Origin of the sequence: Streptomyces sp. NPDC006463, assembly GCF_042870715.1 — a bacterium.
GTDB lineage: Bacteria > Actinomycetota > Actinomycetes > Streptomycetales > Streptomycetaceae > Streptomyces.
Genome location: NZ_JBIAHP010000001.1, coordinates 600,799 through 710,595 on the forward strand (window position 1 = coordinate 600,799; position 109,797 = coordinate 710,595).

107 protein-coding genes and 1 pseudogene (1 of these 108 only partly in view) are annotated in these 109,797 nt (G+C 73.1%); 37 read left to right on the top strand and 71 right to left on the bottom strand.

What is annotated here, in order from left to right; translation table 11 throughout:
• Positions 1-134: 134 nt before the first annotated feature.
• A complete protein-coding gene (locus ACFYOB_RS02910) occupies positions 135-935 on the bottom strand; it encodes an alpha/beta fold hydrolase (RefSeq protein ID WP_388553549.1) in 801 nt (266 codons plus the stop codon).
• 140 nt (positions 936-1,075) lie between these two features.
• Here ACFYOB_RS02910 and ACFYOB_RS02915 point away from each other — a divergent pair, with 140 nt between their 5' ends.
• A complete protein-coding gene (locus ACFYOB_RS02915) occupies positions 1,076-1,762 on the top strand; it encodes a GNAT family N-acetyltransferase (RefSeq protein ID WP_388553551.1) in 687 nt (228 codons plus the stop codon).
• 31 nt (positions 1,763-1,793) lie between these two features.
• Here the strand turns inward: ACFYOB_RS02915 and ACFYOB_RS02920 are convergent, their stop codons facing one another.
• The 3 genes from ACFYOB_RS02920 to ACFYOB_RS02930 are packed head-to-tail and all read right to left on the bottom strand — an operon-like array spanning position 1,794 to position 5,044.
• Positions 1,794-2,822 (bottom strand): TolB family protein, encoded by a 1,029-nt coding sequence (locus ACFYOB_RS02920; protein ID WP_388553553.1) that lies wholly within the window; start codon positions 2,820-2,822, stop codon positions 1,794-1,796.
• A gap of 36 nt (positions 2,823-2,858) precedes the next feature.
• Positions 2,859-4,160 carry an MFS transporter gene (locus ACFYOB_RS02925; RefSeq protein WP_388553555.1) on the bottom strand — a complete coding sequence of 434 codons (1,302 nt, stop codon included), beginning with the start codon at positions 4,158-4,160 and terminating at the stop codon, positions 2,859-2,861.
• Between the two features lie 2 nt (positions 4,161-4,162).
• A complete protein-coding gene (locus ACFYOB_RS02930) occupies positions 4,163-5,044 on the bottom strand; it encodes an alkaline phosphatase family protein (protein ID WP_388553557.1) in 882 nt (293 codons plus the stop codon).
• 272 nt (positions 5,045-5,316) lie between these two features.
• Here ACFYOB_RS02930 and ACFYOB_RS02935 point away from each other — a divergent pair, with 272 nt between their 5' ends.
• Positions 5,317-6,609 carry an alpha/beta hydrolase-fold protein gene (locus ACFYOB_RS02935; RefSeq protein ID WP_388553559.1) on the top strand — a complete coding sequence of 431 codons (1,293 nt, stop codon included), beginning with the start codon at positions 5,317-5,319 and terminating at the stop codon, positions 6,607-6,609.
• Here ACFYOB_RS02935 and ACFYOB_RS02940 read toward each other — a convergent pair.
• Positions 6,587-8,068, bottom strand: a complete 1,482-nt coding sequence (locus ACFYOB_RS02940) for a carboxylesterase/lipase family protein (RefSeq protein ID WP_388553562.1) — start codon at positions 8,066-8,068, stop codon at positions 6,587-6,589. The genes ACFYOB_RS02935 and ACFYOB_RS02940 overlap by 23 nt on opposite strands.
• Before the next feature lie 98 nt (positions 8,069-8,166).
• Here ACFYOB_RS02940 and ACFYOB_RS02945 point away from each other — a divergent pair, with 98 nt between their 5' ends.
• Complete coding sequence (locus ACFYOB_RS02945) at positions 8,167-8,493, top strand: hypothetical protein (protein ID WP_388553566.1); 327 nt, start codon at positions 8,167-8,169, stop codon at positions 8,491-8,493.
• A 94-nt stretch (positions 8,494-8,587) separates the two neighbouring features.
• Positions 8,588-8,872, top strand: a complete 285-nt coding sequence (locus tag ACFYOB_RS02950; RefSeq protein ID WP_388553569.1) for a chaplin — start codon at positions 8,588-8,590, stop codon at positions 8,870-8,872.
• A gap of 68 nt (positions 8,873-8,940) precedes the next feature.
• On the opposite strand, the gene ACFYOB_RS02955 is transcribed toward ACFYOB_RS02950, so the two are convergent.
• The 3 genes from ACFYOB_RS02955 to ACFYOB_RS02965 all read right to left on the bottom strand — a co-directional run bounded on the left by ACFYOB_RS02955 (position 8,941) and on the right by ACFYOB_RS02965 (position 10,767).
• On the bottom strand, positions 8,941-9,798 hold the full coding sequence (locus ACFYOB_RS02955) for a tyrosinase family protein (RefSeq protein WP_388553572.1): 858 nt from the start codon (positions 9,796-9,798) through the stop codon (positions 8,941-8,943).
• Between the two features lie 16 nt (positions 9,799-9,814).
• Positions 9,815-10,177: a tyrosinase family oxidase copper chaperone gene (locus ACFYOB_RS02960; RefSeq protein ID WP_388553575.1), complete on the bottom strand. Its 363-nt coding sequence runs from the start codon at positions 10,175-10,177 to the stop codon at positions 9,815-9,817.
• Positions 10,178-10,254: 77 nt separating this feature from the next.
• Positions 10,255-10,767 (bottom strand): GNAT family N-acetyltransferase, encoded by a 513-nt coding sequence (locus ACFYOB_RS02965; RefSeq protein WP_388553578.1) that lies wholly within the window; start codon positions 10,765-10,767, stop codon positions 10,255-10,257.
• Positions 10,768-10,912: 145 nt separating this feature from the next.
• Here ACFYOB_RS02965 and ACFYOB_RS02970 point away from each other — a divergent pair, with 145 nt between their 5' ends.
• Both ACFYOB_RS02970 and ACFYOB_RS02975 read left to right on the top strand, forming a co-directional pair.
• Positions 10,913-11,476 carry an RNA polymerase sigma factor gene (locus tag ACFYOB_RS02970; RefSeq protein ID WP_388553581.1) on the top strand — a complete coding sequence of 188 codons (564 nt, stop codon included), beginning with the start codon at positions 10,913-10,915 and terminating at the stop codon, positions 11,474-11,476.
• Positions 11,473-12,522, top strand: coding sequence for a hypothetical protein (locus tag ACFYOB_RS02975; protein ID WP_388553584.1), 1,050 nt, complete (start codon positions 11,473-11,475; stop codon positions 12,520-12,522). Before ACFYOB_RS02970 ends, ACFYOB_RS02975 begins: the two co-directional genes overlap by 4 nt.
• On the opposite strand, the gene ACFYOB_RS02980 is transcribed toward ACFYOB_RS02975, so the two are convergent.
• The 3 genes from ACFYOB_RS02980 to ACFYOB_RS02990 are packed head-to-tail and all read right to left on the bottom strand — an operon-like array spanning position 12,519 to position 15,792.
• Positions 12,519-13,625 (bottom strand): acyl-CoA dehydrogenase family protein, encoded by a 1,107-nt coding sequence (locus tag ACFYOB_RS02980; RefSeq protein ID WP_388553586.1) that lies wholly within the window; start codon positions 13,623-13,625, stop codon positions 12,519-12,521. The two genes, ACFYOB_RS02975 and ACFYOB_RS02980, sit on opposite strands and share 4 nt — an antisense overlap.
• Positions 13,622-14,821, bottom strand: a complete 1,200-nt coding sequence (locus tag ACFYOB_RS02985) for an acyl-CoA dehydrogenase family protein (protein WP_388553589.1) — start codon at positions 14,819-14,821, stop codon at positions 13,622-13,624. Before ACFYOB_RS02985 ends, ACFYOB_RS02980 begins: the two co-directional genes overlap by 4 nt.
• Positions 14,818-15,792, bottom strand: coding sequence for an NADPH:quinone oxidoreductase family protein (locus ACFYOB_RS02990; protein WP_388553592.1), 975 nt, complete (start codon positions 15,790-15,792; stop codon positions 14,818-14,820). The genes ACFYOB_RS02985 and ACFYOB_RS02990 overlap by 4 nt, the downstream gene beginning before the upstream one ends.
• A 314-nt stretch (positions 15,793-16,106) precedes the next feature.
• Between ACFYOB_RS02990 and ACFYOB_RS02995 the strand changes: the two genes are divergently transcribed.
• Complete coding sequence (locus ACFYOB_RS02995; protein ID WP_388553595.1) at positions 16,107-17,231, top strand: hypothetical protein; 1,125 nt, start codon at positions 16,107-16,109, stop codon at positions 17,229-17,231.
• A 50-nt stretch (positions 17,232-17,281) separates the two neighbouring features.
• The gene (locus ACFYOB_RS03000) at positions 17,282-18,187 is read left to right on the top strand and encodes an SDR family oxidoreductase (protein ID WP_388553597.1); all 906 of its coding nucleotides are present in this window, start codon (positions 17,282-17,284) and stop codon (positions 18,185-18,187) included.
• On the opposite strand, the gene ACFYOB_RS03005 is transcribed toward ACFYOB_RS03000, so the two are convergent.
• From ACFYOB_RS03005 to ACFYOB_RS03025, 5 genes are all read right to left on the bottom strand, one after another.
• Positions 18,184-19,017 carry an enoyl-CoA hydratase/isomerase family protein gene (locus ACFYOB_RS03005; protein ID WP_388553599.1) on the bottom strand — a complete coding sequence of 278 codons (834 nt, stop codon included), beginning with the start codon at positions 19,015-19,017 and terminating at the stop codon, positions 18,184-18,186. The two genes, ACFYOB_RS03000 and ACFYOB_RS03005, sit on opposite strands and share 4 nt — an antisense overlap.
• Positions 19,018-19,072: 55 nt before the next feature.
• Complete coding sequence (locus tag ACFYOB_RS03010; protein ID WP_388553601.1) at positions 19,073-19,837, bottom strand: PIG-L deacetylase family protein; 765 nt, start codon at positions 19,835-19,837, stop codon at positions 19,073-19,075.
• Between the two features lie 70 nt (positions 19,838-19,907).
• The gene (locus tag ACFYOB_RS03015) at positions 19,908-21,212 is read right to left on the bottom strand and encodes an alpha/beta fold hydrolase (RefSeq protein WP_388554033.1); all 1,305 of its coding nucleotides are present in this window, start codon (positions 21,210-21,212) and stop codon (positions 19,908-19,910) included.
• 119 nt (positions 21,213-21,331) lie between these two features.
• The gene (locus ACFYOB_RS03020) at positions 21,332-22,420 is read right to left on the bottom strand and encodes an S-(hydroxymethyl)mycothiol dehydrogenase (RefSeq protein ID WP_388553603.1); all 1,089 of its coding nucleotides are present in this window, start codon (positions 22,418-22,420) and stop codon (positions 21,332-21,334) included.
• 98 nt (positions 22,421-22,518) lie between these two features.
• Complete coding sequence (locus ACFYOB_RS03025; RefSeq protein ID WP_388553606.1) at positions 22,519-23,478, bottom strand: LysR family transcriptional regulator; 960 nt, start codon at positions 23,476-23,478, stop codon at positions 22,519-22,521.
• Between the two features lie 143 nt (positions 23,479-23,621).
• Here ACFYOB_RS03025 and ACFYOB_RS03030 point away from each other — a divergent pair, with 143 nt between their 5' ends.
• Together ACFYOB_RS03030 and ACFYOB_RS03035 are read left to right on the top strand one after the other, a co-directional pair.
• Positions 23,622-24,527 (top strand): dihydrodipicolinate synthase family protein, encoded by a 906-nt coding sequence (locus ACFYOB_RS03030; RefSeq protein WP_388554036.1) that lies wholly within the window; start codon positions 23,622-23,624, stop codon positions 24,525-24,527.
• A gap of 413 nt (positions 24,528-24,940) precedes the next feature.
• Positions 24,941-25,615: a transglycosylase SLT domain-containing protein gene (locus ACFYOB_RS03035; protein ID WP_388553609.1), complete on the top strand. Its 675-nt coding sequence runs from the start codon at positions 24,941-24,943 to the stop codon at positions 25,613-25,615.
• A 39-nt stretch (positions 25,616-25,654) separates the two neighbouring features.
• Here ACFYOB_RS03035 and ACFYOB_RS03040 read toward each other — a convergent pair whose 3' ends face one another.
• The 10 genes from ACFYOB_RS03040 to ACFYOB_RS03085 form a co-directional block, all read right to left on the bottom strand.
• Complete coding sequence (locus ACFYOB_RS03040) at positions 25,655-26,260, bottom strand: response regulator (protein WP_388553612.1); 606 nt, start codon at positions 26,258-26,260, stop codon at positions 25,655-25,657.
• A complete protein-coding gene (locus tag ACFYOB_RS03045) occupies positions 26,257-27,537 on the bottom strand; it encodes a sensor histidine kinase (RefSeq protein WP_388553615.1) in 1,281 nt (426 codons plus the stop codon). Before ACFYOB_RS03045 ends, ACFYOB_RS03040 begins: the two co-directional genes overlap by 4 nt.
• A gap of 21 nt (positions 27,538-27,558) precedes the next feature.
• Positions 27,559-27,705 carry a hypothetical protein gene (locus ACFYOB_RS03050; RefSeq protein WP_388553617.1) on the bottom strand — a complete coding sequence of 49 codons (147 nt, stop codon included), beginning with the start codon at positions 27,703-27,705 and terminating at the stop codon, positions 27,559-27,561.
• Positions 27,706-27,787: 82 nt separating this feature from the next.
• Positions 27,788-28,738, bottom strand: coding sequence for a squalene/phytoene synthase family protein (locus tag ACFYOB_RS03055; protein ID WP_388553620.1), 951 nt, complete (start codon positions 28,736-28,738; stop codon positions 27,788-27,790).
• 72 nt (positions 28,739-28,810) lie between these two features.
• Positions 28,811-30,451 (bottom strand): serine/threonine-protein kinase, encoded by a 1,641-nt coding sequence (locus ACFYOB_RS03060; protein ID WP_388553623.1) that lies wholly within the window; start codon positions 30,449-30,451, stop codon positions 28,811-28,813.
• A 45-nt stretch (positions 30,452-30,496) separates the two neighbouring features.
• The gene (locus ACFYOB_RS03065; RefSeq protein WP_388553626.1) at positions 30,497-32,221 is read right to left on the bottom strand and encodes a peptide-N4-asparagine amidase; all 1,725 of its coding nucleotides are present in this window, start codon (positions 32,219-32,221) and stop codon (positions 30,497-30,499) included.
• 73 nt (positions 32,222-32,294) lie between these two features.
• Positions 32,295-32,774: a ribonuclease E activity regulator RraA gene (gene rraA, locus ACFYOB_RS03070; RefSeq protein ID WP_388553629.1), complete on the bottom strand. Its 480-nt coding sequence runs from the start codon at positions 32,772-32,774 to the stop codon at positions 32,295-32,297.
• 83 nt (positions 32,775-32,857) lie between these two features.
• The gene (locus tag ACFYOB_RS03075; RefSeq protein ID WP_388554038.1) at positions 32,858-33,124 is read right to left on the bottom strand and encodes a GlsB/YeaQ/YmgE family stress response membrane protein; all 267 of its coding nucleotides are present in this window, start codon (positions 33,122-33,124) and stop codon (positions 32,858-32,860) included.
• An 80-nt stretch (positions 33,125-33,204) separates the two neighbouring features.
• On the bottom strand, positions 33,205-34,116 hold the full coding sequence (locus ACFYOB_RS03080; protein ID WP_388553632.1) for a hypothetical protein: 912 nt from the start codon (positions 34,114-34,116) through the stop codon (positions 33,205-33,207).
• The gene (locus ACFYOB_RS03085; protein ID WP_388553635.1) at positions 34,113-34,994 is read right to left on the bottom strand and encodes a phosphatase PAP2 family protein; all 882 of its coding nucleotides are present in this window, start codon (positions 34,992-34,994) and stop codon (positions 34,113-34,115) included. The genes ACFYOB_RS03080 and ACFYOB_RS03085 overlap by 4 nt, the downstream gene beginning before the upstream one ends.
• 169 nt (positions 34,995-35,163) lie before the next feature.
• Between ACFYOB_RS03085 and ACFYOB_RS03090 the strand changes: the two genes are divergently transcribed.
• Positions 35,164-35,772: a TetR/AcrR family transcriptional regulator gene (locus ACFYOB_RS03090; protein ID WP_388553637.1), complete on the top strand. Its 609-nt coding sequence runs from the start codon at positions 35,164-35,166 to the stop codon at positions 35,770-35,772.
• Between the two features lie 169 nt (positions 35,773-35,941).
• On the opposite strand, the gene ACFYOB_RS03095 is transcribed toward ACFYOB_RS03090, so the two are convergent.
• The 7 genes and pseudogenes from ACFYOB_RS03095 to ACFYOB_RS03125 form a co-directional block, all read right to left on the bottom strand.
• Positions 35,942-36,475, bottom strand: a complete 534-nt coding sequence (locus ACFYOB_RS03095) for a TerD family protein (RefSeq protein WP_388553640.1) — start codon at positions 36,473-36,475, stop codon at positions 35,942-35,944.
• Positions 36,476-36,571: 96 nt separating this feature from the next.
• On the bottom strand, positions 36,572-37,747 hold the full coding sequence (locus ACFYOB_RS03100; protein ID WP_388553643.1) for a VWA-like domain-containing protein: 1,176 nt from the start codon (positions 37,745-37,747) through the stop codon (positions 36,572-36,574).
• Positions 37,748-37,763: 16 nt separating this feature from the next.
• Positions 37,764-38,960, bottom strand: coding sequence for an AAA family ATPase (locus ACFYOB_RS03105; protein ID WP_388553645.1), 1,197 nt, complete (start codon positions 38,958-38,960; stop codon positions 37,764-37,766).
• Positions 38,957-40,618 carry an ankyrin repeat domain-containing protein gene (locus tag ACFYOB_RS03110; RefSeq protein WP_388553648.1) on the bottom strand — a complete coding sequence of 554 codons (1,662 nt, stop codon included), beginning with the start codon at positions 40,616-40,618 and terminating at the stop codon, positions 38,957-38,959. The genes ACFYOB_RS03105 and ACFYOB_RS03110 overlap by 4 nt, the downstream gene beginning before the upstream one ends.
• Entirely contained in the window at positions 40,615-41,760 is a 1,146-nt protein-coding gene (locus tag ACFYOB_RS03115; RefSeq protein WP_388553651.1) for a gala protein, read from the bottom strand. The genes ACFYOB_RS03110 and ACFYOB_RS03115 overlap by 4 nt, the downstream gene beginning before the upstream one ends.
• A gap of 65 nt (positions 41,761-41,825) precedes the next feature.
• A pseudogene (locus ACFYOB_RS03120) lies at positions 41,826-41,898 on the bottom strand.
• An 80-nt stretch (positions 41,899-41,978) separates the two neighbouring features.
• On the bottom strand, positions 41,979-43,106 hold the full coding sequence (locus ACFYOB_RS03125; RefSeq protein ID WP_388553654.1) for a hypothetical protein: 1,128 nt from the start codon (positions 43,104-43,106) through the stop codon (positions 41,979-41,981).
• A 225-nt stretch (positions 43,107-43,331) separates the two neighbouring features.
• Between ACFYOB_RS03125 and ACFYOB_RS03130 the strand changes: the two genes are divergently transcribed.
• A complete protein-coding gene (locus ACFYOB_RS03130) occupies positions 43,332-44,144 on the top strand; it encodes a glutamate ABC transporter substrate-binding protein (RefSeq protein WP_388553657.1) in 813 nt (270 codons plus the stop codon).
• Here ACFYOB_RS03130 and ACFYOB_RS03135 read toward each other — a convergent pair.
• Together ACFYOB_RS03135 and ACFYOB_RS03140 are read right to left on the bottom strand one after the other, a co-directional pair.
• Positions 44,128-45,168, bottom strand: coding sequence for an SMP-30/gluconolactonase/LRE family protein (locus ACFYOB_RS03135; protein WP_388553660.1), 1,041 nt, complete (start codon positions 45,166-45,168; stop codon positions 44,128-44,130). The genes ACFYOB_RS03130 and ACFYOB_RS03135 overlap by 17 nt on opposite strands.
• A 149-nt stretch (positions 45,169-45,317) precedes the next feature.
• A complete protein-coding gene (locus ACFYOB_RS03140; protein ID WP_388553662.1) occupies positions 45,318-45,884 on the bottom strand; it encodes a DJ-1/PfpI family protein in 567 nt (188 codons plus the stop codon).
• 212 nt (positions 45,885-46,096) lie between these two features.
• Here ACFYOB_RS03140 and ACFYOB_RS03145 point away from each other — a divergent pair, with 212 nt between their 5' ends.
• Together ACFYOB_RS03145 and ACFYOB_RS03150 are read left to right on the top strand one after the other, a co-directional pair.
• On the top strand, positions 46,097-46,930 hold the full coding sequence (locus ACFYOB_RS03145; protein ID WP_388553664.1) for an endonuclease I family protein: 834 nt from the start codon (positions 46,097-46,099) through the stop codon (positions 46,928-46,930).
• Positions 46,931-47,042: 112 nt separating this feature from the next.
• A complete protein-coding gene (locus ACFYOB_RS03150) occupies positions 47,043-47,342 on the top strand; it encodes a DUF3040 domain-containing protein (RefSeq protein ID WP_388553666.1) in 300 nt (99 codons plus the stop codon).
• A 37-nt stretch (positions 47,343-47,379) separates the two neighbouring features.
• Here the strand turns inward: ACFYOB_RS03150 and ACFYOB_RS03155 are convergent, their stop codons facing one another.
• Complete coding sequence (locus ACFYOB_RS03155; protein ID WP_388554039.1) at positions 47,380-48,417, bottom strand: alkene reductase; 1,038 nt, start codon at positions 48,415-48,417, stop codon at positions 47,380-47,382.
• Between the two features lie 192 nt (positions 48,418-48,609).
• On the opposite strand from ACFYOB_RS03155, the gene ACFYOB_RS03160 reads away from it, so the two are divergent.
• Together ACFYOB_RS03160 and ACFYOB_RS03165 are read left to right on the top strand one after the other, a co-directional pair.
• Entirely contained in the window at positions 48,610-49,113 is a 504-nt protein-coding gene (locus ACFYOB_RS03160) for a MarR family winged helix-turn-helix transcriptional regulator (RefSeq protein ID WP_388553668.1), read from the top strand.
• Positions 49,106-49,861: a 2-phosphosulfolactate phosphatase gene (locus tag ACFYOB_RS03165; RefSeq protein ID WP_388553670.1), complete on the top strand. Its 756-nt coding sequence runs from the start codon at positions 49,106-49,108 to the stop codon at positions 49,859-49,861. Before ACFYOB_RS03160 ends, ACFYOB_RS03165 begins: the two co-directional genes overlap by 8 nt.
• 10 nt (positions 49,862-49,871) lie before the next feature.
• On the opposite strand, the gene ACFYOB_RS03170 is transcribed toward ACFYOB_RS03165, so the two are convergent.
• The 3 genes from ACFYOB_RS03170 to ACFYOB_RS03180 all read right to left on the bottom strand — a co-directional run bounded on the left by ACFYOB_RS03170 (position 49,872) and on the right by ACFYOB_RS03180 (position 53,276).
• Positions 49,872-51,515, bottom strand: coding sequence for a family 20 glycosylhydrolase (locus tag ACFYOB_RS03170; RefSeq protein WP_388554041.1), 1,644 nt, complete (start codon positions 51,513-51,515; stop codon positions 49,872-49,874).
• Positions 51,516-51,578: 63 nt separating this feature from the next.
• Positions 51,579-52,007 (bottom strand): heme-binding protein, encoded by a 429-nt coding sequence (locus tag ACFYOB_RS03175; protein ID WP_388553672.1) that lies wholly within the window; start codon positions 52,005-52,007, stop codon positions 51,579-51,581.
• Positions 52,008-52,049: 42 nt separating this feature from the next.
• Complete coding sequence (locus ACFYOB_RS03180; protein WP_388553674.1) at positions 52,050-53,276, bottom strand: MFS transporter; 1,227 nt, start codon at positions 53,274-53,276, stop codon at positions 52,050-52,052.
• A gap of 193 nt (positions 53,277-53,469) precedes the next feature.
• Here ACFYOB_RS03180 and ACFYOB_RS03185 point away from each other — a divergent pair, with 193 nt between their 5' ends.
• Complete coding sequence (locus ACFYOB_RS03185) at positions 53,470-53,925, top strand: MarR family winged helix-turn-helix transcriptional regulator (RefSeq protein ID WP_388553676.1); 456 nt, start codon at positions 53,470-53,472, stop codon at positions 53,923-53,925.
• Positions 53,926-54,028: 103 nt separating this feature from the next.
• On the opposite strand, the gene ACFYOB_RS03190 is transcribed toward ACFYOB_RS03185, so the two are convergent.
• The gene (locus ACFYOB_RS03190; protein WP_388553678.1) at positions 54,029-54,397 is read right to left on the bottom strand and encodes a DoxX family protein; all 369 of its coding nucleotides are present in this window, start codon (positions 54,395-54,397) and stop codon (positions 54,029-54,031) included.
• 316 nt (positions 54,398-54,713) lie between these two features.
• Here ACFYOB_RS03190 and ACFYOB_RS03195 point away from each other — a divergent pair, with 316 nt between their 5' ends.
• Positions 54,714-55,133 (top strand): hypothetical protein, encoded by a 420-nt coding sequence (locus ACFYOB_RS03195; RefSeq protein WP_388553680.1) that lies wholly within the window; start codon positions 54,714-54,716, stop codon positions 55,131-55,133.
• 50 nt (positions 55,134-55,183) lie between these two features.
• On the opposite strand, the gene ACFYOB_RS03200 is transcribed toward ACFYOB_RS03195, so the two are convergent.
• The 4 genes from ACFYOB_RS03200 to ACFYOB_RS03215 all read right to left on the bottom strand — a co-directional run bounded on the left by ACFYOB_RS03200 (position 55,184) and on the right by ACFYOB_RS03215 (position 58,328).
• Complete coding sequence (locus tag ACFYOB_RS03200) at positions 55,184-55,669, bottom strand: hypothetical protein (RefSeq protein ID WP_388553682.1); 486 nt, start codon at positions 55,667-55,669, stop codon at positions 55,184-55,186.
• On the bottom strand, positions 55,666-56,316 hold the full coding sequence (locus ACFYOB_RS03205; protein ID WP_388553684.1) for an RNA polymerase sigma factor: 651 nt from the start codon (positions 56,314-56,316) through the stop codon (positions 55,666-55,668). The genes ACFYOB_RS03200 and ACFYOB_RS03205 overlap by 4 nt, the downstream gene beginning before the upstream one ends.
• Positions 56,317-56,324: 8 nt before the next feature.
• On the bottom strand, positions 56,325-56,750 hold the full coding sequence (locus tag ACFYOB_RS03210) for an LAETG motif-containing sortase-dependent surface protein (protein ID WP_388553686.1): 426 nt from the start codon (positions 56,748-56,750) through the stop codon (positions 56,325-56,327).
• A 126-nt stretch (positions 56,751-56,876) separates the two neighbouring features.
• Complete coding sequence (locus tag ACFYOB_RS03215; protein WP_388553689.1) at positions 56,877-58,328, bottom strand: PLP-dependent aminotransferase family protein; 1,452 nt, start codon at positions 58,326-58,328, stop codon at positions 56,877-56,879.
• Between the two features lie 28 nt (positions 58,329-58,356).
• Between ACFYOB_RS03215 and ACFYOB_RS03220 the strand changes: the two genes are divergently transcribed.
• Positions 58,357-59,280 carry an EamA family transporter gene (locus ACFYOB_RS03220; RefSeq protein WP_388553691.1) on the top strand — a complete coding sequence of 308 codons (924 nt, stop codon included), beginning with the start codon at positions 58,357-58,359 and terminating at the stop codon, positions 59,278-59,280.
• Positions 59,281-59,312: 32 nt separating this feature from the next.
• Complete coding sequence (locus tag ACFYOB_RS03225) at positions 59,313-60,155, top strand: helix-turn-helix domain-containing protein (protein ID WP_388553694.1); 843 nt, start codon at positions 59,313-59,315, stop codon at positions 60,153-60,155.
• A gap of 6 nt (positions 60,156-60,161) precedes the next feature.
• Here the strand turns inward: ACFYOB_RS03225 and ACFYOB_RS03230 are convergent, their stop codons facing one another.
• From ACFYOB_RS03230 to ACFYOB_RS03250, 5 genes are all read right to left on the bottom strand, one after another.
• Positions 60,162-60,788, bottom strand: coding sequence for a class I SAM-dependent methyltransferase (locus tag ACFYOB_RS03230; RefSeq protein ID WP_388553697.1), 627 nt, complete (start codon positions 60,786-60,788; stop codon positions 60,162-60,164).
• 50 nt (positions 60,789-60,838) lie between these two features.
• Complete coding sequence (locus ACFYOB_RS03235) at positions 60,839-64,276, bottom strand: endo-alpha-N-acetylgalactosaminidase family protein (protein ID WP_388553700.1); 3,438 nt, start codon at positions 64,274-64,276, stop codon at positions 60,839-60,841.
• A gap of 173 nt (positions 64,277-64,449) precedes the next feature.
• Positions 64,450-64,824 carry a YbjQ family protein gene (locus ACFYOB_RS03240; RefSeq protein WP_388553703.1) on the bottom strand — a complete coding sequence of 125 codons (375 nt, stop codon included), beginning with the start codon at positions 64,822-64,824 and terminating at the stop codon, positions 64,450-64,452.
• 177 nt (positions 64,825-65,001) lie between these two features.
• Positions 65,002-67,167 (bottom strand): bifunctional serine/threonine-protein kinase/ABC transporter substrate-binding protein, encoded by a 2,166-nt coding sequence (locus ACFYOB_RS03245; RefSeq protein WP_388553706.1) that lies wholly within the window; start codon positions 67,165-67,167, stop codon positions 65,002-65,004.
• Positions 67,167-67,979, bottom strand: coding sequence for a hypothetical protein (locus ACFYOB_RS03250; protein WP_388553710.1), 813 nt, complete (start codon positions 67,977-67,979; stop codon positions 67,167-67,169). The genes ACFYOB_RS03245 and ACFYOB_RS03250 overlap by 1 nt, the downstream gene beginning before the upstream one ends.
• Positions 67,980-68,236: 257 nt before the next feature.
• Here ACFYOB_RS03250 and ACFYOB_RS03255 point away from each other — a divergent pair, with 257 nt between their 5' ends.
• Positions 68,237-68,677, top strand: coding sequence for an SH3 domain-containing protein (locus ACFYOB_RS03255; RefSeq protein WP_388553713.1), 441 nt, complete (start codon positions 68,237-68,239; stop codon positions 68,675-68,677).
• 28 nt (positions 68,678-68,705) lie between these two features.
• Here ACFYOB_RS03255 and ACFYOB_RS03260 read toward each other — a convergent pair whose 3' ends face one another.
• The 5 genes from ACFYOB_RS03260 to ACFYOB_RS03280 all read right to left on the bottom strand — a co-directional run bounded on the left by ACFYOB_RS03260 (position 68,706) and on the right by ACFYOB_RS03280 (position 73,577).
• The gene (locus ACFYOB_RS03260) at positions 68,706-69,056 is read right to left on the bottom strand and encodes an NTP pyrophosphohydrolase (RefSeq protein WP_388553716.1); all 351 of its coding nucleotides are present in this window, start codon (positions 69,054-69,056) and stop codon (positions 68,706-68,708) included.
• Between the two features lie 11 nt (positions 69,057-69,067).
• Positions 69,068-71,338, bottom strand: coding sequence for an AAA family ATPase (locus ACFYOB_RS03265; protein ID WP_388553719.1), 2,271 nt, complete (start codon positions 71,336-71,338; stop codon positions 69,068-69,070).
• Positions 71,339-71,399: 61 nt separating this feature from the next.
• Entirely contained in the window at positions 71,400-72,083 is a 684-nt protein-coding gene (locus ACFYOB_RS03270; protein WP_388553721.1) for an epimerase, read from the bottom strand.
• Positions 72,080-72,529: a VOC family protein gene (locus ACFYOB_RS03275; protein WP_388553724.1), complete on the bottom strand. Its 450-nt coding sequence runs from the start codon at positions 72,527-72,529 to the stop codon at positions 72,080-72,082. The genes ACFYOB_RS03270 and ACFYOB_RS03275 overlap by 4 nt, the downstream gene beginning before the upstream one ends.
• A gap of 70 nt (positions 72,530-72,599) precedes the next feature.
• Positions 72,600-73,577, bottom strand: coding sequence for a tellurite resistance/C4-dicarboxylate transporter family protein (locus ACFYOB_RS03280; protein WP_388553727.1), 978 nt, complete (start codon positions 73,575-73,577; stop codon positions 72,600-72,602).
• A gap of 504 nt (positions 73,578-74,081) precedes the next feature.
• On the opposite strand from ACFYOB_RS03280, the gene ACFYOB_RS03285 reads away from it, so the two are divergent.
• Entirely contained in the window at positions 74,082-74,534 is a 453-nt protein-coding gene (locus ACFYOB_RS03285; protein WP_388553730.1) for a DoxX family protein, read from the top strand.
• Between the two features lie 29 nt (positions 74,535-74,563).
• On the opposite strand, the gene ACFYOB_RS03290 is transcribed toward ACFYOB_RS03285, so the two are convergent.
• Positions 74,564-74,854 (bottom strand): response regulator transcription factor, encoded by a 291-nt coding sequence (locus ACFYOB_RS03290; RefSeq protein ID WP_388553733.1) that lies wholly within the window; start codon positions 74,852-74,854, stop codon positions 74,564-74,566.
• A gap of 221 nt (positions 74,855-75,075) precedes the next feature.
• Here ACFYOB_RS03290 and ACFYOB_RS03295 point away from each other — a divergent pair, with 221 nt between their 5' ends.
• Both ACFYOB_RS03295 and ACFYOB_RS03300 read left to right on the top strand, forming a co-directional pair.
• Positions 75,076-75,918 carry an ATP-binding cassette domain-containing protein gene (locus ACFYOB_RS03295; RefSeq protein WP_388553736.1) on the top strand — a complete coding sequence of 281 codons (843 nt, stop codon included), beginning with the start codon at positions 75,076-75,078 and terminating at the stop codon, positions 75,916-75,918.
• A gap of 10 nt (positions 75,919-75,928) precedes the next feature.
• Positions 75,929-76,507, top strand: coding sequence for a YdeI family protein (locus ACFYOB_RS03300; RefSeq protein ID WP_388553739.1), 579 nt, complete (start codon positions 75,929-75,931; stop codon positions 76,505-76,507).
• Positions 76,508-76,563: 56 nt separating this feature from the next.
• On the opposite strand, the gene ACFYOB_RS03305 is transcribed toward ACFYOB_RS03300, so the two are convergent.
• Complete coding sequence (locus ACFYOB_RS03305) at positions 76,564-76,989, bottom strand: DUF5997 family protein (protein WP_388553743.1); 426 nt, start codon at positions 76,987-76,989, stop codon at positions 76,564-76,566.
• Between the two features lie 58 nt (positions 76,990-77,047).
• On the opposite strand from ACFYOB_RS03305, the gene ACFYOB_RS03310 reads away from it, so the two are divergent.
• The 3 genes from ACFYOB_RS03310 (at position 77,048) to ACFYOB_RS03320 (ending at position 79,418) form a co-directional block, all read left to right on the top strand.
• Positions 77,048-77,848, top strand: a complete 801-nt coding sequence (locus ACFYOB_RS03310; protein ID WP_388553746.1) for a LysR substrate-binding domain-containing protein — start codon at positions 77,048-77,050, stop codon at positions 77,846-77,848.
• 77 nt (positions 77,849-77,925) lie between these two features.
• Positions 77,926-79,023, top strand: coding sequence for a PP2C family protein-serine/threonine phosphatase (locus ACFYOB_RS03315; protein ID WP_388553748.1), 1,098 nt, complete (start codon positions 77,926-77,928; stop codon positions 79,021-79,023).
• Between the two features lie 23 nt (positions 79,024-79,046).
• Positions 79,047-79,418 carry a VOC family protein gene (locus tag ACFYOB_RS03320; RefSeq protein WP_388553750.1) on the top strand — a complete coding sequence of 124 codons (372 nt, stop codon included), beginning with the start codon at positions 79,047-79,049 and terminating at the stop codon, positions 79,416-79,418.
• 19 nt (positions 79,419-79,437) lie between these two features.
• On the opposite strand, the gene ACFYOB_RS03325 is transcribed toward ACFYOB_RS03320, so the two are convergent.
• Positions 79,438-79,803, bottom strand: a complete 366-nt coding sequence (locus ACFYOB_RS03325; protein ID WP_388553752.1) for a hypothetical protein — start codon at positions 79,801-79,803, stop codon at positions 79,438-79,440.
• A 170-nt stretch (positions 79,804-79,973) separates the two neighbouring features.
• Here ACFYOB_RS03325 and ACFYOB_RS03330 point away from each other — a divergent pair, with 170 nt between their 5' ends.
• The gene (locus ACFYOB_RS03330) at positions 79,974-81,461 is read left to right on the top strand and encodes a cellulose binding domain-containing protein (protein ID WP_388553754.1); all 1,488 of its coding nucleotides are present in this window, start codon (positions 79,974-79,976) and stop codon (positions 81,459-81,461) included.
• Positions 81,462-81,521: 60 nt separating this feature from the next.
• Here ACFYOB_RS03330 and ACFYOB_RS03335 read toward each other — a convergent pair whose 3' ends face one another.
• Complete coding sequence (locus ACFYOB_RS03335; protein ID WP_388553756.1) at positions 81,522-82,181, bottom strand: hypothetical protein; 660 nt, start codon at positions 82,179-82,181, stop codon at positions 81,522-81,524.
• Positions 82,182-82,308: 127 nt separating this feature from the next.
• Complete coding sequence (locus tag ACFYOB_RS03340; RefSeq protein ID WP_388553758.1) at positions 82,309-84,390, bottom strand: SpoIIE family protein phosphatase; 2,082 nt, start codon at positions 84,388-84,390, stop codon at positions 82,309-82,311.
• A gap of 268 nt (positions 84,391-84,658) precedes the next feature.
• Between ACFYOB_RS03340 and ACFYOB_RS03345 the strand changes: the two genes are divergently transcribed.
• Entirely contained in the window at positions 84,659-85,894 is a 1,236-nt protein-coding gene (locus ACFYOB_RS03345) for a serine hydrolase domain-containing protein (protein WP_388553760.1), read from the top strand.
• A gap of 120 nt (positions 85,895-86,014) precedes the next feature.
• Positions 86,015-87,652 (top strand): AMP-binding protein, encoded by a 1,638-nt coding sequence (locus ACFYOB_RS03350; protein WP_388553762.1) that lies wholly within the window; start codon positions 86,015-86,017, stop codon positions 87,650-87,652.
• A 160-nt stretch (positions 87,653-87,812) separates the two neighbouring features.
• Here ACFYOB_RS03350 and ACFYOB_RS03355 read toward each other — a convergent pair whose 3' ends face one another.
• The 3 genes from ACFYOB_RS03355 to ACFYOB_RS03365 form a co-directional block, all read right to left on the bottom strand.
• The gene (locus tag ACFYOB_RS03355; protein ID WP_388553764.1) at positions 87,813-88,670 is read right to left on the bottom strand and encodes an MBL fold metallo-hydrolase; all 858 of its coding nucleotides are present in this window, start codon (positions 88,668-88,670) and stop codon (positions 87,813-87,815) included.
• Positions 88,671-88,824: 154 nt separating this feature from the next.
• Positions 88,825-89,469, bottom strand: coding sequence for a DUF305 domain-containing protein (locus ACFYOB_RS03360; protein ID WP_388553766.1), 645 nt, complete (start codon positions 89,467-89,469; stop codon positions 88,825-88,827).
• A gap of 72 nt (positions 89,470-89,541) precedes the next feature.
• On the bottom strand, positions 89,542-89,955 hold the full coding sequence (locus tag ACFYOB_RS03365; protein WP_388553768.1) for a DUF6153 family protein: 414 nt from the start codon (positions 89,953-89,955) through the stop codon (positions 89,542-89,544).
• Between the two features lie 201 nt (positions 89,956-90,156).
• Here ACFYOB_RS03365 and ACFYOB_RS03370 point away from each other — a divergent pair, with 201 nt between their 5' ends.
• From ACFYOB_RS03370 to ACFYOB_RS03380, 3 genes are all read left to right on the top strand, one after another.
• The gene (locus tag ACFYOB_RS03370; RefSeq protein ID WP_388553770.1) at positions 90,157-90,900 is read left to right on the top strand and encodes a carbonic anhydrase; all 744 of its coding nucleotides are present in this window, start codon (positions 90,157-90,159) and stop codon (positions 90,898-90,900) included.
• A 255-nt stretch (positions 90,901-91,155) separates the two neighbouring features.
• The gene (locus tag ACFYOB_RS03375; RefSeq protein WP_388553773.1) at positions 91,156-92,265 is read left to right on the top strand and encodes an alpha/beta hydrolase; all 1,110 of its coding nucleotides are present in this window, start codon (positions 91,156-91,158) and stop codon (positions 92,263-92,265) included.
• 157 nt (positions 92,266-92,422) lie between these two features.
• A complete protein-coding gene (locus tag ACFYOB_RS03380; protein WP_388553776.1) occupies positions 92,423-93,478 on the top strand; it encodes a M4 family metallopeptidase in 1,056 nt (351 codons plus the stop codon).
• On the opposite strand, the gene ACFYOB_RS03385 is transcribed toward ACFYOB_RS03380, so the two are convergent.
• Positions 93,457-93,612, bottom strand: coding sequence for a hypothetical protein (locus tag ACFYOB_RS03385; RefSeq protein WP_388553778.1), 156 nt, complete (start codon positions 93,610-93,612; stop codon positions 93,457-93,459). The two genes, ACFYOB_RS03380 and ACFYOB_RS03385, sit on opposite strands and share 22 nt — an antisense overlap.
• Positions 93,613-93,756: 144 nt before the next feature.
• On the opposite strand from ACFYOB_RS03385, the gene ACFYOB_RS03390 reads away from it, so the two are divergent.
• Positions 93,757-95,259, top strand: a complete 1,503-nt coding sequence (locus ACFYOB_RS03390) for a M4 family metallopeptidase (RefSeq protein WP_388554043.1) — start codon at positions 93,757-93,759, stop codon at positions 95,257-95,259.
• 75 nt (positions 95,260-95,334) lie between these two features.
• Here the strand turns inward: ACFYOB_RS03390 and ACFYOB_RS03395 are convergent, their stop codons facing one another.
• The 5 genes from ACFYOB_RS03395 to ACFYOB_RS03415 are packed head-to-tail and all read right to left on the bottom strand — an operon-like array spanning position 95,335 to position 102,483.
• Complete coding sequence (locus ACFYOB_RS03395; protein WP_388553781.1) at positions 95,335-96,675, bottom strand: lysine N(6)-hydroxylase/L-ornithine N(5)-oxygenase family protein; 1,341 nt, start codon at positions 96,673-96,675, stop codon at positions 95,335-95,337.
• Positions 96,672-97,286, bottom strand: coding sequence for a GNAT family N-acetyltransferase (locus ACFYOB_RS03400; protein ID WP_388553783.1), 615 nt, complete (start codon positions 97,284-97,286; stop codon positions 96,672-96,674). Before ACFYOB_RS03400 ends, ACFYOB_RS03395 begins: the two co-directional genes overlap by 4 nt.
• A complete protein-coding gene (locus tag ACFYOB_RS03405) occupies positions 97,283-99,109 on the bottom strand; it encodes an IucA/IucC family protein (RefSeq protein WP_388553786.1) in 1,827 nt (608 codons plus the stop codon). Before ACFYOB_RS03405 ends, ACFYOB_RS03400 begins: the two co-directional genes overlap by 4 nt.
• Complete coding sequence (locus tag ACFYOB_RS03410; protein ID WP_388553789.1) at positions 99,106-100,659, bottom strand: pyridoxal phosphate-dependent decarboxylase family protein; 1,554 nt, start codon at positions 100,657-100,659, stop codon at positions 99,106-99,108. Before ACFYOB_RS03410 ends, ACFYOB_RS03405 begins: the two co-directional genes overlap by 4 nt.
• Before the next feature lie 12 nt (positions 100,660-100,671).
• Complete coding sequence (locus ACFYOB_RS03415) at positions 100,672-102,483, bottom strand: IucA/IucC family protein (protein WP_388553792.1); 1,812 nt, start codon at positions 102,481-102,483, stop codon at positions 100,672-100,674.
• 253 nt (positions 102,484-102,736) lie between these two features.
• On the opposite strand from ACFYOB_RS03415, the gene ACFYOB_RS03420 reads away from it, so the two are divergent.
• A complete protein-coding gene (locus ACFYOB_RS03420; protein WP_388554045.1) occupies positions 102,737-104,218 on the top strand; it encodes an MFS transporter in 1,482 nt (493 codons plus the stop codon).
• Here the strand turns inward: ACFYOB_RS03420 and ACFYOB_RS03425 are convergent.
• The 3 genes from ACFYOB_RS03425 to ACFYOB_RS03435 all read right to left on the bottom strand — a co-directional run bounded on the left by ACFYOB_RS03425 (position 104,206) and on the right by ACFYOB_RS03435 (position 108,174).
• The gene (locus ACFYOB_RS03425) at positions 104,206-106,224 is read right to left on the bottom strand and encodes an iron ABC transporter permease (RefSeq protein WP_388553794.1); all 2,019 of its coding nucleotides are present in this window, start codon (positions 106,222-106,224) and stop codon (positions 104,206-104,208) included. The two genes, ACFYOB_RS03420 and ACFYOB_RS03425, sit on opposite strands and share 13 nt — an antisense overlap.
• 77 nt (positions 106,225-106,301) lie before the next feature.
• Positions 106,302-107,297, bottom strand: a complete 996-nt coding sequence (locus tag ACFYOB_RS03430) for an ABC transporter substrate-binding protein (RefSeq protein ID WP_388553797.1) — start codon at positions 107,295-107,297, stop codon at positions 106,302-106,304.
• A 25-nt stretch (positions 107,298-107,322) separates the two neighbouring features.
• Entirely contained in the window at positions 107,323-108,174 is an 852-nt protein-coding gene (locus tag ACFYOB_RS03435; RefSeq protein WP_388553800.1) for an ABC transporter ATP-binding protein, read from the bottom strand.
• Positions 108,175-108,489: 315 nt separating this feature from the next.
• Here ACFYOB_RS03435 and ACFYOB_RS03440 point away from each other — a divergent pair, with 315 nt between their 5' ends.
• Together ACFYOB_RS03440 and lysA are read left to right on the top strand one after the other, a co-directional pair.
• Complete coding sequence (locus ACFYOB_RS03440; RefSeq protein WP_388553803.1) at positions 108,490-108,879, top strand: SAV_915 family protein; 390 nt, start codon at positions 108,490-108,492, stop codon at positions 108,877-108,879.
• Between the two features lie 11 nt (positions 108,880-108,890).
• Positions 108,891-109,797 carry the 5' portion of a diaminopimelate decarboxylase gene (gene lysA, locus ACFYOB_RS03445; RefSeq protein ID WP_388553805.1) on the top strand. 428 nt of this gene lie beyond the right edge of the window, so the window shows 907 of its 1,335 coding nt (coding positions 1-907); its start codon is at positions 108,891-108,893; its stop codon lies off the right edge, out of view.

Below are 109,797 nucleotides of genomic sequence, written 5' to 3' on the forward strand. Positions count from 1 at the left end.
CGTGCCCCCCCAGCACGCCCCCCCCGGGCGGGGGGGGGGGCGGGGGGGGCCCCCCCCGCCCCCCCCCGCCCCCCCCGGGGCCCCCCCCCCCCGCGGGGGCCCCCCCCCCCCGACTGTACGACGGCCCCCGCGGGTCAGAGCCCGGCGAGGAACTCCAGGAGCGCCCGGTTGAAGGCCTCGGGCTGTTCCACACCGGGCAGGTGCCCGGCCCGCTCGATGACGGCGAGCACCGAGTGCGGCATCATCGCGTGCAGCGCCTCGGCCTGCGCCACCGGGGTGTAGACGTCGTCCGCGCCGACGACCACGAGGCAGGGCTCCGCGGCCCCGGCGAGGACGGGCCGGTAGTCGGGCCGCTCGGCCCGGCCGCGCAGGGCGGCGGCCGCGCCCTCGGGGTCGGTGGCGCGCATCATGGCGCTCACCCGCTCGGCTGCCTCGGGCATGCCGGTCACGTTGTAGGGCGCCAGCATCTTGTCGATGACCTCTTCGGCGTACGGCCCCATGCCTTCGGCGAGCAGCCTGTCGGCGAGCTCGCGGCGGTGCTTCGCGCCCTCCTCCGTCTCCGGCAGGGGGGTGGTGTCGGAGAGTACGAGGGCCCGTACCACACCCGGGTGGCGCAGTCGCATCTCCATGGCGATCTGCCCGCCCATGGACACACCGCCGACGACCGCTTGTTCGATTTCCAGTCGGGCGAGAAGATCGGCGATGTCGTCGGCGAGATCAGCGAGCAGGGCCTTACCGGCCCGCGCCGGGCTTTCCCCGTATCCCCGCAGGTCAGGGGCGATCACGCGGTACCCGGCGGCCGTCAGGGCGGCCGTCTGGGGGGCCCACATCGTGCGGTTGAACGGATGTCCGTGGATCAGGATTACGGGCGTTCCGGTGCGGGGACCCAAGTCGTCGAAAAAGAGGTTCGCGCCATTGCCAAATTGGGGGTTCATGAGAGCACTTTAAGGAGCTACATTGAGCCACTCGCGTTCACCTGACAGCCCGTTGCCTTTCACCCGTGTTTTGCACGGGGGGCGACGTCAGGGACGCAGACTGTGCAACCACCCCACCGCCCAGAAGGACCGAAGGCTCCGTGCCCGTACCCGTACTCCTCGCCGGCCGCTCCGTGCGGCTCGAGCCCCTCGCCCCCCACCACACCGAGGCTCTGGCCCTGGCCGGGGCCGAGGATCGTACGACTTACGCCTTCACTCCCGTACCCCACGGCGTGCAGGCGTCCCACGAGTACATCGACCGTGCCCTCGCCGATCAGGCGGCGGGTCGATCGGTCCCGTTCGCGGTGGTCAGAGCCACCGACGGGCGGGTCGTCGGTTCGACCCGGTTCCTGGAACTCGACTACTGGCAGGGGCCCCTCGTGTGGCCCGCCGTGCCCGGCGTCCCGTTCGGCGATCCGGCCACCGCGATCCCCGATGCCGCCGAGATCGGCAATACCTGGCTGTCCCCGAGCGCCCAGGGAACCGGCATCAACACCGAGGCGAAGCTGCTGCTGCTCCGCCACGCCTTCGAGACCTGGGGCGTCCGGCGCATCTCGCTGCGCGCGGACGCCCGCAACGGACGCTCGCGGGCCGCGATGGAACGTCTCGGCTTCACCTGCGAGGGGGTCCGCCGGGCCCATTCGCGGGGGCTCGACGGTGCGGTCCGCAGTACTGCCTTCTACTCGATCCTCGACGAGGAGTGGCCGGCCGTGCGGTCGATCATCGAGCTGAGGCTGTCGGCCGGCGCGCAGCGCAAGAGGCGCCGCAAGACGCTGATCCCCGCGTAACGGTCCTTCGACGCCCTCCCCCCGGCCTTCCTCATCCGAGGAGGGCCGGGGCGAGGGCCGACGCCATGAGCCGGGCGGGGGCTCCGCTCCCGTCGGCAGGTACGGAGTACAGGTCGGCGCCGAAGTCGCCCGGCAAGGAATAGACGACGGTCCGGTCGTCCGTCCACACCACCTGGTCGTCCACGCTGCGCTCCTCCGCGAGGGGGGTTTCCGCCCCGGAGGCCAGGTCCAGCGCGTAAAGCCGCCACGGCGCCTCGGCCGGCAGGTCCGGCACCCGCTTCTTGAACACCACCCGGGTCCCGTCGGGCGACAGGGACGGACACTCGACGTTCTCGCGCAGCGTGGTCACGGTCCGCCCGGCCAGGTCCCCGCGGACCAGGTGGGTGCGGCCTCCCGTGGCCAGGGTCGCGTAGAAGGTCCGCTCGTCGGCGGCGAAGGTGACCCCCCAGAAGTTCACGTCGGCGCTGCGGTAGGGCTTGCCGTCCTTGAGGATCGTGAAGTCCTCCAGCGACGCGTCGAGCCTGCCGGTACGCAGGTCGAGCACCGAGGTCCGCGTGGAGAAGTTCGTACCGGCGTAGCTGTCACCGCCGACGAAGACCGTCCAGGCGGCGAGGTGGCCGCCGGGCGAGACCCGGGCGCGGGTGGGGATGCCGGCCAGGGCGTGCGCGGAGACCTCCTTCAGGCCCGAGTCGAGGACGACGGCCCGGTAGCCCTCCTGGACCCCGCTCTTGTCGGCCTGGAGGCAGATTCCGGTGCCGGCGGCGGCGTGGAAGCGCAGGCAGCTCACGCCGGACGCGGTACGGGCCCCCTCGGGCGCGGCGGCCGGGACGGTGGCGAGTTCGTCGCGGTGCGGGCCCCAGGCCATGTTCCGGAACACGATCCGCGGGCCTCCCCCGGCCGGGGCCAGGGAGACGGCGCCCCGGGTGATCTGCGGGCCGCCCGCCTGCGGCTGGTTCTTCTCGTCGGCCCGGGAGGAGGCCCGCAGATAAGACTGCACGGCCACGGCGGCGAGCAGGACGACGAAGGCTGCGAGGATCAGGATCCGGCGCTGGAGGGTCATGGGGGCCTTTCTCTCGTATCTCTCACACGGTGGGGATCAGTCGGCGGCGGGGCGCAGCCGGACGCACACGCCGACGGCGGCGGCGAGCAGGAGGGCGGCGACGGCGAGCGCGGGGCGCGGACCCCAGAAGGTCCAGGCGGCGCCGAAGCCGAGGGCGGCGGCGAAGCGGGCTAGGGCCTGGCCGGTCTGGACGAGGGCGAGGCCGCCACCGCGGTGCTCCTCGGGCACGGCCGCGGCGGCCGCGGCCATCAGCACCCCGTCGGTGGCGGCGTAGAAACCACCGTGCAGCACGAGCACCGCGTAGGGCAGCCAGAGGTGGCCGCCGGTGAGGAGCAGCCCGTACGCGAGCAGCAGCGCGAGGTGGCCGCCGAGGAAGACGCGCCGTCGGCCGATCCGGTCGGCGAGCCGCCCGAGTGGCAGGGCGAGGAGGAAGAAGGCGGCGGCGGTGCCCAGCGGCAGCAGGGCGAACCAGCGGTCGGCGATCCCGGTGGCGCGCTGGAGCAGCAGGAAGACGAAGCCGTCGCTGACCGTGCACAGGCCGAGCAGCAGCGCGCAGAGGCCGGTCCGGCGCAGGTCGCGGCCGCGCAGCAGCCCGAGCGAGGCGCTGAGCGAGACGCGGTCGTCGGTGCCGGCGTCGGCGGCGCCGCCGGTGCCTTCGGCGCCCGCGGCGGGCCGGGCCCGGGCGGGGCGGCCGGGGACGAAGAGCACGAGGACGAGGACCCCGAGGGCGGCGACGCAGGCGCTGACGGTGAAGACGGCGTCATAGCCGTCGGCGGCCCCGCGCAGGATGAGGAATGCGAGGACCGGGCCGATCAGGGCGCCTGCGGTGTCCATCGCCCGGTGCACGCCGAAGGCGCGGCCGCGGTGCTCGGGGGCGGCGGCGAGGGAGATCAGCGCGTCGCGCGGCGCGGTGCGCAGTCCCTTGCCGGTGCGGTCGAGGGCGAGGACGGCCCCGATGGCGGGCAGGGTGTGCGCGAGCAGCAGCAGCGGCTTGCACAGGGCGGAGAGGGCGTAGCCGATTCCGGCGAGGGCCTTGTGGCGGCCGAAGCGGTCGCCGAGGTGGCCGCCGGCGAGCCGGACCAGCGCGCCGACCCCGTTGTAGAGGCCGTCGAGCAGGCCGAATCCGAGCGGGGAGAGCCCGAGTCCGGCGACGAGGTAGAGCGGGAGCACGGCGGCGACCATCTCGGAGGAGATGTCGGTGATCAGGCTGACCGTGCCGAGGGCGAGCACCGTGGGCGCGAGCGCGGCGCGCCGCCCCGGGCTGGTGCCCGGGGCGACGGCCTGCGGCTCGGGGGTCACGGCGGGCGCGGGGGTGCCGCGACTGTCCGCAACGTACATGGTCAGGAAGCCCAGATCCCCGTGATGTCCTTGGCGCCGGCCGCGTTCCCGGCGTGGGTGGTCAGGCCGGCCAGGCCCTCCAGGGTGCGCAGCATGTCGTAGTGGTTGTAGGTGGTGCCCGACGTGCTGCCCGGGGTCACGGGCTGGCCGTAGAGCACGGTCGGGATCTTGTTCCCGGCGAGCCGGTTGTCCTCGTCGAAGGTGACGACGAGGAGGCTGTTGTGGGTCTTGGCCCAGTCCGCGTACGCCTTGAGGTTGTTCTTGAGCCAGGTGTCGCCGGTGCCGACGGAGCAGTCGTGCATGTCGTTGCACAGGTTCGGGACGACGAAGGACACCTTGGGCAGGGTGGTGAAGTCCGTCGGGAACTGGGTCATCGTCTTCGCGGTGCTGGTGGGCACGTTGGAGAAGGCGAACCAGGGGTTGTGCTTGCGGGCGTAATTGCCGCTGGAGCAGGTGGTGGAGCCCTGGCTGGGGAGGGTCTCGTTGTAGCTGGCCCAGCTCTTGCCCGCCGCTATCAGCTCGGAGGCGAGGTTGGGCGCGGAGCTGAAGCCGGGGGTGTAGCAGCTGTCGCCGGTGACGCCCTGGTTCGAGCCCGAGAACAGCTGCAGGTAGTTGGGCTGGCTCGGGTGGGTGATGCCGTAGGACTGGGTGAGGTTGGCACCCCCGGCCTTCAGGGAGTTGATGTACGGGGCGCTGGAGCTGCCGATGACCTGGCTGTAGGCGTGGTTCTCGAAGACCACGACGACGACGTGGTCGGGGGCGGGCAGCGCGGCCGCGTGCGCGGGCTGGGCGGCGCCGATGCCCGCCCACAGGGCCGCGGCTGCGGCGGTGATGCCGAATGCGGTGGCGAGGGCGGTCCCACGACGGGACTTTGGCGGGGTCATGCCAAACACGAGTACCTCCGGGCAGGTGTGGGGGTTCTGGGGGCGGCGCGCAGGCACCATATCCAGGGGCATGTGCATGGGCCAGGGACGTTCGGCGAACAGAACCGGAACTCGGCGGGCCGTTCCGGCGTCGGGCAAGGGCCTTCCCTAGAGCACCCCAAGAGAAGGAAAAATCCGGAACCCTGGCATGCTTTCGTTCATCTTTCGAACGGAAGAACCAAGCCGCCAGACCACCGCCCCTCGGGGCAGCACCAGCCGGAGAGCCACCGCACATGTCGTACGCACCCGAAGGGCAGCAGTACCAGCCGCCGTACCGGCCGGAAGGGCAGAACCCGCAGCAGCCCTACGGCGACCAGTACGGACGGCGGCCGTACGGACAGCAGTCGCACGAACCGCAGGAGCCCCGTGGCGGGCAGCCCTACGGCCGGCCCCAGCAGCCGTACGGGCAGGAGCCGTTCGAGCCGCAGGAGCCCTACGGGCAGGAGCCGCCGTACGAGCCCCGGCGGGGGTCCCGGGCACGGCGCTGGGTGATCGCGGGCATATCCGTTCTCGCGCTCGCGGGCATAGCGGCGGGCGTGATGTACCACTTCGAGATACCCCCGTTCACCGACAAGGGCTCCGCGGTGTCCTTCGGGCAGACGCCCGGCGGCGGTGACGGCAAGAAGAAGGACGCCGCGCAACAGCCGGCGAACTCCAAGATGCTCATGCCCACCGGACCCCAGGCCGAGTTCAAGAACTCGATGACCCTGCCCGACGGGACCCACGTCGCCGTCACGACGCTGGACGGCAAGAAGTCCGGCTTCAAGGGCAAGGTATGGGTCTGGGCCCCCAAGGAGTACAACGACCCGAAGTTCGCCAAGAGCGGCTTCCCGGTCATGATCGCCCTGCCGGGCGGCGCCGGATACCCGAGCAACTACTGGATGGGCACCGACCTGGGCCTCCAGACCAGCATCGCCAAGTGGTACACCGAGGGGAAGAGCAAGCCCTTCATCCTGGCCATGCCCGTGCTCAACCCGGCGCCGGACGACAAGGGCATCTACTGGGACGGCTCCGACATCCCCGACCAGCCCAAGATGGGCACCTGGCTGACCGAGGACGTCCCCGACCTGATGAAGGCGAACTTCCGCACGGTCAAGTCCCGTGACGGATGGGCCTTCATGGGCTCCTCGACCGGCGGCTTCGCCGGTCTGAAGGCCGTCCTGAAGCACCCGGACAAGTTCAAGGCCGTGATCGCCTCCGGCCCCGACATCGTCCCGGACTCCTCGCTGTGGAAGGGCCACGACAAGGAGAAGGCAGAGAACAACCCCGAGATCCTGGCGAAGCAGCTCATCGACCGCAAGGGGCCGGACGTCTACCTCGCCTTCCAGGTCGGAGACAGCGAGAACAACAAGAAGACCCTGCCGGACGTGCAGAAGTTCATCGCCACCTTCGGGAACAAGGGGCCCGTCCACACCGAGCTGAGGGTCATCAAGGGCGGCCAGCACAACGCCAAGACCTATGTCCCGAACATGGGTGAGGGGCCGATCCAGTTCATCAGCAAGGTCATGGAAGGACCTGTCGAGTAACGGGCGACACCTCCGCTTCCTTGAGCTCGGACTGCCCGGGCAACGGCCCGCCGAACACCCTCGGCGGGCCGTTGCCGTCCCAGGGTGCCCAGCCCGGTTCCCCGTGCACCGCGAAGCTCACCCAGGCCGCGTGCATCTCGTCGGCCAGGGCCTGCGGGGTGTCGGGCCCGGCCAGCCAGGACGCCTCCGACACGTCGAGCGTGTCGAACACGAAGCCCAGCTCCAGGGCGTGGCAGGCACCGAGGCCCGGGACGCCCGAGGGCCAGGCGAACTCGTACAAGAAGCTCGGCGCCGTCCGTCGCGTCCCGGCGAGCCTGCGCAGCGGGTCGCGCAGCAACCGCTCGGTGAGCAACTGGCCCGCGAGATCGGCGGGTCCGGCACCGGGCAGGGCGGCGCGCAGCGTACTTACGGCGGCCCGGTCCTTGCCGCTGCGGAACCGGGCCAGCTCCACCGCGAGCGGGCCCAGCCGGTCCAGCAGCCGCATCCCGCCGGTCGGGGCGAGCCAGAGCCGGTACTCCTCGGTGGTCCACCCCATCAGCAGCGTTACGCCGGACCGGCACGCGGCGTCGAGCGGGTCGCCCGGGAGCGTGTCCGGGTCGGTGACCAGGCCGAAGGCGGGGCCGCCGGCCAGGGGGCTCGATCTGCGCAGGACGGCCCCCTGGGCGGCCAGCAGGGTGGGCAGGGGGGTGGCGCCGAAGGCCTCGGCGGTGGCGGCCGTCTTCAGCAGCGAGGCCATCCGCCGGACCATGGCCCGCACCCGGTCGCGGGACAGCGCCTCGGGGGCCCCGCTCTGCAGGACCGCCCGGCCGAAGAGCCCGGCGGCCCGGGGGGCGGCGAGCAGGGAGCCGATGCTGATGGCTCCCGCGGACTCGCCGAACACGGTGACGCGGGAGGGATCGCCGCCGAAGGCCCCGATGTTGTCCCGGACCCACTCCAGCGCGGCGATCTGGTCCAGCAGGCCCCGGTTGGCGGGCGCGTCGGGGAAGAGCCCGTAGCCGAGGACGCCGAGGCGGTAGTTGAAGGAGACGAGCACGACCCCGTCGCGGGCGAAGGCGGAGCCGTCGTAGACGGGGACGGCCGAGGAGCCCCGGGTGAGCGCCCCGCCGTGGACCCACACCATGACGGGCAGCCCGGCCCCGGGAGCCGGGTCGGGGGTCCACACGTTGACGTTCAGGCAGTCGTCCCCGGCGATCTCCGGGTCGGGCAGCAGGGCCGCGAACTTCGGCGGGTAGGGCACCTTGGGCGCGGTGGGCCCGAACGCGCCGGCGTCGCGGACGCCGTCCCATGCCTCCGGGGGCGCGGGCGCCGCGAAGCGCAGGGCGCCGACGGGAGGGGCGGCGTAGGGGATGCCCCGGAAGACGGCGGTCCCGCCCGGCCCGGTCCGGCCCTCGACCACGCCGTACGCGGTCCTGGCCCGGGGCCGGCCGCCCGTACCGCTGCCGCCGCCCGCTGCGCTCATCTCGTCCTCCTGGGTCCGGTACTCGGGCGCACGGTCGCACAGCCGTCCAGCGGGTGACAAGGCGTGACCGTGCCCGCGGCCGACCCGGTTGAACGGACATGCGATCCCTGCGTATCCACCACACCATGCCCGCCCTGCTGCTGGCGGCCGCCACGCTCACCGTGGGCGCCCCGGCCCACGCGGCCGGCGGACCGGATTTCCAGTACGTCGGCCAGGACGACCGGGTCCACGGGCTCGGCGCCCCCGAGGGCTGCGTCGAGGCGGAGGGCGGCGGCGCCCGGGCGGTCACCAACGGGACCCGACGGACGGTGACCCTCTACCGCGAGCCCGGGTGCAAGGGCCCGGCGGTCGCGGTCCTGCTGCCCGGCACGGTCACCCAGGTGCGGCAGTATTTCGCCTCCGCGCGTTTCTCGATCACCAGGTAGGCGCAGCGGCCGTGACCCCTCGGCCGTCGCGGCGTTGTATGCCATGTCAAATGCCGCAGACTCTGCGGCGCCCATATCTCACGAGGAGATCTTGATGTCGCGTATCGCGAAGGCATTCGCCATCACCGCTGTCGCCGGTAGCGCCCTGGCCACCGGTGCGGGTCTGGCCGTCGCCGATGCCGGAGCGCACGGTGCGGCGGTCGGCTCCCCCGGTGTCCTGTCGGGCAACCTGCTCCAGGTTCCGGTGCACGTCCCGGTCAACGTCTGCGGCAACACCGTCAACGTGATCGCCCTGCTGAACCCGGCGTTCGGCAACACCTGCGTCAACGCGTCGGGCCACGACAAGCACCACACCGAGGGCGGCGACTACGGTCACTGATCCCCGGATCGCCTGATCGTGTGATCGGCCGAAGGGCCCCCGCCTGTGGGCGGGGGCCCTTTCCCTTGTCATTCGTAGCGGTAGAGGCCTTGGTGGCCCAGCATCTCGCGGGGGGTGATGTTCCACGGCGGCATCGGCTCGTCGAGGGCGATCACCCGGCCGCGCTGGAGGTCTCCGTGGGCGGGCGGTACGGCGGGCAGGTAGCCGGAACTCGGGTGCTTCTGCTGCCAGCGGTCCCAGATCAGGTCCACGAAGGCGTGGTGCAGCCAGAAGGCCGGGTCGTTGGGCGCCGTGCCGCCCGTCATGTGGCCTCCGATCCACTGGTGGACCTTGTTGTGGTTGCGCCATCGCTCGCTCTTGGGGGCGGCCCAGCCCTCCAGCTTGTTGCGGAAGCCCTCGACGGTGGAGTTCCAGGGCGAGACGTCGTAGACCGGGTCGTCGATCGCCCACTGGAGTTCGGCAGGGGTGGGCAGGGCGATCGGGTTCTGCGGCCGGCCGAGGTTGCGGGTGAGGAAGGCGGACTCCGTGATGCCCACCGTCACGCTCCAGTTGCCCTTGTCGTAGGCGAACGGTCCGGTCATCACCTTGCGGTCGCTCATCCGGCCGGTGCCGCCGAGGAAATCGTCGGCCCACAGGGAGGAGACCGGGCTCGTGTCGGTGGTCCAGTCCCAGTACGGGATGGACACACCCGGGTCGACCTCCCGCAGCTGCTTCTCGAACTCCAGCAGGTAGCGCCGGTGCCACGGGAAGAAGGACGGGGACATGTGCCCGACGCGAAGCTTGCGGTCGCGGTCGGGCACGAAGTACTTGTCATGGGTGCGCACGAAGGCGTCGTAGACGCCGTTGCGCTTGAGCTCCAGCACGGCTGCCGTGAACCGCTTCTTCTGGGCGCTGGTCAGGTTCTTCTGGTTCTGCCGGGTGTACAACGCGGGGCTCCTCCCGTCAGCCGTGGTGCGGGGCGGCCGCCGCCAGCTGGGCCGTACCCAGTTCGTCGACGGCCGCGCGGGCCAGTTCCAGCGGCGTCCCGAAGGACTCGAAGTGGTTGACCCCGCTGAGGTAACTGCCGTCGGCCCGCCGCATGACGTGCAGCGGGCGCCCGTCGATGCGGACCCCCGCCCGGTCGACGGCGATGTGCCGGCCCCGGTACGTCTCCTCCGCGAGCGGGGCCGGCGTCAGGGTCTGCCGGGGGCGGCGGGCGCGCACCACGGGAGCCAGGGCCGCGGCCGTACCGGCGAGCACGGCCGCTGTGAAGGCCGTACGGAGCAACGCGCGGCGGGTGGGAAGGGCGGCGGGTGCTGCGGACATTCGGTCTCCCTCGCTAGGTGGCCGGCGACTACGGGTCTAACGTCGCGCGGCGGGCGAGGTCACCCTTGAGGGTGCCTCTAGAAGAGCGTGGTGGGGTGCAGGCGGCCGGCCGGGTCAGTGGCGTAGTCGGGGATGGTGCCGACCTCCGTCCAGCCCGCTCGCCTGTAGACGTTCTCTGCGCCGCTGCCCGTCTCGGTGTCCAGGAACAGCAGCACCACGCCGGCGCGGGCTGCGGCCGCCTCGGCCTCGGCGAGCAGGGCGCGGGCGGTGCCGCGGCCGCGGGCGGCCGGGTGGACCATGAGTTTGCGCAGCTCGGCACGGTGGCGGCCGTTGGGCTTGGACTCCCGGTACCAGCTGACGGTGCCGTCGATGCGGCCGTCGCCGCCGGTGCGGGAGACCCACAGGGCCAGGGAGCCCTCCTCTACGACGGGCAGCAGCGAGTCCCACCAGGCGGCGGCGCCCGCGTGGTCGAGGCCGGCGAGGAAGCCGAGCGAGGAGCCGTCGGCGACCACGTCGAGGAGCAGGGCGGCGAGTTCGTCGCGGTGGGCGCGCAGTTGCGCGGCTGTGAGCGGGGTGATGGCGGCCGTCATGCGGCCGAGCATAGGGATCAGGCGGCGGCGCGCCGCAGGCGGGGCAGGCCGGCCGAGGTGGCGGACGGGGACGCGAACGCTCGCGCGCGCGGCGACAAGTACAGGGTGAGGCCGCTACGACACGTGGCCGGGGAGGGGAGCGCGTGTGAACGCGGACGAAGAGGAACTGCTGACCAGATCGGCCCGGGAGCCGGAGGCCTTCGAGACCCTGGTCGTACGGCAGTCGGCGAGCCTGCACGGCTACCTGGCGCGCAGAGCGCCGGACGCGGCGGACGACCTGCTCGCCGAGGTGTGGCTGCAGGCCTTCGCCGGGCGCGGCGGATTCGACGCCGGCCGCGGTACGGCCAGGGCCTGGCTGTTCGGCGTGGCACGGAACGTCCTGTCGGGCCACTGGCGGCGTCTCGCGCAGGACCGGCCCGACGCGCAGCGGCACGAGCCGGACAGCAGCGATCCCTGGCACGCGGTGGACCAGCGGCTGGACGCCGCGGCCCTGGCACCGCAACTGCGCGAGACGCTCGCCGGACTCCCGGCGGTGGAGCGCGATCTGCTGCTGCTCGTCGCGTGGGAGCAGCTGACGCCCACAGAGGCGGCGGACGTGGTCGGCATCCCGGCCGGAACGGCCCGTTCGCGGCTCCACCGCGCCCGCGGCCGCCTGAGGGCCGCCCTCGATTCCCCGAAGCCCCTTCAGCTGTCTGGAGAGATGGCATGACCGACCGTACGACGGACTTCCTGGACTTCCCCGACGCCGACCGGCTGCGCGCGGCCGGCGAGGTGGTCGCGCCGGGCCCCGCGATCGTGGAGGCCGCCCTGCTGGCCGTGCGGGCGGCCGCCGCCTCCGAGAAGGGCGGACCCGTGCCCGGCGCGGCGCCGCGCCGGCTGCGCACCCGCAGGCTTCTGGTCTCGGCCGCGGCGATAGCCGCGATCGCGGCGGGCGTGAGCGTCTACCCGGTCAGCAGCCTGCGGGGTTCCCCGCCTGCGGCCACCGCCACCGCCGCCGACTTCCTGCGGCAGGTCGCCGCGACGGAGGCCAAGGGTGCCGCCACGGACGCGCCGTACTGGCGGACCCACGCCGTGCGGACCGTATGGGGACATCCTGATATCCCCCAGCTCGGATACTCCGAGACGCCGACGGTCAGCGACTCCAGCACGTGGGTGGGGCCCGACTCCCTGTTCTTCCAGGACGGAGTCGACGGGGAGATCGTCAAGACCCCCGCGAAGCAGTACCAGTGGATGATGTCCGTCGCCCGCGCCGGGGGTGCCGGCCTCAGCTGGGAAGAGGTGAAACGGCTTCCGTCGGACTCCACGGCGCTGAAGGTGGTCCTGGAGGAGTTCTTCCCCGGAGGCCCCTGGTCCAGCAGCCAGGCCGAACCGGGCGCGGACTACGTGTTCAGCATGGGCAACCTGCTCTCGTACGCGCCCCTCGAACCACGGCAGCGGGCCGCGGTGTACGAGGTCCTCGCGGACATGCCGGGGTTGCGGCTGGTCGGACCGGCGACGGACAGCACGGGCCGGGCCGGGACCGCCGTCGAGGTGGACACCCGGAACTCAAGGATCCGGTTGGTGATCGACCCCAAGAAGGGCGGGCTGCTGGAGACGACCACCCACTACCTCGGCGGCCGGCACGACGGAAAGCTCGCCCGGCGCGAGACGATCCTGTCGGCCGGCCCCATGCGGAGCATCCCGGCGTACCGGGAGATGGGGGCGGGTACCCGCGCGACCCACCCGGCCGGCCCGAGTACCCCGGACGCCCCCTAAGGCGCCGGGAGTTCCGCGAAGTCCGCGACCAGGCCGCGGTGGTGGCCCGCCGTACCGAGCGCGAGCGAGTCGGCCTTGGCCCGCTTGAGGTAGAGGTGGGCCGGGTGTTCCCAGGTCATGCCGATGCCGCCGTGGAGCTGGACGCACTCCTCGGCGGCCCGGACGGCCACGCCCGCGCAGTAGGCCTGGGCGACGGCGACCGTGAGGGGCGCGTCGGGGGACGCGGTGGCGAGGGCGTCGGCCGCGGCCCTGGCCGCCGCGCGGGCCGAGGCGACGTCGAGCCAGAGCCGCGCGAGACGGTGTTTGAGGGCCTGGAAGGAGCCGACGGGACGGTTGAACTGGTGGCGGACCCTGGCGTGTCCGACGGTCTCGGTCAGGCACCACTCGGCGATCCCCAGCTGCTCGGAGGCGAGCAGCCCGGCCCCGGAGAGCAGGGCTCCGGCGACGGCCGCCCGGGCCGTGGCGGGGTCGGCGAGCCGGGTGCCGGCCGCCGCGTCGAGGGTGACGGTGGCCAGCGGGCGCGTCAGGTCCAGCGGGACCTGCGGGGTCAGCACCGCCGAGGCGGCCGGGACGGCGTACAGCCCGGTGTCGGCGAGGACCAGCAGCACGTCGGCCGCCACGGCGTCCGCGACGGAGGTGACGGTACCGGTGAGGGTCCCGTCGCCGACGTCCCGGACGGCGGCCGGCAGGGGGCCGCCGGGGGCGAGGGTCAGCGGCACGGCGGGTACGCAGACCTGCCGCCCGGAGGCCAGCTCCCGCAGCAGCGGGGCGACGTCCGCGGAGTCGCAGCCGAGCAGGATCTCCGTCGCGAGCACCGCGCTCGTCAGGTACGGGAGCGGAGCCACGGCCCGGCCCAGCTCCTCCAGGACCACGGCCGCCTCGCGGTGGCTCGCACCCTGGCCGCCGAGCTTCTCGGGTACGAGGAGCCCGGCCGCGCCGATCCCGGAGGCGAGGGTCTGCCACAGCTCGGGGTCGTGGGGCCGGTCGGTCTCGATCCGGGCGAGGACCCTCTTCGGGTCGCAGCGGGCGGCGAGCAGCGACCGTACGGCGGCGCGGAGTTCTTCCTCGGTCTCGGAGTAGAGGAGACCCATCGGTGCAGTCATCGAGCGAGGTCCTTCCAGGCCAGGTCCTTGTCGTCGCGCGGCTCGGGGGGCAGGCCGAGCACGCGTTCGGCGACGATGTTCAGGAGGATTTCGCTGGTGCCGCCCTCGATGCTGTTGCCCTTGGCGCGCAGGTAGCGGTAGCCGGCGTCGCGGCCGGTGAAGTCGACCAGTTCGGGGCGGCGCATGGTCCAGTCCTCGTACGACAGGCCCTCTTCGGCGAGGAGTTCGACCTCCAGTCCGCTGATCTCCTGGTTGAGGCGGGCGAAGGTGAGCTTCATCCCGGATCCCTCGGGACCGGGCTGGCCGACGGCGAGCTGCTGGCGCAGCCGTTCGCCGGTGAGTCGGGCGACCTCCGCCTCGACCCACAGCTCCAGCAGCCGCTGGTGGAGGGCGTGGGTGCGCAGCTCGGGGCGTTCGCGCCAGGCGGCGGCCACGGTTGCGATCATGCCGCCCTCGCGCGGGAGGCGCATGCCGCCGATGGAGACGCGCTCGTTCATCAGCGTGGTGCGGGCGACCGCCCAGCCCTCGCCGACGGCCCCGAGGCGGTGGCCGTCGGGGATCCGGACTCCCGTGAGGAAGACCTCGTTGAACTCGGCCTCGCCGGTGATCTGGCGCAGCGGCCGGACCTCGACACCGGGGGCGTGCATGTCGCAGAGGAAGTAGGTGATGCCCTGGTGCTTGGGCAGCGCCGGGTCGGTGCGGGCGATCAGGATGGCCCAGCGGGCGGTGTGGGCGCTGGAGGTCCACACCTTCTGACCGTCGACCACCCACTCGCCGGTGTCCTCGTCGAGGACGGCGCGGGTGCCGAGCGCGGCGAGGTCGGAGCCCGCGCCGGGTTCGCTGAAGAGCTGGCACCAGACCTCCTCGCCGGCCCACAGGGGGCGCAGGAAGCGGTGCTTCTGCTCCTCGGTGCCGTACGCGAGGATCGTCGGCGCGGCCATGCCGAGGCCGATGCCGATCCGGCGCGGGTCGTTGTCGGGGGCTCCGGCGGCCTCCAGCTCGGCGTCGACGACGGTCTGCAGGGAGCGGGGCGCGCCGAGGCCGCCCAGGCCCTCGGGGTAGTGGACCCAGGCGAGTCCGGCGTCGAAGCGGGCGCGCAGGAATTCGGTGCGCGGGGTGGTCGCGGGCGGATGCGCGGCGAGCAGGCCCTGGACCCGGACGCGCAGTTCGTCCGCGGTGGCGGTCGTGCCGGTCATCGGGAACCTCCGTCCGGGGCCGGTACGACGACCAGGCGGCCGGTGGTGCTCCCGTCGGCGAGGCGCTGCACGGCGTCGGCGGCCTGTGCGAGCGGGACCCGTTCGCTGACCAGCGGTTTCACGGCGCCCTCGGCGGCGAGCCGGGTGAGTTCGGCGTGGCAGGCGAGGATGGCGGCGGGGTCCTTGGTGGCGTACAGCCCCCAGTGCAGGCCGAGGATGGCGTAGTTCTTCACCAGCGCGTGGTTGAGCGCGGGGGCGGGGATGGTGCCGCTCGCGAATCCGACGACGACGATCCGGCCCTCGAAGGCCACGCATTTGGCGGAGGCGGTGTAGGAGTCGCCGCCGACGGGGTCGTAGACGACGTCGGCGCCGCGCCCGCCGGTGAACTCCTTGACCCGGGAGACGAGGTCCTCGGCCGTGCGGTCGATGACCAGGTCGCAGCCGAGCTCCTCGGCGGTGCGCGCTTTGGCCTTGCCTCCGACGACCCCGATGACGGTGGCCCCCGCGGCCTTGCCGAGCTGGACGGCGGCGCTGCCGACCCCGCCGGCGGCGGCGTGCACGAGGAGGGTCTCTCCGGCCTGGAGGCGGGCGCGGCGGTGCAGGCCGAACCAGCCGGTCTGGTAGCCGATGTGCAGGGCGGCCGCCTCGGCGTCGTCGAGGGTGTCCGGGGCGGGGAGCAGGGCGCGCGCGGGCGCGGTGACGTACTCGGCGAAGCCGCCGTGCGGCAGGCTCGGGTTTGCGATGACGCGGCGGCCGTCCTCGGTCTCGCCGCAGATCTCCACGCCGGGGGTGAACGGCAGGGGAGGGCGGATCTGGTACTGCCCGCGGACGAGCAGCGCGTCGGGGAAGTTGACGTTGGCGGCGAGCACCCGGAGCTTCACCTCGCCCTCGCCGGGGACCGGTTCGGGAACCTCTTCGAGGCACATGGCCTCACGGGGTTCGCCGGGTGTATGTACTCGCCATGCCTGCATCCGGGGCCTCCAGCCGCCGTCGAGGGATCACGCTCCGCGCGCATACTAAGCGGTCGCTTGCCCCGTTGGGAACCCTCGGACCGGCCAGGATCCGGGGCCGGCGCGTGCGGGACCGGACGGCCCCCGTGACCGGGCGGGCATTCCGGGAAATCGGACACGCGAACCACGGGTGAACAGGAACATCCAGGCGCACCGGGGATAACATCAACAGGCTGCTGTCACGGCATATGACGCAACAGGGGACCTTGCGAGCCCGGGCCGGCACGGCTGCGGGCGCGCGTTTGCGCCACCGCACACACAGGGGGATTCGAGCAATGAACAGCGCACCCATGAGGCGAGGCGCCTCGGCCGCCGCCGCCGCGATCGTCCTGGCAGGCATCGTCACCGCCGCCGGCCCGGCCGCGGCCGCCACCGCCTGCACTCCCAGGATCCAGGTACTGGGCTCCCTCGGGGAGGACGTCTACAACCCGGGCAACCCGCAGAACCAGGGCGTCCTCGCCCTCGGCGCGGGCAAGCTGTCGGTCGGCGTCTCCGGCGCGCAGCCCGTGTACTGGACCGGCACCACGCTCCACAAGGTTCCGCTGCCCGCGGCCGGCCTGCACGGCGAGCTGCTCGCCGTGAACAAGAGCGGCCTGATGGTCGGCCGTATCCACGGCGCCGAAGGCTACGTGTTCACCTACCGGGCGGGGGCCACGGCGATCACCCCGCTGCCCGGGAGCGACTACGCGTACGGAGAAGCCGACGTCAACGACGCCGGTTACGTGGTCTCGCGCAACCGGGCGGGCGTCGGCATCGTCTGGAAGGACGGCCAGAAGGTCCGCGAGCTGCCCCTGCCGGCGGAGGCCGGACCGGGAACCTCCGTCGAGCTGGTCACCGCCGTCAACAACAAGGGCGACATCCTCGGCCTGGCCAAGCAGGACTACGAGGACCCCGCGACCGGCGGCCACCTGTCGGGGTCCCACCCGGTGATCTGGCCGGGTGACGGCGGACCCGCCAGGTACCTCGCCCCCAGCGGCCAGGAGAGCTACGTCCAGGACCTCGACGAGAGCGGCCACGTCGTCGGATACGACTGGTACGGGCCCGGGTACCAGTACAAGCCGTGGACCTGGACGCCGCCGTACACCGCTGCCGGAACCTCCCCCGGAGTGCTGAACACCCACCCGTACGGCACGTTCGAGGCGATCAGCCCCACGACCGAGGTCACCGTCGGCACCGCCAAGTTCCACCCCGAGGAGCAGACCCTGCCCGACCAGGCGCAGCTCTGGCCGGGCACGGGTCCGGTACTCGCCCTGCCGCGGCTCGCCGCGAACCAGGCCAGCGCGGCCGAGTCGGTCGCCGACGACGGCCGGGTCGGCGGAGCCGCCGTCAACGCCAAGGGCGAGCTGAAGCCGGTGATCTGGACCTGTGCCACCAAGCAGGCGTACCTGCCGCAGCGGTAGGCACTGTCACGGGCATGGTGATCTGAGCGCCCGCGCGCTATCGATGCCCCATGACGGACGAGACCCGGCGCGGCCTGCCCGCGCCACCGCCGCTCGGCGCCGCCGCCCTGCCTCCCGGTACGTACGCGGGACAGGTGGTCCTCGTGACCGGCGGCGGCACCGGGCTGGGCAAGGCCATCGCAGCCGAGTTCGCGCGGCTCGGTGCCGATCTGGTGATCGCGAGCCGCCGCGCCGAGCAGCTCGAGGCGGCGCGGGAAGAGCTGGCGGCCGTACCCGGCGCGGGCCGGGTGAGGACGGCCGTCTGCGACATCCGGGACCCCGAGCGGGTCGCGGAGGTGTTCGACGCGTCGCAGGCCGAGCTCGGGCTGCCGGACGTCCTGGTCAACAACGCGGCCGCCAACTTCCCCTCGCCGGCCGAGGACCTGTCCCCGAACGCCTGGCGGGCGGTGGTGGACATCACGCTGACCGGCACCTGGTTCATGACGCGCGAGTTCGGCCGCCGCCACCTGGCGGCGGGCACTCCCGGATCGATCGTGAACATCGGCGCCTCGTACGCCTGGACGGGCGGGCCGGGATTCGCCCACAGTGCGGCCGCCAAGGCCGGTGTGAAGAACCTGGTGGAGACCCTCGCCGTCGAGTGGGGCCCGTACGGCATCCAGATCAACGGGCTCGTCCCGGGGCTGTTCCCGCACGCCGACATGACCGGGGACATCCGGGACGGCCTGGAGCGAGCCGCGCCCGGCGCCGGGGACGGGCGCCAGCCCGCCCTGCGGGTGGGCGCACCGCGCGAACTGGGCTGGGCGGCGACCTTCCTGGCCTCGCCGTACGCCCGGTTCGTCACCGGCCACACGCTGGTGGTCGACGGCGCGAACTGGCAGCGCCGGGCGCTGGTCAATCCCGAGGTCGTACCGGTGCGGGAGCAGCTGGGGCGCGGGCCGTTCGGCGGCGGGTCCTAGCCTCCGGTGAAGTGCGGTGGGCGGCGGGCCGCCTTGGCCCCGTAGCCCTCGCGGCAGTCGTCCGAGGTGAGGGTGAGGGCGGCCGTCATCGCGACGCGGTCGAGGGCCGCGGGCAGGGCCGCGTCCGCGTAGGCGTCGACCGCGCGTTTGATGCCCTGGACCGCGAGCGGGGCGTTCGCGGCGATCTCCGCCGTCAGGGTGCGCGTGGCGGGATCCAGTTCCTCGGCCGGGACGACCAGTTGGACCAGGTTCAGGCGCTCCGCCGTCGCCGCGTCGATCCGCCGGCCGGTCAGGGCCAGGTACTTCGCCCAGCCCGCGCCGGCCTCGCGGGCGATGCGCAAGTCGCCTCCCGCGTCCACCGCCACCCCCAGCTGCGCCTCCGGCAGGGCGAAGACGGCGTCCTCGGCCGCCACCCGGATGTCCGCCATCAGCGCCAGCTCGAAGCCGAAGCCGAGGCAGTAGCCCTGTACGGCGGCCACCACCGGCTGTGGGAGGCGGGAGAGGACCGCGAACCGCTCGTGGACCCAGCGGATGCCCTCGTAGTAGTTTCGGGTCCGCTCCGCGGCGGACCCGCCCGTGATCGCGCCGCCGGGGGCGGTCACGTCGATGCCCGCGCAGAAGGCCCGGCCCTCGGCGCGCAGCAGTACCGCACGCACCGAGTGGTCGAAGCGGACGCGGTCCGCCAGCAGGCCCAGCTGGCGGGTGGACTCCCAGCTCCAGCCGTTGAGCCTGTCCGGCCGGCACAGGGTGAGGACCGCGATCCCGTCCGCCGTCTCCAGCCGGATCCGCTCCTCACCCTCCGCGATGTCCGTTGCGACGGTGTCGATCACCTGCCCTGCACCCCCCGCTAATTCCTGACGAAGCGTCAGCTTAAGGGGGTCCCGGTCAGCGGGGGAAGACCTCGAACGGGACCGCCGGACGGCCGCCGAACCGGGCAGCCGCCCGCTGGACGTTGTCGGTGAGGAAGGTACGCACGTACTCCTCGGGGTCCTGGTCCGTCAGCACCTCGATGTACGCCTTGTGCTCCAGCAGGGACTTGATCGAACGCTCCAGTCCCGGGCCGGCGTCGGCCGCGTGGGTCGGCGTGCTGGTTCCGGCCACCGCGACCCAGCGCACCCCGCCCCACGGCTCCAGGCCCTGCTCGTCGAGGAGCTCGGGGAAGATCCACCGGTTGCCGGCGTCCGCGGCCGCGTCCAGGACGGCCCGGCCGACGGCCTTGTGGTCGGGGGTGTTCCAGTAGCCGCCGCCCTCCGCGCTGCCCCACGTGTCCCGGTGGTTCAGGGTGACGACCAGCTCGGGGCGGTGCCGCCGGATGGCCGCCGCGATGTCCCGGCGCAGGTCGAGCCCGTACTCGACGACGCCGTCGCGGTAGTCGAGGAACTCCACCTCGGACACTCCGACGACGGCCGCGCTCGCCCGCTGCTCCGCCTCTCGCAGCGGCGCGCAGTCGGCGGGGGCGATGGTGTCGATGCCCGCCTCGCCGCGCGTGGCGAGGAGGTAGACGACCTCGCGGCCGCCGTCGGTCCAGTCCGCGATCGCGGCGGCGCAGCCGTACTCCAGGTCGTCCGGGTGCGCGACGACGGCGAGGGCTCGCTGCCAGTCGGTGGGCATGGGCTGCAGGGGGGCGGGCTGATCATGGTGTTCGGTCATGACTCGCACAATAGGCGAATGGGCCTACCCTGACCGGTGGTTGCCGTGCCGGACACCGTCCGCGGATTCCTCAGGCGTCGCCATGCACGAGGGCCAGCAGCCGGTCCAGGACGCGCGGGCCGCCCGCGCGGACGCCGTCGTGCTCGAACTCGTCCGTGACCCAGGTCCGCAGGCCCCTGATCGCACGGCCGGTCTCCAGGGAGTGGGCGGTGTCGACGTACATGTCGTCGTGGTAGACGGCGGCGGCCACCGGCACCTCGTTGGCGGCGAGCCGGGCCCGGTCGTAGAGGGGACCCCAGCCGGTACGGGCGGCCAGCAGTTCGGCGGTCTCGCGCAGCGGGACGAGCGAGGGGTCTGCGGTGAAGTGCCAGGGGTGGATGGTCTCGCCGGTGAAGAGGAGCGGTTCGTCGCCCGCGAGGGTCTTGGCCGCGTCGAATCGCGGGTGGCCCGCGCGCACCCGTTCGGCGGCCCAGGCGGTGGGCTCGGCCGGGTCCTGGGCGTAGATCGACTCGTGGAGCAGGGCGTAGAGGGGGTGTCCGGCGAAGGAGAGGTGTGCCCGGGCGCCTTCCAGGAAGGCGTCGGACAGGGCCGGTCCGGCGGCGGCCGGGACGAAGGCGTCCTCCAGGAGGTAGTGCAGCTGGTGGCTGCCGTCACCGGACCCGAGCATCAGGCCCAGGGACTGGAAGGCCTCGACGGTGAGGCGGTGGCCGCCGGGGAGTTCGGCCGGGCGCTCCGCGAGGTGGGCCGCGATGCGGCGGGCGCGCTCCACATCCATCGGGTAACGCTCGTAGTGCGCCAGGTTCTTGCGCTCGATGCGGGGGTACGCGGCCTCGTACACCTGGTCGGCGGTGGCGGTCAGGGAGGGGAGGCCGCCGGTGATCAGGGCGGCGGTGAGGCCCTCGGGGGCGGTGGAGAGGTAGTGGGTCGTGCAGAATCCGCCGAAGCTCTGGCCGAGCACGGTCCAGGGCGCGCCGCCGGTCAGCCCGGGGCGGATGGCCTCGGCGTCGCGCACGATGGAGTCGGCGCGGAAGTGGGCGAGGTACTCGGCCTGCTGCGCGGGGGTGCCGCGCAGCGGCAGCGTCTGCCGGTTCACCGGGGTGGAGCGTCCGGTTCCGCGCTGGTCGAGCAGGAGTACGCGGTAGTCGGCCAGGGCACGCTCCAGCCATGCCTGCCGGCCGGTGAAGCGCCGGGCCCCGAAGCCGGGTCCGCCCTCCAGGTACAGCAGCCACGGCAGGCCCGCCGGGTCCTCGCCGGTGGCGACGACCTCGCGGGCGTACAGCTCGATCTGCTCACCGTCCGGGCGCGCGTGGTCCAGGGGGACGGTGAACCGGTGGTCGGTGAGGACCGTTCCGGGCTGGCGGTAGCTGTGCTCGATCGTCACGGACGGCCCCTGGGGTACGAGGTGCGGGACCGCGCCCCCGGCCGGGTGCGGCGGGGGCGCGGGGTGTGGCGTACCGCCCGATTCTAGTACGGGGCCCAGCACGGGCCCGGGGCTTACGGGAACTCGACCACCGAGCGGAGCACCTCGCCACGCTCCATCCGGGCGAAGGCGTCTTCGACCCCGTCGAGGGGGATGGTCTCGGAGACGAAGGCGTCCAGGTCGAGCCGGCCCTGCAGGTAGAGGTCGACGAGCATGGGGAAGTCGCGCTCGGGCAGGCAGTCCCCGTACCAGGAGGACTTCAGCGCCCCGCCGCGGCCGAAGACGTCCAGCAGCGGGAGTTCGAGCTTCATCTCCGGGGTCGGCACACCGACCAGGACCACGGTCCCGGCCAGGTCGCGGGCGTAGAAGGCCTGCCGGTAGGTCTCGGGGCGGCCGACCGCCTCGATCACCACGTCGGCGCCGTTCCCGTCGGTCAGGGCCTGGATGGCCTTGACCACGTCCTCCGTGCGGCCGTTGACGGTGTGCGTGGCGCCCAGCCCGCGCGCCCATTCCAGCTTCCGGTCGTCGAGGTCGACCGCGATGATCCTGGAGGCACCCGCCAGCCGGGCCCCGGCCACGGCCGCGTTGCCCACTCCCCCGCAGCCGATGACGGCGACGGAGTCGCCCCGCCCGACGTTGCCGGTGTTCAGGGCGGCGCCGAGGCCGGCCATCACCCCGCAGCCGAGGAGTCCGGCGGCCGCCGGCGCCGCGGCCGGGTCCACCTTGGTGCACTGGCCCGCGGCGACCAGGGTCTTCTCGGCGAAGGCGCCGATGCCCAGCGCCGGGGAGAGCGGGGTGCCGTCCTCCAGCGTCATGGGCTGGGTGGCGTTGTGCGTGGCGAAGCAGTACCAGGGGCGTCCGCGCCGACAGGCCCGGCAGGTCCCGCACACCGCACGCCAGTTGAGGACGACGAAGTCGCCGGGGGCCACGGAGGTGACGTCCGGACCGACCGATTCCACGATCCCGGCGGCCTCGTGGCCGAGCAGGAACGGGAACTCGTCGTTGATGCCACCCTCCCGGTAGTGCAGGTCGGTGTGGCAGACCCCGCAGGCCTGGACCCGGACGAGCGCCTCGCCCGGTCCCGGGTCGGGCACGAGGATCGTCGTCGTCTCCACCGGTGCGCCCTTGCTCCGGGCAATGACCCCTCGTACGCGATGCGTCACGTCTACCCCGCTCTGCTCTCGTTGGCTCCCGTCAGAACGTACACGGGCTCCGCGCCGTACGGGAGTTGCCCCACTCCGCGGCGTGGGATCTCCCGCGGCTACCTCCCCCGGACTCCGTCCTGGGGAACCTCCGGGGAGGCGCCCCCAGCCAGTTCCGGCGGTACGGACGCCCTCAGGGCCGCGCCGAAGGCGGCCACGGCCGGGTGGGCGCCGGCTCCGCTGCGGAAGGCGAGGTTCGTACGGCGCTGCATCACCAGGCGGGTGAGGCGCACGCCCGGTCCGGCCGGGCCGGCGACCCCGAGCTGCGGTACGACGGCCACGCCCTGGCCCGCCGCGACCAGGGCGAGCACGGTGGCGAACTCGTCGACCTGGTGGCGGACCCGCGGGGTGAACCCGGCCGCCTGGCAGGCCCGTACGGTCATGGCGTGGCACAGGGTGCCGGAGGTGGCGGTGATCCAGGGGGCGTCCGCGTACGTGCGCAAGGCGGCGTCCTGGCCGGTGCCGGGCGGCGGTCCGGATGTCTCCCCGACCGGTGCGGCCAGGTACATCGCCTCCCCGTACAGCGGCTCGGTGGCCAGCCCGGGCTCCTCGGCGGGGGGCACGAAGTCGTAGGCGTGGACCAGGGCCACGTCCAGGTCCCCCGCCCGCAGGGCGTGGGCGACCGCCGCCGGGTCCGTCTCGCAGACCATCGGCTCCAGCCCCGGGTGGCGCCGGGCCAGGGCGGTCAGGGCGGCCGGGACGATGGCCCGGGTGGCGGTGGGGAAGGCCCCGATGCGCAGGACCCCGGCGAGGCCGCTGCGCGCCTCGGCGAGATCGGCCTCGGCCTGTTCCAGCCGTTCGAGTACGGCTTCGGCGTGGTGCACCAGGTTCTGCCCGGCCGGGGTGAGGCGGACCCGGCGGCCGGTCCGCTCCAGCAGGGGCAGCCCGGCTTCGCGTTCGAGGACGCCGAGTTGCTGGGATACCGCCGAAGGGCTGAAGGAGAGGGCCTCGGCGACGGCGGCGATGGTCCCGCGGCGGGCCAGTTCGCGCAGCAGGCGCAGGCGTCGTACGTCGAGCATCGGTTCAGCTTACGGGTCGCGTAAGAAACGCGAACTGGATTCGAGGCTCGGGGCGGGCCAGGCTCGACGGCATGGCACAGGACAAGGCACGGCACACAGCGCAGGACACAGCACAGGACGGGACACGGGACGGGGCGGGGAACATGGCGCTCGGCATCACCGAAGACCTCTCCCTGCACGGCATCCACGTACCCCTCGTCACCCCGTTCACCCACACCGGGGAGGTCGCCGCCGAGGCGCTGGAGGCGCTCGCCCACGAGGTGCTCGACGCGGGCGCCACCGGGATCGTCGCCCTCGGCACCACCGCCGAGGCGGCCACGCTCGACGAGGCGGAGCGCGATCTCGTCACCGACGTCTGCGCCCGGGTCTGCGCGGAGCGGGGCGCGCCGCTGACCGTGGGCGCCGGGGCGAGCGGGACCCGGGCCGCGGAGGCTTCGCTGGCCCGGCTGGCGCGGTGGCCGCAGGCGCGGGCGGCGCTGGTGACCGTCCCCTCGTTCGTACGGCCCTCGGCGGCGGGCGTGTTGGCGCATTTCGCGCGGCTGGCCGAGGTGAGCCCCGTACCGCTGATCGTCTATCACATCCCGTACCGGACGGGGCAGCCGCTGGACGCCACCGCACTGCGGGCGCTCGGCTCGCTCGCGGGGGTCGCGGGCGTGAAGTACGCGGGCGGCGGCATCGGGCAGGACACGGTGGCGCTCCTCGGCGACCGGCCGGCCGGGTTCGAGGTGCTGGCCGGCGACGACGCGTACCTCTCGCCACTGCTGGCACTGGGCGCGGCGGGCGGGATCCTGGCCTCGGCGCACTTGGCGACGGCCCGGTTCGCGGAGCTCGCCGCGGCCTGGCGGGCGGGCGACGTGGCGCGGGCACGGCCCCTGGGGCACGCCCTGGCCCGGATGTCGGCGGCGGCCTTCGCCGAGCCCAATCCGGCGGTCGTCAAGGGCGTGCTGCACGCCCAGGGACGGATCCCCGCGCCCGGCGTAAGGCTCCCCCTGCTGCCGGCCTCGGAGGGGGCGGTGGCGGCGACCCTGGAGCGGCTGGCGGAGCTCTGACGGCCGGGGGCGGGCGCCGCCACGCGGGGAAACACGCCGGAAAGCATCCACTATGGGCGATTCACTACCTACAGGCGTGTCGCCCGAATCCGACCTATCGGGGGTGGACTTGCCCCCGTTCGACACCCCGCCCCGACCGGGCCCGCGGCCCGTGATGTGAGTCACTCGGAAACCGCCAACATCATTTCCACCAGGGGGCTGATTCCCTTTTCCCGGCAAGAAAGTTGTCTTGAGCACGAAGGGGGCGCCAAGGTCATTTTCGGGGCGGAAAGCAGGAAGTCGATCTACCGGGCGAATTCGGGCCTTGTTCCGGCCCGGCGGGCTCGCCTACGGTCACCCTCATTCCCGGTGGTCAGCTGCCTAATCCGGCCACCCCCGGGGCCTCTCCGTCCCCCCACGTGAGGAAATGCGCCATGCCCGCAAAGGGAAAGCACCGCCGGCCGAAGAACAACCCGATCACCCGCAGGCTGGCCATCGCCGGCACGGGTGGCGCGGCCCTCGCCCTCCCCCTGATCAGCACGACCACCGCCGGGGCGGCGGAGGCGGCCGCCCCGATGACCTATTCCGTGGTCGCGGGCGACACCCTTTCCAAGATCGCGGCGGAGCATTCCCTGAGCGGTGGCTGGGAGCAGCTGTACCTGGCGAACAAGGGCGCCGTCGGCACCGACCCGTCGATCATTCGGCCGGGCCTCAAGCTGACCCTCGCCGCCCAGGCGAAGAGCGCGGCCGCCAAGCCCGCCGCGACCGCCAAGCCCGCCACCGCCTACCCGAACAATCTCGACGGCTGGATCCGCGAGTCGCTGGACGTGATGGCCAAGCACGGCATTCCCGGCAGCTACAACGGAATTCACCGCAATGTGATGCGCGAGTCCTCGGGCAATCCCCTCGCCATCAACAACTGGGACATCAACGCCCAGAACGGGATCCCGTCCAAGGGCCTGCTCCAGGTCATCGACCCGACGTTCCGTGCCTACCACGTGCCCGGCACCTCGATGGACTCCTACGACCCGGTCGCCAACATCACGGCAGCCTGCAACTACGCGGCCGCCCGCTACGGCTCGATCGACAACGTCAACGGGGCCTACTAGAACGGGTACCGGCAGACGGGCCCCGCTGCGGAGCGGGGCTCAGAGCCAGCCCTGGCGGCGGGCGGCGCGGACGGCCTCCATGCGGTTGCGGGTGCCGGTCTTGCCGATTGCCGAGGACAGGTAGTTCCGTACGGTCGATTCGGACAGGTGCACCCTCGCCGCGATGTCGGCCACGGTCGCCCCGTCCACCGCCGCACCCAGGACGTCGACCTCCCGCGCCGTCAGCGGGCTGGGTCCCGCGCTCAGTGCTGCGGCCGCGAGCGCGGGGTCGATCACCGTCTCCCCGGCGAGCACCCGGCGGACGGCCGCGGCCAGTTCCTCCACCGGCCCGTCCTTCACGAGGAATCCGGCGGCCCCGGCCTCCATCGCCCGCCGCAGATAGCCGGGCCGGCCGAAGGTGGTCAGGATCAGCACCCGGCAGCCGGGGCACCGCGTGCGCAGATCAGCGGCGGCGTCGAGCCCGCTGCGGCCCGGGAGTTCGATGTCGAGGAGGGCCACGTCGGGCCGCGCTTCGAGGGCTGCGGGCACGATCTCGTCCCCGGCGGCGACCTGTGCCACCACCTCGATGTCCTCCTCCAGCCCGAGCAGCAGGGCCAGGGCGCCCCGCATCATGCCCTGGTCCTCGGCCAGCAGGACCCTGATCATCGACTGTCCTCGCTCCGGGTTCCCACGGCCACGCCGGACTCGGCCCCGGTGTCGTCCACTGTCTCCCGCGCCGTCTCCTGCGTCGTTTCCTCCACCGGGAGTTCGGCGGTCACCCGGAATCCGCCGCCGGGAGCCGGGCCGCTGCGCAGCGTGCCGCCCGCCGCGGCGAGGCGTTCGGTCAGGCCGGTCAGGCCGCTGCCCGGCGTCGTCGAGCCTACGCCGTCGCCGTCGTCCGTGATCACCAGGCGGGCCCGCCCGGCGGCGCCGCGTACCTCGATCTCGCAGGTCGCGGCGGCGCTGTGCCGGATGACGTTGGTGACGGACTCGCGGACCACCCAGCCCAGCAGGGCCGCCGTCTGCGGGGGCAGCGGGGGCCCGGACTGCCGGACCACGGGCTCGATCCCGGCGGCGGTGAGGATGCCGCGGGCCCGGTCCAGTTCTCCTGCCAGGCTCGCCTCCCGGTAGCCGGTGACGGCCTCGCGGATCTCGGTGAGCGCCTGGCGGCCGACCGATTCGATGTCCGCGACCTGGGCGAGGGCCGCGTCCATGTCCCGGGGCGCTATGCGGCGCGCCGCCTCCGACTTCACGACGATCACCGAGAGGGTGTGGCCGAGCAGGTCGTGCAGGTCGCGGGAGAAGCGCAGCCGCTCCTGCTCCACGGCCGCCCGCGCCAGCTCCTGCCGGGTCTCGCGCAACTCCCGCACCGTCTCGGACAGGGCCAGGATGGCCGCGGTGACCATGCCGGACAGCAAGGTCCCGTAGAAGATCCCCAGTGCGCCCCACCCGTCCCGGTATACGGCGATCGCACCGGCGACGGTACTGAGCCCGAACATCACCGGGCCGAGCCGGCGGCCCCGGACCACGGTTCCGGTGGCGAGGCCGAGCAGGGGGAAGAACAGCAGCCAGCTGCCTCCGTAGGCGACGGCGAGGGCGCCGGTGACCGCCCCCATCGCGGCCAGGCTCCAACGGGTGCTCAGGGCCTCGCGCTTGCGCGGATCGAACGCGCGGAACACCACGCTGATGTAGAGGGAGTTGAAGACCAGCAGGCCGAGCCCGCCGACCAGCGGGTTGGGGGTGTCACCCTTGATGAGGTTCGAGATGGCCCCCATGCCCATCAGCAGCCAGGGCAGCAGGGTGAATCCGTTGGGCGGGCCCAGCGGACCGCGGTCCCCGCCGCTGCCATGACCACCGCGAGCGGCCTCGCTCTCGCGCCACTGCTCCACCCGGGCCGGCCGTGCGGCCTTCCACGCCCGGTAGACGGTCCAGTCGCCTCGCATGCGCACTCCCCGTCCCACGGCCTACACCGTCCTCGCGGACCGACGGTACGAGAGCACCGTGCACCCGCCGGGTATCAGGGCGAAGGCGGCCTCGGCGGGGACGGGGCCGAAGGACTTGAAGGTGCGCCGGAACCGGACGGCGGGCGGTGGATACGGGGTCTGCGTCATGACCACCACGCTACGAAAGGGCGCGCGCCACGGGCAGATCCGCATGTACGCGGCTCGGCAGTACAAATGTCACTGCCACACGTCACTGCCGGGGCGAACCGGCCGGCGCCTGGCTGCCGGCGCGGGTTCGGCCGCGTGCCGCGCGGCGGGCTCGGGCGAGGGTGCGCAGGGGGGCCGCCACGCCGTAGCCGATGTCCCGGCGCAGGGCGTCGACGCCCGCCCGTTCCACGGCCGTTAGCTGGTGCGCCATCAGCTCCGTCATCGTCGCGGTCACGGGTCGCAGCCCGGGTTCGGCGAGTTCGAGGATGCCGTCGGTGGCGTCGAGGGCGGCCCGGGCGCGCCGGGTCTCGGCGGCGAGGAGCGCGCGTACGGCGGGAGTGTCGCGGGCCTGTTCGAGGTCGGCGCGGGTCACGGAGTGCTCGTCGAGGCGGGCGCGCGGGATGCACAGGCGGCCGTCCGCGAGGTCCCCGGCGAGGTCCGCGAGGAAGTCGACCCGCTGGGCGGCGTCGACGAACCGCCGCCAGCCCGCGGCCTGTTCGGGGTCGGGTCCGCCCTGGTACTGGAGGCCGGTGAAGACCAGCACCCCCGGCCAGGCGTAGGCGTCGAGGTAGGCCTGGAAGTCCTCCTCGGCGGCGAAGCCGTCGAAGCCCGCCTCGGCGGTGGCGGCGCCTTCGAGGAACCGGGAGACCCAGTGCGCGGGCAGGGCGCGCGCGTCCACGGCGTGGGCGTAGGCGCGCAGCAGGGGGTCGGGGCTGTCCCCGGACGTGAGGGCCGACTCGACCCGCCCGGTCAACGCGGCCAGGTTGGCGGCCCGTTCAGACGGGGTGCCGGTCTCTGCCACGTCGTCGACCATGTTCATGAAGGCGAGGCCGGCGGCGAGCCAGGGCACCAGGGGCGGCGCGGCGAGCAGGCGCAGCACGAGGTACGGGGCGGGTTCGCGGCGGAGCACCCGGCGGGCGGCGTGGGTGTAGTCGTCCCGCAGCCGGGTGCCGGATATCCCGGCGGCCGTGAGTGTGGTGCGCCAGCTCGGCATGGTGGTCGTGCCCCCTCGGAACGTTTCTCCCTGTGTGTACGGGGATCATGATCGCAGGCCCGCGGTCACGGCCTACGTGCGGTAGACCTTCCTGACCTTGCCGTCGGTGCCGGCCAGGACGTAGCCGCCCTGGCCGTAGTCGTCGCTGAGGTAGGTCCGTATGGACGGGCTCTGGTCCATCATCCAGGGATCGACGATCACGTAGCGGGAGGTCGGGTTCGCCACGCCCAGGTCCTGCTTGGCCTGTTCGAGGAGGGCGGGCAGGGTGTCCCATTCGACCTTGGCCATGTCGATGAGCGGGGCGCGGTCCTTGACGGTGCCGGCCGGGCCGGTGCGGGTGACCCCGCCGTCGCGGTACTGCCAGGAATCGACGGTCCTGGCTCCGCTGGCCGTGGGGACGGAGGCGATGACGTACTCGTCGTAGACCCGCATGTCCACGAAGGTGGTGGTGCCCGTCTGCTGCTTCAGGGCCGCCAGGGCGGTCCGGACGTTGTCGGGGGTGAGCAGGCTGCCTTGCGGCGCCGTCGCCTTGGGCGCACTCGCCTTCGGTCCCGGAGTCGCGGCGGCGGGGGTCGCGGAGGCCGGGGCCGCAGAGGCGGGGGCCGAGGCCGCCGGGTCCGAGGCGGACTGGCGGCCCTTCGCGTCCGGGCCGGTCTGGGCGCCGTCCGGCAGCCACTTGACGACCCCGACGGCTCCGGCCGCCAGTACGGCCGCGAGGGCGGCGGCGAGCAGGACGGGGCGGCGCCGTGGTGCGGACGCCGCGGGCAGCGGCGCGGTGGCCGCGTACGGGGTGGGGACCGGGCCGAACGGCGGTGGCGTGGGCGGCCCGTACTGCCCCAGGACCGCGCCGCCCCCGGCGGCGGCGAGAGCGGTGCTCGCGTCCCGGAGCAGCCGTTCCAGCTGCGCCGCGTCGGGCCGCGCTGCCGGGTCGCGTACGAGGAGCCGTTCCAGTACGGGCGCCAGCGGGCCGGAGCGTACGGGCGCCGGGATCGGCTCGTCGAGCACGGCGACCACCGTGGCCAGGCTGGTGGCGCGGCGCAGCGGATGGACGCCTTCCGCGGCCACGTACAGCAGCATGCCCAGTGACCACAGGTCGGAGGCGGCCAGTCCCTCCTCGCCGCGGACGCGCTCGGGCGCGATGTACTCCGGCGAGCCGATCAGCACACCGGTCGAGGTGAGCGCGGTGGACCCGTGCAGGGCCGCGATGCCGAAGTCGGTGAGCACCGCGGACCCGTCCGGGCGCAGCAGTACGTTGGCGGGTTTCACATCGCGGTGGAGGACTCCCTCGGCGTGAGCGGCGCGCAGCGCGGACAGGACGTCGAGTCCGAGCCGGACCACCTCGGTCTGCGGCAGCGGGCCCCCGGCCAGCCGGTCGTGCAGCGAGCCGCCCCGGACCAGCTCCATCACGATCCACGGGTGCCCGTCCGAGCCGTCCGCAGGCTCCACGATGTGGTGGATCGTCACCACATGGGGGTGGGCGAGCCGGGCCAGGGCCCGGGCCTCGCGGACGGCCCGTGCGCGCAGCTGGTCGGCGAGACCGGGCTGGGCGGCGGCGGTCGCCGGGTCCGGCGGCCGCACCTCCTTGAGTGCGACCTCGCGGTGCAGGGCGATGTCGCGGGCGCGCCAGACGGTGCCCATGCCGCCGCTGCCCAGCGGCGCGACCAGCTCAAAACGGCCGTCGATCAGTTGTCTGCCGGCCTCACTCGTGTCCATGGGCCGTCATCGTAGGCGTCCCGTGCGACAGCGGTGTCGGCGGTGTCAGCAGCGCCGGCGGTCCGCGGTGATCGTGCCTTGCGCGGTGGTCACCGTACGGTCGTAGCAGCCGCCGGACGCCGGGGAACCGTGGAGCCGGTAGCGGGCGGTGGTGGTGGCGACGGCGTGCCGCTGGTCGCGCGGGACGTTCGCGGTGTAAGTGGCGTCGCCCGTGTACTGGTTGTCCATCCTGGAGACGTCGGCCTTCCGCCCGCCGCGCAGGATGACGGTGTCGGCACGGTCGCCGAGCGAGAGGACGGTGCGCAGCCGGTCGCCGGCGCCGAGGGTGGTCTCGCCGTCCATCGTGTACGTGCGCGCGGTGCGGGTGGTGGTGGCTCCTCGGGTCACGGTCTCCTCGTCGGTCCAGGTGGCGGTGAGGGCGTCGCGGTTCTCGCCGTCGGTCCAGCGGTGGACGGACGTGTTGCTCACGGCGCGGGTGACGGTGGTGGTGACCCTCCCGTGGGAGGTGTCCAGGTGCCCGGCGACGGTCAGCCGGTGGCCGCCCTCGGTGTCGAGGCGGTGCTCGGCGCCGGGTGTGGGAGCTGCGGGGGTCCAGCGGGAGGAGTTGGCCGGATCGCTCTGCTCGTGCCGGGTCAGGGCGCCGGTGACGACCTCCCGGGCCTCGTCCTGCCACAGCAGCAGGTTGGCCGGGGTGCTCCAGCCGCTCTGTCCGGCCGGCACCCCGGCCACGGACACCTCGATCCGGTGCGGGCGGCCGTCGTTGAGGAGCGCGGCGAAGGGTGTCAGGTCGTATACGACCGGCTGGACGTCGAAGGCGCGGGGGCCCGGGGTGACGTACCAGAGGAAGGGGTTGGACCAGCCGCCGGTCCAGACGGTGGGGAAGGGAGCGGCGATGCCGGCGAGCTGCCCGTCCAGGGAGACGCGGACCTCGCGGTAGGGGCCGTCGGCCGCCTTGCAGGAGTACGGGGCCGCGTCCGGGGTGGTCATGTACCAGTACTCCTCGCAGCCGCCGCCCGAGCCGGTGGCGTACACCTCGGCGAGGAGGCGCTCCGTGTTGCGCGGGGTGGTGACCTCCGGGGTGGTGAGGGGCAGCACGCGGTCGGGGGTCCCGGCGGGGTCGCCGGAGCCGCCGGCATCGGCGGAATCTGTCGAATCCGTGGCATCTGTGGAGCCGGGGCGGCCTTCGGCGGCGTAGAAGGTGAGGGTGACCTTGACGTCGATGACGCCGGTGTAGGTGTCGTTGACGACGTTGCCGATGAGCATCTCGACGGGCTGCGGGCGGGCGAGGGTGTCGCGGTAGCGGGTGACGTCCTTCTCGACGGACCAGGTGATGCCTTCGGGCGAGGGCTGGGGCGTGGAGGTGCGCAGGATCTCGACGCCGCCGAGGGAGAGGTGGCCGAGGCGGTCGTACTGGCGGCCCTTGACCTTGCCGTCGAGTCGCAGGACCACCTTGGCCCAGTGGTCGGAGCCGCAGCCCCGGGGCGGGGTGTAGCTGCCGCGGTACGGGGTGAAGTCGCGGAACTGCGCCTCGGCGAGGGTCACCTCGCAGGAGCGGGTCCCGGGCCGGGCGACGGGCGGGGCGGGGGTGAGGGGGTCGTGCCAGTCGGTGCCGAACTCGGCGGGCGGCGTCTCGCCTCCGGTCGCGGGTGCCGGCGTGGCCGCCTCCGCGGTGGCCGCCGTGGTCGCGCCGTGCGCGGGTCCCGCGGTGGCGAGGGTGGCCGCGGCCAGCGCGATCGCGCCGAGCACGCCCGTGATCCTGTGTCGTCTCATGGGCCCGCAGTGAAACCCGGCCCGCCCGGACGGCGCCAGGGGCGGTGCGCCGCCCCTGGCGTGAAATCGCCGGTCAGGCCGGAAGGACGACGATGCCGTCGGCGTCCGCGTGGACCGTGTCCCCCGGGCGGAAGGTGGTCCCGCCGATCGTGACGGGCTCGTCCACCGTGCCCGCGCCGGTCTTGCCGCTCTTGCGGGGCACGGTGCCCAGCGCCATGACCCCGAGGTCGAGTCCGCCGAGGGCCACGCTGTCGCGGACCGCGCCGTTGATGATCAGGCCGGCCCAGCCGTTGCGCTCGGCGGCGCCGGCGATGAGGTCGCCGACGAGGGCGGTGCGCAGCGAGCCGCCGCCGTCCACGACGAGGACGGCACCGTCGCCCGGGGCGTTCACGAGCTCGCGCAGCAGTGCGTTGTCCTCGTGGCAGGAGAGGGTCCGCACCGGGCCGGCGAACAGCCGGCGGCCGCCCAGAAGGCGGAACTGCGTGGCGCAGATGCCGAGGTCCTCGCCGTGCTCGTCGTACATGTCCGCCGTGGGAACGGGGGTGACGCTCATGTCGCTGGGACTTCCTCGCTGCTCGATCCGGTGCGCAGTGCCTGTCGTTTCAGGCACGGTACCGCTTGAGCTGTGCGGTGATCTCAGTCGCGCGAGTTGCCGAAGAGGAGACGGTAGCCGATCAGCAGGACCAGCGAGCCGGCGATGGCGGAGCCCCAGGTGGCGGGGTCGAAGAACTGGGTCTGGATCGGCCGGTCCAGGAACTTCGCCGAGAGCCAGCCGCCGATGAAGGCGCCGGCGACGCCTATGAGGGTGGTGCCGATCAGGCCGCCGGGGTCCCGGCCGGGCAGCAGGACCTTGGCGATGCCTCCGGCCAGCAGTCCCAGGATGATCCAGCCGACGATCCCCATGTCCATTCACTCCGTTTCGGTGTTCCGCTGTTCACCAGGGAGGACGCGGCCGGGGCCGAAACGGTTCTCCGGCTGTCGGCTCACGCCGCCACGCGGCTGACCGGCGTGGTCGGCGTGGTCGGGGTCGGCGCGGCGGGCAGGTCGGGGTCGGCGGCCGCCGTCCGGGCGGCGGGCGCCGAGGGCGTACGGGTCAGCAGGAGCACGCCGCGCGCCGCGGCGAACGCTCCCGCCACCGCGAGCAGCACCCCCAGCGCCCCGCCCTGGAGGCGTTCGCCGAGCAGGACCATGCCGATCGCCGCGGCGGCCAGCGGGTTGGCCAGGTTCACCACGGCGAGCGGGGCACCGAGCCCGCCCCGGTAGGCCCGCTGCGACAGGAGCATCCCGCCGACCGCGAACACCACGACGAGCAGGGCCACGGCGACGACCCGGACGCTGAGCAGGGATCCGCCTCGTCCGCCCGCCACGGCCACGGTCTGGGTCAGGGCCGAGGCGACCGCGGACGCCAGTCCGGATGCCGTGGCGTGACGAAGCCCCGAGCGCGGGTCCTTGACGGCGGTCAGCAGCAGGATCACGGCGGCCGTGGCCCCGGAGACGGCGAGCGCCTCGGCCAGGCTGAGCGTGTCGTCGGGGGCGGGCCCTGACGCCGGGAGCAGCAGCAGGCCCAGCCCCGCGACGGTGGCCAGGGTGCCCCGCCATTCACTGGCCACCACCCGGCGGCCGGCTCCGCGCGCCCCCAGCGGGACGGCGGCCACGAGGGTTAGTGCGCCGAGCGGCTGCACCAGCGTGAGCGGTCCGTAGCGCAGGGCCGCCGCGTGCAGCAGCGCGGCGCCGGCGTTCAGCCCGGCCGACCACCACCAGGCGCCCGAGCCGAGCAGGGCCCTGGCGCTGCGCGCGACGGCGGCGCGGGCGAGCCGCTCCTGGGCGACGGCGGCGGCCGCGTAGGTCACGGCCGAGGCGAGGCAGAGGACGACGGCGAGAGCGGTGGCGTTCACCGCTCGGCTCCTGCGGAGGCGGGGGCGGGGGCGGCCGGACCGGCGGCGGTCCGGGGACCGGGCAGCCCGCGTACGGCGCCCGCGTCCGGATCCCCGCCCGCACGGTCACCGGCTCGGTCACCGGCTCCGTCACCGGTTCCGTCACCGGCGGCCTTAGGCCGCGGGATCAGCAGCAGGGCGGCCCCGAGCAGGAGGGCCGCGACGATCGCGTCGAGCCAGTAGTGGTTGGCCGTGCCGACGACCACCAGCAGGGTCAGCAGGGGGTGCAGCAGCCACAGCGCGCGCCACCTGGCGGGGCGAGTCGCGGCGATCATGCCGAGCGCGAGCATCAACGCCCACCCGAAGTGCAGGGAGGGCATCGCCGCGAACTGGTTGGCCATGGTGTCGGTGGCCGGCTCGGCCCCGTAGACGGTGGGGCCGTAGGCCTGTCCGGTGTCGACGAGGTCCGCGGCGCCCAGCATCCGCGGTGGCGCGAGCGGGAAGCCGAGGTGCAGCGCGAGGGCGGCTGCGGTGAGCACGGTGAGTACGCGGCGCGCCCACAGGTAGTGGGCGGGGCGGCGCAGGTAGAGCCAGACCAGGAAGAGCGCGGTCGCCGGGAAGTGCACGGCCGCGTAGTACGTGTTGGCGGTGTGCACGAGGGCGTCCCCGTGCAGCAGCAGCCGCTGCACCGCGCCCTCGCCGGGCAAGTGCAGCGCGCGCTCGGCGTCCCAGATCCGCCCGGCGTTGCGGAAGGCCTCTTCGGTGCGTCCGGTCGAGAGCGTCCGGCCCGCCTTGTAGACGGTGAACAGTCCCGCGACGAGCAGCAGCTCGCGTATGAGGCGGCGGCGCGCGGCTCGCCGCGCGGCCGCCGCCCCGGCGGGTGTGGTGTGGGAGGTCATCCCCCGGTTGGTCATCCCCCGGTCTCGCTTCCTGCTCGCACAGATCGACACGCCAGTGTATCGATACATTCGCGTATCGATACGCAGGTGTACCGATACGCTTGCGTTCCCGTACACTGCTCGTACTGGAACACGCCGCCGAGGCGCCCCCGAGGAGAGCCGCACCCCCATGACGTCGACGCCGACCACCGCGCGCCGCTCCAAGATCACCCCGGAGCGGGAGCAGGAGTTCTACGAGGCCGTCCTGGAGCAGCTGCGCGAGCACGGCTACGAGGCCCTGACCATGGAGGGCATCGCCGCCCGGGCGAGCTGCGGCAAGTCCACGCTCTACCGGCAGTGGAAGACCAAGCCCCAGCTCGTCGCCGCAGCCCTGCGGGCCAATCGGCAGGGCACCCTCGTCGCGGTGGACACCGGGTCCCTGGCGGGCGACCTGCGCGAGGCGGCCCGGATAGCGGCCGGCACCTCGGGCCGTGACACCCGGCTGACGCAGGCCCTCGGGCTCGCCGTGCTCAGCGACGAGGAACTGCAGGCAGCCCTGCGCGAGGCACTGGTCGAGCCGGAGCTGGCCGCCTTCGACGCGATGGTGGAGCGGGCGGTGGCGCGCGGCGAGATCGCCGCGGACCACCCGGCCGTGGAGTTCCTGCCGGCGCAGCTGATGGGTGTGCTCCGCATCCGGCCGGTGCTCGAAGGCCGGTACGCCGACGCCGACTACCTGGTCCGGTTCGTCGACGCGGTCATGCTTCCCTCCCTGGGTCTGACACCGCCCCAGGGCCCCTGAACCGGCGGGCCGCCGTCCCGATGACCGGACGGCGACCTGCCCGCGCTGCCTCGTGGGGACGGCGGCAGCGCGCCACCCGGACCGGGCGGCGGTCGCTCACTCGAGGAGTGACCGCCGCCCGATCTGTGCGGCGGTCAAGACCGTTCTTCGAGCCGGACGGCGGCCGCCGTCAGCGCACTGCGCCCATGGTCCGCGTGAACTCCTCCGGGTCGGTGTCGAAGCCGTGCAGCCGCGCGTCGAGCGACCAGGCACCCGAGTCGTCCCGGGTGAACTCGGCGACCGTGGCCGCGGTGGCGGACGGGACGGCCGCGAAGTCGCCCTGGGCGAGATCGATGTGGCCCTCGCGGATCCGGACACCGGTCCCCGCGATGTCTTCGAACGTCGTGGGGCGGTCCGCACCGGTGTCCTGGATCAGGACACCGACCACCACCCGGCGCAACTCCGGTGCCATCCGGTCGAGTTCGAGGGTCATCACCTCGTCGAAGCCGAAGCCCTGGCCCGTCTTGCTGTCCCGGTTCAGGGAGATGGTGCCATCGGGCGAGCGACTGCCGAAGTGGACGAGCTGGACGGGCACCCCGTGCAGGTCCGCGGATCCGTAGACCGCGGCCACGATGTCGAGGTCGTGCGCGGGTGTGCCGGCGGGGCTGGGGTCCCATCGCAGCGCGATCTCCACCTTGGCCAGGCCCTTGCGTACACCAGTCACCGAACTCCCCCTCCGCACTCACGGGTATTGCCCGCCCATGGTCCCACGTGTCCCCCCGCGGAGTCCGAACGACCGTACGTTCCCGGCCAGTTCCGCTCAGGCTCCGAGGTCCACCCGTACGGTCTCCACCCATCCCGGCGGCGCGGGCGCGTTCTCCCCGACCAGCGCGGCGATCAGCCGGCACGAGGGGGTCTCGTCCGGCCACGGCGTGTACCCGTCGGTCAGCACGACCACGACGTTCGGCCGGTCGGGCATGGCCAGCGCGGCGTTGATGCCGACGCGCATGTCCGTGCCTCCGCCGCCGGCCAGGGCCACCTGGTCGGCGCTGGTCACCCGGGTCACGGCGTGTACGTCGGCGTCACAGGCGAGGACGGCGACCCGGTTGCCGCCGATCCCCACCTCCCGCAGCACGCCGGTGACTTCGGCGAGCGCCGCGGCCAGGTCCTCCAGGCCCATCGACCCCGAGGTGTCGATGACGATCGCGACCCGCGGCAGCGGCCGGCGCAGGCTGGGCAGCACCACCCGGCCGCCCAGCGCGGGAGTGCGGCGCGAAGGGCGGCGGTAGGTGTAGTCCACCGCGCCGGCCGCCCAGGCGGCGGCCTCCCGGACCGCTCCGGACAGGGCCTGGCGCCAGTCGACGGAAGGCTCCAGCAGTTCCTCGGCCCACCGGGCCCAGCCCTCGGGGATCCGGCCCCGGGTGCGCTGGTGGGCCCGTACGGCCTGGGCGGTCTGGCGGCGCAGCGCTTCCGCCTCCACCGGACCGACCCGGGCGGGGCCGCCCTCGCCCAGCTCCCAGGGCATGGGGGTGCCGTGCGCGCCGGATCCGCAGTCCACCCCGTGCGACGTGGCGGGGATCGCCGGCAGGTAGGCCTCGAAGAGCCCGCCCGTGGCCAGGCCGAAGAGCCTGGGCTCCATCCGGCCCTCGGGCAGCAGCAGCCCGTCGGCGAGCAGGTCGTCGTTGATCTCGCAGTCCTGGGCGATGTTGACGCGGACCGGATCGCGCTGGTCGGCGGCGGGCAGGCGCTCGGCCCGGCCGTGGTGGTCGCGCAGCAGGTGCGCCACCTCGTGGATCCACACTCCGGCCAATTCGGCGACCGGGGTCGCCTCGACGAAGGCGGGCGAGACGTAGCAGCGCCAGTGCCGGTCGACGCCCATGGTGCGGATGCCGTCCGAGGGGACGACCGTCAGGGCGTACAGGGCGGAGGCGAGGTACGGGCGGCCCTCGGCGGCCTTGTAGCGGGCCGCCAGGAGCTTCGCGCGGTCCAGGCGCACGGCCGGGCCCCCGGGCTCAGCGGCCGCCCGGCAGGGAGCCGGACAGCTGGAGCAGTTCCACGAAGGCGTCGATGCCGGCGGGCACCGGCCAGTCGAGGTCGCGCATCGCGGCCAGGTCGGCGGCGGCGCGGGCGGCGACGTCGGGCACGCCCGCGTCCACGGCCTTGGCCAGCACCGTCCAGCCCGCCTCCCAGCGGGGGCGGGTGAGCTCGCTCTGCACGGCCGCGACCACGGCGATGAGGAAGGCCAGCTGCCGGTCGCCGCGCTCGGGCAGGGCGAAGGCGTCCGGGTCGGCGAGCACCCGGTCCGGGTCGGGCAGGTCGAGGTTTTCGAGGTACGAGAGCAGTTCGATCCCGGCGGCTTCCCCTACGGCTCCGGTCAGCGCGGCGGCCAGTGCCTCCCGGCCCGTCGAGGCCGCGTACCCGGTGGCCAGCAGCCGCAGGGCCATCTCCCAGGTACGCGGGGAGGGCCAGCCGCGGCCGCGGGACGCGGCCTCGGCTGGCATGTGGTGGACCAGGCCCGGCCGGGCGGTGAGGAAGCCGGAGACCGCACCGCGGGCGCGGGCGGCCGAGCCGGAGGCCTTCGCGGGGTCGACGGCCGGGATCGCCACCTCGGGCCAGGTGCCGGCCATCCCGCGGGCCACGGTGCGCGGATTGTGCGTCCAGTCGAGGTGGACGAAGCGGTTGGCCAGCGGGGGGCTGAGGTGCCAGCCGTCGGCCGCGCTGGCGGGGGGATTGGCCGCGGCGACGATCCGTACCGCCGGGGGGAGTTCGAGGCTGCCGACCCGGCGCTCCAGGACCACGCGCAGCAGGGCCGCCTGCACCGCGGGCGGGGCGGAGGACAACTCGTCGAAGAACAGCAGTCCGTGGCCGGTGCGTGCGAGGCGTACCGCCCAGTCCGGCGGGGCCATCGGGACGCCGGTGGTGGCGGGGTCGTCGCCGACGATGGGCAGCCCCGAGAAGTCGGAGGGCTCGTGGACGCTGGCGATGACGGTCTCCAGCTCCACCCCGAGCGCGGTGGCGAGCTGCCGCATGCCGGCGGACTTGCCGATGCCCGGCTCACCCCACAGGAGCACTGGCTGATTGGCCGTCACCGCCAGGGCCAGTGCCTCCAGTTGGGGGTCGGTGGCGGGTTCGCTGCGGGTGGCGCTCAGCCGCTCGCCCAGGGCGTCGGCGGCGGCCAGTGCCCGGGAGGGCTGCGGCTGGGCACTCATGCGTCGTCGTCCTCGTCTTCCTCGCGGTATTCCATGTGCTCGTCGAACCAGTCGGCGCCGATGCCGGGGAACTCCTCGTCGACGCGTTCCCGCAGAAAGGTGAGGTCGGTGCGCTTGTAGCGGCGGATCTCCTGGGACAGCGACAGTTCCATCTCGTCGATGACGTCGATCCTGGCACCGGCCGCCAGCAGGGCCCTGACCAGGTCCGGCGAGCCGCCCCAGTGCACCGCCGACAGCAGCGGAGTGCGCTCGTGCTTGTCCCGCGCCTCCAGGTCGAGGCCGGCCGCGAGCAGCCGGGGCAGCAGCACCTCGTGGTCGAGCAGGTGGAGTTCGTGCAGCAGGCCACGGCTGCGGGCCTCCCGGATCCGCGGGTCCACGCCCGCGTCCAGCAGCGCCACCACACCCGGGGTGTCCCCGTGCTGGGCGCGCAGGAACAGCTCCCGCTGCTGGCTCCGCAGGGCGCGCGGCAGCCGGCCCTCGCCCGTGGTCCAGGTCTGCTGTACGGCGAAGCAGCCGGAGACCGCGCCGCCGAACGCCCGCATGGCGCGCTCCCGTTGCTGCTCTTCGGGGGTGTGCGGCACGTCGAGCGCGCCGCCTCGCGAGCGCACCTCGTGCCATTCACCGTGGCAGCGCACCCGGGCGGGCCCCGCCTCGGCGGGGCCGGGCGGACCCACGGCCGGTCCGGCACCGGGGAACAGGGAGGCGGCGACGAGCGGGTGCAGCTCGCGCGGGGTGATCCGGCCGGTGCGCACCAGTTCGAGGTCGGGCAGCCGTTGCCAGGCGTACCGCGGCAGCTGCGGCACGGTGAGTGCCTCTTCCCGCTCGATGAACCGGGCCCGGAGCCGGTCGGGGCCGTCGGGTTCCAGGAGGAGGAAGGTGCGCCAGTCGGCCGCGATCCGGTAGTGCTCACCCGCGCCGGCGGCCACGAGCAGCCCCACCTCCGCCACGAGCCGGGTGGGGTCGACCGGGATCCGCTCGAAGAGGGCCTTGGGGTCCACCGGACGCTGGTACGGCTGCGGGGCGGGCACGGTCAGGTCGCATGCGATGCCCGCGGCCTCGTACGCCGCGGCGATGTCCCCCTGAGCACGCAGCAGGGCGATCCGCTCGGCGCGGCCCTCCGGGTCGCCGAAGCGCGCGCCCAGCTCGGACACGCACCGGGCGTCCCAGAACGGCCGGACCGCCGTCCAGTCCTCCGGTACGAAGCCGCGCCCCGTGTAGCGGTTCCACTTCACCAGGGCGACCGGCGCGCAGTGCAGGCGCAGCCGCTGCGAGCCCTCGGTCATCAGGGGCGTGGTGACCGACAGGGTCGGCCCGTCGGCCCCGCCGTACGAGGCGAGCAGGATCCGCAGGTCGGTGCCGATGGTGGTGCGGCCGCCCAGGACCCGGGGCAGGTGCCAGCGCAGCAGGTCCGGGGCGAGGTGGCGGAGGTCGTCCTCGACGGCCTCGGCGACGGAGGCGCCGTAGCGGGCCGCGACCTCCGGCAGGTCGAAGTCGATGTCGACGGCGGCGGCGGCGCAGGCCGCCCGCCAGTCCCCGGCCAGGCGGTGCGCGGTGGCCTGCTCGATCATCCAGCCGGGTACGGCGTACCGGCGGATCCGCTGCCAGGCCGGGCCGTCCTCGGGCAGGAAGCCGCCGGGCAGTTCGGCGTACGGGCTCACCGGTACACGCTGCCAATGGCGCGCAGGTCCGGATGGGCGGCCCGGGCCGGGCGGAGCCGTTCGGCGAAGGAGCGCTTGACCCGGCGGGGCAGGCCGGGGCCCAGGCCGACGTACTCCAGCGGGCTGTCGGCGGGCACCGCCGCGAGCAGGCTCTTCGCACCGCGCCCGGTGAGGCCGGTGTGGCGGAGCTCCAGGCGGCGCAGCGGGCTGCCGGGGAGCGCGGCGGCCAGGGCGTACGCCCCTTCGTCGCCGGGATCGTTGCCGGTGGAACCGAGGCTCCGCTCGGACATCGTCCGGCCGAGGTCCAGGGCCTCGACGGAGCCGAGGGCGGCGGCCAGGGCGCGCGCTCCGGCGGCGCCGATGCCGTTGCCGCCGAGGCCGAGTCGGACCGGGCCGGAGGAGGACGCGGCCGCGGCGGCCAGGACGGCGGCGCCGTCGTCGCCGAGGTGGTTGGCCGGTACGTACAGCTCGCGCACCCCGGCCTGCCGGATCAGTGCGGCGAGCAGCGGCGCGGCGTCGGCGCCGAGGCCGTTGCCGCCGAGGAAGAGGCGTTCCAGCGGCTGCTCGCGCTCCAGCAGGGCGTCGAGCAGGAGGCGTACGCCGTCCGCGCCGATCCCGGTGTTGACCAGGTCGAGGGTGCGCAGGGCGGTGTTGCGGCGCAGCAGGGCGGCGAGCGTGCGGGCGCCGTCCTCGAAGAGCGGGTTCCGCTTGAGCCAGAGGGCTCGGACGGTGGTGTCGTCGGCGAGGGCTCCGGCAAGGGCCAGGGCCCCGTCGGGGCCGATCCGGTTGCAGCCGAGGTAGAGGGTGCGCAGCCCGTGCCCGTCGGCTCCGACCGCCAGGCTCTCCGCCAGGGCGCGAGCGCCCTCGTCGCCGATGGCGTTGGTGCCGAGGAGCAGGTGGGTGGCGTGTGCGGAGGCGGCCGCCGCGGGCAGCAGCCGGGCCGCGCCGCCCGGGCCGAGCCCCTGCTTGCAGAGGTCGACGCGGCCGTCGGTGCGCAGGGTGCCGAGCGGGAAGGCCTCGTCGGCCTCGACCGGGTGGTCCGCCGCGAGCCGGGCGAGCAGCGGGCCGAGGCCCGCGGGGTCGGCCGGCGGCATGTCCGGGTGCTCGATCGCGGGGCACCGTACGGGTGTCGGCTGTGTCATCACCACTCCACCGGTTCCTTCGCCGGTGCCCGGCGTCCATCACGACTTGAGACAGCAAGTAGACGCAAGACCGGTCGGATTCGAACCGACGTCCTCCAGCTCGATGCGTGGGCGCGACGACCTCTGCGCTACGGCCTTGCTGCGGACGATCATACCGTCCCGGCGGCCGAAAATCGATCACCAGTTTGGGCCATCGATCCCCGACTGCCAGGATTTCTCTACCAGTTACCGTCCTGTACTGGTTTGCCCGGCCTCGCGGCGTTACCGAGCGGCTTGACCTGGGCGGGGTCCGGCTCCACCCACGGGGTGTGGTCGTCGCCGATCCACTCCCCCACCGGCTTGACCCCGGCCAGCGCCGCGGAGGGCGCGAGGTCGGCGGCGGACTCGTCGTAGTAGTCGAACCAGGGCAGCCCGGCCTGGGTGTAGGCGGCCCGGTCCACCGGCGAGGGCGGCGCGTCCTCCCCGGTGATGCGACGCCACTCGGGCGGAGTCACCAGGTGTACGAAGACCCGCGCGGCCGGCTCCTGCGCCCACGCCGAGAGCGGCCGGTCGTCCTGGTAGACCTCCTGGCGCATGGAACCGCCCACGCCGAGCCCCATCGCGGGAGCCGCGGGCAGCGCACCCCGGGTCGGGGCCGCCCCGGGGGCCGCCGGGGCCGCGCCCGGGGCCGGGATCCCGCCCGGAGCCGCCGCCATCGGCATGGGCACCGGGCCTCCGAAGCCGGCGAAGCCGCCGACCGCGCCGGGCGGCGGGGTCGGGGGCAGCGGGGCCCCGTACGAGGAGCCGGGAGGCTGGGGGCGCGCCGGATTCGCCCGCCGCCATTCCTCCAGCACCGCCGGCGCGAGCGGGAACGCCTGGAGCTGCACTCCGCCGGCGGTCTCCTCGCCGGTCACCTGTCCCTCGACGGTGGCGCCGAGCCCCAGCGGTACGGCGACGAACTGGCGTACCGTCCCGTCACCCGAGTTGATCCCGTCCAGCCACGGCTGGCGGGGCAGCACCACGTAGTTCTGCGGACCGCGGGCGAGCCGGCCCGTCCAGCGCTCGCCCGACACCGCGCACACCTTGCCGACCCCGACCTGGAGCGCGGCGGGCTCGCGGGTACCGGCGAAACTCAGCCACATCGCCTCGCGCAGGTACACGGGCAGCATCACGCCACCCTTCGCCAGCCACTCCGGCGGCACCGTGTCCGGATAGTCCTCCACCCGCCGGAGCGGGAACTCCCCCAGTCCGGGCGGCAGCGCGTGCGTGCCCGATTCGGGAAGCCGAAGGGTCCGGATGAAGCGGATCTGCACCCCTTCTCCCAGTAGCAGCGCATTCCCGTCGATCCGTACCGAACCAGTCCCCATGCCCGCCCCTTCTCCCGTGTTCTGCGGCTCCGGTCCGGTTCCGCCGCAGAATCTGCGGCCGGTCCGGATCGTTATCCTCAAGTTTTGCTCAGATGTAGTGACGCTGTGGCCGCGAGCTTCCTAGCTTCCTCGTACACGTGTCGTGACGTCCCCCACGCATTCGCGGTTCCACGCGCCCCGGCGATCCCGGGGCGCGTCCCGCGTCACCAAGGAAAGAGTGCAGCAATGAAGGTTCCCCAGGCCGGTGCGGTCGCCGCAGTGATCGTCCTCGCCCTGACCACCTCCGGGTGCGGCAGTGACGACGAGGCCAAGGGGACCCTCTCCGTCGGCATCAAGTTCGACCAGCCCGGCATCGGGCTGCGCGAGACCGGCGGCATCTTCTCCGGCTTCGACGTGGACGTCGCCAAGTACGTGGGCAAGGAGCTCGGCTACAAGCCGGACCAGATCGAGTTCAAGCAGGTCTACAGCAACGACCGCGAGCTGCTGCTCCAGTACAACGAGGTGCAGTTCGTCGCCGCCAGCTACTCGATCAACGAGAAGCGCAAGGAGAAGGTCGACTTCGCGGGCCCGTACTTCGTGGCCCACCAGGACCTGCTGGTCCGCTCCAGCGACAACACGATCGCCAAGGCGGAGGACCTCAACAACAAGCGGCTCTGCTCCGTCACCGGCTCCACCTCGGCGGAGAACATCAAGAAGGGCCTCGCCCCCAAGGCGAGCGTGCTGGAGCTGCCCGGTTACTCGGAGTGCCTCGTCGCCCTTGAGGACAACCTGGTCGACGCCATGACCACGGACAACTCCATCCTGGCCGGGTACGCCGCCCACAAGGGCAACGAGGGCAAGTTCAAGCTGACGGGCCAGAGCATGAGCACCGAGAACTACGGCATCGGTGTCAAGAAGGGCAACAAGGAACTCCAGACCAAGATCAACGCCGCGCTGAAGAAGATGGTCGCGGACGGGTCCTGGGAAGCGGCCGTGAAGAAGAACTTCGGCGCCGACTACAAGTACGAGCCGGCGCCGGCGATCACCACGGGCAGCTGACGATCGTCGAGGCGGTGGCCGGATCCGACCAGTCGGCGTCGAAGCGGGCGTTGACGACGTAGAGCCGGTCACCGTACACCGCCGCCGCCGTCGGCTCGTCGAAGCGCGGGTCGGTGATCTGGCGGACGAAACGGGCACGGCGGCCGTCGCCGCTCAGGGTGAACACGTCCACGGCGTAGCTCCAGTTCCGTACGACGTAGAGCGTGCGGCCGTGGACAACGAGGCCGTCGCCGTTGCCCACCGACCCGCCGTCGAGCACGGTCCGGGTGGCGGCGCCGCTGGCGGGGTCGATGCGGAAGAGCGCCTGGGCGGTGTCGTGTACCACCAGCAGGGCCCGGCCGTCGGGCGTCCGTTCGATGCCGTTGGCGCCCCAGTACTCACCGCCGGGCGGGACCGGGGCCCATTCTCCGCCGAGCCGCAGCGCGCGCGGAGCGGCGCCGGCGCCGGTGAGCGCGCGCCCGGCGGGCAGGAAGTACAGGACGTCGGCGAAGGAGTCGGTGAACCAGGCTCCGCCGCATCCGACGACGACGTCGTTGACGAAGGCCGTGCCGGTCGCGGCCTGGTGAGTGGCCAGGATCCGGCCGTCGCCGGGGTGGACGACCCGGATCTGGCCGCTGGCGCCGCCCGCGACGAGCAGCCTGCCGTACGCGTCGAGCTTGAGTCCGACCGACTGCGGCCCCCGCCCCCGGGTGAGGATCCGGCCGGTCCCGGTGGCGAGGTCGGCCTGGTAGATCGAGCCGTCGATCAGCGAGCCGGTGTAGGCCACCCCGCGGGCGGAGACGGCGATGCCCTCGGGCTGGAAGCCGGGCGGGGTCACGATGGTGTCGGGCCACCGGGCGGCGGCCGACGTGGGGCTCTCGGCCGACGGGGCCCCGGCCGAGCGGGCCCCGGCCGAAGGCGCCCCGGCCGAAGGCGCCCCGGCCGGCCGGGCCTGGGCGAGCGGGGCGAGCGGACCTGCGAGCGCGGCGCCGCCGAGGGCGGCGGCCGCGCCGATGAACCTGCGCCGACCCAAGGGTCCAGTCACGGTGGTGTCCTCTCAACTGCCTGGGCATGAGCATTGATTGACGCTCACACCTCAGCACACCGCCCGCGCCCCGTCAGTCCCGCATCCGGACACTTCACAAGGGAATGGGGAGCCTCCCGTTCACGGCCGGAGCGGGAGCCCGTGCCCGGTCAGACCACGGGGGCCTTGCTCCGCAGCACGGTCAGGAACTCCCGCATCCAGCGGGAGTGGTCGGGCCAGGCCCTCGCCGACACCAGCGTGCCGTCGACCACGGTCTCGGAGTCCTCGAACGCGGCCCCGGCCGCCTTCATGTCCAGCTCCAGCGCCGGATACGCGGTCACCCGGCGGCCGGTCAGGCCCCCGGCCGCGGCGGTGATCAGGGGGCCGTGGCAGATCTGGGCGATCGGCTTGTCGGCGTCGGCGAACGCGGCCAGGATCCGCCGCACCTCGGGATCGTTGCGCAGGTACTCCGGCGCCCGGCCACCCGGGACGACCAGGGCCGCGTAGTCCTCGGTGGCCACGTCCGTGAAGGCCAGGTCCGCCGGCCAGGTGTAGCCGGGCTTCTCGGTGTAGGTGTCGAAGCCGTCCTCGAAGTCGTGGACCACGAACCGCAGCTTCTTCACCGACGGAGCGGCGATGTGGACCTCGTATCCCTCCTCGCGCAGGCGCTGGTACGGATACAGGACCTCCAGCGACTCGGCCGCGTCGCCGGTCACGATGAGGATCTTCACTGCCATGGGCTGCTCCAGGGAGGGCTGTACAGGGTCGGATCGGCCCCGTGGGGCCACCGCTACCCTGCCCGCGCCGCGCACCCGGCACACCCCGAGGTCCGCGTGCCGGACACATGGTTTTAACCTGTTCGGCACATGACAATGTGAGCCTCGCTCTGCCACCTGACACCCCGCCAATTCCCCGGGCGGGGACGGTGCGTATGGATTGGTACCCCCACATGAAGAGAATCTCGCGCCTGACTCCCTGGGCTGCCGGCCTCGCGGCCGCAGCCCTGTTCGCCGTCCCGGCCGCCGCCTCGGCGGGCCAGCAGCGGACGGCGGACGCCCGGTCCGCCACGGGCGCGGCCACGGCTACGGCCGCGACCGCGGTGGACGATTACTACGCACCCGCCGCGGGCAAGACCGGAGCCGCGCTGAAGACCGCACTGCACGACATCATCAAGAACCAGTCCAAGGTGACCTACGACGGCGTGTGGAACGCGCTCAAGGTGACCGACCAGGACCCGGCGAACCCGAACAACGTCATCCTGGTCTACTCCGGCCGCTCCCAGTCCAAGTCCACCAACGGCGGCGGCTCCAACGACTGGAACCGCGAGCACGTCTGGGCCAAGAGCCACGGCGACTTCGGTACCGCGACCGGCCCGGGCACCGACCTGCACCACCTGCGCCCCGAGGACGTCACGGTCAACAGCACCCGCGGCAACAAGGACTTCGACATGGGCGGCAGCCCGGTCTCCGAGGCCCCGGGCAGCTACACCGACGCGGACTCCTTCGAGCCGCGGGACGCGGTCAAGGGCGACGTGGCACGGATGCTGCTCTACATGGCCGTGCGCTACGACGGCGGCGACGGTTTCCCGGACCTGGAGATGAACGACAAGGTCAACAACGGCACCGCCCCCCTCTTCGGCCGGATCAGCCTGCTGAAGCAGTGGAACCAAATGGACCCGCCGGACGCCTTCGAGCAGCGCCGCAACCAGGTCATATTCGACAGCTACCAGCACAACCGGAACCCGTTCATCGACCACCCGGAGTGGGTCAACTCCATCTGGTGACCGGACGGGCAGCCGTGACGTCCTCCGGGGTTGGGCCGCGCCGTGGCCGGGTATTCGCAGGCCAGAGGCTGCGGTCCGCGCCCGGCGGGACAGCCCACGGAGGTACGTCGTCATGGACGGAGCCGGACTTTCCGATCACGAGCAGCGCGCCCTCTCGGCGATCGAAGCCGACCTGAAAGGCGACCGGTCACTCGACCGGCTCCTGCGGTCCGGCCATCCGCGCCGCCGCACCCTGGTGGCCTGTCTGCTCGGCACGGTGACCGTGGCCCTTTTCGTGGCGGCCTCGGTCACCGTGTCCCAGCTGCTGATCTGGGCCTTCGCCGCCGCGTGGACCCTCACCGTGGTCACGGCCCTGCCGCTGATCGGCCGGTGGGCCTCCCGGCGCTGGCAGCTGCGGGATCGGCAGGGCTGAGCGGAGCGGGCGTACCGCCGCCCGGCGGATCCGACGGCTAACGGGCCGGATAGTCCGTGTAGCCGCGGGCGTCGCCTCCGAAGAAGGTGGAGGGGTCCGGGGTGTTGTACGGGCCCTGCGTGCGCAGCCGCTCCGGGAGGTCGGGGTTGGCCAGGAAGAGCGCCCCGAAGGCCAGCAGGTCGGCGGTACCGTCCTCGATCAGTGTCAGAGCCCGGTGGTCGGTGGGACCCTCGGTCGCCGGGTTCAGCACGAGCGGGCCGGTGAACTGCTTGCGCAGCGCCAGGGTGACCTCCCGCGCCTCGGGGCCGTACTCCAGGATGTGCAGGTAGGCAAGCCCGAGTCCGTCGATCTCCTTCGCCAGGGCCTCGTAAACGGGCTGCGGGTCGGGCTCGGAGATGTCGTTGGTCGGGTTCCCGGGCGAGATGCGTAGCCCCGTGCGTTCGGCGCCGATCGCCGCGGCGACCGCCTTGACCACCTCCACGGCGAAGCGGATCCGGTTCTCGGTCGTGCCGCCCCACTCGTCGGTGCGCCGGTTGGTACCCGGTGCGAGGAACTGGTGGATCAGGTAGCCGTTCGCCCCGTGCAGCTCCACACCGTCGAATCCGGCCTCCACCGCGTTGCGGGCGGCCTCGGCGTAGTCGGCGATGGTCGCCCGCACCTCTGCCCCGGTCAGTTCGCGGGGGGTGACGAGGTCCTTCATGCCTTCCGCGGTGAACACCTGCCCGTGGGCGGCGACCGCCGAGGGCGCGACGGGCACGAGGCCGTCCGGCAGCAGCGTCGGGTGGCCGATCCGGCCGGAGTGCATGAGCTGGGCGAAGATCCTGCCGCCCGCCGCGTGCACCGAGTCGGTGACCTCACGCCACGCCGCGACCTGCTCGGCGCTGTGCAGGCCGGGGGTGAAGGGGTAGCCCTGCCCGACGACGGAGGGCTGGATCCCCTCGGTGATGATCAGTCCCGCGGAGGCGCGCTGGGTGTAGTACTCGGCGACGAGGCCGGTGGCGATCCCACCGTCCGCGGCGCGGCTGCGGGTCATGGGAGCCAGGGCGATCCGGTTGGAGAGCGTCCTACCGGCGATGCGAACCGGTTCGAATGCGGTGGTCATATTCGCCTCACGAAGATAGTTGGTCGGCCAATAAAAGCGTCCGGGATGTACCGTACCGCATTTACTTGGCCGACCAAGGTAAAATCTGGAGGCAGATAGGATCCGCCTACGAGGACTGGGGCCCGGAAGACGCCGCGCCTGCCGAGACGGAAGAGGAGCGCCACCATGACCGCGCAAGCCGCCCGGGAACCGCGGCCCACCCCGCAATGCGCAGCGGCGCCGAGTGCCGCGCTGGACGGGCCGGTCAGTCACGCCATCAGCCGCGTCGCCCGGCTCCACCGGATCGCCGCGGGCCGGCTTCTGCGGGACCTGGGGCTGCATCCGGGGCAGGAGTTCCTGATGATGCACCTGTGGGACAGCGGGGCCGTGCGCCAGTCCGAGCTGATCAAGTCCGTGGGACTGGACCCCTCCACGGTGACCAAGATGCTCCAGCGCCTCGAACAGGCCGGACACGTGCGGCGCCGCCCCGACCCGTCCGACGGGCGCGCCTCCCTGGTCGAGGCCACGGAGGCTAGCTGTGGCCTCCTCGTCGACGTGCGCCGGGCCTGGGGCGAGCTGGAACGCCAGACCCTGGAGGGCCTGGACGAGGCCGAAAGCACCGAACTGGTCCGCCTGCTGGGCAAGGTGGAGGCCGGACTCTGCGGGGGCGTGATCGCCGACCATGAGTGAGTGGTTCCTGCAGGCGGGCAGTGGAGCGCGTTTCGACTGGGGGCCCGTCGGCGCGCAACGACTCGCGGCGGACGTCGCGTGTCTGGTGGTCGTCGACGTGCTGTCGTTCACGACCTCGGTGACGGTGGCGGTGGAGTCCGGGGCGCGGGTCTTCCCCTACGCCTGGCGCGACGAGTCCGCGGCCGAGTTCGCCGATCAGATGGACGCGCGTCTGGCCGTCGGACGGCGCATGGCCACGCCGGCATCGCCGTGGTCGCTGTCCCCCGCGGCGCTGCGACGTGCTCCTTCGGTCCCCAGGCTGGTCCTGCCCTCTCCCAACGGCTCCTCGATCGCCGCCGCCGCGGGTGGATCGGTGGTGGTCGCGGGCTGTCTGCGCAATGCGACGGCGGTGGGCCACTGGCTCGCCCGGCACGGCTACGGAACCCCGGATCGCCCGGTCGCCGTGATCGCCTCCGGTGAGCGCTGGCCCGACGGCAGCCTGCGCCCCGGGCTGGAGGACCTGCTCGGTGCCGGAGCCGTCCTCTCGGCGCTGCGGAAGCGGTGCGGTGCCACCCTGTCGCCCGAGGCGGCGGCCGCGGCGGCCTGCTTCGAGGCGACGCCGGACGTCGTGACCGCCGTGGCCACCAGCGCCTCCGGACGGGAACTCGGCGACGGCGGCTTCGCCGACGACGTGAGCATCGCGACCGAACTGGACAGCTGCGCCACCGTTGCGGTCCTCACCGACGGGGCCTTCACCGCGGCAGCCTGACCCCGCGGGATCAGCCCGGCGGGTCCAGGCGGTCGGCGAGAGCGGTGAAGCCGGTCCACGGCAGGGCCGGGGTGCGGGCGTCCCACACCTTCTGGGACAGCGCGGCCAGCGGCAGCCGGATGCCCGCCGCCACCTGGTTCTGGGTCTGCGCGCCGGACAGGTCGGACCAGATGGCCAGGCGCCCGCCCAGGATCTGGTCCGCGTACTGCGCCGGGACGGGGGTGGTGCCGCGCAGGACCAGCGGGGTCCACTGCTCGTAGATGCGCTTGCCCGTGGGGTACGTGAACTGGTTCGGCTGGCCCAGTACGTAGTACAGGTACTCGTCGTTGAGGTTCACGACCTTGCGGCCCTCGCGCAGGTACTCCAGCGGCGGACGGGCGCCGATCTCCTTGCCCGTCCAGTACTCGACCTGGATGTCCTTGGCCGCGCTCGTGACCCCGCCGCGGAAGAAGCCGTCGTTCCAGGCCTTCAGCGCCTTGCCCGAGGGCCGCACCGTGTCCGCGCGGTCGTTGAGCCAGCCCGTGGCCAGGTCCTGCACGCGCGCCGTGGGCCCGTACCGCTGCCGCGCCGCGCTCGCGAGCTGCGGGAAGGAGGCCTCGGGGTCGCGGACCACCAGCGCCTGGTACTCGTCGGCGCCCAGGTGCCAGGCCCCGCCGGGGAAGAGCGGCCGGTACTCGCGCAGCAGTTCGTCGACGAGCTTCGCGGACGCGGGGTTCGATATGTCCACCGCTCCCTTCACCGCCCTGCCCTGTGCGTCGCGCAGCTGCAGGCCGGGATGGGCGCGCAGCACCGCGCCGAGGTGTCCGGGCGAGTCGATCTCGGGGACGACGGTGATGTGCAGGCGGGCGGCGAGTGCGTTGATGGCGCGGACCTGGGCCTTGGTGAGGTGCGGGGTGGAGACGATCTCCGGATGGCTGTCGGACTCGATCCGGAAGGCCTGGTCGTCGGAGAAGTGCAGGCCGAGCTGGTTGAGCTTCAGGTCGGCCATCTCGCGCAGCCGGTCCTCGATCCAGTCGGGGGTGAAGTGCTTGCGCGCGATGTCGAGGTTGAGCCCGCGCTGGGGCTTGGCCGGGCCGTCTCGCACGGTGCCCTCGGGAGCCGAACCGGCGCTCTTCACGGCCTGTTTGAGGGTGCGGGTGCCGTAGAAGACCCCGGCCTCGTCGGGTCCCGTGATCCGCACCCGGCCGTCGTTGACGGCGAGGGTGTACGACTCGGGAGGGCCGGATCCCTTGGCTCCCAGGGAGAGTTCGACGTCTCCGGTACGCGGCTCCCCCGACTCGGCGTATCCCATGCGCAGTTCACCGGCGAGCAGTTTGCCCTCGTCGGACAGGGCCGCCTCGTCGCCCGGCGCGACCACCACGCGGGCCTCCGGGGCGGGCTTCCAGCCGGGGCCCCGGGCGGGTATGTGTTCCCGTACGGCGGGGATGGTGCGCGGGGCGGTGGACAGGGCGTAGGAGGGCGTCGGGGACGGGGCGGGTTCGGTGGGCGCCGCGGAGGGGGCCGGCGAACCGGCACTGGCACCGGGTGTCGGGGCGCCAGGGGCGCGGGCCTCGTCGGAGGCGGCCGTGCAGCCCGGAACGGCAAGGGTGACCAGCGCGGCGACCGTGGCCGTCGCTATGACGTGGCCTCTCACGTGAAACCTCGGTTTTCGCATCATGCGCCTGTGTTCCCCCGTACCAACCTGGCACGAGGGACACGGGCACGCGACCCGGAGGCCTCAGGCCAAGGCGTCGAGCGCGGCGGCGGCGAACCGGTGGTCCTGGTCCGGGGCCCCGCCACCGACGCCGATCGCGCCGATCAGTCGGCCGTCCCGGTGGACGGGCAGCCCGCCGGCGATGAACAGCAGCGGCCGGTCGAGGGCGGTGGGCAGTGTGTGGAACAGCCCGCCGGGCCGCACGGCGTCGACGAGGTCGGCGGTGGGTGCGTTGAGCTGCAGGGCCGTGTAGGCCTTGCGGGTGCTGGTCTCGCCGGAGATCAGCACGGCGCGGTCGTCGCGGCGGAAGGCGAGCAGGTGACCGCCGGCGTCGAGGACGGTGACGCTGACCGTGGCCCCGGCCGCTTCCGCGGCGGTCCGGGCGGCGGCGACGAGCAGGTCGGCGTCCTCGCTGGTCAGGGGCGCGACGGTGGTACGGGTGACGCTGGACATGCGGGTTTCTCCTTGCAGGGGGTACGACGGGCAGGTGGCGGATCAGAGGTGAGCCGGGACGGCGGCGGGCGTCTCGGGGGTCCCGGCCGCGGCCACGCGGCCGGGGCGGTGCGCGAGCCCTGCCGTACGGCGCTCCAGCGCGCCGGAGACCAGGGCGAGCACCAGGGCGGAGGCGGCCAGCGCCGCGCCGACCCAGTTCGGGGCGGTCCAGCCGAAGCCCGCGGCGATCACCAGGCCGCCGAGCCAGGCGGCGAGGGCGTTGCCCAGGTTGAAGGCGCCGATGTTGACCGCGGAGGCCAGGGTCGGCGCGCCCGCCGCCTGGTCGAGCACCCGCTTCTGGAGCGGGGGCACGGTCGCGAAGCCGAGGGCGCCGATGAGCGCGATGGTGACGGCGGCGCCCGCCTTGGTGTGGGCGGTGAGCGTGAAGACGGCCAGGGTGAGTGCGAGCGCGCCGAGGGACACGTACAGCATGGGCATCAGCGCCCGGTCGGCGTACCGGCCGCCGATGAGGTTGCCGGCGACCATGCCGAGGCCGAAGAGGACGAGGAGCCAGGTGACGGACGAGTCGGCGAAGCCGGCGACGTCGGTCATCATCGGGGTGATGTAGGTGATCGCGGCGAAGACGCCGCCGAAGCCGAGGACGGTCATCGCCATCGCGAGCAGCACCTGGACGTTGCGGAAGGCGGCCAGCTCGCGGCGGATCCGTACGCCGCCTTCGGGCCGGGGCAGTTCGGGTACCAGCCGGGCGATGCCGAGCAGGCCGAGGACGCCGAGCCCGGCGACGATCAGGAAGGTGACACGCCAGCCGAGGGTCTGTCCGACGAGGGTGCCGAGCGGGACGCCGACCACGTTGGCCACGGTCAGGCCGGTGAACATCATGGCGATGGCTCCGGCCTTCTTCTCGGGGGCGACGAGCCCGGCGGCGACGACGGCGCCGATGCCGAAGAAAGCGCCGTGGGCGAGGGAGGCGACGACGCGGCCGGCCAGCATGACCTCGAAGACGGGCGCGAGGGCGGAGAGCACGTTGCCCGCGATGAACAGGCCCATGAGCAGCATCAGCATCCGCTTGCGGGGGATCCGGGTGCCGAGGACGGTCATCAGCGGCGCGCCGAGGACCACGCCGAGGGCGTAGCCGGTGACCAGGAAGCCCGCGGTGGGGATGGAGACGCCGTACTCGCCGGCGACCTCGGGGAGCAGACCCATGATCACGAACTCGGTGGTGCCGATCCCGAAAGCCCCGATGGCGAGGGCGAGGAGTGCGAGAGGCATGTGGGGAGGAGCCCTTCAGGGGAGGGGGTGGAGCGGGTCGCGGCGCCACGGGCGCCGGTGGGCGGCATATGTTGCTGTCGCCGCTTACATGCGTCCACATTAATTGCGTACGCGGGATATTTGCAAGCGCGGGCTATTGCGCAGGTGACCTATCCTGGTGGCATACGCGGTACCCGCTTCGAAGGAGGAGCCCATGACGGCCACGGACAGCGCGCTCACCGCCCTCTCCCAGGGCTGGTGCGCCCTCTCCCTCCTGCACGGGCGGATCGAGGCGCACATCGAGCGGGCGCTCCAGGCGGGACACGGCCTGAGCGTGCGCGAGTACTCGCTGCTCGACGTCCTGAGCCGCCAGCACAGCGGCCCGGGCGGGCACCTGCGGATGCACCAGGTCGCCGACTCGGTGGTGCTCAGCCAGAGCGCGACGACCCGCCTGGTCAGCCGGCTGGAGGACCGCGGCCTGCTGAACCGCTACATCTGCGACACCGACCGGCGGGGCATCTACACCGACGTGAGCGAGGCGGGCCTGTCCCTGCTGGCCGCGGCCCGGCCGACGAACGACACCGCCCTGCGCGAGGCGCTGGACGAGGCCGCGCAGAACCCCGAACTGGCCCCGCTGGTCGCGGTGGTGGAGAACACCCGGGCCGGCTGACGACTCGGTCGGCGATGGACGTCCGGGTGGGTCGGCCCGGGCGTCCGGCTGGTGGGTGAGCCGGTCGGCCGTCGCGCCGACGGGGGTGAGAGCAGTGCTCGGCTCACATCAGCAGGTCGCCGGGACCATTGGTGGCCAGGTTCATGATCAGGGCGGCCGGCGCGAGGGCGGAGCACGCGCCCCATCCCCCCAACTGGTAGTCGCCGACGCGCAGATGGGCGCCGAGCGCGCCGAGGAAGTAGAGGACGAGGCCGGCGGCGGCGAGTGCGCCGACCACCGGCACGACGAGCCCGGCCAGCAGCCCCAGCGCGCCGGCCGCCAGCAGCGCGCCCAGCGGCACCATCCACGACCGGGGCACGCGCATTTTGTCTGCCTGGCGTGCGGGGTAGTCGTGACCCATGAAGTTGGCCACGGCAGCCGCGCCGTAGACGACCGAGGCAAGGAGGGTGACGACGAGGTAGGCGGCGAACACGGGACTCCCCCAGGTGTGAGAACAGCGGTGAGTGCTCGCGTCTTTGACAGTCGGCGCCGCCGAAATGTGACACGCCCGGGGACGCGGAGTGGTTGCGGTAGCTCTCGTCCGCGAGTCGTCGCATGTGATCCGCGGCACAGTTGTCGTGCGCTGTCACATTCCCGCTGCGTGGCCGGTCGTGAGGGTGTGGGACGACGCCTCCCGGCTGCCCGAGCGGCAGCCGGCCGCACAGAGACGAGAACGACATGCAGCCGCTCCCGGTGCCCGGTGGAACCTTCGACGACTTCGTCGCCGACCAGCTGAAGGGCGGCCGCGCATGAGCGGCGCGAACGCCGCGACGGTCCGCGGCGGACTGACGTTCCTCGCCCTCGTATCCGCGGTGTTGGGCGGCTACGTCCTCATCTCACCCGAGGGATTCTTCAACTGGTCCTGGGTCAACATGGGCATGGCCTACAACCCGCACCTGATGCTCGACTACGGCGCGATGAACCTGGCCGCCGCGGTTCCCCTCGGCGGCGCCGCCATCGTGATGAGCCCGGCCTTCGTCCGTACCGCGCTGGCCTCGTACGCGGTGTGGTCCACCGCGCATTTCCTCATCCATGTGCGCTTCCGTTCCCATGTCGTCGCGCACGCGTCCGCCGCGGAAGCGAACCTCCTCCTCGGTGTGCTGGGCGTCGGCGTCGTGATCCCGATCGCGTTGCTCCTGCTCACCTTCGACCGAACAGCGCGTTCCTGATAGCGGCCGGGCCCTGCTGAGCCAGTTGACGGTCTGCCAGGCCCGGCGGCCTAGGGCTTGGAAGGGCTCGGGGATGCCGAAGGGGGTGAGGCGCGGGAGCTCGTGGGCGGCGGGGACGCCGGCGAGGGCGCGGACTTCGACGGTGAGACCGAGGCCCCGGTGGGAGTCCGCGACGCGGACGGCGTGGTGCTCGGGCCCGGCGTCGGCGCGGAGCTCGGTTCCGGCGTGACGGACGGCGACGGCCGGGGAGCCGGCGGCGGGGAACCGATCTCGGGCGGCGCCGCGGGCGGCGCCGGGCGGACGGGAGGCGGCTCGGGGGCGAGCACGAGGTAGCCCACCACGGCGGCCGCCGCCGCGGCCAGCCCGGCCAGGGGCAGCCCGAGGCTCCGCAGCCGCGCCACGGGGAACCCGGGGAACCGCCGTACGTGCGGCCCCGGCGGATCGGCCGGGCGCAGCTCGCGGACCGTCACACCGGCCGCGCGCGCGTCCAGGGCCTCCCGCAGCCTGCGCTCGACGGGGCGTTCGCCGTACGTCATACCCGTCCCTCCAGAATCCGCTCCAGCGCGTCCAGCGCCCGGCTCGCGTTCGACTTCACCGCTCCCCGGCTGATCCCGAGGGTGGTGGCGATCTCCGCCTCGCTGAGCTCGGCCCAGTACCGCAGCACCAGGACCTGGCGTCGGCGCGGGCTCAACCGGCCGAGCGCGGCGAGCACTTCGCGGTGCGCCTCGTCGAGGACCACGTGCGCCTCCGCCGACGGTACGTCGGCCGCCGCGGGCGGCGTCCAGGCCCGGGCGGTCCGCCTGCGGCGCAGGACCGAGCGCGAGGTGTTGACGACGGCGGTGCGCAGGTAGCCGAGGGCGTTGTCCACCTCGGTGATGTGCTCCCCGTGGCGACGGTACAGGGCGGTGAAGGCGTCCTGGACCACGTCCTCGGCGGTGGGCAGGTCGTCGACGAGGAGCACCGCGAGGCGGACCATGCGCAACCGGTGCGCGTGGTAGAGCGCGGTCACGGTGGGCGGCTGATCGCCCGGGCCGCCGGTCGTGTCGTGGATGTACGGGTACCCGTACGGCCGGGGCGCGGCGGCCGGGGCGGAACTGTCGCGGCGCAGCAACGACCACAGGCCCCGCCACGCCCGGCCGAAGCCGGGCGTGAGGGGGCCGACGGGTGGTGCGAGGTGGAGCACGGTATTCCTCAGCCGTTGGCGCGGCGCCGCACGGCGTACAGGGTCCCGGCGCCCGCGGCCATGAGCACGGCGGCCCCGGCCCCCAGTGCGGTGGTGGTCGCGGAGGAGCCAGTATGCGCGAGCTCGGGCCCGGCGGGCGAAGCCGAGGGCTGGGGGGCGCCGCTGGGGGCGGCGCTCGGTGCCGCGCTGCCGGGCACGCTGACGGACGGGCTCGGCGCCGCGCTGCCGGGCACGCTGGCCGACGGGCTCGGCGTCGCACCGGTGGCGGCCGCCTTCGGCGCGGCGCTCGGCGAGGCGCTGGACGCGGGCGCCGGCGTCGGCGAGGCGGAGCCCCCCGCGGCGAAGGCCGGTCCGGCGAGAGCGACGACCGCCCCGGCGGCGGCAGCGCCGAGGGCGGCCCGGCGGACGGTGCGGGGGACGCGCTTCAGGTTCATCACGGTGGTTCTCCACGGTCGGGTCGAGGGAGCCGGATCGCACCCTTCACCCCCGCACGACGCGCGAACCCCGCCGAGGTTGCCGCCTTCGCACAGATATTTTTTTCGACCGTGCCCCGGGAGGAGTCAGCCGGGCGGGAGGCCGGCCAGGGCGGTGCCCAGCGCGGCGATGCCCTCCTCGATCTCGCCAGTCGAGCCAGCCGCGTAGCCGAGGATCAGGCCGGGCGGGCCCGGGGTCAGGCGGTGCCAGGAGAGCGGGTGGGCCTTGACTCCGAGGGCCAGGGCCGCCGAGGCCAGGGCCGTGTCCGCGAAGCGGGCGCCGTCGAAGGTGACCATCAGGTGCAGTCCGGCGGCCGCGCCGTGCACCCGGGCCCCGGGCAGCCGGTCCGCGACGGCGCGGAGCATGGCGTCCCTGCGGCGGCGGTGGCGGCGCCGGACGAAGCGCAGGTGGCGCTCCAGTTCGCCGGAGTCCATCAGCCGGGCGAGGACCAGCTGGGCGAGGACCGGGTTGCCGAGGTCGGCGTAGCGCTTGGCCTCGGTCACGGCCTCGCGCAGGCGCGGCGGGACCAGCAGCCAGCCGAGGCGCAGGGCGGGGGCGAGGAGTTTGGACACGCTCCCGGCGTAGCAGACGGCCTCGGGCAGCAGGGCGCGCAGTGCGGGGACGGGGGCCCGGTCGTAGCGGTGCTCGGCGTCGTAGTCGTCCTCGATGACCACTCCCCCGGCGGCCGCCCAGCCGAGCAGGTCGCGGCGGCGCTCACCGTCGAGCACGACCCCGGTCGGGAACTGGTGCGCCGGGGTGAGCAGGACGGCGCCCACCCCGCTCGCCCGGAGCGCGGCCACGTCCAGCCCGGCCTCGTCCACCCGTACGGGCACCGTCTCCAGCCGCCCGTACTCCAGTTGCTGCCGGGCCCCGAGCGAGCCGGGGTCCTCGACCGCGACCCGGGACACCCCGTCCTCCCGCAGGACCTGCGCCAGCAGTCCCAGGGCCTGGGCCACCCCCGCGACGACCACCACGTCGTCGGGGTCGGCGCGGATCCCCCGGTTGCGGGCCAGCCAGCCGACGACGGCCTCGCGCAGCGCGGGCGCGCCCTGCGGGTTCCCGTAGCCGAAGTCGGCGGGGGTGAGCCCGGCGAGCACCCGACGCTCGGCCTGGAGCCAGGCGGTACGGGGAAAGGCGGTCAGGTCGGGTACTCCGGGCGAGAGGTCGATCCGGCAGGGCACGGCCCGCAGGGCGTCCACCAGCCCTCCGCGCGTGGGGGCGGTGGTGGGCCCGGCCGCCGGGGGCGGGGCGGCGACGACGACCGTGCCGCCCCGGCCCCGGCCGGACACCTGACCGGTCTCGGCGAGGCGCTGGTACGCCTCGGTGACCAGCCCCCGCGAGACGCGCAGTTCCGCGGCGAGCACCCGGCTGGCCGGGAGCCGGCTGCCGACCGGCAGGGTGCCGTCGGCGATGGCGGCACGGAGCCGGCCCGCCAGCCAGTCGGTGCGGCCGCCCGGCGGGGCCTGGCCGATGTCGAGCTGGAGGAAGTCCGATCCGCTTTTGGACCCCTCGCCCTGGCCTTCATTGGACCTGCTCATGGGACCATTGTGCCGCGACGCTGGACGCATGAAGACGAAGACACCTTCCACCGCCTTCCGGGACCTGGTGCCCGGTATCGCCGGGATGGCGCTGGTCGGCAGCAGCGTCACCGTCTCCCGCTCCCTCGTCGACGCCCCGCTGTTCGCCGTCCAGGCCGCCCGGTACACGGCCGCCACTCTGCTCCTGCTCGCCCTGGCCCGGGCCGCCCGGGTGCCGGTGCTGCGGCCGCGCGGCCGGGAGTGGCTGTGGCTGGCCGGGATCGCGGCGACGGGACTGGTGCTGTTCAACGTGGCCGTCGTACGCGGGGTCGCCCATGCCGAACCGGCCGTCATCGCCGTCGCGGTGGCGTCCGTGCCGATCCTGCTCGGGCTCATCGGTCCCTTCCTGGAGGGGAGACGGCCCAGTCGTCAGGTGCTGCTGGCGGCTCCCGTGGTCGTGGCCGGGGCCGTACTGGTCGAGGGGACGGGCCGGACCGACGCCGCCGGGGTGGCCTGGGCCGCGCTCGCGCTGGGCTGCGAGGCCGGGTTCACCCTGCTCGCCGTACCGGTGCTGCGCCGGCACGGCGCGTGGGGCGTGTCCGTGCACGCGGTGTGGATGGGGGCGGTGATGCTGGCGGGGCTCACGGTGTGTACGGAGCGGCCCTCGGAGCTGCTGCGACTCGGCGCGGCCCAGTGGGCGGCCGCCGGGTACCTCGCCGTCATGGTGACGGCGGTGGCGTTCCTGCTCTGGTACCGCACGGTGGCCGCCGTGGGCTCCGGCCGGGCCGGGCTGCTGACGGGGGTCGCGCCGCTCGCCGCGGCGGGCGCCGGGGCCCTCACGGGCGGCGGTGTCCCGGGTCCGGCGGTGTGGCTGGGCCTGGCCGTGGTCGTCACCGGCCTCGCGCTGGGCCTGGGGAGCCGGCCGCGCCCCGCGCCCGTGCCGAACGCGCCCCGGGAGCCCGCGTCCCCTTGAGCACGCCGGTCCTCGTGGATCACAATCCGCAGATGGCGACGCCCCCGTACAGCAGTTGGATGCGGTACTTCTCCCCCACCGCCAACCACCGCAGACTCGGCCTGGTCTGCCTCGGGGTGGGGGTGCAGCAGGGCGGGCTGCCGGTCGTGGGGCCGCGCGCGCTCGACCACCACGTCGCCGTGGTCGTCACCCGCGGCCGGGGCTGGTTCAGCCACGGCGGCCGGCCTGCCCAGCCGGTGACCGCGCCCGCGCTGCTGTGGCTGGTGCCGGGGGTGGAGCACCACTACGGGCCCGATCCGCGGACCGGCTGGGACGAGTGCTTCGTCGACTTCGCGGGCCACAGCGTGGCGGCGTACACCGACCTCGGCTACGTGACCCCGGACCGGCCGCTGGTGCCGCTGAGCGGGACGGCCGGGGTGCAGCACGTGGTCGACGGGATCGTACGGGCCGCGCGGCGCGGCGGCCCACTGCTGGAGGTCGAGGCCGCCGCCGCCGTGCACGCCCTGCTGGTGGCCCTGCGCTACGCCCGCGCCGAGGTGTCCCGGCACGGCGACACGGTGATGGACACCCTGGCGCGGGACGCCCTGCTGCCGATATCGGTGGCCGGGCACGCCGCCCGGCTCGGGATGCCGCTGCCCCAGCTGCGCCGGGCGGTGCGGCGCAGCACCGGGGAGGGGGTCAAGGAGTACCTGCTCGGGATCAGGCTGAGCCGGGCGAAGGAGCTGCTGGCCCGCACCGACCTGCCGGTCGCCGGGGTCGCCCGGCGGGTCGGTTACGAGGATCCCTCCTACTTCAGCCGGCTGTTCAGCCGCCGGGTGGGGATGGCTCCCGTACGGTTCCGGGCCCAGCAGTCGGTGCGCGGTCCGGTCCGCTGAGACCGGTCACGGTCGGCGGGCGTAGCAGAAGAGGTGTTCCTCGGAGCCGGCGAGTGCGTCGGCGGGACGGAAGGGGGCGATGTGATGGTGCAGCACCTCCAGGCCGCTCTCCGTCAGCCTGGCCAGATGGTCCTCCGTCGAGAGGCTGCTGACGGTGACCTCGTGGCCCATCCACTCGATGTCGAGGCCCCGGATGTCACCCGGGACCGTCGCCATAACGAAGTACCCGCCCGGCGCGACCCAGGACGCCATCCGCTCCAGCGCCGCCGCGACCTCCGGCTGGTCCATCACGAGCAGAGGGAAGAAGGAGCACACCGCGTCGAAGCCGCCCGGCTCGGGCGTGTAGGTGCGCACGTCGGCCTGTTCGAAGCGTGCCTGCGGGACCCTGGCGCGGGCCAGTTCGACCATGGCCGCCGAGACGTCGATGCCGGTCACCGCGCAGCCGGCCCGGACCAGTGCCTCGGCGGTGGGCCGTCCGGTGCCGCTGCCCACGTCCAGCACGCGGGCGCCGCCGGGCAGGCGTTCGGTGAGCCAGTCGAGGGCGTCGAGCTGGCCGGGCAGCCGCCCGAACGCCTCCTCGTAGCGCTCCCCCAGCTCGTCGAACACCTCTGCCGCCGACTTGCGTTGACCCATCGGACCGCTCCTTCGTCTCCGGGGGACCACCGTACAAGGAGGGACAGGGCCTAAGGGCGGTAGCCGATGTTCAGTTCCGCCACCGCGGTCCAGGGATTGCCGTCCACCTCCCGCGTGGCCTTGAGCCTGACGTAGCGCGCGGTGCGGGCGGTGAAGGAGACGTCCTGCTGGGCGGTGGTGTCCGGGAAGGTGCCGGAGGCCGCGGCCGTGCCCCAGTTCACCCCGTCGGTGGAGGTGAACACCTGGTAGTCGGCGATGCGGCCGTTGGGCTGCGTCTGCCTGGGCAGGTAGTGCAGGGCGGTGACGTCGTACGAGGCGCCGAGGTCCAGGGTGATCTCGTGGGGCATGGGCGCGGTGGCGGCGTACCACTGGGTGTGCCAGATGGTGGAGCCGTCGCCGTCCAGGACGTTGACGGCGCTGCCGTTCTCGCCGGCGGTCTCCTGGCTGTCGACGGCGTTCACGCTCATCTGTGCCTGCGGTACGAGGAGTTCGCCGCCGCCGGCGGGCCCGAGGTCGTCGACGGCCAGGTCGTCGAGGACGAGATCGGCCTCGTTGTGCGAGTCCTCGGGGGTCACCTTCCGTACGCCGATCCAGGCGTCGGCCCCGGCGGTGAAGGTCTTGCTGAAGGTGGTCGGGGTGCGTGCCTGGTTCAGTGCGGTGGCCGTCTCGGTGGAGCCGGATCCGGTGACGAACCGGTAGTCCCCGCTGAAGCCGCTCTCGTAGCGGAAGACGACCTTGTACGCGTGCCCCGCGGTCAGCCGCAGCGTCTGGGGCAGGGTGCGGTAGACGAGTCCGGTGCGCTCCTCGTGTGATTTCAGGGAGTTCTGCCCGCCGATGACGTCGTCGACGAGCTTCCCGTTCCAGCCGGCCTGCGTGTACGGGGCGTTGCGCTGGGCGATGTGGGTACGCGGGTCGGTGGCGGAGCCGCCCGCGCCGCCGAAGGCGAAGGGGCCCCAGCCTGCGTCGAGGTTCTCGAAGTCCTCGGCGAAGGTGTGGCCGTCGAGCGGGGTGCGGGCGGAGCGGACCACGCGTACGTCGTCCAAGTGGACGGTGCCCGGTCCGGATGCGGCGGACAGCTTCAGGGTGGCGGTGGACTGGCCGGCGGGGACGTCGAAGAGCACCTTCATCCGCTGCATCTTCGTGCCGTTCTTCTCGCTGCCGCCGAGGTCGTTCACCAGCGGGGAGGAGTCCGCGTACACGGAGGCCGCCGTGCCGGCCGCGGGGGTGACGGTGAGGGTCGCGGCCCGGCCGGTGGGGGTGGAGACCCAGACGGAGGCGGCGTAGGTGCCCGGGGTCAGGCCGGTGAGCTGCTGGGAGACGGCGGGTGCGGTGTTCGCCGCCATCGTCAGCTCGTTCTGGCCCTCGGCGTTGCGGGCGACGGCGGCGCCGGTCCCGGTCACGGGCCAGGCGTTCAGGTTGCCCGCGTAGAAGGAGGGGTCCTTGACCGGGGTGCCCTCGCCCCAGTTCGGGTCGGCCTGGGCGGGCGCGGCGCCGTCGGTGACGACGTACGCGGTCTTCGCGGTGGCCTTGAGGGTGACCCGGCCACCGGTGACGGTGAGGTCGCCGACCGGTTGGCGGCCGGTGGCGGTCAGCTCGTACAACTTGGGTGCGGACCAGCCGGCGGGCAGGGTCCAGGTGGTGGAGCCGCCCTTGTCGTTCCAGTGGTAGAGCTTGCCGTCGCGCGGGAGGAGGTAGCTGCCGCCGCTGAGGACGGTGCGCCCGCCGGTGGTGATCTTCCGGGTGCCGCCGGCGGTGGTGACGGTCGTGCCGTTCGCGAGGGTGACCGTGTCGGAGGTCCACTTCACGATCGGGGATTCCTGGAGGTACTTGGTCGGCAGGTTGACGCCGAAGGTCGTGTTCAGGAAGGCGGTGTAGTCCTTCTTGCCCTGCCAGCCCTCGTACGCGGTGAGTTCGGCGCCGCCGAGCAGCGGGCTGCGGGCGATCCAGTCGTCCTTGGCGTGGTTGGCGATGAACCGGGCGATGGTGGAGTTGATGCCCTTCAGATCACTGCCGCCGTAGTCGACGTCGGTGGCCCAGTGGTGCCAGAGGGACTGTTCGGTCAGGGTGTTGGGGAACTCGGTGGCCAGCTGGAGGCCGAGGCCGCCGACCTCTCGTTGGAGCTTGCGCGAGACGTAGCCGTCTCCGTACCAGACGTCCACGTAGAGGAAGTCGAGTCCGGGCGCGGCCGTCTTGAGGTCCTGGAGCCGCCGGAGCCGTTCGCCGGACTGGCCGTCCTTGCGCGTGTCCACGTAGTACGACTGGTCGAGCCAGTCCCAGCCCAGCCCTCCGCTCTGGTGGGCCGGGTCGAAGGTGGCGGAGACCGGGTACTCCTCGGTGGCGTTGATGTGGACGCCGAAGTCGGCGTTGTAGGCGTGGCCGGCGGTGGTGAGGGTGTTCAGGTCGACGGCGCCGCCGAGTTTGGAGCCGATGTTCTTGTAGTCCATGTGCGCCGAGTCGTGGCCCTCGGAGGCGTACCCCTTGAGGAGGACGAACTGGCCGAGGCCGTCGGTGGCGAGGGCGACCCGCTTGGTCTCGTCGAGGGTCTGCGCGAAGGGGTGGGTGGCCTGGGAGGCGAAGTTGAAGGGGATCCGCTGCACCACCCGGTCCGCGGTGTCCTGCCAGCCGGTGGGCGGGGTCCAGATGTCCCGGTAGGCGACGGCGGCGTCCTGCCAGTCGACGACGGAGTCCGCGTTTCGGTCCGCGGTGATCGCGACGCGGGCGTACGGGAGCGGCTCGGTGTCGGTGTCGGGCGCGCCCGCCGCGCGGTGGAGCCAGGCGCCGCTCCACAGTCCGGCGCGGCGGTAGGAGCCCTTGTCGGTGATCCGTTTGCTGATCCGGCCGTTCTCCCGTGCGGTGCCGCCCGAGGGCGTGTCGTAGAGGGAGTTGGAGTCGATGGCGGCGGCGAGCCTGCCGGTGTTGGCCAGGCCGTACATCACGGTGGTCGCGGCGGGGTCCACGGGGGTGCTCGCGGTGACGGGGGTGAAGGTGTCCCCGGTGCCGGTGGTGGCTGTGTGCATGGCCGCCGTGGAGAGCGCGGCGCCCGGCTGGTCGCTGCGGACGCTGACGAGGTTGTGGTCGGGGATCGCGAGGCTGCGCACGCGCAGGGCGGGGGTGTCCTCGATGGCCGTGACCTTGAACTCCACGACCGGACCGGTCACGGAGAGCCGTGATCTGATGGTCACTCCGGAGAAGGCGAGCGCGTAGTCCACGGCGGAGGCGGAGGGCGTCGAGGTCACGGCAGGGGTGTAGGCGGTTCCGTTGACGAGTACGGTGCTCAGCGGGTCCTCGTTGCCGTGCAGGACGTCGCCGGTGGCCCGGCGGGTGTAGCCGATGACGCGGGGGAAGCCGCTGTCCACACTGACGGACAGCTCGGGCGAGGTGATCGTCACGGGTGCGGCCGCCGCGGCGGGTGCGGCGGGCGCGGCCACGACCAGGGTGGCGACCAGGCCGGCCACCGCGGCCGCGGCCGGCCAGAGGGGGGTACGCATCGGGCCTCCGGGAGTCGGCGCTTCCTTGGCGGAAGACCGCTCGGCACGCAGGCCGAAGCGGTCCGCTCACTGACCTGACAGCTTGCGGACCGGGGCCGGGCAGGCCCATGGACAAAGCGGAGCGCCGTCCTGGACTTACGTGGGGAGGCTGGGGACCAAGCGGACGAAGGGGGTCAGGTGGAGGCGGGCACGAGGACGACCGCGGTCCCGTACGCGCACACCTCGGTCCCTACGTCGGCGGCGTCGGTCACGTCGAAGCGCATCATCAGGACGGCGTTCGCGCCCCGCGCCTTCGCCTGTTCGATGAGCCGGTCCATGGCCTGGTTGCGGGTCTCCACCAGGGTCTTGGTGAGGCCCTTGAGCTCTCCGCCGATCATCGACTTCAGGCCCGCGCCGATCTGGCTGCCCAGGTGGCGGGAGCGCACGGTGAGGCCGAACACCTCACCGATCACCTGCTCCACCCGGAAGCCGGGGACGTCGTTGGTCGTCACGACGAGGACGCCGGTCTGCTGCGCGCCGGGTCCGCCGCCGTAGTCTTCGATACCCATGGCCCCCACTCTCGCCCGGGCCGCCGCCGCCCGCATCCGGAGCGGGCGGGATCAGGGCATTCGGGCGGCCGGGCCGAACTCGTGGGCCACGACCACGGCCTGGGGCAGCCCGGCGCCGTTCGGGGGCGGGCACGGCCCCGCCCTTCGCGTCCGCCACGCAGAAGGCGACGGCCGGGGTCAGACCGGCCACGCGGTGGAGCGGGTGCCGAGGAAACGGAAGCGGCCCGAGGCGACCTCGTAGAAGAAGAGGCCGTCGCCCGTGTAGGTCCCGTTGGCCTGCTCGAAGGCGTAGGTCTTGGAGACGCCCTCGTACCTGGTCCCCCGCAGGGTGGGGACGAGGTCGCCGCGGCCGACCTGGGCGCGGCCCAGGCCCTGCGCGCACCGGGCCAGCAGGTGGACGGCGTCGTAGGCCTCGGCCGCGTAGGGCGGGGCGGGGGCCCGGTGGCGGGCGCGGAAGGCCGTGTCGAAGGCGCGGGCCGCGGGGGCCGCGGCCGGGTCTACCGCGGTGGAGACCAGCAGCCAGCCCTCGGCCCCCGCGCCCGCCTCCTGGAGGAAGCGGGGGTCGTGGACGGCCTGGGTAGCGATGGTCCGGCCCCTGAAGCCGGCCGCGGCCAGGGCGACGGCGAGGCGGGCCGCGCCGGAGGGCCCGCCTCCGTAGAGCACGGTGCCCGCGGCGGACCGTACGGCTTCGCGTGCGAGTTCCGTGTGGTCGGCGTCCGGGGCGACCGTGACCGGGGTCATCGGGCTCTTGCCCGCGCGCAGTGCCTCGCTGAGGAAGCGGGTGGTCTGCCAGCCGTACGGGCTGCCGTCGTCCACGACCAGGGTGGTGCCGCGCTCACGCCCGGTCAGGTATTCGACGACGGGCCGCATCTGGTAGGCGTCGTTGGGGCGCAGGCAGGTGTAGATGCGGTTCAGGTGGGTGGTGTCGCCGTCGTTGACCGTCAGGACGGGCAGGCCGGCCTGGTCGTAGCGGGCGAGGACCGCCGTGACGGCCGCCGCGCCGGTGGCCGCGAGGACGGCGACGACGGAGGTGTCGGCGGTGAACGCGTCGGCCGCGGCGGCCGCAGGGCCTGCCGCTCCCCGGTCGTCGGACTCGGCGAGCCGAAAGGCGAAGGGCAGGTCCTCGCGGGACGTGAGTTCCTCCACGGCCAGCAGGGCGCCGTCGCGCTGGGCGTTGCCCATGGCCTGGCCGGGGCCGCTCAGGTCGGCCTGGAGGCCGATGGCCAGGGTCGGGCGGACGGGGCCGGAACCCTTCTCGTCCGGTGTGGACTCCTTGTTCCGCAGCAGCCAGGCGGCCGTGCCTCCGCCACCCGCGAGGACGGTGAGGGCGGCGCCCGCTGCGAGCAGGCTCCGGCGGCGCGGCCGTGCGGGCAGGGATACGGGTACGGCCGGCGGCGCGAGAGGGGCGTCCGCAGGCGCTGCAGGCGCTGCAGGCGCGGTCGCCGCGGTCGGCCGGGTCGGCTCGATGTCGGGCAACTGGAGCATCTGCGCTGAGCGTTCGGCGATCAGCTGGAGCAGTCCGCCGGGCAGCCAGGGGCCGGGGGTGTCCTCGGCGAGGACGTCGCGCAGCTGCGCGGCTGTGGGGCGGTCCCCCGGCGCCTTGGCCAGGCACGCCGCGATCGGGGGCAGCAGCCCGTCAGGGATTCCGGCCGTGTCGGCGGTGTCGTGCACGGTGCGGAACAGCATGGCCTCGGCCGGGCCGGCGCCGAACGGGCGCCGCCCGGTGGCCGCGTACGCGAGCACGCACCCCAGGGAGAAGACGTCGCTCGGCGGTCCGACGTGACCGCCCTGGGCCTGTTCCGGCGAGAGGAAGCCGGGCGAGCCGATCACGACGTCGGTGGCGGTGAGCACGGTGTCGTCCAGGGCCCGCGCGATCCCGAAGTCGATGAGCCGCGGCCCGTCGGTGGCGAGCAGGACGTTCGCGGGCTTCACGTCGCGGTGGACGAGCCCGGCCTCGTGCACGGCGTCCAGCGCCTCGGCCAGCCGCGCCCCGAGGAAGCGGACGCTGGACGGCGGGAGCCCGCCGGCCTGCGCCACGGCGTCGCTCAGCGGCGGACCCGGCACGAACTCGGTCGCCAGCCACGGCGCGGGGGCCTCCGTGTCGGCGTCCACGACCGGGACCGCCCAGCGGCTGCGGACGCGGCGGGCCACGGCCACCTCCCGCCGGAACCGCACCCGGAAGTCGGGGTCGTCGGCGTATTCGGCCCGGACGAGTTTCACGGCGGCCAGCGCCCCGCCGGCGGACCGGCCGAGCAGGACGACCCCCATTCCGCCCGCACCGAGCCGGCCGAGGACGCGGTAGCCGCCGATCCGCGCGGGATCGGTGGCGTGCAGCGGCTGCATCAGTTCTTCAGCTCCAGTTCGACGCGGTACAGCGCCTTGGCCGCGCCCTCGGCGGCCACCTTCAGCAGGTCCCTGGTCTCGTACCCATGGGCGCCCTTGACGGAGAGGGCCATCACTACTGGGCCGATGCGGGACTTGGTCCACACGTAGCCCTGCGGGCCGCCGGATTCGGGCGAGGTGAACTTCCCCGACTCGAACATCGAGGCGTCGGCGTTGAGGACCGATTCCTTCGGCTGGTGCATCGACAGCAGGCCCAGGAGGAACTGGCCGCCGCCCAGGTCCTGGTCCGGGCAGCGGAAGCTCTGCTGCACCGTCTCCTGCATGTCACGGTCCGCGGCCGCCGCGTCCCGGTGCACGGTGAGGGTGACCGAGCCGAGCAACCGCCCCTTGCCTTCCTTGGCCGGGACGTCGATCTTCCGGGTGTAGCTGTCCAGTACGCCGTCGGGCAGCCCGGCGCGCGACCAGACGCAGTCCGCGGAGAGCACCGGCCAGTCACCGGCGCTCTCGTACGGATCGTGCGCCGCCATGCCCGCCGACCAGGAATCCGGGTCCAGGGCGGCGGCCCGCGTCAGGCGCTGCGCCTGGTCGGGGGTGTGCGGGACACGGTCCGGGTCGGGGGTGAAGGTGTACGCCGTCGGCAGTGCGCCGGGGGCGGTGGAGGCGGAGGGTGAGGGGGCCGCGGCCGAAACCGGCGCCGACGGCCCGGGCTTCGGCTTCGCCCCGGTGTCCCCGCCCGACCCGCATCCGCCCAGCGTCAGCATCGAGGCCAGTGCCCCGCTCAACGCCCCCGCCATCGTCAACCCACGCCGCATGCACGCCCCCTGAGACTTCGTCGAACCCCCGCGTGACCCTCACGGTAACCGCCGCCGGGGCCGGAGGTCATGAGTACGGGAACCCGGCGGCCTGAGCGTGAACAGCGGCGTACTGATTGGGCATATCGGGCTATACGGCGGTGCGCCGACGGCCCGGACCCGCCCGCCCTCGCCATGGTCGGCGGTGGCAGCCGCCTGGTTGCCGTCCCGCTCCGCTCGCAGCGGCCGGGCGGATCTCTTCGTAGAGGAGCCAGCTCATGCCGAAGCCCACCAGGACCATCCTCGCTCTCGCCTCCGGAAGCCTGGTGCTCGGCCTGGTAGGGGCCGGGGCCGCGGTCGCCGACGGGGCCGACGGTCGCCGCGCCGGCGGCGCGGTCGTCTCGAAGGGCCCGCTGAAGGTGCGCAGCAAGCCGACCACGTACTCCCGGGCCGTCGGGCAGCTCCAGCAGCACCGCAAGGTCGAGATCGAGTGCAAGGAGTACGGCCAGTCGGTCGACGGCAACCGCATCTGGTACCGCCTGCACAAGGAGAACGGCACGGGCGAGAACGGCAGCCGGCAGAACGGCGGCGACCAGAACGCCGGCGGCCCGAACGGCGGCACGGGCGGCCGCGGGGAGGGCGACAAGGCCTACGGCCAGGAGCACTGGGTCGCGGCCCGTTACGTCAAGAACCTCACCACGGTGCACTACTGCCGCTGACCCGCGAGCCACATCAGGGCCGCCCAGGTCAGCGGTCCGGGCGTACGGTGCGCGGCCCCACGCACCGCGCGCCGTACGCCCGGACCCGTTCGCGCAGTTCGCGGTCGGCCGTGACCACGACGCAGTCGCGCCCCGCGTGGGCCGCGGCCAGCTCGACGATCCGGTCGTCACCGCTCCCGGGCGCCGCATCCACCCGTACGCCCGGCACGGACTCGACGCCCCGGGCGGCGCCCTCGACGACGAGGATGATCTCCTCGTCGCCGCCCCGCGCCGCCAGCCGGTCGCGCAGCCGCTCGGCCGCGCCCCGCCGGTCCCGCCACCAGCCGTCCGGTACGGAGCCGACGACGTTCGCGGCATCGACGATCAGCACGCCCGTCACGACGCCGCGTCCTAGAAGTCGCCGTAGTTGACCTGCCAGGTGGGCAGGCCCATCCGGCGCCAGACCGCGACCACCCGGTCCCGGTCGTCGAGCGACACCCGAACCGCGTACCGGTGACGCACGTGCGCGTCGAAGAGTTCCGCCTTCACGAGGTCGTCGCGGCGGGTGTCGCCCGCCGCACGCATCCACAGCTCGTCGTACGGGACCTGGTGACGCCGCAGCCAGGACTCCGTCTGCGTACGGAACTCCTCGCTCCGCCCCGACAGCAGCACGATCACGTCGCCGTCGGCCCGCCGGAAGGCGTCCAGCGCGTGCCGGACCGGCTCGTTGAGCAGGTCGAACTCGCAGCGCGAGAAGTCGTACGGCCCGCGGTCGCCGGTCAGCGCGAGCGTGCCGTCGATGTCGCACAGGACCGCGGCGGGCAGCGCCGGGTCGGCGACGTACTCCCGCACCGGCGGCACGGCCATCCCGCCGGACGTGCCGTTGAGCCACTCGGCCGTCAGCCGCCAGCCGCCCTTGCGGGCCTTCTGGTGCTTGTCTGCGAGCACTCGGATGATCTCCTCGCCGACCTGGTTCTCCCGGGCGGCGTCCCGGCGCAGGCACTCCTCCAGCGGGACGCCGGTGAAGTCGTGCACGACGAAGGTGGCGAGTCCGCCGACCGCCGCCTTGAGGCGCTTCGGAATGTGCTTGGTCAGGTGGGTGTTGTCGACGACGACGTCGAAACCGCCGTCGACGGCCGCGCGGACCGCCGCGTCCTGCACGGCCAGTACGGTCTGCTCATGTGCCCAGGAGCGGCCCCGCTCGGGGTCCGGCAGGTCGAGCATGCTCCGCAGGTCGTCCAGGTTGACCCGGCGCATCCGGCCGCCGGACTGCGCCTGGAGGGCGCGCGCCGCGGTCGTCTTGCCGGAGGCCGGCAGACCCGTCATGACGTGCACGACCGGCAGCGCGGCTTTTGGCCGGTCGCCGTCCACGGGCCGGTCCGCGGCCGGTGCGGGCACGCGCGGCGCGGCCTCGCGCGCGGGTGCGCGACGCACCTCGGCGGGCGTGCTGTCGGGCACCGCTTCGGACACGGCCGTGTTCTCCTCGTCGGTGATGTACGCGTCGCCCGTCTCCGGCCGCACGTGCCGCCAGGTGGTGAGGTCGGTCGGCCGGCCGTCGAGCCGCATGAACATCGCGGCGCGGATGCCCCGGTCGCCCAGTTCCCGGACCGCGCGCGCGAAGGCGCCGCGGTCGGCGGCCAGGTGCGCGAGGCCCGCGTAGGCCTCGTCGACTGCACGCTCGTGGCGCGCCGCCACGTCCTCCAGGCGGGCGATCACCTCGCGCACCCAGGTGTCGAACTCGTCGGGCACCTGCTCCAGCAGCGCGTCCAGCGGCTTGCCGCCCGAGGCTTCGATGTCGGCGACCGCGCAGTTGAGGCCCTGGGCGAGCTGCTTGGCGGGCAGACCGGCGAACCGCTGGATGCCGTGGCTCCGCCAGATGTCGCGCTCGGTGACGCCGGTGAGCACCTTGTGCAGGCGTACGTACTCGGACAGCTTCGCCTTGGCGCGCACGCCCGAGGCGAAGCGCAGCACGAAGCCCTCCGCGTCGATGCCGGTGGCCGTGGCGCCGCCGGGCAGGGTGTTGGACTCGGTCAGCGCGATCAGCTCGTCGAGCGGCATGGCGGGCCAGACGGTCACGACGGAGCCGATGCCCTCCCAGTGCGGCGCGGCCTCGGCGAGCGGGACCTCCGTGCCGTCCCCCCCGAACGCGGCGAGCAGGACGAGGTCCCGGCGGTCGCCGTAGTCGACGACGATCCGGTTCTGCGGGTACAGGATCTCGGCGAGGTACGTGGTGCCCGGGCGCAGGGCCGCGGTGTCCTTGGTGTCGAGCAGGCGCTGGGCCCAAGTGGCCTGGGCGCTGATGAAGGAGCCCTTGGAGGCGACCCGCCAGCGGTCCGCGTAGTGGAAGACGACGGCGAGGCTACCGTCGACCTTGTCGTACACCTCGAACGGCTCGTCCGGGAGGGCGGGGGCGTACGGCTGACCCGACTCGTGCTCGCCGACGTTGAAGAACTTCGGCAGCGGCAGCGCGACGATCGCGCCCGTGGTGTCGTCGGCGACGAGTCCGCGGCAGCGCGTGGTGACCTGGTTCCAGACCCGCTCGTACTGGGCCGTCCTCGTGTACGTGTAGATGGACAGCGGCAGTTCCGGGTGCGACTTGCGGGTCACGTACCCGGCGTCGATCGAGTCCGCCAGTGCCTGAGCGGGCAGCAGGTCATGCAGAGTCAGGTGGTCCTGGCTCATGGGTTCCTCCCAGTTCGAGATGCTGCATTCTCGCCTGTGGAAGGGGCTGTCCGGTACTCGATTACGCCTGGTCGCGAGCTGTGCCCAGGCGGTTGATGTCCTTCGGGCGCAGGACGCGGCCGGGGACCTCGGTGCCCGGTGTGGCGACGGCGATCATGGCGCGGCCCAGTGTCTCGGTGGTGATGACGAGGTCCGGCGCGATCCGGCGCAGCAGCGGGATCAGCGGCGCGGTCACGGCGTACAGGGTCCGGTAGAGCCGGGTCCTGGAAGGCACACCGCGCACCGGCTGGACGATTCCGGGGCGGAACATGTAGGCCTGGAAGGGCAGTTCGAGCAGGGCGTTCTCGGTCCTGCCCTTCACCCGGGCCCACATGGAACGGCCCCGCTCGGTGCTGTCCGTGCCCTCGCCGGACACGTAGACGAAGGTCAGGCGGGGGTTGGCGGCGGCGAGGGGACGGGCCACCGCGAGCGTCAGGTCGTAGGTGACGCGCCGGTACTCCTCCTCCTTCATGCCGACGGAGGAGACGCCGAGGCAGAAGAAGCAGGCGTCGTACGCGGCCAGGTCGAGGTCCGGGGCCGAGAGGTCGGAGGGGTCGCTGCGGACACGCTCGCGCAGTTTGGGGTGGGTGACGCCGAGCGGGGTGCGGCCGACGGCGAGGACGCCGGTGACGGAGTCGTCGCGCAGGCATTCGCGGAGCACTCCCCGGCCGATCATTCCGGTGGCGCCGAAGAGGATGACGTTCACACGAAGTCCGCTTGGTGGGTGATGCACAGCTCGTTGCCCTGCGGGTCGGCGAGGGTGGTCCACGCCGATGGGCCCACCCGGCCGTCGTGGAGGAAGGTCGCGCCCTTGGCGAGCAGCCGGTCGACGACGGTCTTGGGGTCGTCCGACCCGATGCGGACGTCGAGGTGGACCCGGTTCTTGGCCGTCTTGGGCTCGGGGACGAGCTGGAACAGGATCCGGGGGGCGCGTTCCAGGCCTTCCGGGTGGCGGATGGCGGCGCCGATCTTCCACACGAGGGTGCCGTTGTGGGTGGTGGTGTCGGCCTCGCTCGCGTGGCCCGCGGCGATCAGGCCGCGGATGAAGCCCTCGTCGCTCGGCTCCACCTCCCAGCCGAGGGCGTCGGCCCACCAGTCGGCGAGGGGGTGGGGGTCGGCGCAGTCGATGGTCACCTGGAACGTGTATGCCATGCCGGGACCCTACTGAGCGGCCACGGCCGCCGCCACAGGAGTGGGCGGGCAGGCCCCGGGCGGGGTCGGGTCATCCGGTCGCCGTCCCCGGTGGGCCGCCCCGCCGGGCGGCGCGCGCGGCCCGGTGGGAGGCGAGGAAGGCGACGAAGATCAGCAGCCAGGCTCCGACGGCGATCCAGAGCAGGACCTCGCCGAGCGGGCGCAGCCACGGCACGCCGGCCGGGTCCGCGGCGGAGAGGCAGGCGGTGGCCGTCATTCCGAGCGGGAAGACGGTGGCCCAGCGACGGATGTCGTAGCGCGTCCGGGGGTGGCGCAGTTCGGCGCCGAGGAGGACGGCGTACCAGACGAGGGAGAGGCCGAGCGTCACCAGCGTGACGGTCCGCAGGGCCGTGTGCGCTCCCCCGGTCCATACGGGTGACGCCGTGAGTTTGGAGCCGGCCAGGGCGGAGATGGCCAGCGCGCCGCCCGCCACCCAGTGGTCGCCCGCGCCGCCCACGACCTCGCGGAGGTCGAAGAGGACCAGGGCCGCCACGTAGAGCAGCAGGCCCAGGCAGAACGCGGCAAGCGCCGCCCAGGCCGGCCAGTCGTGACGGCCGGCGGCGGCGAGGGTGGCGGCGAGTACGGCGAGTCCCTGAGTGGCGACGCAGCCGAGGAACACCGCCCCCGGCATGCGCCGCCGCCAGTGCCGTACGACGTGCAGCAGGAGCCCCGGCCAGATCACGGCGGCCAGCGCCAGCAGCGCGGCGGCCGCGGTCTGCCAGCCGAGCAGCGAGATCCGGGTTCCGAGCACGGTGGTGGCTGCGACGGCGGTCAGCGCGGCCGGGGTGTCGGCCTCGGCCCGGAACCGCCCGCGGTCAGCCAGCAGCCGGGACGCGAAGTCGGCGGCGAGTACCAGCCACAGCGCCGCGGAGATGGCCAGCGCCACCAGCGAGACCACCTCGTGCCCGGTCAGGTGCAGGCCGACGGAGAGGATGCCGGCGGCCATGACGGCGGCTCCGGCCGCCGGCGGGAGTCCGGCACGCCAGCCGCGACCAGGAAGAGCGCTCACCTCCCCAGCGGACCCCACCGGTCCGCGCCCCGCCAGCCGACACGCCTGGGGCCGCGTCCCGGAAGGGGTACGGGAACGGGAACCGTCCAGGTGGCGTACGCGTCTCCCGCTCCGCCGTCTCGTTCCCTGCCCGCAGGATCCCGGGCCGGACGGGCACACGGTCGCCCAAACCATCTGCGCGCAAGATCAACGAATTCTGCGCGCGATGCACATGCGCGACCGCTGCCCGGTCCTAGGCTCGGGTGAGACGGGGGCCTGCCGGTCCGTCACAGGGGAACGGACCGGCGGGCTTTCTCCGCGCGCCCTCGGCGCCCCGTTCCGGCACCGGGGTAGCGTCGCCACCGCTCGGCCGGTGGCCGGAACTCGATCTTGCGGCAGCGGTTAGGCCTACCTACCTTGGGCTCGCCCGTGTGGGCACACCCATCCCGCACGTCGACACCCGTACCTCACGCCTCACACCTCGGCACGACTTCGGGACCCGTCCCCAACCGAAGGAGCCCCCCAATGACCGCACATCTCGACAGAAACCAGCCGTACGCCCTCGCCCTGTTCCGTATCGTGACGGGACTGCTGTTCGCCTCGCACGGAGCCGCCTCGCTCTTCGGCGTCCTCGGCGGCGCGCACGGCGGCGGCACGGTCCCCGTCGGCAGCTGGCCCGGCTGGTACGCCGCCGCCATCCAGCTGGTGGCGGGCGTCCTGATCCTGCTGGGCCTCGGCACCAGGGCCGCTGCCTTCGTCGCCTCCGGCTCGATGGCGTACGCGTACTTCACCGTCCACCAGCCGGGCGCCCTCTGGCCGTTGCAGAACGGCGGCGAGCCGTCGGCGATGTTCTGCTGGGCCTTCCTGCTGCTGGTGTTCACCGGCCCGGGCGCGTTCGCCGTGGACGGCCTGTTCACCTCCCGTGCCTCCGGCCGCCGGTCCGACGACGAACGCAGCCCGGAGGCCGTGGCCGCGTGAAGGCCTGCGGACCCGGCTGACGGCACGGCCTAACGCGGCGGCGCGACCAGGCCCATCTCGTCGGCGGTGATAACGAGATGGACCCGGTCCCGCGCGCCGAGCTTGCTGGACGGGCGCGCCACGTGTGATTTGGCCGTGGCCGCCGAGATGAACAGCTCCTCGGCTATCTCCGCGTTCGACCGGCCCCGCCCCACCAGGGTGAGGACCTCCCGCTCCCGCTCGGTGATCCCCGCGACCGCCCGGAACCCGCCTTCCCCGGCCGCGGGCCCCGCGCCGGGGCCGGGCCCCCGGACGATGTCCGCGATCAGGCGGCGCGTCAACCCCGGCGCACATCGGGACGCCCGCTCCGTACCCTCCGTGGCCGCCGTACCTGCCGTCCTTGCTGGCGTTCGCGATTGCCGGATCTCCATGCCGTGACCGTAGCCAGCTGGCCCGGGCCCGGGCATCGGCCCCCGGATGTACACCCCGGGGCGGGTGGGCACACGGCTTTGCCACCGCCCGTGGGATGTGCGCCGACGGTCCGCCCCCGCAGGCTGGACGCGTGATCGAGGTCAGAGAACTCACCAAGCGGTACGGCACCAGGGCCGCCGTCGACCGGCTGTCCTTCACGGCCGGACCCGGCACGGTCACCGCGCTCCTCGGCCCCGCCGGGGCGGGCAAGACCAGCGCGCTCCGGCTGATCCTGGGCCTGGACCCCACGGCGGGGACGGCCAACGGTGGGCGGCGTCCCGCTGCGCGGTCGTCCGCGCAGCCCGCACCAGGTCGGCTCCCTGCCGGCGCCGAAACCGCCCTGCATGGCCGCCGCATGGCCGGCGCGCTGCTGTCGGCGCCGGCCCGCGAACAGGGCGCCCGGCCGGGGCGGGTGGCCGAGGTACTGGCGGAGACGGGCCTGGCGCGGGAGCCGCGGCGGCGCGTACGGACGTACTCCCCGGCGATGCTGCAGCGGCTGCGCATCGCGGCCGCGCTGCTCGGGGATCTCCCGTGCTGCTCTTCGACGAACCCCTCCGCGGGCTGGACCCCGAAGGCGTGCGGTGGGCGCACCGGCTGCTGCGGGCTCTGGCCGCCGAGGGCCGGACGGTCGTGGTCACCGGGGAGCGCGGGGGAGATCGCCGGGACCGCCGACCGGCTGGTCGTCCTCGGCCGGGGGCGGCTGGTCGCCGCCTTGTCCGGGGACGGGTTCGCCGCCCGGCGCGCCGCGGCCCGGGTCGTGGTGGGCAGTCCGCGCGGCGCCGATCTGGCCGCCGTGCTGAGGGGCCGGGGGGCGACGGTCGTACGGTCCGGTGCGGCGGGACGCGAGCGGCTCGCGGTGACCGGGATGACGGCGAACTCACCGTGGCTGACCCCGACTTCCCCGGCTTCCCCGGTGCCGGAGGGCAGCCGATAGCCTGAACGGCATGGATGAGCTCGACGGAGTGGAGATCGTCGCCTTCGCGGACGGCGCGGCGTTCGAGAGCTGGCTGGCCGAGCACCACACGCGCCACGAAGGCGTGTGGATCAAGATGGCCAAGAAGAAGTCCGGCATCCCGTCCGTCGGCGATGACGAGGTCGTCGACATCGGGCTCTGCTACGGCTGGATCTCCGGGCAGCGGCGCTCCCTCGACGGGACCCACTACCTGCAGAAGTACGTGCCACGTCGGCCCAGGAGCCTGTGGTCGCAGGTGAACGTGGAGAAGGTCGCGATGCTGACGGCCGCCGGGCGGATGCGCGAACCGGGACTGGCCGAGGTGCGCAAGGCGCAGGAGGACGGTCGGTGGGCGCGGGCCTACGAGTCGCAGAGGACGGCGACGGTTCCGCCCGACCTCGCGGCGGCGCTCGACGCGAGCCCCGCGGCCAGAAAGGCGTTCGAGGCCCTCGACAGAACCGGGCGCTACCTGGTGGTCCTGCCACTGCTCCAGGCGCCGACCCCGAAGACCCGGCAGGCAAAGCTGGAGAAGGCGGTGCAGATGCTGGCGGCCGGCGAACGGCCGGGGTGACGATCAGGCCCGGCTCCCCGAGGGGAGCCGGGCCTGATCACCGAAACCGGGGGACCTCAGGAACGCGCGCCGCGGTCCTGCTCGGCGCGCTCGGCGTCCTTCGCGGCCTTCTCCGCGTTCTTCTCCTTGATCCGCACCGCTTCCTTGCGGACATCGGCCTGAGTGGCGCGCTCCCGCTGCAGCCACTCGGGGGCTTCCTGCTTCAGTGCTTCGATCTGCTCGGTGGTGAGCGGCTCCGTGACTCCGCCGCGGGCGAGGCCGGCGATGGACACGCCGAGCTTCGCGGCGACCACGGGACGGGGGTGCGGGCCGTTGCGCCGCAGTTCCTGCAGCCACTGGGGCGGGTCTGCCTGCAGCGCACTCAATTCATTGCGCGAGACGACACCCTCCTGGAACTCGGCGGGGGTGGCCTCGAGGTACACGCCCAGCTTCTTCGCCGCGGTTGCGGGCTTCATCGTCTGGGTGCTCTGGTGCGACGTCATGGTGTCAAGAGTATCGATCGTGTGCGCTAGCTCCGACCACGACCGGTAACCTGGCGGGGTGACAGGCTCGGAAGTACCCCATTCGTTCCGGCTCGCTTATGTCCCCGGGGTGACACCCACCAAGTGGATCCGGATCTGGAATGAGCGACTGCCCGACATCCCGCTGACCCTCGTCGCGGTGTCCCCCACCGAGGCCTTCGGTGTGCTGCGCGGCGGCGGCGCCGACGCCGGCTTCGTGCGGCTGCCGGTGGACCGTACGGACCTCAGCGCGATCCCCCTCTACACCGAGACCACCGTGGTCGTGATCCCCAAGGACCACCTCGTGGCGTCCGCCGAAGAGGTGTCCACGGAGGATCTGGCCGAGGAGATCGTGCTGCACCCGCTCGACGACACGCTCGACTGGGAGCGACTGCCGGGACGGCCCGCGATCGAGCGCCCCGCGACGACGGCGGACGCCATCGAGCTGGTGGCCGCCGGCGTGGGCGTACTCGTCGTCCCGCAGTCCCTCGCGCGCCTGCACCACCGCAAGGACCTGACGTACCGGCCGGTCTCGGACGCCCCCGAGTCGCGCGTCGCGCTGTCGTGGCCGCAGGACGAGACCACGGACCTGGTGGAGCAGTTCATCGGGATCGTCCGCGGCCGGACCGTCAACAGCACCCGGGGACGCCCGGCGCCCGCGGAGCAGCCCAAGGCGACGGCCAAGGCGAAGGCCAAGGCCAGGGCGAAGCGTCCGGACGCGGGCGGGAGCGGTGGCGCGCAGCGCAAGACCGCGTCCGGAAAGCCGGCCGGCAAGGGCGCGCGCGGCGGTTCGGGCGGCCCCAAGGGCGGCAAGGGCGGCAAGCCCCGCCGCCGGTCGTAGCCGACGGCGTCGAGAAGGGACGCCCGCGACGGCCGGGGCTGGGGGACACGGATCCCCCAGCGGTGTATTCAGGAGAGATGGATCTCCGGCCGTCGTACGTGCCCCGCCCACGATCCCGGACAGCGCGCCACGCGCAGCTGGCGGTTCCGTTCGTGTTGATCGCGCTGGTCACGGCGGTCGACATCATCGCTCCGCCCGATGTCCACCTCGGTCCCTTCCTGGTCGCCGCACCGGCCGTGACCGCTTCGTTCGCCGGGCCGTGGATGACGGGGTTCGTAGGCCTGGTCGCCGTACTGGCCCAAACGGTGGTGGCGGCGACGCGCACGACGCTGACCGATCTGAACCACACCTTCCAGATCGTCGCGCTGATCATGATCTCGGTGTTCGTGACCGTCTTCGCCCACCTGCGCGAGGTGCACGAGAAGGAACTGGTCCAGTTGCGGTCGGTGGCCGAGACCGCGCAGGAGGTGGTCCTGCGCCCGCTGCGCGACCGGATGGGCCCGCTGGGCGTCGCCTCGGTGTACCTGGCGGCGGCGGCCGAGGCCCAGATCGGCGGAGATCTGTACGCCGCCGCCCGTACGGCCTCCGCGACGCGCCTGATCATCGGCGATGTCCGGGGCAAGGGGCTGGGGGCGGTAGGGGACGCCGCGCTCGTCCTCGGCGCCTTCCGGGCGGCCGCCCATCAGGAGGCCGGCCTGCCGGGGCTGGTGGCCTACCTGGAGGCAGCGGTCTCCCCGGACCTGGACGACTCCGGGGACCGGGGCGAAAGCTTCATCACGGCGGCCGTCCTGGAGATCCCCGACGAGGAGCCCGTGCTGCACCTCGTCAGCTGCGGCCACCCGCCGCCGCTGTTGCTGCGCGACGGCCGGGCCGTCCCGCTCGACGTGACCCAGCCCGCTCCGCCGCTCGGCCTCGCCGGGCTGGTGGAATCCTCCGTCACCGCGCAGAGCTTCGCCTTCGCGGCGGGAGACGTCCTGCTCCTGTACACGGACGGGGTCCTGGAGGCGCGCGACCGGGCCGGCGTGTTCTACCCCCTCACGGAACATGCGGCCGCCTGGTCGGGCATGCACCCCCGCGCCCTCCTGGACCGGCTGTGCGAGGACCTGCTCGCCCACGCGGCCGGCAGCACGCTCGGCGACGACGCGGCGATGGTGGCGATCGAACGTCTCGCCTAGCTCCGGTCCCCCACAATATGATCATGCTGAACATCGGAACGATCGTCATGGGCGCCACGGATGTCCGGCGGGCGGCGGAATTCTGGGCGCGGGCGCTCGGATACGTCCCCCGGGGCGGCGAGGTGGACCCCGACTGGACCGTCCTGGTCCCCGCCGACGGCCGGGGCCCCGGTGTGGCCCTCGGCCGCAGCACCTCGCCCGTACAGGACCGTCCGCGCGTCCACCTCGACCTGTACGCCGCGGACGCGGCGGAGCAGGAGGCGGAGGTCGCGCGCCTGGTATCCCTGGGCGCCCGGCACGTCGAGTGGGACTCCTACCCGCAGGACCCGGACTTCGTGGTACTGGCCGACCCCGAGGGCAACCGCTTCTGCGTCGTCGACAGCACCCACGGCTGACCCCTCGCCGGACGGCGGTTCAGTCGTCCTCGTCGTAGACCCCTGCCTCCACTTCGAGCGCGAGCTGCTGCAGCACGTCGATCGCGGAGAGGTCCGTCCGGCCGCCGTCGTGCGCCATCGCGAGGCTGGTGAAGGCGAGGCTGAAACCGGCGACCATGGTCTGCAGAGCGGGACCGAGCGCCTCCGCGACCAGTCGGGCCACTTGTTGGGGAGAGGACTCGGCCGGGACGCTGATGGAGGGCAGCATCTCGTTCAGCAGCTTGGTGACGACCCCGGCGTCGCGTTCATGAATGTCGTCGTCCTCACCGGCCTCCGCCGCCCGACGGATCTCCTGGGCTTCCGTGAGAATCCCGATGACTCGCTTGAGAACCTCTGCACGCTCCATCTCCGCAGCGTAGCTCCGCATGCCCGCTTCCTGAGGCCCTTCTTTCCTCTGCCTTAAGTGGAACCTAAGCTTCGTGGGCGGCGCCCCGAAACGAACGGATGTCCGTTTCGGGGCGGCTAGCGTGCTGCCTCGTCCTCCCAACTCCCCAGTAACACAGAGGCAGGCACGCGATGAGCAGGACAAGTGGGCACCGGCGCACGACAAGCCGGGCGGCGAAGGTCACGGGCGCGATCGTTGCGGCGGCGGTGATCGGCGGCACGGCCGTCGCGTTGACCGGCACCGCGCAGGCGAGTTCCGTCGGAGCGGTGTACACGAAATCCAGCTCCTGGAGCGGCGGTTACACCGGCCAGTACGTCATCACGAACAGCACCGGGCAGGCCCAGTCGGACTGGACGCTCCAGTTCGACCTGCCGGCCGGCGTGAAGGTCGACTCCCTGTGGAACGGTGTCCACACGGTCGACGGGCAGCACGTCACGGTGAAGCCCGCGAGCTGGAACCGGCAGCTGGCGGCGGGAGCCTCCGTCACCGTCGGCTTCGTGACCAGCGGCTCCGGCGCCCCGGGCGACCCGACCGGCTGCCGCATCAACGGGCTGAAGTGCTCGGTGGACCAGGGCGCGACGGCCGGTCCGACCGGGCGGCCCACCGTCCGGCCCACGTCCGCACCCACCACCGCGCCCACGGCCACCGCCACCGCGACGGCGACGGCGACCGCGACGCCGACCCGGACGACGTCGCCCACCCCCACCGCGACCTCCCCCGCCACTCCCGGCGCGCGCTTCGCCCCGTACGTGGACACCTCGCTGTATCCCGCGTACGACCTGGTCGACACCGCGACCAGGACCGGCGTGAAGGAGTTCCACCTCGCCTTCATCACCTCCGGCGGCGGCTGCGCACCGCTGTGGGGCGGTGTCACGGACCTCGCGAGCGACAAGGTCGCAAGCCAGATCGGTGCGCTGCGGTCCAAGGGCGGCGACGTCCGCGTGTCCTTCGGCGGGGCCGCCGGTCACGAACTGGCGCTGAACTGCGCCACCGTCGACGAGCTGGCCGCCGCCTACGGAAAGGTCGTCGACCAGTACGGCCTCACCAAGGTCGACTTCGACATCGAGGGCGCTGCCCTGCCCGACACCGCGGCCAACGCGCGCCGCGCCCAGGCCATCGCCCGGCTCCAGAAGTCCCACCCGGGCCTGGACGTGGCCTTCACCCTGCCCGTGATGCCCGAGGGGCTGACCCAGCCGGGAGTGGCGCTGCTGGCCGACGCCCGGAAGAACGGCGTCCGGGTCGACGCCGTCAACGTCATGGCGATGGACTACGGGCCCGCGTACAGCGGGGACATGGGGCAGTACGCGGTCCAGGCCGCTACGGCCACCCAGGCCCAGCTCAAGGGTGTGCTCGGGCTCTCCGACGCGGCGGCCTGGAAGGCGGTGGCCGTCACGCCGATGATCGGCGTCAACGACGTGGCGACCGAGATCTTCACCGTCTCCGACGCCTCGCAGCTCGTCGACTTCGCGGCGGCCAAGGGGATCGGCCGACTGGCGATGTGGTCCTCGGCCCGGGACCGGCAGTGCGCGGCCGGGGCCGTCAACCACGCGGACGCCACGTGCAGTTCCATCCTCCAGGAGCCGCTGGCCTTCACCAAGGCGTTCGCGGCGTTCAAGTAGCCGCCGCCGGACGGGCCCGTCGCACACCTCGTGCGGCGGGCCCGTCCCGCCCCGAACGGGCTATGCGAGGACTCCCGCGCGCGTGGCGAGGGCGAGCGCCACGTCGAGGCGCGGCGCGGGACGGTCCTCCACGAGCGCCGGCGCGAGCAGCGCCGCCACGGCGGCCTCGTCGGCCTTGCGTTCCCGCGCCTGCTCCACGAACCGCGAGACGGCCGCGGTCAGCGCCGGCTTCCGTCCGTACGGGACGTCGCACAAGGCCATGGCGAGTTCGAGGAACTCCTCCTGTGAGCCCTGTGAGCCGGCCCAGGGCGCGGCGCCGTCCAGCCCGTCCTCGCACACCTCGTCCGGGTACGGGATGCGGTGCCACGCGCCGTCGTGCCACCAGTAGACGAAGCCGAAGAGGTTGCCGGCCGCGCCGTCGCGCAGGAGGTCCCACGGCAGCCAGTCGGGGCCGCCCGCCAGGAAGTCGATCTGCTCGCCGCCGACATGGGTGTGACTGCCGTCCGGGTCCTGGCCGCAGAAGACGGCGCGTGCGCCCCCGTCGAGCAGGGTCAGACGCCACCAGCCGCCCGCGCCGGTGGAGTGGCACCACACGCCGTCGTCGTCGACGGCGTGCTCGGGTCGGACGGAACAACCGGCGTCGATCACGGCCAGGGTCACGGCCCTGGCCCAGAGCAGCTCGGGGTGAGCGAGGTCTTCCGGCCGGCTCGGTGCGTGCATCGTGCGGGTCCCCTCCGGTATGCCCGGCTGTGCGCCGGTGCTGTGTCCGGGACAAGCCTCGCACGGCCCGAGGGAGCCTCCCCACGCCGTCGGCAAGCCCGTACGGGCCGTCCGGCACCGGACGGCCTCACTCACTTCGCGGCCGGCCGGGCGCACGGCTGACCTGGGCCAGGACCAGGACCGTGTCGTCGACCGGGCTGCCGTGGAGCAGGTTCGCGAGGATGCGGTCGGCCGCCTCCTCCATCGTGCCCTCGGCCTGGCGCAGTTGGTCGCGCAGGGCGTCCAGCCCGGCCTCGATGTCGCGGCCCCTGACTTCGATGAGGCCGTCGGTGTACAGGGCGAGGGTGGACCCCTCCGGTAGGTCCAGCTCCGTCGTCGGGAACGGGACCCCGCCCACTCCCAGCGGCACGGCCGCGGCGGCGACCACCGTGTCGACCGTGCCGTCCGGGCGGCGGACCAGGAGCGGCGGATGGCCCGCGTTGGCCATGCGGGCACGCCCGGTCGCCGGGTCGTAGAGGAGGTAGAGGCAGGTGGCCAGCTCGATCCCGGCCTCGTGCGCGCAGTTGTCGAGTTCGGCGAGCAGCGCGCCGGGATCGGTGTGGTGCCGGGCCAGCGCCTTGGCGGTGATGCGCAGCCGGCCCATGGCCGCGGCCGCCGCCACCCCGTGGCCCATCACGTCGCCGACGACGAGGGCCACCCGGTCCCCGGGCAGGCTGATCACGTCGTACCAGTCACCGCCCACCTCCGTGACATGGCCGGCCGGCAGGTACCGGTGGGCCACGCGCACATACGGTCCGGCCCCCGTGGCGCTGGGGAGCAGGGCCCGCTGGAGGGTGAGCGCGATGTCCTGGACCCGGCCGTAGAGGCGTGCGTTGTCCAGGCACAGCGCGGCGCGGGACGCCAGCTCGGAGGCGAGGGCGAGGTCTTCCTCGGTGAAGGCGGGGCGGTCATCGGACCTGCCGAACATGGTGATGCCCTGCACCGTTCCCCTGGCGACGAGCGGGGCGATGAGGATGCACGCCAGCCCGCTGCCCCGCAGCAGCTCGGCGCGGTCCCGGCGGGCGACGTTCCGGTTCACGAACTCCTCGTCGACGGGGACCGAGATCGGGCGTCCGGTGAGCAGTATGTCGTGGATGTTGGAACCCGGCGGGTAGGTGACGCGTTGCAGCCCGCCGACGAGTTCGTCGGCGGGCGGGGGCAGGCTGGTCCCGGCGCCGATGCGGCGGTTGATCAGCGGCCGCTCCGGGTCGAAGTCCTCCCCCTCGTCCATCCACTCCACGAGTTCCACGACGGAGCCGTCACAGAATTCGGGGACGACGGTCTCGACCAGTTCCCGCGCGGTGACGTCCAGGTCCAGGGTGGTGCCGATCCGGGCCCCGGCCCGGTCCAGCAGGGCGAGCCGTTGGCGGGCCGCCGTGGCCTCCAAAATGGCCTGCTCCCGGTCGGTGACGTCCACCACCAGCCCGCCCACGCCGGGGCGCGTGTCGCCGGCCCCGCTGAGCGCGAAGAGGCTCACGGACCGGACCTGGTCGCGGTCGGGGCGGCCCGGTGTGCGCAGGCCCACCAGGGCGCCGACCACGGGGCGGCCCTGCTCGGCGACGGTCCGTAGCGTGCGCTCGAACTCGCCCTCGTCGGAGGTGAGCATGATCTCGGTCATCCGCCGGCCGAGGTGCTCCGCGATGGGCATGCCGTCCATGTCGGCCAGCGCCTGGTTGAGGTGGACGTACCGCAGCTGTTCGTCGAACATGACCAGGCCGATGGGGCAGGTCTCGAACAGTGCGTCGAGGAAGGTCAGGTTCGTCTTCACCCGGTCGAGTTCCGCGCCCTTGCTGGCCAGGCCCATGATCACGGAACCGCCGTCGGGACCCGTGACGGGGAAGACTCGGAAGCCGCAGTCGAAGACCGTGCCGTCACGGTGCGCGGCAGGCATGCGGACCCGCCAGTAACCCAGGGTCCGGGCGCGCTCCGCCAGCTGCGCGGCCGCGTCCGGACGGCCCACGGGCGGGTCGGGGAACAGGACGTCGGCCGACGCGGCCAGCACGGCTTCCGGCGGGTGTCCGAACAGGGTTTCGGCGCCGGGTCCCCAGTACCGGACGCGGCCCTGGTCATCGAGGCCGAACACCGCGACGGCCACGTGCTCCAGCAGCGTGCCCGGCTCCGACCACAGGAGGCCGGGAGACCGCTCGCCCCCCAGCGGATCCGTCGGCACCAGACGCCCCCTTTCGGGCTTCCCGGCTTCCCGTCAATTCTGCCCCTTTCCCGTCCGGCGGACCTCCCGTCGGGGTGAGGAGTCCGCCCGGACCCGGCGGCGCAAGCGCCGGCGGCCCGCGCCGCCCCCTCGCCCGCGCCGTCGGTCACGGATGCCGCTGTCGATCTTCCGTAAGGTCGGACCGCCTCCGGCCGCCGGCCCAGCGCCCCGGCGCGCGGGCCGACGGCCGTGATTCCCCCACCCGGTACCGACTGAGTCGAGGAACGACGTGCTCCTGCCATTGAACCGACGCCTGGCCTTTGGCGCCGCCCTGCTGGCCGTGGTGGCCGGGGCGGCCCCGGTGAGCGCCGCCCACGCCGCCGGGGCGGCCCGTGCATCGCAGGCCGCCCCACCCACCCCCGACCTCCAGGGCCTGGTCCAGGCCCTGCGGAACACCGAGGCCGCCGGGGCGCCGGGGGCGGTGGCCCGGTTCACCGGACCCGGCGGCGTCCGGAGCGAGGCGGTGGGCGTACGCGACAGGGCCACGGGCGCGGCCATGAACGCCGGGTCCCGTTTCCGGATCGGCAGCGTCACGAAGACGTTCTCCGCCGTGGTGCTGCTGCAGCTCGTGTCCGAGCAGAAGATCCGGCTGGACGCCCCCGTCAACCGCTATCTGCCCGGTCTGCTGCCCGACGACCGGATCACAGTGCGCCACCTGCTGAGCCACCGCAGCGGGCTGGCCGACTACACGGACGCCATGTTCGCGCGGACCGTTCCCGGATTCGAGGCCGTACGCAGGAAGGTGTTCGGCTACCGCGAGCTCGTGGACCTGTCGCTGAAGGAGCCGAGGACGACCGCGCCGGGCGCCGCGTACGCGTACTCGAACACCAATTTCGTCGTCGTCGGCATGCTCATCGAGAAGGCCACCGGCCACTCGTTGGCCAAGGAGTACGAGCGCCGCATCATCAAGCCGCTGGGCCTGCGCAACACCTCCTACGTGCATCCCGGCACGCGGATCGACGGACCGCACACGCGCGGCTACCTGCACCCCGACGAGGCGGGCGCGCCCCTGGTCGACTCCACCGAGCAGACCGTTTCCTGGGCGCAGTCGGCCGGGGCGATGATCTCCGACCCGGCCGATCTGAACACCTTCACCTCCGCACTGCTCGGCGGGAGGCTGCTGTCGGCCCCGATGCTGGACGCCATGCTCGCCATGGCCCCGGCCGACGCGACCCGGACCCGTTTCTACGGGCTGGGACTGCGCCGCTACGACCTCTCGTGCGGCACGTCGGTGTACGGCCACACGGGTACCGTGCAGGGCTACTACACCTACGCGTTCGCCACCCGTGACGGCCGCCGCAGCCTCGCCGCCATGGCGAACACCTCGAACAGGGGTGCGGCGAACACCGCCCTGGGCGGCACGCTCGAAGCCGCCTTCTGCGGCAAGCGACCCGCGTCGGCCGGCACGCGCGGCTTCGCCCCCGCCCCCGCCGAGGTCGACCTGCCCGAGCACAACGCGCGCTGAGCGTACCCGCGTACCGCCGCCCGGTCCGGGGGGGGTAGCCCGCGGACCGGGCGGCGGGGATCATGAGAGGACGCCGGCCCGCCGGGTCCGGCGCCCCGCCACCGAACCCAGGAGATACGTGTGTCCTCCGCGTCGAGTTATGCGTCCGGTGTCTGTGACGTGCCGCTGCTGGGCGACACGATCGGCGAGAACCTGGACCGCACCGTCCGCCGGTTCCCCGGGCACGACGCCCTGATCGACATGGCCGCCGGGCGCCGGTGGACGTACGCGGAGCTGGCCGCCGATGTCGACTCCCTCGCGCTCGGGCTGCTGGACCTTGGCATCGTCAAGGGGGACCGGGTCGGGATCTGGGCGCCGAACCGCGCCGAGTGGACGCTGGTTCAGTACGCCACCGCCAGGATCGGGGCGGTGCTCGTCACCGTGAACCCCGCCTACCGCTCCCACGAACTGGAGTACGTCCTGCGGCAGTCCGGGATCCGGCTGCTGGTCGCGGCGGAACGCTTCAAGACCTCCGACTACGCGGGCATGATCGAGGAGGTACGGCCGCGCTGCCCGGAACTGGAGTTCACGGTCCTGCTGGAGGGGCCCGGCTGGAACTCCCTGCTGGAGCGCGGCCGCCGGGGCGACCCCGCCGACCTCGCGCGGGCACAGGCCTCGCTCAGCCCGGACGACCCGATCAACATCCAGTACACCTCGGGGACCACGGGCTTCCCCAAGGGCGCGACCCTGTCGCACCACAACATCCTCAACAACGGTTTCTTCGTGGGCGAGTTGTGCCACTACACCGAGCAGGACCGGGTCTGCATCCCGGTGCCCTTCTACCACTGCTTCGGCATGGTGATGGGCAACCTCGCGTGCACCAGCCACGGCGCGGCCATGGTGATCCCGGCGCCGTCGTTCGATCCGGCGGCGACCCTGGCCGCGGTCGAGGCGGAGTCGTGCACCTCGCTGTACGGGGTCCCCACCATGTTCATCGCCGAGCTCGCGGACCCGGGCTTCGCTTCGTACGACCTGTCCAGCCTGCGGACGGGGATCATGGCGGGCTCGCCCTGTCCGGTCGAGGTGATGAAGGAGGTCATCGACCGGATGGGCATGGCCGAGGTGTCCATCTGCTACGGGATGACGGAGACCTCGCCCGTGTCGACGCAGACCCGCGCGGACGACTCCGTCGAGCGCCGGGTTTCGACCGTGGGGCGGGTCGGGCCGCACCTGGAGGTGAAGGTCGTCGATCCGCAGTCCGGGCGGACCGTGCCGCGCGGGGAACCGGGCGAGCTGTGCACCCGCGGCTACTCGGTGATGCTCGGTTACTGGGGCGAGCCGGAACGCACCGCCGAGGCCGTCGACGCGGCCCGCTGGATGCACACGGGCGACCTGGCGGTCATGGACGAGGACGGCTATCTGACCATCACCGGCCGCATCAAGGACATGGTCATCCGCGGCGGTGAGAACGTCTACCCGCGCGAGATCGAGGAGTTCCTCCACGCCCACCCGGACATCCTGGACGTCCAGGTCATCGGCGTACCCGACCCGAAGTACGGGGAGGAGCTGATGGCCTGGGTCCGGATGCGCGATGGCGCCGAGCCGCTGACCGCCGCCGGAGTACGGGCGTACTGCGAGGGCCGGCTCGCCCACTTCAAGATCCCGCGCTACGTCCACGTCGTGGAGGAGTTCCCGATGACGGTCACCGGGAAGATCCGCAAGGTCGAGATGCGCGAGGCGGCGGCCCGCCTGCTGGACCACCCGCCACAGGAGGCCTAAGGGCTTTCCCGTAATCCCCGGTGGGTCGGCGCACGGCGTCGGATGCGGTGCATCGCAAGGCGGAGGGGCGCCCCCATACTGGGCGTATTCGGGCGTTCCGACAACGCGGCGAGGTGCCGTAGCCGGCGTCGTGCGCCCGCCGGGGATTACGGGACAGCCCTTAGGTGTACACCACGATGAAATCGCCGCAAGGGTGTGAGCCCGGCTGTCCCGCGGTCTCGGCGAGGGCCTGGCGCAGGGTGCGCAGATGCGCCGCGGTGAGCTGGAGCGGAGGCTCGTCCGGCTGGTAGGTGGTGCCGCGGGGGTAGTCGACGTCGGCAGTGGTGGTCATCTCGATGTGGCAGCCGAGGACGTGGGTGACCGGCCGGGTCTCGCAGAAGTCCAGGAGCCGGTCCACGGTCTTGGTGTACGCGGCCCGGTCTTCCACGTAGAGCCGCCCGGGGTAGAGGGAGTCGCCGGTCAGCAGCAGGCCGGTGTGCCGGTCGTAGAACACCAGGGCCGCGGATTGGTGTCCAGGGCCGGGGACGAGGTCGAGGATCCGTCCGCCCAGGTCCAGTTCGGCCGTACCGTGTGGCCAGCCGCCGAGCCCGAAGTGGGACGTGACCTCGTCCAGGCCGTGGCCGACGACCGTGGTGCCGGGCCTGTCGGTGAACTGCCCGTCGGCCGCGACGTGGTCGCCGTGGCCGTGGGTGTGGGCGACCGTCAGCCCGTACTGCGCGCGGGGATTGCGCATCAGCCAGTCCTCGATCAGTGCGTCGACCGTCGCACGCAGCGGGAAGCGGCCGGGGTCGGAGGTGGCGCCGGTGTCGATGAGCAGCGCGCTCTCGTTCCCGAAGAGGAGGAAGAGGAAGGGTCCCTCGTAGTGCACGGACTTGTTCTGGCGCAGGATCACCGTGTTCTCGGTGTACGCGTGGATCTGGATCGCAGGGGCGGGGTCGTGTTCGGGCGACGGCCAGCCCGCATGCCACACGGTGTCCAGGCTGCCGGCGACCGGGGTGTCAGCAAGGAAATCGATCACGGGTCCAACCTATCGCCACGGCGGGCCCTGGCGGAGCTGCCGTGGCGAGGACGTCTTGGAGCGACAGACCTCATCCACGGCAGCTCCGCTGCCTTGTCCACCTGCCTCGGCGAACAGGCCGGACGCCCGGCTGAACGGCGTCGGGCCTACCGGCTCAGTTCTTGCCGAGGAGGCCGTTCATCCTGGCGATCTCGGCGGTCTGCGAGGTGATGATGGCCTCGGCCATCGTCCTGGCCTCGGGGAAGGCGCCCTGGCCCTGCTCCGTCTTCGCCATCGCGACCGCACCCTCGTGGTGCTTGATCATGAGTTCCATGAAGGCGGTGTCGAACGCCTTGCCGGAGGACTTCTCCAGATCGGCCAGCTGCCCGGCGGTCATCATCCCGCCGCCCGCGCCGTGGGCGGAGTGGTCCATGGCGCCCTCGGCGGGAGCCTGCTCACCCCACGCGGCCAGCCACCCGGAGAGGGTCCTGATCTCCGGGTCCTGGGCCTTCTTGATCTCCGCCGCGAGCTGCTTCACCTCGGCCGACTCGGCCCGGGAGGGGGCGAGGTCAGCCATCTCCACGGCCTGGCGGTGGTGGGGGATCATCCCCTTGGCGAAGGCGACGTCGGCGGCGTTGTGTCCGCCCTGTGCGGCGGTCGAGGAGGCCGACGGCGCCTTCGGCGCCTGGCCGTGGTGCGCGGCGGCGCCGTCGTCTCCCGAGCCGCAGGCGGCGAGGACGAACGAGGCGGCGCCGGCGGCCACGACAGCGGCGGTGCGGCGGAAGACGGTACGGCGGAACAGGGAACGGTTCTTGCTCATGGTGATGCGACTCCTGGGTGCGTGAGGACGTGGCGGAGCACTGCAGCCCGTGCGGGTGCCGTGCGGACCGCTCTAGATCCGCAGGAGTTGCAGTTCCGCCAGATCGGGCGGGGCGCGCCCACTTTCGGCCGAAGCCGGCGCGCGGGTGGCGCGCGCCCCGGCCGGGGACGCGCCCTGGAGGGCGGCCGCGAGCGCGGGCGGCGCGTACGCCGTGACGATCCCGGTGGCGGCGCAGGTGGCGTCGGCGTGATGCACGAACCCTTGTCCGCCGGCGGTGTGCGAGCAGTCCGCGCCCGCCTGATGTCCGGACCCTTCGTGGGTCGCCGCCGTGGCGTGGGCACCGGACGCGGTGGTGTGCGCCCGGGCGGTCATCCCGCCGGCGCCCAGACCGTGCATGGCCAGCACACCGGCCAGTACCGCGAGCACCAGCAGCAGGCGGCCGGGCCCGGCAGGGCGGCGGCGCGGCGGCTGCGGTGCGGAGATCACGCGCACATCCTACGGCCGGGCTCCGGGCGAGCCCGACCGGCCCGCCGAGCCGCGCCTGAGCCGCGAACGAACCGCGACCGTGCCGTGCCGTGCCCGCATGATGAGATCATCCCGATCCCATCCGGCCTGCTCCCGAGCGGATCACGCCATTACGTCCGGCACGTCAACTTCCTTCCGCATATGGCGGGTTACGGTCCGGCCATGGATTCGAACACGCGCAGACCCGCAGCCTTCTCACACAGCCGCCGCACCTTGCTGCGCACCGCCGTGGCCGGTACGGCGGCCGCCGGAGCGGGCCTGGCCCTCGGTCCGGCATTCCCCGCCTCCGCCGCCACCCGGGAGCCGGAGACCACGGACCGACCGGCCACTCCCGCCCAGGCACTGCGCAGGCTGGCGGCCGGAAACGAGCGCTGGCGGACCGGGGACCAGGAGCACCCGCACGAGTCCGCGGCCGTGCGCCGCCGCCTCGTCCAGGGACAGCACCCCTTCGCGATCGTGCTCGGCTGCGTCGATTCGCGGGTTCCCCCGGAGCTGGTCTTCGACCAGGGGCTGGGCGACCTGCTGACCGTACGCTCCGCGGGTGAGGTGCTCGACGAGGCGGTACTGGGAAGCATCGCGTACGGGGTCCTCGAACTGCGCATACCGCTGGTTCTCGTACTGGCCCACCAGTCGTGCGGGGCCGTGGCGGCGGCGGTGCACGCCGACGAGACCGGTGAGCCGCTCCCCGCGCACATCCAGTACCTGGCCGACCAGATACGGCCGTCCATCGACCACGGCCAGCACGGCGAGGCCCGCGTGGACGCCACGGTGAACGCACACGTACGGCGTGTCAGCCGCCGGCTCGCGGCCGAGCCGGACCTCGCCGGGAAGGTGGCGGCCGGCGAACTGGCCGTGGTGGCCGCCCGCTACGAACTGCGCGACCAGCGCGTCCGCACCCTGTCCTGACGCCCTGTCCTGACGCCCTGTGCTGACACCTGCCCTGACGCCTGCCCTGACGCCCGTTCAGACCCTGTCCTGACCCCGGCGTGACTCCGTACGGCTCTCCCGGCTCCGCCCCGACGGGCAAGAACGTCCGAAATCCGAACAGCTCGTCGGGCAACGGATCACACTGAAGGGCGCTCTACCCGGATGTGCACCCCAGGGCGGTGCCGCCCGGCGACGCCGCCCGGGCCGAAACGTGACAGAGAGTCCTCCTGATCCATGAGTCTGACCAGTACCACGCTCCTCGTCTCCGCCGTGCTCTGCACGGCACTGATGTTCGCCGCCACCGTGTGGCTGTGGCCGCGCCTGGCGCGGCGGAGCGGGCGGGCGGTCCTGGGCCGGATCGGACTGATCCTCACCGTGCAGGCGCTGCTGTTCGCCTCGGTCGGCCTGACCGCGAACCGGACCTTCCTGCTCTACGGATCGTGGAGCGAGCTGCTGGGCCGCAAGAGCGCGCCGGCGCTCATCTCCCAGGACTCGGGCGATTCGGTGGTGAAGGTCCTCGGCAGGCAGCGGCCGAAGGTCCCCGGCAGCGGGGCACCCCAGTTGAGCGGTGAGATCGAGAAGGTCATGGTGCAGGGCCGGCTGTCCAAGGCCGCCAATCCCGCCTACGTGTACCTGCCGCCGGAGTACTTCCAGAAGGGCAACGAGAAGCGGACCTTCCCCGCCACCGTCGTACTGACCGGCTTCCCCGGGATGACGGAGAACCTGCTGGAGAAGCTCCCGTACCCGAAGACCGCGTGGACGCAGGCCAAGCAGAAGAAGATGCAGCCGATGATCCTCGTCATGATGCGGCCCACCGTCGAGCCGACGCGCAACACCCAGTGCGTGGACGTCCCGGGCGGACCGGCCAGCGAGACCTTCTTCGGCACCGATCTGCCGCAGGCGCTGTCCGCTACCTACCGGATCACCCCCTCGCCCCGCGGCTGGGGCATCATGGGCGATTCCACCGGCGGCTACTGCGCGCTGAAGGTCGCACTGGAGCATCCGGAGAGCTACGCGGCCGGTGTGGGTCTGTCGGCGGACTACAAGCCCGAGCTGGACAAGGACTCCGGAGACCTCTTCCACGGCAACAAGGACGAGGAGAAGCGGGCCGACCTGTTGTGGAGCCTGGACCATCTGCCGCAGGGCAACTCCTCCTTCCTGGTCGCCACGTCCCTGCAGGGCGAGGAGAACTACCAGCCGACGCAGAAGTTCATCGAGAAGGTGAAGGCGCCCGCGCGCGTCTCGTCGATCACCCTCGACCACGGCGGGCACAACTTCATCACGTGGGGACGGGAGATCCCGCCGAGCCTGGAGTGGCTCAGCGGCCGCCTCTCCGCCGAGTGAGCGGGCGGCGAGTACGGGGCGGCTCGGGGAATTGGGTGTGCCCGGATAGGGGCGGACTGGTGGCGAACTGCCCGGTACATGGGCCTGGCGCACGCGGCCCGGGGTGCGCGAGGATCACGCCCTCACCAGCACCACATCCCGTCACAGGAGGATGTCCATGCCTCGCCGCACACCCCGCGGCCTCACCGCCGCGGCCACCGCCACCCTGGCGCTGGCCACCCTGACCACCCTGGCCGGACCGGCCACGGCGTCCGGGACCTCCGCTGCCGCGCCGCTCCCCCAGGCCCGCATATTCATGGTCAACCCCGTCCAGTCCTCGGGGGACCAGACCCTCGTCGACGCCAAGGACTCCGTCGGGGCCGTGCCCGCCTCGGCCTACACCACGGCCGCCCTGCGGGGCCTCGACGGCAGCGGCCGGCTGTCGGGGAAGTGGGCGTACGTCAGATCGGACACCGGCGCCTCGGCGAACCTCGCCGACGTCGGCGGCTACAACCGCAGCGACGACCAGTTCGAGCAGGTCATGGCCTATTTCTGGGTCAACGAGGCCCAGGAGTACCTGCAGTCGCTGGGCTTCGGGACCGAGCTGCCCGGGGCCAACGACCGGGCCCAGCCGGTCCGCATCAACCAGTGGGGGTCCGACAACTCCTTCTTCACCGACAAGAAGTCCGAGATCCGCTTCGGCAAGGGCGGGGTCGACGACGCCGAGGACGCCGAGGTCATCGTCCACGAGTACGGCCACGCGGTGCACGAGGCGCAGGTCCCCGGCTTCGGCACCTCCCCCGAAGCCGGTGCGATAGGCGAGGCCTTCGGCGACTACCTGGCCGTGGCGGTCGGGTCGCACGCGGCCGCCGCCTACGGTTGGCCGCAGCGGGCGGACCTGGCCTGCGTCGCGGACTGGGACTCGATCGCCTACAGCGCCGCCCCGCACTGCCTGCGCCGCCTCGACGGGAACAAGGTCTACGGCGACCTGGAGGGTGAGGTGCACGCGGACGGCGAGATCTGGTCCCGCGCGCTCTTCGACATCCGCGGCGCCCTGGGCGCCCGGACGGCCGACCGCATCATCGTCAACGCGCAGTTCGGCTTCGCGCCGGACACCTCCTTCCAGGACGCGGCACTGACGACGATCGCCACCGCCCAGCGCATGTACGGCAAGAGCGCCGCGGACGCCGTGCGCGCCGCGTTCAAGGCCCGTCAGATCCCCGGCATCCAGTAACAGCCGGCCGCTTCCCGGGCGCGGTTCACCACCGCGCCCGGCGAAGCGGAATGTGCCATTTTTGGTCGCTGAGCGAACATCGCACCCCGCTCCTCGGACAACAACTGGTCAAATCCTTGCTGCGTACCTGTCATTTACACGCTCCTTCCTGGCAATCTCAACCGCCTAGCCCCCCACGGCATTTGAAGGAGTTACGAGTGACCCCCACGTCCTCATCCCGCACCTCCCGCAGCCGCACCCGAGCGCTGCGCGCCGCCGCCGTCGTCGCCTCGGCGGCCATGGTCGCGATCTCCGTCCAGAGCGGCTCGGCCAACGCGTCGGCCGAGCGCGAGGCGGGAGCCACCGCGCTCGCCCTGACCGCCGGCGCCCGCGCCGAGGCGATCACCGCGGCCCAGAACACGGCGGCCGACACCGCGCGGGCCATCGGCCTGGCCGACGAGGAAGGCCTCGTGGCCCGTGATGTGATCAAGGACGCCGACGGTACGGTGCACACGCGCTACGAGCGCACTTACACCGGACTGCCGGTCCTCGGCGGCGATCTGGTGGTCCACCAGAAGAAGGACGGCAGCCGCAAGACCACCAAGGGCATCGAGGCCCGAATAGCCCCGGCCGCCGCCCGCACCTCCCTGAAGGCCGCGCCCGCCGGCGCCCGTCAGGTCGTCTGGGCCGCGAGCGGCAAGCCGGTCTTCGCCTACGAGGCCGTCGTCACCGGCACCCAGGCCGACGGCACGCCCAGCGAGCGCCATGTGATCACGGACGCCGCCACCGGCGCCGAGCTGTACTCGTACGAGGCCATCGACACCGGCACCGGCACGAGCCAGTACTCCGGCGCCGTCACGGTCGGCTCCACACAGAACGGGTCGACGTACGACCTGACCGACGGCGGCCGCGGCGGTCACAAGACCTACGACCTGAACGGCGGCACCAGCGGCACCGGGAGCCTGTTCACCGACGCCGACGACAAGTGGGGCGACGGGCTGGTGTCGAACCGTCAGACCGCCGCGGTCGACGCCCACTACGGCGCCGCGGTGACCTGGGACTTCTACAAGTCCGAATTCGGCCGCAACGGCATCGCCGGCGACGGCAAGGCCGCATACTCCCGCGTCCACTACGGCAACGCCTACGTCAACGCCTTCTGGGACGACAGCTGCTTCTGCATGACCTACGGCGACGGCACCGCCAACCAGAAGCCGCTCACCTCCCTGGACGTCGCGGGCCACGAGATGAGCCACGGCCTGACCGCCTCCACCGCGAAGCTGAACTACAGCCGCGAGTCGGGCGGTCTCAACGAGGCCACCAGCGACATCTTCGGCACCTCGGTGGAGTTCTTCGCCAACAACTCCGCCGACGTCGGCGACTACCTCATCGGCGAGAAGATCGACATCCGCGGCAACGGCACCCCGCTGCGCTACATGGACAAGCCCAGCAAGGACGGCGCCTCGGCCGACTACTGGTCCAAGTCCGTGGGCCGGCTCGACGTGCACAACTCCTCGGGCGTCGCGAACCACTTCTTCTACCTGCTGTCCGAGGGCAGCGGCGCGAAGACGATCAACGGCGTCTCCTACGACTCGCCCACGTACGACGGCTCGACGGTCACCGGCATCGGCCGGACCAAGGCCTACAAGATCTGGTACAAGGCGCTCTCGACCTACATGACGTCCACCACCAACTACGCGGGGGCGCGGACCGCGACCCTGCAGGCGACGGCCGACCTGTACGGCTCGACCGGCGCCGAGTACCAGCAGGTGGCGGCCGCCTGGAAGGCCGTCAACGTCAACTGACGCACGCCGTCGGCCACCGCCGCCCCGGACGTCACGTCGACGTCGGGGCGGTGGCCGCACCCGCTCCGGGCGGGTTCAGCGCGCTGCGTCCGGCCTTGCCCGGAGGGTCGGTCGCGGGGCATCGAACGTCGTGAACGCGCTCCGCTTCGGCAGCCGGTAGACCTCCCGGCCCGTGATCGCGTTCAGGATCGTGGCGTTGCGCACCGCGCCGATGTCCAGGTTGGGCGAGGAGACACCGTGGCTGTGGGTCTCGGCGTTGGCCACGAAGACGCGGCCGGTCACCCCTTCCGCGAGCTCGACGGAATGGTCGAGGCGTACCCGGTGGCGCCCGCGTCCGTCCCGTAGCAGCAGGTCCTCGACCGGCTTCAGGAAAGCGGGCGGGCGGTTGCGGTAGCCGGTGGCGGCCACCACGAGGTCGGTGGTGTGCTCGAAGGCCAGGCCCGTGTCACGGTGCCGGCAGGTCAGCACCGCGCGCCCCGCCGGATCCGTGGCGGCCGACTCCACCGTGATGCCGAAGCGCAGCTCCGCCTCGGCCAGTCCGTGTTCCAGCTGGCGGCGGTAGAGCAGTTCGTGGATCTCCTCCAGGGTGTCGGTGGAGATCCCCTTGTAGAACTGCCATTGCTCCCGGGTCAGCCGGTCCCGTACCTCCTCCGGCAAGGAGTGGAAGTACTCCATGTACGCCGGGGTGGTCATCTCCAGGACCATCTTGGTGTAGTCCAGCGGGGCGAACGAGGAGGTGCGCGTCAGCCAGCTCACCGCCGGTCCGCCCGCGAGGTTGCGCCCCAGCAGGTCGGCCGTGACCTCGGCCCCCGACTGGCCCGAGCCGATCACCGTGACCTTCGCGGCGCCGTCCACCTCGGAAGCCCGGTACAGGTAGTCGGCGGTGTGCAGCAGCCGTGAGGGCGGCAGGCCCGCGAGGGCGTCCGGCACGTACGGGGCCGTGCCGATGCCCAGGACGAGGTTGCGGGCGAGCATCCGCAGGCGCGTGCCGTCGCCGCGCACGGCGTGCACGGTGAAGGTTTCGGCGGCGGCGTCCCAGTGGACTTCGACGGCGCGGTGCGAGAAGCGCACCGAGGAGAGTTTCGCCACCGCCCAGCGCAGGTAGTCCTCGTACTCGCGGCGGGAGGGGAAGAAGTTCTCGCGCACCGTGAAGGCGTAGAGCCGGTCCATGTCGTGGAGGTAGGTGAGGAACGACAGGGGATGGCCGGGGGCGACAAGGGTGACGAGGTCGGCCAGGAAGTTCACCTGCATCGAGGCGTCGGCGAACATCATCCCCCGGTGCCAGGTGAGCTCGGGCTGCTCCTCCAGTACGACCAGGTCCAGGCCGTCCACCGTCGAGGCGAGAGCGGCGAGCCCGAGGTTGAAGGGGCCGCAGCCGACGGCGACCACGTCGTGCTCGCTGGTGGGTGCGCTCATCGGGGCACGTCCTCCTCCCGGCGCGGGTGCACGAGCAGGGCGGCGGTCTTGTCGGGGAAGGTGACCTCCCCGGCGTGGCGGAAACCGGCGGCGGCGAACGCCTTCAGCGAGGGGGCGTTGGTCACGTCCGGCTCGGCGACCACCCGCGTGCACGTTGGGTCGGCGGTGAGCAGGCCCTCGGCCAGCGCGCGCAGCAGGGCCCGGCCGAGGCCCTGGCCGGTGCGGCCCGCCTCGCCGATGGCGATGTGCAGGCCCAGGTCGTGGGGCAGGTGCGGGTAGTGGCCGGCGAGGCGGTCCCGCGTGACCCGGTAGACCTCGATGTACGCGAACGGCTGGTCGCCCCGGCCGATCAGGACGGGGAGGACGGCATCGCCGGCGAGGTGTCCGGCCAACTCCTGCGCCCAGCGTTCGCGGGGCCAGGCCTGGTGCCAGAAGGCGTCGATGTGCGGTGACTGCATCCAGCCGTGCACGAGGTCCAGATCGTCTCCCCCGGCCTGCGCGACCCGCGCCGACCAGGGGTCGCCCAGGCGCGGGAGCGGCGGGCCGGGGACGGCGGCACCAGCGGCGCCGAGCTGGTTCTCGTCCTGGTGTAACGGCTGCGCCGAGGTCATGCCGTGGCCTCCTGGAGGGGGTTGGGTGCGTCGAGGTACACGGACTGGGCGTCGAGGGGGGCGAGGACCTCGTCGATTCCGTGCAGCCGGGTGAGCAGGTTGCCCTTGCAGGGCAGGGTGTCGGCCTCCAGCCAGCGGCGGGCGAGGCGGTCGCCGTCGGGTCCGGCCGCGGCGAGGGCGGGCAGCGCGGCGCGCAGCCGGCCGGCGAGTACGGCGAGCAGCTCGCGCTCGTCGCCGAGGCCGTCGACGGCGAGGCAGCCGATGACCGACAGGGCCTGGTTGCGCAGCAGGTAGTACGAGAGCCGGTCGTCGACGAGGGCGTCGTCGACCACGGCCAGGGTGGAGGAGGCGGCGCCGAGCCGCCCGAGCAGACCGGGCAGGTACGAGGCGGCCAGGTAGTAGCCCTGGTTGTCGCGGAACGTGCCGCCGGTCACCCGGCCCCGGTCGTCCAGCCGGACGAGGGTGTTCTGCTGATGGGCCTCCAGACCGATCCCGGTGGCGGCGTACAGGTGCAGCATGGGGACCAGCACCCGGTCGGTGTAGTCGGCGGTCCACTGCTCGGCGGCGCCGGGGCCGAGGCCGGACACCAGCTCTCCCAGCCTGCTGCGGCCCAGCCCCGGGCGGGGTGCGACCAGGCCCACGAGGCAGCGCAGGTCGGTGATGCCGCGGGGTACTTCGCGTACGGCGACGTCGAGGCCGGTCACCGCGGGCCCGTCCGGGCGCCCCGGCTCGTCCACCGCGAGCCAGGCGGGGTCCCGTGTGATGGCGAAGCCGGGGTGGGCGTGGAAGATGCCGTCCGCGTACCCGGCGTCGAGGAGCCGGTTGATCTCCAGGCCGCGGCGCAGCTCCGTACGGGTGGACTCGCGTCGCGAATTGGTCAGGCGCAGGCCGAGCGAGAGCTTGAGCATCACGTCGCTGTCCGGCCGGTACACGGTGCGCACGCTGGAGGTCGGCCACCACTCGGGGCCCAGTTCGCCGAGCGGTTCGAGCGCGCCGGAGGCGATCAGGGCGGCGGTGCGCGGGCGGTGCAGCAGGTCACGGGCCTGCCACGGGTGTGCGGGAACCAGGACACGGCCGTCGTCCAGGCGGCGGCCGGCGAGGTCGGCGAGGAGGGCGACGGTGTCCTGTCCGCCCAGGGAGGGGGCTTTGTCCACCGCGTCGTGCGAGACCACCGACTCGTCGGCGGCGAACCAGTGGAGCCGGAAGGAACCGCGCAGCTCGGGCGAGAAGGCGGCCGCGTCGTTGTCCGAGATGCCGTCGCGGCTCTTGGGCGCGGGGTGGTTCAAGTGGCCCAGTAGCAGGCCTTGTTCGGAGTCGAGGAAGCCGTCCACCCCGGCGGGCGGCTGCGGGTGCGCACGCCGGTCGGAGATGAAGGACGCGACGCGGCGTACGGACTCGGCGGTGCGTTCCACCAGGTCGGCGACCTCGCCGGCCGGGACGCCGCCGGGCCGCGCCGCGCCGCGTACGGCCGCCTCGGTGGAGAGCAGCGCGACGGCGGTTACGGGATCGGCGCTCGCGCCGAGCGGGCCGCCGGGTCCCTCCAGACGGACGGGGGCGAAGCGGTGCCAGCCGGTCGGCGAGCGGTGGGTCACCTCGGTGACGAGTGCCAGTCCGGATGCGGGGAGCTCGATCCGCAGCGGGCCGGGGGTGACCGGTGTTCCGGTCTCCAGCAGCCAGCAGCGCAACAGGGCCTCGATGTGGGCGTGTTCGGCCGCGCGACGGGCGTCAGGGCCGTGCAACGGATCGGCAGGGGCGGGCGGGGCGGGCTGTGCGGAAGCAGCAGGAGCGGGGACGGGGGTGGAAGCCGCGGCGGTGGTGCTCATGCGGCGCTCTCCTCTACGAGTCGTTCACAGGTGCGGCCGGCGTCGAGGACGATGTCCACGAGGCCGTCGATGTCGTCCACGGTGGCCGTGGGGTTGAGCAGGGTGAACTTCAGGCACACCCGCGCCGGGGAGTCGGGTCCGGCGGTGCGGACCTCGGTGCGCCCGATCAGGGCGCGGCCCGTTTCCAGGAGCCGTCTGCGCAGGTCGCCGTTGAGGCGGTCGGCGGCGCCGGGGCTGCCGGAACCCCGGTAGCGGAAGACCACGGTGGTCAGTTCGGCGGGCGAGACCAGTTCGAGTTCCGGTTCGGCGAGGATGCGGCGCTCGGCGTGCCGGGCGAGGCCGTGGCAGACGTCGACCATGCGGCCCATTCCGGTGCGGCCGTATGCCAGCAGGGTGGCGGCGGCCTTCACGGCGTCGGGACGTCGGGTGGTCTGCAGGCTGCGGCCGAGCAGGCCGTCGTAGCCTGCGTCTGAGTCGTCGGCCGGGTTGAGGTAGGCGACCTCCCGGTCCAGGGCGGTGAAGGCGGTCGTTTCGGACACGAGCAGGGCGCTGGTGGCGGCGGGCTGCCAGCCGATCTTGTGCAGGTCGAGGGTGACGGAGTCGGCCAGTTCCAGTCCGGCCAGGCGGTCGGCCAGCCGCTCGGAGAACAGGGCGCCGAATCCGTACGCGGCGTCCACGTGCATCCATGTGCCGTGCCCCGCGGCGATCTCGGCGAGCTCCGGGAGGGGGTCCACGGAACCGAAGTCCGTGGTGCCGGCGGTCGCGACGACGGCGAGCGGCGTCCGGCCGGGGCCGAGTCCGCCCAGGGCGGCGGCCAGCGCCGCCGGCCGCATCCGCCGGCGCTCGTCGGTGGGTACGAGGTGCACGGCCCGCTCGCCCAGCCCGAGGGCGGCGCAGGCCCGTTGTACCGAGAAGTGGGCGAGCTCCGAGCAGAACACGACCGGTCCGGGGAGGGCGGCAACCCCGTCCTCCCGGGCGTCGACACCGAGCCGGAGGGCGGCGGCGTCCCTGGCCAGCAGCAGGCCCAGCAGGTTGGACAGCGAGCCGCCCGGGGTGAGGACGCCGTCGGCCCGCTCCCCCAGTCCGGCGAGGCCGGTCAGTGCGCCGATGAGCCAGCGCTCGACGGCGAGGGCCGACGGGCCGGAATCGTACGTGTCCAGGGAGGCGTTGGCCGCGCTCGCCAGGGTGTCCGCGGCGACGGCGACCGCCAGCGGGGGCGGCTGCAGGTGGGCTGCGGCGCGGGGGTGGGCCAGGTCGATGCCCTGCTCGACCAGCACGGTGGCCAGCAGCCTGAGCGCGGCTTCGGCGCCGAGCCCCTCGGCGGGGAGCCGGGCCGGTCCCAGTGTCCCGGCCGCCGCCGCGAGGACGTCGCGGGGCGTGCCGGCCGGTACCGGTCCCGTGGGACGGCGGGAAGCGCGCACGGTGCCGACCGCGTCCGCCAGCGCGGCGGAGACCTCGGCCAGACCCTCACGCGAGCCGGCGAGCAGGGAGCGCGGGAAGGAGGGCGGGAGGGGGAACGGCGCGGGTGGTGCCTCGGTGAGCGGTATCACGCCCTGGCCTCCTCAGGCTTCTGCCAGCGGGTTGGGGTGCGTGCCGTTCGGGTAGAGCGCGTGGCGCAGGGCGCGGTCGCCGTACCGGGTGACCACGATCCGGTCGCGGTTCAGCCCGTACCGGGGGATCTGCGGGGTGAGCAGGTCGTACTCGGCGAACCTGTCGGCCAGTTCGGGGAAGCGGTGCTGGAAGTCGAGGACCGTCTGGCGGACCATGCGCCAGAACGTCTTCTCCGGTACGCCGAGTTGTTCGGCGCAGAGCGGGGCGAGGTAGCGGAAGTGGCCGACGAACACCTGGTCCATGACGTGCTGCTTGATGACGGAGGGGTGCTTGCGGGGCAGGACGTGGTCGTGGCCGTCCGGCTCCGGTCCACGCTCGCGCACGTCGGTGAAGGACACGCACACGTCGTCGACGAAGTCCTTCAGGTACAGGCGGGCCGGGACGTCGTTCGCGTCGTAGCCGATCAGCGTGTTCTGGCCGTGCGGGTTGAAGGTGACTCCGTACCGGTAGAGCACGTGCAGGATCGGGACGAGCAGCGTGTCGAAGAGCCGGCGCAGCCATTCCTGCGGTTGAAGGCCGGAGGCGCGGACGAGTTCGGCCACGAACGCGTCGCCGGTGTGGTCGACGTGGAGCAGCGAGGCGAAGGTGCGGACCTTCTCGTCCGGGTCCTTGCGGGCGGTGACCGAGTCCCGCCAGATGCAGCCCAGGGTCTCCAGGTGCTGGTAGGGCGCGTCCTGAAGCTTGGACAGGTAGGGGTGGCGGACGGTGACGGAGGCGACCTCGCCGAGGAAGACGGTCCGGCACTCACGGCTGAGGAACGCGTCGCGCTCCACGAGTCCGCGCAGCCATTGGGTGACGACGGGGGCGCCCATGGTGCAGTGCGGCGGGATGCCGCGCCAGACCAGGGTGTTGAGGATCTTCAGCGGAAGTTTGACGTCGTACCGGTCGGGACTGGCGGCATTGGCCATGGTGCGGATGGACTGGCCCGGCAGGTACGTGTCCGTGCTGTCGCCCAGCGGTATGACGCGGCGCTGTGCCACGTCTGCCGCGTGCAGGATCTGGACGGCGTGGTCCCACTGCCAGGGGTGCACGGGCATCCACACGTAGCCCTGCGGGTCGACTCCGGCCGCCTCCAGGACCGCGGTGAAACGGGTCCGGGTCTCCTCGTCCAGCTCACGGGCCAGGATCTGCTGTTCCGACAGCTCCGAGGTGCCGCGGAACTCGGCGAGACCGCGGTGTACGGCCAGCCACCGGAGCCTGAGCGGGCGGGCCGACTCGGGGGCGTATTCCCGTACGTCGGTGGCCGAGAAGCCGATGCGGCCCTTGTTCGCGACGAGGAGGTTGTGCCCCGTCATCCGGCACTCCAGCTCGGTGTGGCCGAGGGTGCGCAGCTCGGCCACGGTCTCGCCGCCGTGCGTGATGCGCGCGGCGTCGACCGCGAGCGTGGCGGACAGCTCGGTGAAGTAGGTGGCGATCGTCGAGGCGTCGCTGCCGAGGGTCGATGCCGCTTCGAGCAGGAACTGCAGGGCGTCCCAGGCCGGTTCGGCCACCGCGTTGCCGAGCATGCTGGTGGCGGTGCGGGTGATCGAGCCCGCGTCGACCCGCAGCCACCCGAACGCACCGGGCGTGGCGCTGAACGCGTAGGTCGTACCGCTGTCGAGATCGACGCGGTAGCCGCCGTCTCCGGTCTCCTGGGCCTTGAGCATGTCCTCGAAACACCACTCGCCCAGCGCCTTGGCGAGGAGCCGGCGGTTGGCCTCCCGCCAGGCCTCGGGGGCCACTTCGGCGAGGGCGGGGACGGGATGGTCGGGGGGGATGGGCATCAAAGGGCTCCGTGGTCGCTGGATCGGCTCGCCCGGGCTAGGGGGACCCAGGCAGGGTCAGATTAGGTAAGCCTCACCTAACCAGCAAGCTCAACTTCCGGCCATCCGTGGCACGTGACATATCGTCAGTGAGTTAATTAGGTTAGGCTAACCAAACTCCCCCTTTCTTCAGGATCCTTCTTCGAGGTGATCAGCGGTGCCTGCCTGCCGTCGCACTCCCCGATGGACATTCGCCCTGGTCAGCGCCGGTGGCGTGGTCATGACCCTGGACGTCACCGTCGTCAACGTCGCCCTCTCGGACATCGCCCGGGACCTGGATGCCGGGCTCGGCCGGGTGCAGTGGACGGTGTCGGCGTACTCGCTGGCCTTCGGGGCGCTGCTGCTCACCGCGGGGGCGCTCTCCGACCGCGTGGGGCGGCGGACCGTGTTCGCCGCCGGAACGGCCCTGTTCACCCTCGCCTCGGCCGGATGCGGACTGGCCCCCGACGCCGGCACGCTCATCGCCGCCCGGGCCGCCCAAGGCCTGGGCGGCGCCCTGGTGTTCGCACCGACGCTCGCCCTGCTGGCGGCGGCGTACGAAGGCGTCCGCCGCCAGCGCGCGATCGCCGCGTTCGCGGCCGTCGCCTCCGCCGCGGGGGCGCTGGGGCCGGTGGTCGGCGGTCTGTTCGTGCAGACGCTCGGGTGGCGGTGGATCTTCCTCGTCAACGTCCCGATCGGGGTCCTGGTCGTGGCGGGCGCGCTGGCCCGCATGCCGCAGTCCGCCGCACCGCGGGAAACGCGTCGGCGTCTGGATCCGGTGGGAGCGGCCCTCGGTGTGGCCACGCTCCTGGCTCTGCACTATCCGCTGCTCACCGGCCCACAGGCGGGCTGGACGGCGCCGCAGGTACTCGGCTCCGCCTCGCTCGGCATCGTGCTCGCCGGGGCCCTGGTGGCCAGCCAGCGCGGTGGCGACGGGCTGATCGACATGGCCCTGCTGCGGATCCGCTCCTTCTCGGGGGCGGCCGTCCTGGGATTCCTCGCCAGGATGTCCAGTCTGGGCGTACTCGCCTTCACCACGCTCTGGCTGCGGAGCGCCCATGCCCTCTCCGCGCTCGAAGTCGGTCTGTACCTGCTACCGCTGACGGGCAGTCTGCTGGTGGCGGGCCTGTTCGTCGCGCGGCTGCAGACGGCCTTCGCTCCCGGACAGCTCGTCGCCGCTGGCTTCGCCCTCCAGGCGCTGGGACTCCTCGCCCTCGCCGCCGCCGCGGGAGCGGACACCGGGCCGGCCGCCACGGCCTGGGGACTGGTGCTGCTCGGCGCCGGCGGGGCGGTCATCTTCCCGCCGCTTATGGGGGTGGCCGTCGGAGCGGTGCCCGCCGATCGGGCCGGGATGGCCTCCGGGCTGACCAACGCCTGCTACCCGCTCGGCACCGCGGCCGGTGTCGCCGTCTTCGGGGCGCTGTTCTCGGCCCGTCTGGAGTCCGGGCTGGGGACCGGCCCGGGGTCCGGGCCGACGGCCGGTCCCGACGGCCTCGTACCGTCACGGGCGGCCGTGGAGACCGGGCGGTTCGAACTCCTCGAACCCGCCCTGCGGCCGCTCGCCCGGTCGGCCTTCTCCGGCGCCTTCACCGCCGTCTGCCTGGCCTCCGCTCTCGTCTGCGTGCTCGGTGTGCTCGCGGCGCGCACGCTCAGGACCGAGGCGCCCGGCCTCGGCTCGCCCGGGCGCCGCTCGTCCTCGGTCGCTCAGACCTCCTGACTCCGGCGCAGCAGCCACACCAGGTACGGGGCGCCCACCAGTGCGGTGACGATGCCGACGGGAATCTCGGTCGGTGCGAGCAGCCAGCGCCCGAGGGCGTCCGAGGAAACGACCAGAACGGCTCCCAGGACCGCCGCCATCGGCACCATCCGCGCCGTGCTGTTGCCGACGATGCGCCGGGCCAGGTGCGGGGCGACCAGCCCGACGAAGCCCACCGCGCCCACCGCCGCGGCCGTGCCTGAGGCCAGCACGGCGCCCGCGCCCAGCACGAGCAGCCGGGCCCGACCCAGGTCCAGGCCCAGCGCGCGCGGCAGTTCGTCACCGAGGGCGAGCAGGTTCACCGGCCTCGCCGCGATCACCAGCAGCATCGCGGCAAGCGCCGGCAGGGCGAGCCAGCCGAGGGCGGTGAAGTCACGGGCGTACGTACTGCCGGCGAGCCAGCCGAGCGCGGCCGAGATGTTCATCTGCGCACCGACCACCATGATGTTGACCAGGGCCATCGAGGTGGCGGCGGCGCCGAGCCCGACCAGGACCACCCGGGTCGGGTCCAGGCCGGCGCGTCCTCCCTCCTTGCTCCCCCGGGCCGCGAGGAGCACGACGGCGAGCATCAGCACACCCCCGATTCCCGCGGCGGCGGGCAGGGCGGCCGCCGGCGCCGAGGGCACGACGAGGATGACCAGGACGGCGCCGAGGGAGGCCCCGCCGGTCACGCCGACGAGCCCGGGCTCCGCGAGGGGGTTGCGTACGACCGCCTGCACGGCCGCGCCCGCCACGGCCAGGCAGGCGCCGGCCAGGGCGGCCACCAGGATGCGCGGCAGCCGGTACGAGACCACCGCCTCGGTGACCTGCCCGGCCGACCCGGCCAGCGCCGAGCCGAGCTCGCTCCAGCCGATCTCGACGTCCCCGACCCGTAGGGACAGCGCCATCGCGACCCCGAGCGCGAGGAGCCCGCTCCCGATCGCCACGGTGTAGGCGGGGGTCCGGCGGCCGCCCGAGACCGTGACGGCGGCTCCGGTGTCGGCGTCACCGGTGCTCACCCGGCGCGCGAGCAGCATGAAGACCGGGCCTCCGATCAGCGCGGTCACCACGCCGACCGGGATCTCCGAGGTGTAGACGGCGGACGGAGGCACGGCCAGTTGCGCGGCCGCGTCCGCCACGAGCAGCACCGTGGCGGCCAGCACCGCCGCCATCGGGATGAGCAGGGCGTGCCTCCGGACGCCCAACTGCCGCACCATGACGGGCGCGATGAGTCCGACGAAACCGATCGGTCCGGCCAGCGACACCGCGGACGCGGACAGCAGTACCGCGATGAGGAAGGCGGCGGGACGGATGCGCTCCACGCGCACGCCCATCGCCTCGGCCGTCTCGTCGCCCAGCGCCAGCAGGTCCAGCGGGCGCGCCAGCAGCGGCGCTGTCAACGCGCCCAGGGCGACGACGGCGCCGAGCGTCAGCGGCCGCGCGAGCCCGGACTGCATCAGGGTGCCGTTGCCCCAGAAGAACAGCCCTCGGGTCGCCTGGAGGTCGAGCATCTGCAGGAACTCGGCGGCCGCCGTGCCGGCGAGTGCGACGGTCGCCCCGGCGAGCAGGACCCGTCCCGGCGTGAGCACGCCCCTGCTGCTGAGCAGGTAGACCAGGGCGATCGCGAGGAGGCCGCCGAGGAAGGCGGCGGCTCCGGCGGGCAGCGGGCCCAGGCTCACCCCGGTGAACGCCACCAGCACCACGGCGAAGTAGGCACCGGCGTTGACGCCCAGGGTGTCGGGAGCGGCCAGCGGATTGCGGGTCGCGCCCTGGACGAGGACCCCGGAGACACCGAGCGCGACACCGACGACCAGGCCGGTCAGCGTGCGCGGCAGGCGGCTGCCGACCAGGACGTCCCGGGTGTGGGGCTCGCCGTGGCCGGCGAGCAGGTCCACGATGTCGCCGATGCCCACGCCGGAGGCCCCCAGACCGAGGTGGACGACGGTGACCAGGCACAGGACGAGCGACAGCGCGCAGCCCACGAGCACGACACGTGGGCTGCGGCCGGGCGCGGTTGCGGGGGCGGGCGGACGGGCAGGGCGCAACTGACGGGCGGGGGCGGTCATCAGACCTTCAGAGCCTTGCCGGTCTCGTCGAGGATGTGCAGCGCCGACAGCGGGCCGCCGAACAGCCAGGTCCCGGGGTCGAGCGGCAGGACCTTGTCGTTCTTCACGAACTCCAGCCCCTTCCATACCGCGTTGCCCGCGAGGTCGCCGGTGAACGGGTTGTCCTTCTGACTGGCGACGTACAGGAAGGTGGCGTCCTGCTCGACCTTGGTCAGGCCCTCGACGCCGACGGTGGTCATGCCCCACGCGTCGGGCTCGCCCTTCCAGCCGTTCTTCAGCCCCGCGAGGCCCAGCACCTGGGGCGCGATCGCGTCGTCGGTGAGCATGCGGATCGAGGCGGTGCCGTTGGCCGTGAAGCCCTGCGCGGCGGCGTACTTGAGGCCGCTCTTGCCCGCCTTGTCCAGCCGCCCCTTGAGGTCGGCGGCCTTGGTGTCGATCTGCCGGGTGACCTCGGCCGCCTTGTCCTCCTTGCCCAACGCCTTGGCCAGCTCGGTGAAGTTCTTCTTCATCGTGTCGAGCTGGGGCTTGGTCGTGTACTTGAACGACACGACCGGGGCGATGCCCTGGAGGGCCTTCAGGTTCGCCTTCGACCGGTCGTCGTCGATCACGATGAGATCGGGCTGGAGCGCCCTGATCTTCTCCAGGCTGGGCTCGTTGCGGCTGCCGACGTCGGTCACGGATTCCGCGAGGGCGGCGCCCTTCGCGGTGATCCAGGTGCCGTAGCCCTTGTTGTCCGCGTTGCCCACCGGGGTGACGCCGAGGGCGACCAGTTCCTCGGTGTACGTCCACTCCAGCGTCACCACCTTCGTCGCGGGCTTGTCCAGGGCCAACCGGCCCTGCGCCGTGTCGACCGTGATCTTGCCGACCGCCGGCTTGTCCGCGGCGGGCTTGCCGCCCGCCGCGTCACCGGCCGTACCGGAACCGCAGCCGGCGGCCGACAGCATGAGCGCCGCGGCCGTACCGCTCGTCGCGAGGGCGCGCAGGATCCTCTGCATGGTGGAACTCTCCTTGTGTGCGGGTTCAGGACGTGGCGGCGGGCTCGACGCCGGAATCGGCTTCGGCTTCGGCTTCGACATCTGCGTCGGAGCGCTGCGGGAAGCAGGCGAGGTATCCCGTCCGCGGGTCACGGACGACGGCGACCCGCAGGCCGAAGGCCTGGTGGATGACGTCCGGGGTCAGCACGTCCTCCGGCGCCCCGGACGCGGCGACCGCGCCGTCCGCGACGACGACCACCTCGTCCGCGTAAGCCGCCGCCTGCATCAGGTCGTGCAGCACCACCCCGCAGGCGATGCCGTGTTCCCGGGCCAGTCGCCGCACCACGTCGAGCACCTCGAACTGGTGGCGCATGTCGAGGTAGGTGGTGGGCTCGTCCAACAGCAGGACCCCCGCGCGCTGCGCCAGCACCATGGCCAGCCAGGCCCGTTGGCGCTCACCGCCCGACAGCTCGTCGAGCCGGCGGTCCATCAGCGGGGCCGCGTCGGTGACGTCGAGCGCCCACTCGATGGATTCGGTGTCCTCGCCGGTGTGCCGGGCGAGCGCGCCGCGATGGGCGTACCGGCCGTGGCGTACGAGCTCGCGTACCGTCACCCCGGCCGGAGCGTGCGAGGTCTGCGGGAGGAACGCCAGGCGCTGGGACAGCGTGCGCCGGGCGAGCCGGCGAAGGGGTTCACCGTCGATGCGCACTTCGCCGCCGAGCGGCGGCAGGAGACCGGCCACCGTGCGCAACAGGGTCGACTTGCCACAGCCGTTGGGGCCGACCAGTACGGTGATCGCACCGGCCCGCAGCGACAGGCTCACCTGTTTCAGGACCGGGCGACCCGCGTGCCCGACGTCCAGATCGTCCGCCACCAGACGGACGTCACCTAAGGACACCACTTGCCTCCCGATCGCCGATCCGACCGCGTCACCATACAACTTAGGTAAGGCACACCTAAAATGAATGGTCCGGGCTCGGACGCCTTGTGATCAGGTCGAGATCTCACGCACCACCACGCGCCCCCTCACCGCTCTCACGCCCCCTTGCGCGGGCGTCAACGATGCGTCAGGACTCGGCCAGTCGCCGTATGGGGCGCGTTACGGGGTGGCCACCCGCGCGCGGATACGGGGATAACTTCGAGGTTGCGTCCCGGACCGCCTCCCCGCGCCCGGGGCACCAGTCACCATTCGTGGTTCCTCAGGGAGGGCCCCATGTGTTTGTTCCCGTACGACGACGACCCCGAGCCTGAAGAACGGACCCCGGCCGGGCCTCTGTACGTGCCCGCCCGGCCCGGAGGAGCGCACCTGGTGGTGCGGCTGTTCCGCACCCCGCTGGGAACGCGTACCGCCGTCGGCTTCACGAGCCCGGACCGGCTCGCCGCCGCGCTCGGCACGGAGCAGCCCTGGATACGGCTCTCGGAAGCCGCGCTCCGGGCGATGGCCGAACCGCTCGGAGTGCACCTGCTGACCGTCGACCCGGCCCTCACCGCTCCCCCGGTCGCCGCGTCGGCGGCCACCGTCCCGGTCGGCGTACCGGTCCCACAGGTTCCGCAGGTCCCGCTGGTCCCTCCGGCACCCGAGACCACGGCCAGGACGGCCTGAAGGGATCGCGCATGACCATCGCCGTCCTCTCCGAGATGCCGTCCGGCGCCGGTGAACTGTCCGTCTGGCCCGCGTCCACGACCCCGCTCCCGCACGGCGGCCTGGCCGTCGGCGGAGTCCCCCTCACCGAGATCGCCGACCGGTTCGACACACCGGCCTACGTACTGGACGAAGGCGAGGTGCGCGAACGCTGCCGGTCCTACCGGGACGCCTTCCCCGACGCCGACGTGCTCTACGCCGCCAAGGCGTTCCTGTCCCGAGCCATGGTGCGCTGGGTCCAGGAAGAAGGGCTGGGCCTGGACGTGTGCTCGGCCGGGGAACTGGAGCTCGCCGTCACCGCCGGCTTCCCTCCCGAGCGCATCGTGCTGCACGGCAACGCCAAATCGCCCCGCGACCTGGAGGCGGCGCTGCGCCTCGGCGTGGGGCGGATCGTCATCGACAGTCCGTCCGAGATCGCCAGGATCGCGGCCGCCGTCGGCCCCGACGGGCGTCAGAAGGTCATGGTGCGGGTCGTACCGGGGGTCTCGGCCGGCGGCCACGACAAGATCCGCACCGGTACGGACGATCAGAAGTTCGGCCTCTCGCTCACCGACGGGGGCGCGCAGCACGCCGTCAAGCGGATCCTCGGCCAGCCGCAGCTCGAACTGACAGGCCTGCACTGCCACATCGGCTCACAGATCACCGAGGTGAAGCCCTACCTGGTGGCCCTGCGGCGGATGGTGGGGCTGATGGCGCGCATCCGCGACACGTACGGGATCTCCCTGCCCGAGCTGGACATGGGCGGCGGCCACGGCATCGCCTACCGGCCGGGTGAGCCCGTCCTCGACATCACCGCGCTCGCCAGAAGGCTGCGTACCGAGCTCGCCAGGGGCTGCGCCGCCGCAGGACTTGCCGTTCCCCGGCTCGCCATCGAGCCGG

Bases quoted from the DNA above. Each gene is read 5' to 3' on its own strand.
- ACFYOB_RS02910 (WP_388553549.1), bottom strand. From the start codon at position 935: ATGAACCCCCAATTTGGCAATGGCGCGAACCTCTTTTTCGACGACTTG.
- ACFYOB_RS02920 (WP_388553553.1), bottom strand. From the start codon at position 2,822: ATGACCCTCCAGCGCCGGATCCTGATCCTCGCAGCCTTCGTCGTCCTG.
- ACFYOB_RS02925 (WP_388553555.1), bottom strand. From the start codon at position 4,160: ATGTACGTTGCGGACAGTCGCGGCACCCCCGCGCCCGCCGTGACCCCC.
- ACFYOB_RS02930 (WP_388553557.1), bottom strand. From the start codon at position 5,044: ATGACCCCGCCAAAGTCCCGTCGTGGGACCGCCCTCGCCACCGCATTC.
- ACFYOB_RS02935 (WP_388553559.1), top strand. From the start codon at position 5,317: ATGTCGTACGCACCCGAAGGGCAGCAGTACCAGCCGCCGTACCGGCCG.
- ACFYOB_RS02940 (WP_388553562.1), bottom strand. From the start codon at position 8,068: ATGAGCGCAGCGGGCGGCGGCAGCGGTACGGGCGGCCGGCCCCGGGCC.
- ACFYOB_RS02945 (WP_388553566.1), top strand. From the start codon at position 8,167: ATGCGATCCCTGCGTATCCACCACACCATGCCCGCCCTGCTGCTGGCG.
- ACFYOB_RS02950 (WP_388553569.1), top strand. From the start codon at position 8,588: ATGTCGCGTATCGCGAAGGCATTCGCCATCACCGCTGTCGCCGGTAGC.
- ACFYOB_RS02960 (WP_388553575.1), bottom strand. From the start codon at position 10,177: ATGTCCGCAGCACCCGCCGCCCTTCCCACCCGCCGCGCGTTGCTCCGT.
- ACFYOB_RS02965 (WP_388553578.1), bottom strand. From the start codon at position 10,767: ATGACGGCCGCCATCACCCCGCTCACAGCCGCGCAACTGCGCGCCCAC.
- ACFYOB_RS02975 (WP_388553584.1), top strand. From the start codon at position 11,473: ATGACCGACCGTACGACGGACTTCCTGGACTTCCCCGACGCCGACCGG.
- ACFYOB_RS02980 (WP_388553586.1), bottom strand. From the start codon at position 13,625: ATGACTGCACCGATGGGTCTCCTCTACTCCGAGACCGAGGAAGAACTC.
- ACFYOB_RS02985 (WP_388553589.1), bottom strand. From the start codon at position 14,821: ATGACCGGCACGACCGCCACCGCGGACGAACTGCGCGTCCGGGTCCAG.
- ACFYOB_RS02990 (WP_388553592.1), bottom strand. From the start codon at position 15,792: ATGCAGGCATGGCGAGTACATACACCCGGCGAACCCCGTGAGGCCATG.
- ACFYOB_RS02995 (WP_388553595.1), top strand. From the start codon at position 16,107: ATGAACAGCGCACCCATGAGGCGAGGCGCCTCGGCCGCCGCCGCCGCG.
- ACFYOB_RS03000 (WP_388553597.1), top strand. From the start codon at position 17,282: ATGACGGACGAGACCCGGCGCGGCCTGCCCGCGCCACCGCCGCTCGGC.
- ACFYOB_RS03010 (WP_388553601.1), bottom strand. From the start codon at position 19,837: ATGACCGAACACCATGATCAGCCCGCCCCCCTGCAGCCCATGCCCACC.
- ACFYOB_RS03025 (WP_388553606.1), bottom strand. From the start codon at position 23,478: ATGCTCGACGTACGACGCCTGCGCCTGCTGCGCGAACTGGCCCGCCGC.
- ACFYOB_RS03030 (WP_388554036.1), top strand. From the start codon at position 23,622: ATGGCGCTCGGCATCACCGAAGACCTCTCCCTGCACGGCATCCACGTA.
- ACFYOB_RS03035 (WP_388553609.1), top strand. From the start codon at position 24,941: ATGCCCGCAAAGGGAAAGCACCGCCGGCCGAAGAACAACCCGATCACC.
- ACFYOB_RS03040 (WP_388553612.1), bottom strand. From the start codon at position 26,260: ATGATCAGGGTCCTGCTGGCCGAGGACCAGGGCATGATGCGGGGCGCC.
- ACFYOB_RS03045 (WP_388553615.1), bottom strand. From the start codon at position 27,537: ATGCGAGGCGACTGGACCGTCTACCGGGCGTGGAAGGCCGCACGGCCG.
- ACFYOB_RS03050 (WP_388553617.1), bottom strand. From the start codon at position 27,705: ATGACGCAGACCCCGTATCCACCGCCCGCCGTCCGGTTCCGGCGCACC.
- ACFYOB_RS03055 (WP_388553620.1), bottom strand. From the start codon at position 28,738: ATGCCGAGCTGGCGCACCACACTCACGGCCGCCGGGATATCCGGCACC.
- ACFYOB_RS03060 (WP_388553623.1), bottom strand. From the start codon at position 30,451: ATGGACACGAGTGAGGCCGGCAGACAACTGATCGACGGCCGTTTTGAG.
- ACFYOB_RS03065 (WP_388553626.1), bottom strand. From the start codon at position 32,221: ATGAGACGACACAGGATCACGGGCGTGCTCGGCGCGATCGCGCTGGCC.
- rraA (WP_388553629.1), bottom strand. From the start codon at position 32,774: ATGAGCGTCACCCCCGTTCCCACGGCGGACATGTACGACGAGCACGGC.
- ACFYOB_RS03075 (WP_388554038.1), bottom strand. From the start codon at position 33,124: ATGGGGATCGTCGGCTGGATCATCCTGGGACTGCTGGCCGGAGGCATC.
- ACFYOB_RS03085 (WP_388553635.1), bottom strand. From the start codon at position 34,994: ATGACCTCCCACACCACACCCGCCGGGGCGGCGGCCGCGCGGCGAGCC.
- ACFYOB_RS03090 (WP_388553637.1), top strand. From the start codon at position 35,164: ATGACGTCGACGCCGACCACCGCGCGCCGCTCCAAGATCACCCCGGAG.
- ACFYOB_RS03105 (WP_388553645.1), bottom strand. From the start codon at position 38,960: ATGAGTGCCCAGCCGCAGCCCTCCCGGGCACTGGCCGCCGCCGACGCC.
- ACFYOB_RS03115 (WP_388553651.1), bottom strand. From the start codon at position 41,760: ATGACACAGCCGACACCCGTACGGTGCCCCGCGATCGAGCACCCGGAC.
- ACFYOB_RS03125 (WP_388553654.1), bottom strand. From the start codon at position 43,106: ATGGGGACTGGTTCGGTACGGATCGACGGGAATGCGCTGCTACTGGGA.
- ACFYOB_RS03130 (WP_388553657.1), top strand. From the start codon at position 43,332: ATGAAGGTTCCCCAGGCCGGTGCGGTCGCCGCAGTGATCGTCCTCGCC.
- ACFYOB_RS03140 (WP_388553662.1), bottom strand. From the start codon at position 45,884: ATGGCAGTGAAGATCCTCATCGTGACCGGCGACGCGGCCGAGTCGCTG.
- ACFYOB_RS03145 (WP_388553664.1), top strand. From the start codon at position 46,097: ATGAAGAGAATCTCGCGCCTGACTCCCTGGGCTGCCGGCCTCGCGGCC.
- ACFYOB_RS03150 (WP_388553666.1), top strand. From the start codon at position 47,043: ATGGACGGAGCCGGACTTTCCGATCACGAGCAGCGCGCCCTCTCGGCG.
- ACFYOB_RS03160 (WP_388553668.1), top strand. From the start codon at position 48,610: ATGACCGCGCAAGCCGCCCGGGAACCGCGGCCCACCCCGCAATGCGCA.
- ACFYOB_RS03165 (WP_388553670.1), top strand. From the start codon at position 49,106: ATGAGTGAGTGGTTCCTGCAGGCGGGCAGTGGAGCGCGTTTCGACTGG.
- ACFYOB_RS03170 (WP_388554041.1), bottom strand. From the start codon at position 51,515: ATGCGAAAACCGAGGTTTCACGTGAGAGGCCACGTCATAGCGACGGCC.
- ACFYOB_RS03175 (WP_388553672.1), bottom strand. From the start codon at position 52,007: ATGTCCAGCGTCACCCGTACCACCGTCGCGCCCCTGACCAGCGAGGAC.
- ACFYOB_RS03180 (WP_388553674.1), bottom strand. From the start codon at position 53,276: ATGCCTCTCGCACTCCTCGCCCTCGCCATCGGGGCTTTCGGGATCGGC.
- ACFYOB_RS03185 (WP_388553676.1), top strand. From the start codon at position 53,470: ATGACGGCCACGGACAGCGCGCTCACCGCCCTCTCCCAGGGCTGGTGC.
- ACFYOB_RS03195 (WP_388553680.1), top strand. From the start codon at position 54,714: ATGAGCGGCGCGAACGCCGCGACGGTCCGCGGCGGACTGACGTTCCTC.
- ACFYOB_RS03200 (WP_388553682.1), bottom strand. From the start codon at position 55,669: ATGACGTACGGCGAACGCCCCGTCGAGCGCAGGCTGCGGGAGGCCCTG.
- ACFYOB_RS03210 (WP_388553686.1), bottom strand. From the start codon at position 56,750: ATGAACCTGAAGCGCGTCCCCCGCACCGTCCGCCGGGCCGCCCTCGGC.
- ACFYOB_RS03215 (WP_388553689.1), bottom strand. From the start codon at position 58,328: ATGAGCAGGTCCAATGAAGGCCAGGGCGAGGGGTCCAAAAGCGGATCG.
- ACFYOB_RS03220 (WP_388553691.1), top strand. From the start codon at position 58,357: ATGAAGACGAAGACACCTTCCACCGCCTTCCGGGACCTGGTGCCCGGT.
- ACFYOB_RS03225 (WP_388553694.1), top strand. From the start codon at position 59,313: ATGGCGACGCCCCCGTACAGCAGTTGGATGCGGTACTTCTCCCCCACC.
- ACFYOB_RS03230 (WP_388553697.1), bottom strand. From the start codon at position 60,788: ATGGGTCAACGCAAGTCGGCGGCAGAGGTGTTCGACGAGCTGGGGGAG.
- ACFYOB_RS03235 (WP_388553700.1), bottom strand. From the start codon at position 64,276: ATGCGTACCCCCCTCTGGCCGGCCGCGGCCGCGGTGGCCGGCCTGGTC.
- ACFYOB_RS03240 (WP_388553703.1), bottom strand. From the start codon at position 64,824: ATGGGTATCGAAGACTACGGCGGCGGACCCGGCGCGCAGCAGACCGGC.
- ACFYOB_RS03245 (WP_388553706.1), bottom strand. From the start codon at position 67,167: ATGCAGCCGCTGCACGCCACCGATCCCGCGCGGATCGGCGGCTACCGC.
- ACFYOB_RS03250 (WP_388553710.1), bottom strand. From the start codon at position 67,979: ATGCGGCGTGGGTTGACGATGGCGGGGGCGTTGAGCGGGGCACTGGCC.
- ACFYOB_RS03255 (WP_388553713.1), top strand. From the start codon at position 68,237: ATGCCGAAGCCCACCAGGACCATCCTCGCTCTCGCCTCCGGAAGCCTG.
- ACFYOB_RS03265 (WP_388553719.1), bottom strand. From the start codon at position 71,338: ATGAGCCAGGACCACCTGACTCTGCATGACCTGCTGCCCGCTCAGGCA.
- ACFYOB_RS03275 (WP_388553724.1), bottom strand. From the start codon at position 72,529: ATGGCATACACGTTCCAGGTGACCATCGACTGCGCCGACCCCCACCCC.
- ACFYOB_RS03285 (WP_388553730.1), top strand. From the start codon at position 74,082: ATGACCGCACATCTCGACAGAAACCAGCCGTACGCCCTCGCCCTGTTC.
- ACFYOB_RS03300 (WP_388553739.1), top strand. From the start codon at position 75,929: ATGGATGAGCTCGACGGAGTGGAGATCGTCGCCTTCGCGGACGGCGCG.
- ACFYOB_RS03305 (WP_388553743.1), bottom strand. From the start codon at position 76,989: ATGACGTCGCACCAGAGCACCCAGACGATGAAGCCCGCAACCGCGGCG.
- ACFYOB_RS03315 (WP_388553748.1), top strand. From the start codon at position 77,926: ATGGATCTCCGGCCGTCGTACGTGCCCCGCCCACGATCCCGGACAGCG.
- ACFYOB_RS03320 (WP_388553750.1), top strand. From the start codon at position 79,047: ATGCTGAACATCGGAACGATCGTCATGGGCGCCACGGATGTCCGGCGG.
- ACFYOB_RS03325 (WP_388553752.1), bottom strand. From the start codon at position 79,803: ATGGAGCGTGCAGAGGTTCTCAAGCGAGTCATCGGGATTCTCACGGAA.
- ACFYOB_RS03330 (WP_388553754.1), top strand. From the start codon at position 79,974: ATGAGCAGGACAAGTGGGCACCGGCGCACGACAAGCCGGGCGGCGAAG.
- ACFYOB_RS03335 (WP_388553756.1), bottom strand. From the start codon at position 82,181: ATGCACGCACCGAGCCGGCCGGAAGACCTCGCTCACCCCGAGCTGCTC.
- ACFYOB_RS03360 (WP_388553766.1), bottom strand. From the start codon at position 89,469: ATGAGCAAGAACCGTTCCCTGTTCCGCCGTACCGTCTTCCGCCGCACC.
- ACFYOB_RS03370 (WP_388553770.1), top strand. From the start codon at position 90,157: ATGGATTCGAACACGCGCAGACCCGCAGCCTTCTCACACAGCCGCCGC.
- ACFYOB_RS03375 (WP_388553773.1), top strand. From the start codon at position 91,156: ATGAGTCTGACCAGTACCACGCTCCTCGTCTCCGCCGTGCTCTGCACG.
- ACFYOB_RS03380 (WP_388553776.1), top strand. From the start codon at position 92,423: ATGCCTCGCCGCACACCCCGCGGCCTCACCGCCGCGGCCACCGCCACC.
- ACFYOB_RS03385 (WP_388553778.1), bottom strand. From the start codon at position 93,612: ATGACAGGTACGCAGCAAGGATTTGACCAGTTGTTGTCCGAGGAGCGG.
- ACFYOB_RS03390 (WP_388554043.1), top strand. From the start codon at position 93,757: ATGGTCGCGATCTCCGTCCAGAGCGGCTCGGCCAACGCGTCGGCCGAG.
- ACFYOB_RS03395 (WP_388553781.1), bottom strand. From the start codon at position 96,675: ATGAGCGCACCCACCAGCGAGCACGACGTGGTCGCCGTCGGCTGCGGC.
- ACFYOB_RS03400 (WP_388553783.1), bottom strand. From the start codon at position 97,286: ATGACCTCGGCGCAGCCGTTACACCAGGACGAGAACCAGCTCGGCGCC.
- ACFYOB_RS03405 (WP_388553786.1), bottom strand. From the start codon at position 99,109: ATGAGCACCACCGCCGCGGCTTCCACCCCCGTCCCCGCTCCTGCTGCT.
- ACFYOB_RS03415 (WP_388553792.1), bottom strand. From the start codon at position 102,483: ATGCCCATCCCCCCCGACCATCCCGTCCCCGCCCTCGCCGAAGTGGCC.
- ACFYOB_RS03430 (WP_388553797.1), bottom strand. From the start codon at position 107,297: ATGCAGAGGATCCTGCGCGCCCTCGCGACGAGCGGTACGGCCGCGGCG.
- ACFYOB_RS03440 (WP_388553803.1), top strand. From the start codon at position 108,490: ATGTGTTTGTTCCCGTACGACGACGACCCCGAGCCTGAAGAACGGACC.